The sequence below is a fragment of the Pseudoduganella sp. jia 12 genome (assembly GCF_055502675.1).
The window spans coordinates 113462-226328 of sequence record NZ_JBUXKP010000005.1 but is presented as its reverse complement, the minus strand read 5'-3'; the positions used below and the strand labels follow the sequence as shown (position 1 = coordinate 226328).

Below are 112867 nucleotides of genomic sequence, written 5' to 3'. Positions count from 1 at the left end.
CCAGCGGGTGGCCGATCACATACAGGTCGCCGATCGCGTCGAGGATCTTGTGGCGCACGAACTCGTCGTCGTAGCGCAGGCCGTCCGGGTTCAGGATGCGGTATTCATCCATCACGATGGCGTTTTCCAGCGAACCGCCCCGCGCCAGGCCGATCCCGCGCAGCATTTCCACGTCCTGCATGAAGCCGAACGTGCGTGCCCGCGCCACCGCCTGGATATACGACTGGCTGCCGAAATCGATCTGCGCGCGCTGCGCGGTGCCATCGACGGCCGGGTGGTTGAATTCGATGAAGAAGTCCAGCTTGAAGCCGTTGTGCGGCACCAGGCGCGCCCATTTCTCGCCCGCGCCCTGCCCTTCGCGCACTTCGACCGGCTGCTTGATGCGGATGAATTTCTTCGGCGCGGCCTGCTCCTCGAGGCCCGCCTGCTGCAGCAGGTAGACGAACGACGACGCCGAGCCATCCATGATCGGGATTTCCTCGGCCGTTACGTCGATGTACAGGTTGTCGATGCCCAGGCCCGCGCAGGCGGACATCAGGTGTTCGATCGTCGACACGCGGGCGCCTTCGCGGATCATCACGGTGGCCATGCGGGTATCGCCGATTTCCATCGGGCCGACCGGGAACACGACGGGCGGCTGCAGGTCGACGCGGGAAAAGATGATGCCCGTGTCGGGTGGCGCCGGGCGCAATGTCAGTTCGACCTTGGTGCCGGAGTGCACGCCGACACCCGTGGTGCGGACCTGTTCTTTGATGGTTCGTTGTTTCAGCATTTCACGATTATATCGGCTTTCCCCGCCCCGCGTTCCCTATGCCAAAAGGGATAAAACGCAGACAACATGCGGTTCTCAGGGATGTTCGGCCTCGCTGTGCACGGCCTCGCGGCGCACGAGATAGATGCCGCTGCCGATGATGATCGCGGCGCCCACCAGGGTCCACCGGTCCGGCAAGGTGCTCCACAACGCCCAGTCGATCGCCACGCCCCACGCCAGCGCCGTGTACTCGAACGGTGCCACGATCGACGCCTTGCCGATGCTGAACGCCTTGGTGATCGCCAGCTGGCCCAGGAACCCGGAAAGCGCCAGCGTGGCAAGCACGGGCCAGTCGCTCCACTGCTGCGGCACCCATGCCGGCCATGCCAGCGGCAGCGCGCCGCCGCCGATCATTACCAGCAGCCAGAACATGATCTGTTCGTTCGAATCGGTGCGCGACAGGATCCGGCTGGCGATCGCGGACACCGCATAGCATGCCGCCGAGCCCAGGATCGCCAGCCCGGCCACGGAAATGAAGCTGGTGCCCTCCGGGCGCAGCACGACGAGCACGCCGACCAGGCCGACGCCGATCGCCAGCCATTGCATGGCGTCGACCCGCTCGCCCAGGATGAACACCGACAGCGCCGTGATCAGCGCAGGCGCGATGAAGAACACCGAATACGCCTCCGACAGCGGCAGCGTTTTCAGGCCATAGGCAAACATGGTCAGCATGCCGATCCCCAGCGCGCCGCGCAGCAGCTGCAGCGGCCAGCGCACCCTGAAGATGCCGCGGAACCCGCCGCGGTAGGCGACATAGGCGCAGACCAGCGGCATCGATGAAAAGGCGCGCAATACCGTCACCTGCATCGCCGGGTAGCGGGCAGCCAGCAATTTCATGGCCGTGTCCATGATCGAGAACATCGCAACGGCGATGACCATCGCATAAATGCTGTGCAGGTTTTCCTTGGCGTGCTGTTTCAAAAGCGGTCCTTGGCGGGCATGTGGCAGGTAAGCCGGCCATTGTAATTCGCCCGCACGCGAACCGTGAGCGGTATCAGCGTTCCCGTTCGCTGCACGGTATCATGATCGAATGACAAAGCCCACCCACAAACCGAAAGCCTCTCCCGTCTTCGAAGTGCATGATTCGCCGATCCACGGCAAGGGTGTCTTCGCCCGCCGCGCCATTCCGGCCGGTACCCGGATCATCGAATACACCGGCGAAATCGTCGATTGGGATGAAACATGCCGCCGCACCGCCGAGAAGGGCGGCCCGATCAACCACACGTTCTTCTTCACGCTGAACAGCGGCCTGCTGATCGATGGCGGCGCCGGCGGCAACGACTCGCGCTTCATCAACCACTCGTGCGACCCGAACTGCGAGGCGATGGAGGAAGACGACCGCGTCTTCATCCATGCGCTGCGCGACATCGAACGAGGCGAAGAGCTGCGCTACAACTATGGCCTGATCTACGACGAGCGCCATACCAAGGCCGTGAAGAAGGCGTTCGAATGCCGTTGCGGCGCGCCGAACTGCACCGGCATCATGCTGGCGCCGAAGAAGCGCAGCCGGGGCAAGAAGGCGGCACCATAAGTTGTAACAGGCGTAGCCAATCTACAACGTTGCCTTATCGCAGGATCGTTAAATGTCCCGTGCGGCAGTACCTACCCGAACGGGGAATGGCTTTTACACCGCACGCTTCGCTGTCGATCTTGCGCCCGTTACATGTATGTCCAGATAATTTCGCTCCGGATAGACGAATTTCCCTCAAAAATTATTGCCTGACATAACTTTGTAACGGTCGAGGTAGCGCTCCCTTGGCCTCGTTCCCGCTACGCATAATGAAATTCCTGCAACCAAAGGAGTTTCAATGAAAAGCTTGGCATATCACCTGCTGGCCGCATCGGTGCTGGCGGGAATGGCGCAAGGCGCCGCCGCAAGCGCCACGAGCGCGGGCGGCATCGGCGCGGTCACCATCACGCTCGTCGACCTGGCACCGGACGATGGCATCGCGCCGTCGATCGTCTTTGCCCCGGATATGGGCGACAATAGTAGTAACAGCGGCGGCGGCACGGTCAGCGGCGAACTGCGCTCGTGGACGGCTGATAACGAAAGCTTCCGCGAATTCCGCAGCGTGGGCTTCGGCCAGGCGTCATCGGTCAACGCCGGACGCGACACCCCCATGGCCTCGGCCAGCGGCAGCATCACGGGCCTGGCCGGGGCGGGCTTCTCCGCATTGGCCGCGCAAGGCCAGGCCGGCAGCGGCCCCGCGTCGCGCGGCTCGTACGACGTGGCGGCGCAGAGCGCATGGGCAGGCTTCACGCTGTCCGCCAACACGGCCGTGTACTTCTCGGCCAGCGGCTGGGCACAGGGCACGACATCGACCGGCGGCGACCCGAGTACCGGCTGGGACGAAGCCGGCGGCGCGCTGGTCTACCTCGGCGCAGCAGGGTTCGACAGCGGCGGCACGCTCGTGTGGGACGACGACGAGTATTTCGCCACCGCCAGCTACACGCTCGATGGCGCCGGCAATGTGCATGGCGATGCGCAATCGTGGGCCGGCCTGCTGTCGGTCTCGTTCAGCAATACCACCGGCGCCAGCGTGGACGGCGTCTTCACGGGAGAGACCCGTGCGTTCGGCCACACGGCCGTCTCCGCCGTGCCCGAACCCGCGACCGGCCTGATGCTGCTGGGCGGCCTGGGCCTCGTCGGCGCGATCGCCCGCCGCCGCGCGGCAAGGGAGGCCGCATGAAACGCCTGATCCTTGCTTCTTCGCTCATGCTCGCCGCGACCGGCGCGTTCGCCGCCGCCAGCAGCAGCGTGCACATCAACGGCGTGACGATCACGCTGACCTACCTCGACCTGAACGACGGCATCGCGGCATCGGCCACGATGATGCATGGCAGCCAGCCCTATCTCAACATCGGCAGCGCCAGCTTCGATCCCGGCTACAGCAATGACGCCTATGCCAGCATCGGCACGCATGGCGCCAGCCAGTTGCACGCCGATGTGGGCACGGCGTATTCGCACTCCTCCGCCATGATCGCCGGGCAGTCGTCGATCGTCGGCTATTCCGGCATCGCGCTCGATGGCGCGGCGCTCAGCTCCGCCATGGGCTACGGCGAATACGGCGCGACGGCGGCGCCCTACACGTCGATGAACGTGCAGGTCGCGGCGAATACGCAGGTAACGGTGACGTTCGACGCCAGCATCGACGTGGCGACCACGATCGGCCTGGATGCAGGCGGCAACGCCGAACGCGCCATGGGCCGCATCCTGATGGCATTCGACGGGCTCGATGCCGACGGTGCCTGGGTCATCGACGAACAGTTCCAGGAACTCGTTGCCGGCTACCGGATCGACGATGCCGGCAACGTGCTCGGCGACAGCCTGCACTGGGATGGCCAACTGTCCGTCAGCTTCTCGAACTGGACCGGCAGCGACACGGTTGCCTCGCTCTACAGCGAGGGCGTCATTGGCGGCAGTTCGGTGGTGAGTGCCGTGCCCGAGCCGGCCACGTACGGCATGCTGCTGGGCGGCCTGGGAATGATGGGTGTCGTGGCGCGACGCAGGAAGGCTGCGTGATGATGAGGCGGTCGTAGTGCACGATAAAAAAAATGCCGCGCAATCGCGCGGCATTTTTATCCGGCCGACCTGGCTTACACCTGCCCCAGCAACGTCTCCGCATTCGACACTTCGAACTTGCCGCCCTGCTCCACGTTCAGTTGCGTGACGACGCCATCCTCGACCAGCATCGAGTAGCGCTGCGAGCGCGTGCCCATGCCGAATTTCGAGAAGTCCGCATCCAGGCCCAGTGCCTTCGTGAAGGCGGCGTTACCGTCGGCCATCATGCGCACGATGTTGGTGGCCTTCTGTTCGCGGCCCCAGGCGCCCATCACGAACGCGTCGTTGACCGAGATGCACCAGATCTCGTCCACGCCCTTGGCCTTGAACGCCTCGGCGTGCTGCACGAAGCCCGGCACGTGCTTGGCCGAGCAGGTGGGCGTGTAGGCGCCCGGCAGGCCGAAGATCGCGATCTTCTTGCCGGCGGCCAGTTCCTGCACGTTGAACGTGTTCGGGCCCAGCGAGCAGCCTTCGGTTTCGACTTCGATGAATTCGGACAGCGAGCCTTCCGGCAGTTTGTCGCCGATCTTGATGGTCATGGTGATCTCCTTGTGAACCGTTGCGTGCCGTGCTGGATGCAAACCCAGAATCCGTCATTGGGTAAAAAAACAGCGACGGCACGCAGATGAAAAAGCCGAGCAGGCAAAAAAAAACCGCGCTGGGGTAGTACACCAAAGCGTGCACCCAAGGCGGCAGCTCCGGCAAGTATGCCAGAGCGCGAGCGAAACCGCTCGAAAGCGCCGGCCCCTCTCACGTAGGCCGGCGTGGCGGAGTCCACCAGGACTCCGCAGGAACAACCAGGGTCAGTCGGCCTGCTTGCGCAGGAAGGCCGGAATATCGTAGGTTTCCATGCCGTTCTTTTCCATCGCGCGCACCTGCTCGGAAGCCGATTCGCGGCGCCACACGGCCGGGGCCTTTTGGCCTTCGAAGTTGTGGCCGGCAGCAACGCCCATGCCCATCGCTGTCGAAGCGGCGGCAGCGCCCATTCCGGCTTGCGGGTTCAGGCCGTTGTTGTGCGTGCCCGTGCGCAGCATCTGCTGCGGCACCAGCTGCACGTGCTTCTTGTTCTTGCCCAGGCCCGTTGCCACCACGGTCACGCGGATCGAATCGCCCATCGAATCGTCGTAGGCGATACCTTGCGCGATCGATGCGTCCGGCGCGGCGAAGGCGCGCACGGCCGCCATCACTTCCTTGATCTCCTTGCCCTTCAGGCCACGGCTGGCGGTCACGTTGACCAGCACGCCGCGCGCGCCGGACAGGTCGATGCCATCGAGCAGCGGCGAAGCCACGGCCTGCTCGGCGGCGATGCGCGCACGGTCCACGCCGGCGGCGGTGGCCGTACCCATCATGGCCTTGCCCTGCTCGCCCATGATCGTCTTCACGTCGTTGAAGTCGACGTTGATGTGGCCCGGCACGTTGATGATCTCGGCAATGCCGGCCACCGCGTTGTTCAGCACATCGTCGGCATGCTGCAGCCATTCGATCAGCGATTCGTCTTCGTAGATCTCTTCGAGCTTCTCGTTGAGGATCACGATCAGCGAGTCGACGTTCTGCGACAGCTGCTCCAGGCCTTCGTCGGCGATCTCCATGCACTTCTGGCCTTCGTGCGAGAACGGCTTGGACACGACTGCAACGGTCAGCGCGCCCAGCGATTTCGCCACTTCCGCGACGATCGGCGCGGCACCGGTGCCGGTGCCGCCGCCCATGCCCGCGGCGATGAACACCATGTGGGCACCGCGCAGCGCATCTTCGATGCGCGCGCGCGAATCCTCGGCCAGCTTGCGGCCGACATCGGGTTTCATGCCCGCACCCAGGCCGGTCTCGCCGATCTGGATGATGTTGTCGGCCTTGGAAGCCGACAACGCCTGGGCATCGGTATTGGCGGCGATGAATTCCACCCCGCTCATGCCCTTGTTGATCATGTGCTGCACCGCGTTACCGCCCGCGCCGCCAACACCGACCACTTTGATCACCGTTCCCAGTGATGCGTTATCGACCATATCGAACTCCATGATGTGCTCCTAGTTAAAGCGCCCTTCGAGCGCCAGCCTTCATATCGGTAGAGGCTGGGGGTCGAAGACTGCGTATATATAAAAATAGTTTACCCTGTTGTTACCGTTTCGGGTGTATTTCAGGCTGTCGCGTGCGGCGGCAGGCCTGCAACCGCCCACCTCAGAAGTTCCCGAGGAACCATTCCTTCATGCGTTGCCAGACCGCCTTCACGGACCCGTCCTGGCGCGTCACGATATGCCCGCGCAAATACTGCTTCTTCGCTTCCAGCAAAAGACCGAGCACGGTGGCATAGCGGGGGCTGCGCACCACGTCGGCCAGCTGGCCGCGATAGTCCGGCGTGCCGAGGCGCGCCGGTTTCAGGAAGATGTCCTCCGCCATTTCGACCATGCCGGGCATGATCGAAGAGCCACCGGTCAGCACGATGCCGGACGAGAGTACGCCCTCGTACCCGGATTCGCGCACCACCTGGTGCACCATGGCGAACAGTTCCTCCACGCGCGGCTCGATGACGGCAGCCAGCGCCTGGCGGGACAGGTTGCGAGGACCGCGGTCGCCCAGGCCCGGCACTTCCAGGTGTTCCCCCGGATCTGCCAGCACCTGCTTTGCCACGCCGTAGCGGATCTTGATTTCTTCCGCTTCGGACGTGGGCGTCCGCAAGGCCATCGCTATATCGTTGGTGATCTGGTCACCGGCGATCGGGATCACTGCCGTATGGCGGATCGCGCCGTCCGAGAACACTGCAACGTCGGTGGTGCCGCCGCCGATATCGATCAGCACTACACCCAATTCCTTTTCGTCCGGCGTGAGCACGGCATCCGCGGATGCCATGGGCTGCAGGATCAGGTCCGAAACCTCCAGCCCGCAGCGCCGCACGCACTTGACGATGTTCTGCACCGCGCTCACTGCGCCGGTGACGATATGTACCTTCACTTCCAGGCGGATGCCGCTCATGCCGATCGGCTCGCGCACATCTTCCTGGCTGTCCACGATGAACTCCTGCGGCACCGTGTGCAGCAGCTGCTGATCAGTAGGGATGTTAACGGCCTTTGCCGTTTCGATGACGCGCGCCACATCGGTCGCCGTGACTTCCTTCTCCTTGATCGCCACCATGCCGCTCGAATTGAAGCTGCGGATATGGCTGCCCGCGATGCCCGCATACACGTTGCGGATCTTGCAGTCGGCCATCAGCTCGGCTTCCTCGAGGGCGCGCTGGATGGATTCCACGGTCGCTTCGATGTTCACCACCACGCCCTTCTTCAGGCCCTTCGATTCGTGCTGCCCCAGCCCGATCACTTCGTGGCGGCCATCGCCCATCACCTCGGCCACCACGGCAACCACCTTGGAGGTGCCGATGTCGAGGCCGACGATCAGGTTTTTCGCGTCTTTTGTCATTATCTGCTCGTATGTATTCGTTGTACTGCTTCAGCGTGTTTTTTTGTTTATTTTTTTGCTTTTTCAGCCGGTATCTTCAACCCCGCGGCCGACAGCGCCAGTCCGTTCTGGTAGCGCATGTCGATCGTTTCGATGTCCGGCACGCGCGCGGCCAGCTGCGGCCACACGGAAATCAGCCGCGCCACGCGCTCCTTCAGCATCGTCGGCGTCTGCTCCCGGCCAAGCGCCACGCTGGCGCCGCTTTCCAGCGTCACCGTCCAAGCATAGCGGCTCGACAGGGCCAGGCCCGCCGGCACGAGCTTCGCCGGCGCGAACCATTTGCGCAGCTCCGCATAGCGCGACAGCACTTCCTTCTCGCTGCCGTCCGGGCCGGAAAACTGCGGCAGTTCGTGATCCTCTTCCGCCTCGGCCAGGTTGGCGGTAAATACGTCGCCCTTCACCGACAGCAGGCGGCCATCCTCGCCCCATGTGCCCAGCGCCTCGTGCTCTTCCACTTCCACGATCAGCTGGTTCGGCCATTCGCGCCGCACCGTGGCACGGCGCACCCAGGGCACGGCCTCGAATACCTGGCGCACCTGTTCCAGGTTCGCCGTGAAGAAATTGCCGCGGATGCGGCCCTGCGTGCCGTTCTTCAGCGTCAGCAGGTTCACGTGGCGCAGTTCGGCGCGCTCCATCGCTTCGACACGGATCGTGCGCAGGTCGAATACCGGCCGGTGCGCGATCCACCAGATACCGGCGGCGACGCAAACGGCAAACACCAGCGCGACGATGCCGCTGGCGGTTGCGTTCAAGGCTTTTGCGTCGTGCCACATCGCGTGTTACCCCTTGATCTTCAAACGCGCGGTGCGCAGGATTTCCACGCACAGCGCTTCGTACGACATGCCTTCGGCCCGCGCGGCCATCGGCACCAGCGAATGGCTCGTCATGCCGGGCGACGTGTTCGCCTCCAGCAGGAATGGCCGGTTGTCGCTGTCGCGCAGCAGCACGTCCACGCGCGCCCAGCCCTCGCAGCCCAGCACCCGGTATGCCTCGACGGCGATGCGCCGCATCTCGGCCTGCACCGTTTCGTCGAGCTGTGGCGGGCAGAAATACTGCGTGTCGTCGGTGAAGTACTTGTTCTGGTAATCGTAGTTGCCCTTCGGTGCCACAATCTCCACGACCGGCAGCGCGCGCGCCCCGGCGCCGGTGCCCAGCACCGCCACCGTGAACTCGCGCCCGGCCACGAACGACTCGGCCAGTACCGAATCGTCCAGCGGCGCGCACTTGTCGTAGGCGGCCTGGAAGTCCTCGACGGCTTCGACCTTCGAGAAACCGATCGACGAACCTTCGTGCGGCGGCTTCACGATCAGCGGCAGGCCCAGTTGCGCGGCCACCGCGGCCAGGTCGGCGCCATCGTCCAGCACCGCGTATTCCGGCGTCGGCAGGCCCGCTTTCAGCCACAGGATCTTGGTCGTGATCTTGTCCATCGCCATCGAGCTGGCCATCACGCCACTGCCCGTGTACGGAATACCCAGCAATTCCAGCGCACCCTGCAGGGCGCCGTCCTCGCCGTAGCGGCCGTGCAGCGCGATGAACACGCGGTCGAATTTTTCCGCTTCCAGTTCGCCCAGCGAACGCTGGCCCGGATCGAACGGGTGCGCGTCGATGCCCTGGCTGCGCAGTGCTTCGAGCACGCCGCTGCCGGACATGATGGACACTTCGCGCTCGGCGGACCTGCCGCCGAACAGCACGCCGACCTTGCCGAACGCTTGCGCTTCATCTTTCGAAATACTCATGGTCATGCCCTGTCGTTCAAGCTTTGTAGTTCACCAGTTTGGCCGGCACGCCGCTGATCGCGCCCGCGCCCATCGTCAGGACCACGTCGCCGTCCCGTACCAGGTTCATCACCGTTTCCGGTACCTCGCCGATCGTTTCGACGAAGACCGGCTCGGTCTTGCCGCGCGCGCGGATCGCGCGCACCAGCGAGCGGCCATCGGCGCCCACGATCGGCGCCTCGCCGGCCGGATAGACTTCGACCAGCACCAGCAGGTCCACCACCGACAGCACGCGGGCGAAGTCCTCGAACAGGTCGCGCGTGCGGGTGTAGCGGTGCGGCTGGAACGCCAGTACCAGGCGGCGGCCCGGGTATGCGGCGCGGGCGGCGGCCAGCGTCACTTCGGTTTCCACCGGGTGGTGGCCGAAATCGTCCACCAGCGTGAAGGTACCGCCGCCCGGGATCGCTACTTCGCCATATTTGGTGAAGCGGCGGCCCACGCCTGCGAAGCCGGCCAGGCCGGCCTGCGTGGCGCTGTCCTCGACGCCGATTTCACGCGCGATGGCGACGGCCGAGCAGGCGTTCTGCACATTGTGCATGCCGGGCTGGTTCAGCACCACGTCCAGGTCTGGGAAGCCTTCCTGCAGCACCGTGAAATGCATCTGCGTGCCGACCGCACGGGCGTTCACGGCGCGCACTTCGGCATCTTCCGCGAAACCATACGTGGTGACCGGCTTGGTCACCTGCGGCAGGATGCTGCGCACGTGCGGATCGTCGATGCACAGCATCGCGCGGCCATAGAACGGCAGCCGGTGCGTGAAGTGCACGAATGCCTGTTTCAGCTTCTCGAAATCGTGCTCGTAGGTTTCCATGTGGTCGGCATCGATGTTCGTGATCACCTCGATCATCGGCGCCAGGTTCAGGAACGACGCATCCGATTCGTCCGCCTCGGCCACCAGGTATTCGCCGGAACCCAGCTTGGCATTGGCGCCCGCCGCGGTAAGCCGGCCGCCGATCACGAACGTGGGATCCAGGCCACCCTGGTACAGCACCGAAGCGACCAGCGACGTGGTCGTGGTCTTGCCGTGCGTGCCGGCAATCGCGATGCCGCGCTTCAGGCGCATCAGCTCACCCAGCATCACGGCGCGCGGCACGATCGGGATTTTTTTCGCACGGGCCGCCACCACTTCGGGATTGTCCGCTGCGACCGCGGTGGATGTGACTACCGCGTCGGCGGCACCGATGTATTCGGCCGCGTGGCCCTGGAATATCTGCGCGCCCATGTCGGCCAGGCGCTGCGTAACAGCCGAGCTGCCCAGGTCCGAGCCGCTGACGTTGTAGCCGAGCGTGACCAGCACCTCGGCAATGCCGCTCATGCCGCTGCCGCCGATGCCGACGAAGTGAATGTTCTTGACCTTGTGTTGCATGTTTGCGTTCTTCTCTGCCGTTTATGCGCGTTATTGCCAGTGATTGCCAGTAATTGCTGGTTATGCCAGTTGTTCGAGTACGTTCGCGATCGCGTCGTTCGCGTCGCGCTTGCCCACCGCCCGCGCCGCCACGGCCATGCCGCGGCAGGCGTTGCGCGTGAGCGTTTGCAGCAACGCCGCCAGGCCCTGCGCGGTCAGCTCCGTTTGCGGCATGTGGATCGCCGCATTCTGCTTCTGCATCCATTGCGCGTTGTCGCGCTGATGGCTGGTCGTCGACGCCACGAGCGGCACGAGCACGCTGGCCACGCCGGCCGCCGTCAGCTCGGACACCGTGATGGCGCCGGCGCGGCAGATCACCACGTCGGCCTGCGCATACGCGCTGGCCATGTCGTCGATGAAGTCCACCACGTTCGCCTGCACGCCGGCCTGCGCATAACCGGCGCGCAGCGCATCGATGTTCTTCTTGCCCGACTGGTGCGTCACGAGGGGACGTTCCGCGACCGGGAGGAGCGCCAGCGCGGCCGGAAGCGCATCGTTCAGCGCTTTCGCGCCCAGGCTGCCGCCGACGACGAGGATGCGCAACGGGCCTTCGCGGCCGGCGAAACGCTGCTCGGGCACCGGCAGGTCGAGGATTTCCTTGCGCACCGGGTTGCCCGTGACGATGGCCTTGCCGGCGGCGCGGCCGAAATCGGCCGGGAAGCCGAAGCACACCTTCGAGGCCACGGGCGCCAGCGTCCTGTTCGACAGCAGCAGTGCGGCATCGGCGTTGACGAGCACCAGCGGCACGTTGCGCAGCTTGCTCATCATCCCGCCGGGTACCGTCACGTAACCGCCCATGCCCAGCACGGCGTCGGGCTTGCGGCGCTTCAGTATCCCGTAGCAGTCCCGGAATGCCTTGAGCATCTTCAGTGCGCCGGACACTGTGTGGCCCAGGCCCTTGCCGCGCATGCCGGAAAAATGGATCACGTCCATCATCACGCCGGCCTTCGGCACCAGGTCGCCTTCCATGCCGTGCGATGTGCCCAGCCACGTGACTTCCCAGCCGCGCTCGCGCATGGTCTGCGCGATCGCCAGGCCGGGGAAGATGTGGCCACCGGTGCCGGCCGCCATGATGACCAGTTTTCTCATGTGCGTCGTCATGTGCGCCCACCCCGCATCAGCACGCGGTTTTCATAATCGATACGCAGCAGGATCGCCAGGCCGAGGCAGTTGACGAGCACGCCGGTGCCGCCATAGCTCATCAGCGGCAACGTCAGTCCCTTGGTGGGCAGCAACCCCAAATTGACTCCCATGTTGATGAATGTCTGAATGCCGATCCAGATACCGATGCCCTTGGCGACCAGGCCGGCGAAGGTCTGGTCGATGGCGATCGCCTGGCGGCCGATCTCGAAAGCGCGTTTAACGATCCAGTAGAACATTCCGATGACAACGAGCACGCCGATCAGCCCCAATTCTTCGCCGATCACGGCCAGCAGGAAGTCGGTATGCGCTTCGGGCAGGTAATGGAGCTTTTCCACGCTACCGCCCAGGCCCACGCCGAAGATCTCGCCGCGGCCGAATGCGATCAGCGAATGCGTCAGCTGGTAGGCCTTGTTCAGCGCGTTTTCCTCTTCCCACGGGTTCAGGTAGGCGAAGAAACGGTCGCGCCGGAACTTCGACAGCGCGATGATCGACACGAAGATCGTCACCAGCATGCCGGCGATGCCGCCGAACCAGATCGCATTCACGCCGCCCAGGAACAGGATGCCCATCGCGATGCAGACGATTACGCCGAACGCGCCCAGGTCAGGCTCCAGCAGCAGCAGCAGCCCGACGAAGCCGACGGCCATCGCCATGGGCAGGAAGCCCTTGGTCAGCTTGTGCATGTATTCCTGCTTGCGCACCGTGTAGTCGGCCGCGTACAGCACGATGAACAGCTTCATCAGCTCGGAAGGCTGCAGGTTGTAGATCTTCAGCGACAGCCAGCGCCGGCCGCCATTGACGACCACGCCGACGCCAGGAATCAGCACCAGCACGAGCAGGAACAGCGTGACGATGAACAGATACGGCGCCCAGCGTTGCCATGTGGCGACGGGTATGCGGAACGCCGCCAGCGCTACCACGCCGGAAATCGCGATGAACGTGGCTTGCCGCGTCAGGAAATACGAACTCGAATAAGACGCGTACTTGCGCGAATCGGGCAAGGCGATCGACGCCGAGTACACCATCACCATGCCGAGCAGCAGCAGCAGGATGATCACCCACAGCAGCGGCTTGTCGTACTCCATCATGCGCGACTGGCGCGAACGGATATCGATCGGGGTGACCGACCCACCGCCGGAGAACTTGAATGGCAGCTGGAAGGCCATCAGATCTCCTGTCCCGCATCGAGCGCGATGCCGCGCACGGTGTCGATGAACACCTGCGCGCGGTGCGCGTAGTTCCTGAACATGTCCAGGCTGGCGCAGGCGGGCGACAGCAGCACGGCGTCACCTGCATGGGCCAGCGCCGCGGCGCGTTGCGTTGCCTCTTCCAGCGTCGCGAAATCTTCCAGCGGCACGTTCGTGCCGCCCAGCGCGGCGCGGATGGCCGGCGCATCGCGGCCGATCAGCACCACGGCGCGCACGTAGCGCGACACGGGACCGGCCAGCGGATCGAATTCCTGGCCCTTGCCATCGCCGCCGGCGACCAGCACGATGCGCTGGCTGTCGCCGCCGAAACTCTTGCCCAGGCCGTCGATGGCGGCCACGGTGGCGCCCACGTTGGTGCCCTTGCTGTCGTCGTAGAACTCGACGCCGTTGATGGCGGCCACCAGTTCCACGCGGTGCGGCTGACCCTTGTAGTCGCGCAGGCCGTGCAGCAGCGGTGCGAACGGCAGGCCGATCGCGCGGCACAGCGCCAGCGCGGCCAGCGCGTTCGTGGCGTTGTGCGTGCCGCGGATCTGCAGCGCATCGGCCGGCATCAGCTTCTTGACATAGGTCTCGACGGCAGGCGCCGGCTCGTTCTTGCGGCGCTTCTTCACCGGTTCGGTGTCGTCCGTCGGCTCGGCCGTGGCCAGCCACCACACGCCGCGCTCGTTGACGAGGCCGAAGCTGTGCGGGCCTTCCGGCTCGCCCGTGCCGAAGGTAGCCGTGGTGCCGATCGCATTCGCCATGCGCATCGTCCACGCATCGTCGCGGTTCAGCACGCGTACGGTGTGCTCGCCGAAGATGCGTGCCTTGTCGGCAGCGTAGGCTTCCATCGAACCGTGCCAGTCCAGGTGATCCTGCGTGAGGTTCAGCACCGTGGCGGCATCGGCCTGCAGCGAGTGCGTGGTGTGCAGCTGGAAGCTGGACAGTTCCAGCACCCAGGCTTGCGGAAGACCGTCGGTGTCCATCGCCTCGCGCAGCACGTCCAGCGCGGCGGGGCTGATGTTGCCGGCCACTTTCACGGACAGCCCGGCGCGTTCGCACAGCTGGCCGGTCAGCGTGGTGACGGTGGTCTTGCCATTGGTGCCGGTGATCGCGATGACCTTCGGCACATAGGCGCGATCGGCCTTCAGCCAGGCCAGCGCCTGGGCGAACAGTTCGATCTCGCCCCAGACCGGGATGTTCTTTTCCTGCGCGGCCGGCAGGAGGGCGGCCAGTTCGCGGTCCGGCGCCAGGCCGGGGCTGACGGCAACGAAGTCCACGCCGTCCAGCAGCGCGGCACCGAACGGGCCGGAGATGAACTGCGTGCCGGGCACCGCTTCGCGCAGCGCGGGCAGGCGGTCCGGCACGGCGCGCGTATCCGCCACGCGCAGCAGCGCGCCGCAGCGGGCGAGCCACTGCGCCATGGCCAGGCCCGATTCGCCAAGGCCCAGCACCAGCGCGATTTTGCCGTTATAGATCATCTTTGATTACCGCTTATATCGTTTACTAACCGTTGTTACCGCAGCTTCAGCGTGGACAGGCCCACCAGCACCAGCATCATCGTCACGATCCAGAAGCGCACCACGACCTGGGTTTCCTTCCAGCCCTTCTGTTCGAAATGGTGATGCAAAGGCGCCATCAGGAACACGCGGCGGCCCTGGCCATAGCGCTTCTTGGTGTACTTGAACCAGCCCACCTGGATGATCACGGAAACCGTTTCGGCGACGAAGATGCCGCCCATGATGAACAGCACGATCTCCTGGCGCACGATGACGGCAATGGTGCCCAGTGCGCCGCCCAGCGCCAGCGCGCCCACGTCGCCCATGAACACTTGCGCGGGGTGCGTGTTATACCAGAGGAAGGCCAGGCCGGCGCCGGCCATCGCGCCGACGAAGATGATCAGTTCGCCGGCACCGGGAATGTGCGGAATGAACAGGTATTTCGAGTACGTGGCGCTGCCGGTGAGGTAAGCGAACAGGCCGAGCGCGGAACCGACCATCACGGTCGGCATGATCGCCAGCCCGTCCAGGCCATCGGTGAAATTGACGGCGTTCGACGAACCCACGATCACGCAATAGGTCAGCGCGATGAAGCCCCACACGCCCAGCGGGTAGCTGATGGTCTTGAAGAACGGCACGATCAGGTCGGCCTTCGGCGGCAGGTCCATCGAGAAGCCCGACTGCACCCACTGGAAGAACAGCTTGAACACTTCGGCCGGCGTGGGTGCCGACACGGAAAACGCCAGGTACAGCGCGGCGGCCACGCCCACCAGCGACTGCCAGAAATATTTTTCGGCCGAGCGCATGCCTTCCGGGTCCTGGTTGACCACCTTGCGATAGTCGTCCACCCACCCCACGGCGCCGAAGCCCAGCGTGACGACGATCACCGGCCAGATCAGCCGGTTCGACCAGTCGCACCACAGCAGCGTGGAGACGCCGATCGCGATCAGGATCAGTACACCGCCCATCGTGGGCGTGCCGTGTTTTTTCAGGTGCGTTTGCGGCCCGTCGGTACGCACGGCCTGGCCGTACTTCATCGCGGTCAGCTTGCGGATCACGGCGGGACCGGCGACGAGGCCGATCACCAGCGCCGTGATCGTGGCGAACACCGCGCGAAATGTAATGAAGGTGAAGACGCGGAATGCGCCGATATCGTCCTGCAGGTACTGTGCGAGCCAAAGCAGCATGATCAGTGGTTTTCCTTGTTAGCTTGTTGCGATCCAATCAAATGCTGCACGACCCGCTCCATCTTCATGAAACGGGAGCCCTTGATCAACACCGTGGTGTCCAGCGTCACTGCCGCGTCGACTGCCGCGAGCAATGCGTCGAACTGTTCGAAATGACGGATGTTCGTTAAGCCCGAACCTGCAACCGCGCCCTGCATGTGCAGGGACAGCGTTCCCGTCACGAGCACCTGTTCGATGCCCTTCTGTGCCGCATGGGCGGCGATCTCTTCGTGGAATTCCTTTCCCTGGGTGCCCACTTCACCCATGTCGCCCAGCACCAGCACGCGCGGTGCCGGGCTGCCCGCCAGCACGTCGATCGCGGCGCGCACGGAATCCGGGTTCGCGTTGTAGGTATCGTCGATGACGACCGCGCCATTGGCGGCCTGCTTGCGCTGCAGCCGGCCGCTGACCGGTGCGAAGCTTTCCAGCCCCGCCTTGACGTGGTCGAACGAAATGCCGGCGGCGGCCGTGCAGGCGGCGGCGGCCAGCGCGTTGCGCACGTTGTGCTCGCCGGCTGCCTGCAGGGCGACATAGAACTGCACCAGCTCGCCATCGCTGCAGCGGATCGACACGAACATCTGGTTGCCGAAATCGGCCGGGCGGAACGTGCAGCTCACGTCGGCCTCCTTGGTCAGGCCGAAGGTGATCGTGCGGCGGCTGCCGGCGAGCTCGCGCCACACCGGCGTGAATTCGTCGTGCGACGGGAACACCGCCGTACCGTCGCCTGGCAGCGCGGCCAGCGCGGCACCGTTCTCGCGCGCCACGGCTTCCACCGTGTGCATGAATTCCTGGTGTTCGCGCTGCGCATTGTTGACCAGCGCAATGGTGGGCGCGGCGATCTTCGCCAGCCGGCCGATCTCGCCCGGATGGTTCATGCCCAGTTCAACGACGGCCGACGAGTGATGCGGGGCCAGTCGGAACAGCGTGAGCGGGACGCCGATCTCGTTGTTCAGGTTGCCGCGCGTGGCCAGCCGGTCTTCCTCGCCGTGGGCGGCGGCCAGGATGGCGGCGATCATTTCCTTGACGGTCGTCTTGCCGTTGCTGCCCGTGACGCCGATGAGCGGCAGGTCGAACTGGCCGCGCCACCAGCGGGCGATCTCGCCCAGCGCCACCAGCGTGTCGGGAACGAGGATGACGGAAAGCGTGGCCGGCGCGGTCCAGCCTTCCGGCAGTTTCTCGACGACGACGGCGGCCGCATTCTGCGCCACCTGCGGCAGGAAATCGTGGGCATCGAAGTTCTCGCCGCGCAGCGCGACGAACAGGGCGCCGGGCGCCACGGTGCGGCTGTCAGTCGACACGCCGTCGAAAGCGACGGGTTCTCCCGACAGGCGCGCGCCGCTCAGCGCGCCCAGGATCTGGTCCAGCGTTGCGCGCATCAGTTCGGCCTCATCATCGTCAGTCGGGCAGTCAGCGCCAGTTGGGCGTGATCGGTATCGGAGAACGGCAATTTCTTGCCCTTGATTTCCTGGTACGGTTCATGGCCCTTGCCGGCCACCAGGATCACGTCGTTTTTCCCGGCGTGCTTGACGGCGGAAAGGATGGCCGCGGCGCGGTCCTCGATCGGCTGCGCCGGGCGGCTGGCATCCATGCCTGCCACGATCTGCGCAATGATCGCGTGCGGATCCTCGCTGCGCGGGTTGTCGCTGGTGACGAGCACGTGGTCCGCCGCCTGCGCGATGCGGCCCATCTGCGGGCGCTTGCCCGGATCGCGGTCGCCGCCGCAGCCGAACACGCACCACAACTGGCCGCCGCGGTCGGTGGCGACCGGGCGCAGCGCCTCGAGCGTTTTTTCCAGCGCATCGGGCGTGTGCGCGTAATCGATGACGACCATCGGCGCCTCGTTGCCGCCCACGAGCTGCATGCGGCCCGGCGCCGGCGTCAATGCCTCGATGGCGTCGACGGCCGCGCGCAGCGGCATGCCTTTCGCCAGCAGCGCGCCCAGCACGCCCAGCGCATTGCTGACGTTGAACCCGCCCACCAGCTTCGTCTTCACCTGTGCGGCGCCGTAGGGCGACTCGAGGTGGAACTCGGTGCCGGCGCTGCGGCTCTTCACCTGACTGGCGCGCAGGATGGATACGCCTTCCAGTCCGGCCATGTCGATGTCGTTCTTCAGCGTGTAGCCGATCACCAGGCCATCCTTCACCTGCGACGCCATGCGCACGCCTGCCGGATCGTCCAGGTTGATCACGGCCGCCTTCAGGCCCGGCCAGGCGAACAGCTTTTCCTTGGCTTGCGCATAGGCTTCCATCGAACCGTGGAAATCCAGGTGGTCGCGCGTGAGGTTCGTGAACAGCGCCACGTCGAAATGCATGCCCGCCACGCGGCCCTGTTCGAGCCCGATCGACGAGACCTCGATCGCCAGCGAGCGCGCGCCGGCGGCGCGGCATTCGTCCAGCGTGCGGGCCAGCAGCACCTGGTCCGGCGTGGTGTAGCCGGTGGCCGTGAATTCCGGTTCGGTGCGGCCATGGAACAGGCCCACGCCCAGTGTACCGATGACGGCGGCCGTTTCGCCGGCGCGCGACAGCGCGTGGCCAAGCCACACGGCCGACGACGTCTTGCCGTTCGTGCCCGTGATGCCGACCGTGAACATGCCCGCATCGGGCATGCCGTACACGGCGTGCGCGATCGGCCCCGCCGCGTGCTTCAGGTCCGCTACCGGCAGGCTGGCCACGCGCCACTCCGGCTTCCAGGCAAACCCCTCGGGGTCGTACACCACGGCGCTGGCGCCCTGCTCGATGGCGCGTTCCATATAGGTACGGCCATCCCCGGCGCTGTTGTTCGGGTAGGCAAAGAAAATGTCGCCGGGCTTGATCCGGCGCGAGTCCGAAGCCAGCTGCCCGTTCGGGGCAGCCTTCCTGATCCAGTGGGCGATCTTGTTGATGTCGTCGTTATTGTTCATGTCCGTCATTACATGGCCTCCCCTTCGTTACCCGTAGGAGCCACGATTTCCGTCACGGTGGAATCGGGAGGCACGTTCATGGCGCGCAGCGCGTTCTCTGCGACTTTTGCAAAAGTGGGTGCAGCCACCTGGCCACCGTAACGGCCGCCCTGGGTCGGCTCGTCGATCATCACCGCGATCACGAAGCGCGGTGCCGACAGCGGCACGATGCCCACGAAGGAGCCGATGTACTTGCGCGGGATCGCATAACGGCCGTTTTCGGCCTTGTAGGCAGTGCCCGTCTTGCCGCCCACGCGGTAGCCCGGAACCTGGGCCTGCTTGGCGGTGCCGTCCTTGCCGGTGACGACCAGCTCGAGCATCTCGCGCATCTGCCGCGCGGTCTGCGACTTGATGATCTGCTGGCCCTGCGGCAGGTCATTGCTTTTCTCGAACGTGAGCGGGATCAGGTCGCCGTCGCGGGCGAACATCAGGTAGGAACGGGCCAGCTGGATCAGCGATACCGAGATGCCGTTACCGTAGCTCATCGTGGCCTGCTCGATCGGGCGCCAGTTCTTGTACGGGCGCACGCGGCCCGCAACGGCGCCGGGGAAGCCCCACTTCGGCTGCTGGCCGAAACCGACCTTGGTGAACATTTCCCACATATCCTGCGCCGGCATCGACAGCGCGATCTTCGTGGTACCGATGTTCGACGACATCTCCATGACCTGCTGCACGTTGATCACATGGTGTGCCTTGGTGTCGCTGATCGTGCGGTCCTTGATCGTGAGGCGGCCGTTACCGGTGTCGATGTGCGTATAAGGCGTGACGACGCCCTTGTCCAGCGCCAGCGCCACGGTGATCGATTTCAGCGTGGACCCCGGCTCGAACGTGTCGGTCATCACGCGGTTGCGCAGCTGCGCGCCGGTGAGCTTGCGGCGGTCGTTCGGGTCGTAGCTGGGGTAGTTCGCGAGCGCGAGCACTTCGCCCGTGTGCACGTCCAGCACCACGGCGGCGCCGGCCTTGGCGGCGAATTTCTCGACGGCGGCCTTCAGCTGGGTGAAGGCGATGTACTGGATCTTCGAATCGACCGACAGCACCAGGTCCTTGCCGTCGTGCGGTTCGTGCTTGGCGCCGATATCCTCGACGATATGGCCCAGGCGGTCCTTGATGACGCGGCGCGAGCCGGTCTGGCCCACCAGCGTTTTCTGGTGCGCCAGCTCCATCGATTCCTGGCCCACGTCTTCCACGTTGGTGAAACCCACCACGTGGGTCATCACTTCGCCCTGCGGGTAGAAGCGCTTGTATTCCTTGCGCGTGTCGATGCCGTCGATCTTCAGCTTCGCGATCTCGTCGGCCACGTCCTGCTCGACCTGCCGCTTCAGGTAAACGAAGTTGCGGTCGGAATCGAGTTTCTTGCGCAGCTCGGCCTCGTTCATGTCGAGCAGCCTGGCCAGCGCGCGGATCTTTTCCGGCGGCGCCTGCAGCACGTCGTCCGGAATCGCCCAGATGGCCTTCACGGGAATCGACGATGCCAGCACCTGGCCATTGCGGTCCATGATCTTGCCGCGCGTGGCCGGCAGTTCGATCGTGCGCGCATAGCGGATTTCGCCCTGCTTCTGCAGGAATTGCGTGGACAGCCCCTGCAGCCAGACCGCGCGCACGGCCAGTGCCGCGAAGGCGGCGAACAGCACGAACAGCACCACGCGCGAACGCCACGTCGGCAGCCGCACCGCGAGCACGGGGCTCTTCGTGAACGACACGCCCTTGGAGGCGGCCACGCGGGAGCTTGCGGGATTCGGGCGGCTCACTCTTCGCCCTCCGTCAGGTATTGCGTGCGCGCCGGCGTCAACTGGGTCATGCCCAGGTCGCCGTGCGCGATTTCCTCGATGCGGGCATGCTTGCCCAGCGTGGACTGGTCCAGCTGCAGCTGCGCCCATTCGATGTCGAGCTGGCGCGCCTTGGCCTGCGCGCGCTCCAGTTCGATGAACAGGTGGCGGGCCTGGTATTGCGCGTTGACGAGCGACAGCGCGCAGCCCACCAGCAGCGCGGCCAGTACGACGCTGAGCTTGCCGGTCATGCCGGCCTCTCGTGCTTGGGCAGCCGCATGGGCAGACGAGCTGCAACGCGCATGACCGCCGAACGGGCACGCGGGTTCTCATCGACCTCACGGTCGGAGGGCTTGATCTTGGCCAGCAGCTTCACTTCGGGCTGCGGCAGGTCCGCGGCGCGGATCGGCAGCCGGCGGTCCGGCTGCGGCACGTTGGCACGTTCGGCGAGGAAGCGCTTGACGATCCGGTCTTCCAGCGAATGGAAGCTGATGACGGCCATGATGCCGCCGGGCGCCAGCGCGTCGTATGCCTGCTTCAATCCGGCCTGGAGGTCCTCAAGCTCTTGATTGATGTGAATCCGGATAGCCTGAAAGGTCCTTGTGGCCGGATCCTTGCCCTTCTCCCGGGTTTTGACCGCGCCTGCCACGATGCCGGCAAGCTGTCGTGTGCTTGAAATTGATTCGACTGCCCGGCGAGCAACAATCGCCTTTGCAATCTGAAAAGCAAACCGTTCTTCCCCATAATCCCTGATCACCTTTTCAAGAGTCTGTTCCGATTCCGTGGCCAGCCATTCGGCCGCGGAGATGCCGCGTGTCGTGTCCATCCGCATGTCGAGCGGCCCGTCATTGCGGAACGAAAAGCCGCGCGCAGCGTCATCCACCTGCGGCGACGAAATGCCCAGGTCGAGCAGCACGCCATCGACCTGGCCGATGCCGCGTTCGGCAAAGGCGGTCGCCATCGTGGCGAAACTGTCGTGCACGATCGTGAAGCGCGGGTCGTCGATGGTGTGCGCGGTGGCGATGGCTTGCGGGTCCTTGTCGAACGCGACAAGGCGGCCCTGTGCGCCGAGGCGCGACAGCAGCAGGCGGCTGTGGCCGCCGCGGCCGAAAGTACCGTCGACATAGATGCCGTCGGCGCGCTCGCCGGCAATGGCGAGCGCGTCGACCGCTTCGTCCAACAGCACCGTACGATGCTGGAAATCTGGCACCGCTGTGTTCTTCATGTGGCGGGGCCTTTAGAAAGAGAAATCGGACAGTGTGTCCGGCATGCCGGTGTCGATCGTGGCTTGCTCGTTTTCAGCGCGTTTCACCGGGTCCCAGATTTCGAAATACGTCACCATGCCGGACAACACGACTTCGCGGCCCAGCCCGGCCGCAGCGCGCAGTTCCGGCGCCACGAGAATGCGGCCGGCGGAATCCATCTCCACGTCGCTGGCATTGCCCAGCAAGATGCGTTGCCAGCCTCGGGCGGACATCGGCCACGACGCAATCTGGTCGCGCTTGGCTTCCCACATGGGGCGGGGATACATCAGCAGGCAACCGTCCGGGTGCTTGGTCAGCGTAAGGCGACCTTCACACTGGATCGCCAGTGCGTCACGATGCTTGGCGGGAATAGACATCCTGCCTTTCGCATCGAGACTGATCGCGGAAGCGCCCTGGAACACGGCTGTACTTTCTTTTCAGAACCTGGTTTGGATAAATCTGTTGTTGGCTTTGGGTGGCGCCGTTTCCGCCCCGTTATCCCACAAAACGACACTTTTTGACACAGGTGCCCACTTTAGAGGACGGCACGACAGTGGTCAAGCGATTTCCAAGCGGTAAAAGTCGATTTTTACTAATGAAATTAAGGACTTAGCGCGTATCGTTCAAGCAGTCTCACGCCAGAAAACATTGACAAATCAGGTACCTAGGCCATTTAGTGCATGTGCTACCTCATCTGCGGCGCAGCATGAAACGCTACCGACTGGCAAGCGATAAAATTTGAGAAAAATATAACGTTGCTGATGTGCAACGGATGAGTGGTGGGGCGACAACAGCCATCAGGCGGGGACGAAACGCGGGGTTGTCGTCGTTTCCCGACAGTGTGAGCGCATTAATGCAGGGCTCGGAGCGTAGTAGGTGCTTCGGAGAATGACCTGTCTCAATATCATTTCGACAAATATATTGCCGGAGAGAGACGCCAACGAGTGTCCAAGACATACTCCGTGGAAACAATTTGTATAGACAAATTATTGGCTTTTCGATGAATTAAAAAACAGTAATTCCGTGCATATAGTGTCTTTCATGAAGATATCGACATGGTAATAGCATACGGAATAATGCAGCCTGCAAGCGGAGTAAATACTTCACCGCAAACGCTTAATGAGGTGGAGTTCGTGACGCTGCGAATGTACCTTTATACAAACCCTGTGACGCGAACGACTGCATCGAATGCCGGCGCAAAAGCCAAGCTGTTCTCGAGGTCGCAATATCGGCGTGCCGCTACGATGGCCCAAGGCATGTGCGGCGCCATGCAGAGTACCGTCATTGCAAAGAAAAAATATAGGCCGAACCTGGAGCGGGACTCAGTCAACGTCCCACCCGCGCGAGCGCTCCACGGCCCGCCCCCAACGTGCCAGCAGGGCAACGCGCCGCTCTTCCGGCATGGCCGGCTCGAACCGCCGTTCGCACTGCCACTGCGCGGCGATTTCTTCTTTCGACGCCCAGAAATGCACGGCCAGGCCTGCCAGGTAGGCGGCGCCCAGCGCGGTGGTTTCCGTTACGCGCGGGCGCACGACGGGCACGCCGAGCAGGTCGGCCTGGAATTGCATCAGCAGGTCGTTGCGCGCCGCGCCGCCATCGGCGCGCACTTCGACGACCGGGTGCGCGGCGTCGCGCTGCATCGCCGCCAGCAGCTCGGCGCTTTGGTAGGCGATGGCCTCCACCGCCGCGCGGGCGATGTGGGCGGCGGTGCTGCCGCGCGTCAGGCCGACGATCGTGCCGCGCGCATACGGGTCCCAGTGCGGGGCGCCGAGGCCGACGAACGCGGGAACCAGCAGCACGCCGCCGCTGTCCGGCACGGAGGCGGCCAACGCTTCCACGTCGCTCGATTTCTCGATGATGCCCAGGCCATCACGCAGCCATTGCACGGTGGCGCCGCCCATGAACACGCTGCCTTCGAGCAGGTAGCACGGACCATCGTGGAGCCGCCAGCCCACCGTCGACAGCAGCCGCTGGTGCGACACCACCGGTTGGCTGCCCGCATGCATCAGCATGAAGCAGCCGGTGCCATACGTGTTCTTGACCATGCCGGGCTGGTGGCAGGCCTGGCCGAACGTGGCGGCCTGCTGGTCGCCGGCGATGCCGGCCACGGGGATCGGGCTGCCGAACAGGCTCGCGTGGGTGGCGCCAATCTCGCCGCTGGACGACACGATCTCCGGCAGCACCGCTTCGGGAATATCGAACAGCGCCAGCAGGTCCGCATCCCAGCGCATCAGGTGGATATTGAACAGCATCGTGCGCGACGCGTTGCTCACGTCCGTCACATGGGCACCGCACAGGTTGAACACGAGCCAGCTGTCGACGGTGCCGAAGCACAGTTCGCCGCGCTCGGCCCGCGCGCGCGCGCCGGGCACGTTCTCGAGCAGCCAGGCAAGCTTGGTGGCGGAAAAATAGGCGTCCAGCTCGAGGCCAGTGCAGTCGCGGATCAGGTCTGCCTTGCCGGCGGCGCGCAGGGCTTCGCACTGGTCGGCCGTGCGGCGGTCCTGCCACACGATGGCCGGTGCCACGGGGCGGCCGGTGGCGCGTTCCCAAAGAACGGTGGTCTCGCGCTGATTGGCGATGCCGATCGCGCGCACCTGGGCCGGGCGCACGTTCGCTTCGCGCAGCACCTGGCGCGCCACGGCCAGCTGGCTGGCCCAGATGTCGCCGGGGTCGTGTTCGACCCAGCCGGGCCGGGGGAAATGCTGGGGAAACTCCTGTGCGGCACAGCCGCCGATGCGGCCTTCGTGGTCGAACAGGATGGCGCGGGAACTGGTGGTCCCTTGATCGAGAGCCAGGATGTAGTTCTTCATCGCCGAATTAAGTGAAGCAAGCCGATAGGCCGGATTCTGTTACGGCACCGGCAAGCCGGTGCTATGACAGCCATTCCTCTAGGCGACGGATTACTCCGCCGCTCAAGCTTTCTACCCGCACGCTCCGCGAGCAGCATCATCGCGTGCCTATTTGAAATTGCACCAGGTGGAGGTTACCGCGTTTCACCGTAACTTAATACGCTCGTCTCTGTGGCCCTATTCCTCGCCTTATACCCCGTGAAGGGCTTTCGGCGGACGGCCGTTAACCGTCACCCCGCTCTGTGGAGTCCGGACCTTCCTCCCGCCAACGCATTGCTGCGCCGGCCAGCGGCTGTCTGGCTTGCATCGGGCGCTATTGTAACCGATCGCCGGACGGGGTTCGAAACCTGCGCCGCAAAACGGAAATCGGTGTCGCCATTTCAAAAGCCCGCGCCCTGCCCCCGCTCTAGAATGCCGCATCATCCATAAGAGGCCCACATGACCCATCCAACCCGTTCCGGCGGCCAGATCCTGGTCGATGCACTGCAGATCCACGGCGTCGACACCGCGTTCGGCGTGCCCGGCGAGAGCTACCTGGACGTGCTCGATGCGCTGCACGAATCGGGCATCCGCTTCGTCATCAACCGCCAGGAGGGCGGCGCCGCTTTCATGGCCGACGCCTACGGCAAGCTGACGGGCAAGCCCGGCATCTGCTTCGTCACCCGCGGGCCGGGCGCCACGAACGCGTCGATCGGCGTGCACACGGCTTACCAGGATTCCACGCCGATGATCCTGTTCATCGGGCAGGTGGGCGGGGACTTCATCGACCGCGAAGCCTTCCAGGAAGTGGACTACCGCCGCATGTATGGCCAGATGGCGAAATGGGTGGCCCAGATCGACCGCGCCGAGCGCATTCCCGAATACCTTGCGCGCGCGTTCCAGGTGGCCACCAGCGGGCGCCAGGGTCCGGTCGTGCTGGCCCTGCCGGAGGACATGCTCGTCACGCAGGCTGCCGTGCCGGACACGCGCCGCTACCAGCCCGTGCAGGCTAGCCCGTCGCAGGCGCAGGTCGCCACGCTGCGCGCGATGCTGGCCGGGGCGCAGCGCCCGTTGCTGCTGCTGGGCGGCAGCGGCTGGACCGAAGACGCCTGCGCGGACATCGCCCGCTTCGCCGAAGCGAACCAGCTGCCGGTGGCCTGCGCGTTCCGCTACCAGGACCTGCTCGACAACGACCACCCGCACTACATTGGCGACGTGGGCATCGGCATCAATCCGAAACTCGCCGCGCGCGTGAAGGACGCCGACGTGCTGATCGCCCTCGGCCCGCGCCTGGGCGAAATGACGACCGGCGGCTATACCGTCATCGAGGCGCCGCTGCCGCGCCAGCGGCTGGTGCACATCCATGCCAGCATGGAAGAACTGGGCAGTGTCTTCCAGGCCGAGCTGATGATCGCCAGCGGCATGCCGCAGGCAGCCGCCATGCTGGCGGCGATGGCGCCCATCGAGGCGCCGGCGTGGGCAGGCAGCGTTGCCCAGGCAAGGGAAGAGCTCCACGCATGGCAGCAAAAGCCCGCCATCTTCCAGGATGGCGCGGCGCCGCTGGACCTGTGGCAGGTCGTGCAGGAAATCGATGCGCTGGCACCGCACGACGTCGTCATCACGAACGGCGCCGGCAACTATGCCACGTGGGCGCACCGCTTCCACCGCTACGGCGGCATGCGCACGCAGCTGGCGCCCACCAGCGGCGCGATGGGCTACAGCGTGCCGGCCGGCGTGGCGGCGAAGATCGTCGACCCAGGCCGCACGGTGATCACGTTTGCCGGCGACGGCGAATTCATGATGAACGGCCAGGAGCTGGCCACGGCCGTGCAATATGGCGCGGGCGTGATCGTCATCGTGTTCAACAACCGCATGTTCGGCACGATCCGCATGCACCAGGAGCGCGCCTATCCGGGCCGTGTCTCGGGTACCGATCTCGAGAATCCGGATTTCGCCGCGCTGGCGCAAGCCTATGGCGGCCATGGCGAAACGGTGGAAACCACCGCGCAGTTCGCGCCCGCACTGGAACGCGCCCTCGCCTTCACGCGTGAACAAAACCTGCCGGCCGTGATCGAACTGCGCTACGACGGCAACCTGATCACGCCGGGCGCCACGCTGGAAACGATCCGCGACCAGGCCGCGAAGGCGAAGACTGCGCAGGCGAACTAAGCACTATCCCTGCGATGGCGGCGCCGGCTCCCACTTCGGCGCCGCGGGCGCTTCGGCCGGCGCCTTCTTGCCGGCCGGGCAGGCACGGCACGCCTTGGGTTTCTGCGCGAAGTCGCGCACCTTCTGCAAGGTCATCGGCAGCGACTCGTCGGCACAATAGCCGCCGTCCAGCGTCAGCGTGCTGCCATCGCTTGAAAACTTGCCGCTGAGCGTGCGCTCCGGCTCGTCCGGCGGCTGTACCGTGAAATACATCTGCCGGCCGCGCGGGTCGATATTGACGTCGTTCGCCACCACCGGCCACGACAGGCCGCCCGCCGTGTATTCGTAGATTACCGTATCCACCTCGGCAAAGCGCTGCAGCGTGACGCGCTGGCCACCGAACTCGCCACCCGGCTGCACGCACAGGTCCGAGTACACCGCCATGCCATAGCGCGGCAGGCCGCCCTTGCCGGGCGCGGTTTTCTTCGCACCCTGCGGTGCGGCGGCGGCCATGGCGCAAGCGAAGAGCAAGGAGATGGCGACGCTCGATCTTGTTTTCATTGGAAGGCCGTCAGAGTGGATTTGGCGTCATTCTACCGCACGAGAAATGGACGAAAACGCGCACGAGAAATGGACGAAAACGCGCACGAGAAATGGACGAAAACGCGCACGAAAAAAAACCGGCCGCGAAGGCCGGTTTCTGCATGCGCCCAAAGGCGAATGACTTAGAACGAGTGACGCACGCCCACGTTGAACGCGGAGTCGCCCGAGCCGACTTCGGTGTTGCCGCCGACGGTGAACGCTGCGCCGTTCTTGTTGTCGATCTTGGCGTACGACACGTAGCCGGTCGTGCGCTTCGAGATGTCGTGCATGTAGCCGATTGCCCACTGCTTGGCATCGCGGTTCACGGCTTCGCGGTCATCCTTGTAGATGAACGAAGCGATGACCTTGCCTGCGCCAGCCACCGGCACTTGCACGCCCAGCAGGCCGTCGCGGCTGTCGCGCGAAGCCGGCACGGCAACGGTCGTGTAGGCGATACCGCCCTGAACGCCATTCACGGTGCCCTGGTTTGCGTAGTTCACGCTGTTCAGGCCCTTGCTGCGGTTGAACATGAAGTAAGCCTTGGCAACCTGGAAGTCATAGTTCACGGCCAGCAGGCTGTTGTGGCCGATGCCGCGCTCCACTGCGGCCGCGGTGGCGGTCGAAGCGGTGTCGTTGTTGCGGTTGTTGTAGGCAACGCGGGCGTTCAGCGGGCCGTTGGTGTACGACACGGCTGCGCTCAGCTGGCGGCCGGCCGACGATTCGGACTGTTCGCCGAAACCGTAGAACACTTCACCGGAGAAACCGTTGAAGATCGGGGTCTGGTACACGACAGCATTGCTGTTACGCACATTGATGCCGTTGGCCGGGAACAGGTTCTTGGCCGAGCCCGACAGGCCGGCGGCGAACGGGTCACCCACTTGCACCAGCGCGTTGTACCACGGGGTGTACTGACGACCGACGGTCAGCGTGCCCGCTTCTTTCGAACGCAGGCCGACGAAAGCCTGGCGGTTGAACAGCGTGTTGCTGGTGTTGTCCAGCTGGCCGTCGTCGGTCTTGTAGCCCGTTTCCAGGGTGAAGATCGCGGACAGGCCGCCACCCAGGTCTTCCGTGCCGCGGAAGCCGATGCGCGATGCATTGGCGACGCCGGAGGAAACCTTGGTCACGTTGCCGTCTTTACCGCCGCGCTCGGCGACGATACCTGCGTCAACGATACCGTAGATCGTTACATTCGACTGTGCAAAGGCGGCGCTGCTCATTGCGCCCAGAACTGCAACGGAGATTAGAGTTTTTTTCATTACATTTCCTTCAGTTGTGTTGCATCTAAAAAAGTAAAGCAACGGCTAAATTCGGTCTTGCGGTGCCGGGAGCGCATTGGCACTCCGGACCGCTTATGTGTGAGGGCAAACCCCGATTTGCCACTGTGCCGCGTTCCCTTGGTAAAGGTGCGGCGTTCACTTATTGTCGCGGCCGATTCAATCGCACCGTCTTGTTATCAGTGCGCCTGGCACTGGAGGCGGCACTATACTGATGGTTTGCTAATCCATCAAGAGTAAAAATACTCACGAGCTGGGCCAGGCCGGCGGCCTGATCCTGCATGCTGTGCGACGCGGCGGTCGCTTCTTCCACCAGTGCCGCGTTCTGTTGCGTGACGGCGTCCATCTGCGCAATCGCTTCGTTGACCTGCACGATGCCCGCGCTCTGTTCCTGGCCGGCCACGGTGATCTCACCCATGATGTCGGTCACGCGGCGCACGCTGACAACCACTTCGCCCATCGTGTTGCCGGCCTGGTTGACCAGCTTCGTACCGGCTTCGACCTGGTCGACGGAATCGCCGATCAGTTCCTTGATCTCGCGCGCCGCCGCGGCGGAGCGCTGTGCCAGATTGCGCACTTCCGACGCGACCACGGCGAAGCCACGGCCCTGCTCGCCGGCACGGGCAGCTTCCACTGCCGCGTTCAGTGCCAGGATATTGGTCTGGAAGGCGATACCGTCGATCACACCGGTGATGTCCGAAATCTTCTTCGCCGACTCGTTGATCGCGCCCATCCGCTCGACCACCTGCGACACCACCTGGCCACCCTGCTCCGCAATCGCGGAAGCATTCACGGCAAGCTCGTTGGCCTGGCGCGCATTGTCCGAATTGTGGCGCACGGTCGACGTCAGTTCTTCCATCGATGCCGCCGTTTCTTCCAGCGAACTGGCCTGTGCTTCGGTACGGCCCGACAGGTCCATGTTGCCGGCCACCACCTGCTGTGCTGCGCTGGCGATGGTGTCCGTGGCATGGCGCACCTGGCCCACGATATTGGCCAGGCTGTCGCGCATCGACTTCATCGCGAACAGCAGGCTGCTGTCATCGCCCGCACGGGTGTGCACGTCCACGCTCAGTTCACCCGCCGCGATCCGGCCGGCCAGTTCCACCGCGTATTCCGGTTCGCCGCCCAGCGTCTTCACGAGCCAGCGGGTAATCAGCAATGCAGCCAGGGCACCGAGCAGCACGGAGATGACGAGCAGGCCGGCGATCCAGGCGCGGGACGCATTGTATACCTGATCACCAAATTCTGCCGCCGCGCTGCCGCCTTCGCCGTAGTATTTAACCAACTTGTCAACCTGGCCGCGCAAGGCAACGATCAATTTGTTGGATTCGCCCCGGATCAATTGCTTCGCCAGCGGGATGTCGCCGGCGCGCACGGCCGCGCGCAATTTGGCATCCTCGACCATGTAGCGATCCCACAGCGTCAGGAATTCGCTGTACAGCGCCTGCTCTTCCGGCGTCTTGATCAGCGCGACGTATTCGTCCTGCATCTTCTTCAGGTCGACGAGGTCGTTGGCGATCACCTTGTCATATTTGTCCAGCTCGGATACCTGGTCCGAAATGATGTATTGCAGCTCACGGGTCCGCACGCGGGCGATCTGCGACTTGATGTCCTGGATCACGCGCATCGCCGGCATCCAGCGCGACGAGAGGCCACTTGCCGTCTCGTTCACCTTGGCCAGTTGATTGATCGAAAAAAGACCGACGATTGCCGTCAGTAACAGAACCGCCGCGAAGGCCAGTCCCAGCTTGGTGGAGAGCTTGCGCTCAGTGAGCCATTTCATGTGTTTCCCTTGTGAGTGTCTGGCGAGTTGCCGTGTGGCAAAATTCTAGCGCATCGCAACATCGTTTGGACTGATCCGTTATCTATATGTCCAATACAATTTTCTTTTGTGTCGTTTTTACGCCAGTCAAAAGTCACACTACTTGTAACCATCTGTCTGTTAAGCAAGAGGCAACTCTGTTGCACCTGCAAGGCTTCATGCATGAATCTTTTATAGATAAAACAATTCTTGCCTCAGTGACTGCTGGTGCACTGCACAAAAGTTTGTTGAACAACGGGTCAGTCTCAAGCAAAATGCGCTCTTTATTGCCGCACGGCAATTACAATTCAGGGGCTTCCATGTTTTCGTCTATCGAGCAATCCGGCAACATCGCTGTCGTCCAAACCAATTTTTCCTGGGGCGCCGACCTGCCCCGCGTCATCGCCATCGTCGAACGCCATTTCGACGATTTCAACGGCAACGGCTTCTATCCGCACCCCGACGAGGAAGCGCTGCAGCGTGAACTGCTGGAGGTGCCGACACTGCGCGGCTTGGCCACGCATATGGCCAGCCGCAAGGCACGCGGCCTGGCCATCACCGGCCTGGGCCTTGCCGGCCTTTCCGAAGCACACCGCAATGCCGTGCTGTATGCGATCGCGCTGACGCAGGGTTTTCCCACGTCGACCGACCAGCGCACGAAGCGCGTGGCATGGGACGTGCGCGCCCGCCCAGGCAGCCAGTCGAAATTCGTCACGTTCTCCGAACGCACGGGCAATGCGGACATGCATACCGATTCCTCGTTCTATCCGATGCCCGAAGAACAATTCCTGCTGTACGTCGTGGCCTCGGCCCGCTGCAACGGCGGCGAATCGCTGCTGATCGACGTGGAAGACATCGTGGCCGAACTGCAGAAAACCGAAGCAGGCCGTGCCGCCTACGAACTGCTGTGCGATACGCCGGTGCCCTTCCGCGTGCCTTCCGTCTATGCCGCCGGCGACGACCAGATCGAATTATTCTACGCACCGGTGTTCCATGCCGACGGCCTGGCGATGCGGTGGCGCTACGATTCGATTGAAAAAGGACTTGCAGCCCGGCCCGATATGGCCACTACCGAACTGGTAGCGGCGCTGCGCCTGCTCAACGAGATCGTCGAAGAGCGTGCGCCCCGCTTCGTGCGCCAGTTGCCGGACGATACGCTGCTGTGGGCCGACAACCACCGCACGCTGCATGGCCGCGCCATGTATACGGATCCGGGCCGCCACCTGATCCGCATCCGTATCTCGAGCACGCCGAACGCGCACCGCGTGGGGCCGTCCGGCATTTCGGCGGACTGACCGGCGCACCGATATCGACCTGGCACCATTAGAATCGCACCATGCTTGCTTCCATCATTCCCGTCTTCCTGATCATCCTGCTGGGCGTGGCGATCCGCCGCTTCGGCTGGATGCCGGCCGAGTTCTTCCCGTCGATGGAAAAGTTCTCGTACAACGTGGCGTTTCCCGCCATGCTGTTCGCCGGCACCGCCCGGCTGTCGTTCGAGGGCGCACAGGTGGGCGAACTGGCGCTCGCCACGCTGCTGCCCACGTTCGCCGTGGTGATACTGACGCTGGGGGCACTGCTGCTGCTGCCGGCGCTGCCGGGTGCCAGCCGTTCGTCGGTCATGCAGGGCGCGATGCGCCCGAACACGTATTTCGGCCTGGCCGTGGCCGCGCTGTTCTTCCCGCCGGAAACGGCATCGCTCGTCATGCTGGCCCTGGCGCTGTGCCTGCCCGTGGTGAATGCCCTGTCGGTGGTCGCGCTGGCCTATTGGAGCGGCAGCAAGCCGAACCTGGCCAGCGTCGGCAGGACGCTGGCGAAAAACCCGATCATCCAGGCCACGCTGGCTGGTGTGCTCGTCAGCACGTTGGGCATCGAGTTGCCGAAAGCGCTGATGAACACGCTGGACATCCTCGGCAAGGCGGCCACCGCTTTGGGCCTGCTGTGCGTGGGCGGCGGCCTGGTCTTCACGCTGGACGGCGTGCGCCCGGCCGCGCTGACGGTGACTTCCGTGTTGAAACTGCTGGTGATGCCGCTGCTGGCGGCCCAGGTGTGCCTGCTGCTGGACGTGTCGCCGGAAGCGGCGCTGGCGGCGTGCTTCTATTGCGCGCTACCGACAGCGCCAAACGCCTATATCATGGCAAAACAGCTGGGAGGCGATGCACGCCTGATGGCGTCGCTGATCACGCTGCAGACGCTGCTGGCCCTGGTCACCGTGCCACTGAGCCGGCAATTCATGCCTTGGCTCGGCGCCTGATCGCTGACCGGCACAAATTTTTTGCGTGCATTTGTCCATGACATGAGTCGTGGAAGAACGTAAATAAAATGCATCCCGGCATCCTGCCTGCGCATGTCATGGACAAGCCAGGCAGGTTGCATGACCACCCCTGGCATCCGGAGCCATGCTGTAATTTTTCCCCAAGAAAAGGCATTAAAATGCTGCACGCCCCAGAGCAGGAATCCCCCGCGCAGATGAACAACCCGATGCCTTTTTCGCCCATACCGTGCACGATCAGCGATGTCGAGCGCGATACCGGCGTGGCCAAGGAAACGCTGCGCGTATGGGAACGGCGCTATGCCTTTCCGCAGCCGCAACGCGACCCGTTCGGCGAACGGCTGTACCCGGTCGAACAGGTGCACAAGCTGCGCCTCGTCAAGCGCCTGATCGATCTTGGTTTCCGGCCGGGCAAGGTCATCGGCTATACGGCCCAGGAACTGCAGGCCCTGGCCGAGAAAACAGCCACCGGCAGCCGGCCGCGCCCCCATCGCGCGACCGAACTGGCGCCTTACCTCGACCTGTGCCGCGCGCACGACAGTGATGCGCTGCGGCGCAAGCTGTCACAGGCGTTGCTGGTAATGGGCTTGCGCAACTTCGTCATCGACCTGATGGCCCCGCTGACAGGCGCGATCGGCGATGCCTGGGCATGCGGCGACCTTGGCGTGTGGCAGGAACACCTGATCACGGAAACGCTGCAGATGGTATTGCGCAGCGCGATATTCTCGATGCCGTCGACCAACCCGCTGAGCGGCACGCCGCGCCCACGCATCCTGCTGACCACCACGCCGCAGGAAAAGCATGGCCTGGGCTTGCTGATGTCCGAAGCACTGATGGTGGCCGAAGGCGCCGGCTGCTATTCGCTGGGCCCGCAAACGCCGCTGCCCGACATCGTCGAGGCGGCCCGCGCGCTGCAGGTGGACGTGGTGACGCTGTCGTTCTCGTCGTCGATGAATACCCGCCACGTGCTCGATGCGCTGAAGGAATTGCGTGCCCGGCTGCCGGACTCCGTGGCGCTCTGGGCCGGCGGCGGCAATGCCGCGCTGCGCCGTCGCGCCCCGGCATTCGTGCAAGTCCTGACACTGCCGGACGTGGCCGGTGCGCTGGCCGACTGGCGCAATGGGCAGCGTATGCCCACGGTTGCCTGAAGCGCGACAGGCGGGTTTCCGGGGCAATCCGCGTGAAACACGGGAAATACCCTTTAAGCAAGGTTTCAGGTGCGCTCTGGTAGAATAGCGGGCGCAAGGAACCATTCCCAGCGTGTTACCGGTTCGATACCGGCTGCCCCCACGACACATGTTCAGCTTCTTCAAGAAAAAATCCGTCACGCCCGACGTGCCGCCGGCCGCTCCTGCGGACCAGGCGCCCGCCCCCGTTTCCGCTCCTGTTTCCGCCCCTGTTTCGGCTCCCCCTTCGGCTCCCGCGCCACTTCCGTTCGAAGTCGAAACGGCACCGCGCCCGGAACCCAAACAGTCCTGGATGAACCGGCTCAAGGCCGGGCTGTCGAAAACGTCCGCCAACCTGTCGCTGCTGTTCGTCGGTGCGCGCATCGACGACGATCTGTACGACGAGCTGGAAGCGGCGCTGCTGATGGCCGACGCGGGCATCGATGCCACCGAATACCTGCTCGATGCGCTCAAGCGCAAGGTCAAGGAGGACAAGCTGACCGACGCCGCAGCCGTCAAGGTGGCGCTGAAGGCATTGATGATCGACCTGCTGCGGCCGCTCGAGAAACCCTTCGTGCTCGGCCGGCACCAGCCGACGGTGATGATGATTTCCGGCGTCAATGGCGCTGGCAAGACCACCACGATCGGCAAGCTCGCCAAGCATATGCAGGCGCACGGCCAGACCGTGCTGCTGGCCGCCGGCGACACGTTCCGCGCCGCCGCCCGCGAGCAGCTGATGATCTGGGGGCAGCGCAACAACGTGACCGTGGTGTCGCAGGAATCCGGCGACCCGGCCGCCGTGTCGTATGACGCGGTACAGTCCGGCAAGGCGAAAGGCACCAATGTCGTCATGATCGACACGGCGGGCCGCCTGCCGACCCAGCTGCACCTGATGAACGAACTGCAGAAGATCAAGCGCGTGATCGGCAAGGGCATGGACGATGCGCCGCATGAAACGCTGCTCGTCATCGATGGCAACACCGGCCAGAACGCCCTCACCCAGGTGAAGGCGTTCGACGATGCGCTGCAGCTCACGGGCCTGATCATCACCAAGCTGGACGGTACCGCCAAGGGCGGCGTGCTGGCCGCGATCGCGCGCGTGCGCCCGGTGCCCGTGTACTTTATCGGCATCGGCGAAAAGATCGAAGATCTGCAACCGTTCGACGCCGAGGAATTCGTCGAAGCCCTGCTCGGCTGAGGGCACCAGAAAAAAGCGGCCATGATCGAATTCGCCAACGTCACCAAGCAATACACCTCCGAGACCACCGCGCTGCGCGACGTGACACTGACGGTCGCCAAGGGCGAACTGGTCTATCTGGCAGGCCCGTCGGGCGCCGGCAAGTCCACGCTGCTCAAGCTGATCGCCGCGATGGAACGCCCCACTTCGGGCCAGGTCACCGTGAACGGCACCGACATCGGCCGCCTGAAGAGCGCCGGCGTGCCCTTCCTGCGCCGTAACCTGGGCCTGATCTTCCAGCAGCAGCGGCTGCTGACCGATCGCACGGTGCTGGCCAACGTGATGATGCCGATGCTGGTCACGGGCCTGCCCCGCGGCCAGGCGGCAGAGCGCGCCCGCGCGGCACTGGACAAGGTGGGCCTGCTGGACCGTGCGTCGGCCAGCCCGCTCGCGCTGTCCGGCGGCGAGCAGCAGCGCGTGTCGATCGCGCGGGCGATCGTCAACCGGCCGCAGATCATCCTGGCCGACGAACCGACGGCGAACCTGGACCGTGCCAGCGCGAACAAGGTATTCGATGCGCTGCGCGCGTTCAACAAGGCCGGCGTTACCTGCCTGATCTCCACCCACGACGAGCTGGTGCTGGACAGCGCCACCCGCGTGATCCAGCTGCAGCGCGGCGAACTGCTGGCGGAGGCCGCATGAGCGTGTGGCTGCGTCAACATGGCTATGCGCTGGGCTCCGCGCTGGTGCACCTGCGCCGCGCGCCGGGCTCGTTCTTCTTCAATATCCTCGTCGTGGCGATCGCGCTGGCGCTGCCGTTCGCCGGCGTGACAGTGCTGGACAATATCCGGCCGATGTCCGAACAGATGGCCGTCGATCCGGAACTGTCCGTGTTCCTGAAGCAGGACTTGCCGCGCGAGCACACGCAGGGCATGGCCGGCTCGCTGCGCGCGGCCGCGAAAAACGCCCGGATCGTGTTCGTGCCCCGGGAAAAGGCGCTCGAGGAGTTACAGGAAAAGAATGGCGTGGCCGGCGTGATCGACACGCTGGGCGAAAATCCGCTGCCGGACAGTTATGTCGTTCGGCTCGACGCTTTCCAGAGCGCGGCGGAGAGTGTCCATGTGGACGAGATCGCCGAACGCATCCGTGCCATTCCCGGCGTCGAATCGGTGCAGGTCGATTCGGAATGGGTCAAGCGGCTGGCCGCACTGCTGGGCGTGCTGCGCGTGGGCCTGATGCTGCTGGCTGCCACGCTCGGCACCGTGGTCGTGGCGGTCGTGTTCAACACGATCCGGCTGCAGGTGCTCACGCAACGGGAGGAAATCCTCGTATCGCGGCTGATCGGCGCCACCGACACGTATATCCAGCGCCCGTTCTATTACACGGGGGCGTTGCTGGGGCTGTGCGCCGGCATCGTTGCGCTGGGCGCGGTGGCCCTGTCGCTGCGACCGCTGAACCGGGCCATTGCCGAGTTCGCCCGGCTGTATGCTTCGGAATTCCAGCTGTCCCCGCTCGAACCGCTGGCGATGGCGTTGTTGCTGGCCCTGTCCGCCGGCCTGGGTCTCGTTGGCGCGGCCTTGTCGGTACGGCGGCAACTGAAGCGGCTGTCCTGACAGGGCTTTACCGGTCCTGTCCCGATAAGGTTCGGCCCTTGCAATCGGGCGGGCCGCCCTTATCTGTTTGTTCACACCTTCCTGCCGGCGTACAAAGTCGTTGGCTGCGGTCCTACACGCCTCCCCGGCCCATCGTGCGTTCACGCACAGAGTGCGTTGCGCCCTGTCGATAATCTTGATCCCAATCCTTTGATCCAGCTCAAATTCTGGCAAGTAATAAATGCCGGCGTGAGCCGTATTCCAGGCCTAACGGCTAGTATCGAGCCATAGTATTTTGGCTATCGGGGCCATTGAATAGTCTAGATTGGCACTCCTTAGTGGAGAGTGCTAATATATGTTCAAACGCAACGTTGAACACGGCAAAGCTTGACAGACAGCCCTTGCCGGTGGTTAAGACCGAATTAAGTTCGACACTGCATGCTGTATGCAAATGTCGTGCTGCAATCCCGCAGCGTGACGGAGCAAGACCTTCAAGCGAGGAATGAAAATGACTATGTCCACACCTTCCGCCCTCGTTCCAGCCGGAACCAGTGCACTGGGACTCGGGTTCAGCGGCAACCTGGGTAACCTGGACGCCTACATTTCCGCTGTGAACCGCCTGCCGATGCTGACGCATGAAGAAGAAGTCTCGCTGGGCCGGCGCCTGAAGGAAAACAACGACCTGAAGGCGGCTGAAAAGCTCGTGCTGTCCCACCTGCGTCTCGTCGTATCGATCGCCCGCGGCTACCTGGGTTATGGTCTGCCGCATGCCGACCTGATCCAGGAAGGCAACATCGGCCTGATGAAGGCGGTGAAGCGCTTCGACCCGGACCAGAACGTGCGCCTCGTGTCGTACGCGATGCACTGGATCAAGGCCGAGATGCACGAGTACATCCTGAAAAACTGGCGCCTGGTGAAAGTGGCGACGACGAAGGCACAGCGCAAGCTGTTCTTCAACCTGCGCAGCCATAAAACGGGCCTCGATGCGATGACGCCGGCCCAGATCGATGCGCTGGCGAAAACGCTGGACGTGAAGCGCGAAGAAGTGATCGAGATGGAAACCCGCCTGTCCGGACGCGATATCGCCCTGGAAGCGCCGACCGACGACGAAGACGACAAATTCTCGCCGATCGCCTACCTGTCGTCCGACCTGTCGGAACCGACCAAGGTGCTGGAAGCGGAACAGGTGACGCGCCTGCAGTCCGAAGGCCTGGAAACGGCACTGGGCAAGCTGGACGCGCGCTCGCGCCGCATCGTCGAAGCGCGCTGGCTGGCCAACGATGACGGTTCCGGCGCCACGCTGCACACGCTGGCCGACGAGTTCGGCGTCTCCGCCGAGCGGATCCGCCAGATCGAATCGGCCGCGCTGAAGAAAATGAAAGGCGCGCTGGCCGCTTACGTGTAACGCGCCCCGCGCCACCCAGAAACCCGGCTTTTACGCCGGGTTTTTTATTGCCCAAAACCGGGGTCAGACCCCGATCACGGGAAATATTGCCAAACAATGGGGTCAGACCCCGATTTTTGGAAATATTGCCAGAAAATGGGGTCTGACCCCGGTTTTTGGAAACAGATTGAAGAACCGACCTCCTCCGACTATTTCCTTAAAAATAGGGTCCGTCCCCATTTTTTGAGCAACTTTTGTTCTCGAACGCTCCATTTCCAGGCAGATAATGCTCAGCCGTGCGCTGCCAATAATAACAATTTGATAACCTCGCCTCCCCAGTCATTTGCATGGAGGACCTATGCAAGCCAGGTTTGTCGGCACCATTACCGGTGCGTTGATGTTCGGCGTGGTGGCCGCCTGTTCGGTCGAGCGCACGCAATCGGCGGCGGACGTGGCGGATGCCAAGCCGCGCAAGACCAGCGCCATTTATGCGCTGCGCCAGGGCGAAAGCGTGATGCTGGCGCCGGGCACCACGTTGAAGCTCGACCGCATCAACGACAGCCGCTGTAAGAAAGGCGCGGTCTGCGTCTGGGCCGGCTATATCAGCTACACGTTCACGCTGACGAGCCGCCTCGGCACGCGTAATTTCGTGCTCGCGGAAAACATGCCGAATGCGCAGCCCGCCATCACGCAGGATGGCCTGACGTTCGCGCTGGAAAAACTGGAGCCGCCCGAACCGCCCGCCCTGGACGAGGCGCTGCCGGATTATCGGGTAAGCTTGCGCGTATCCATCGTTCAACCGGCCCAGCCCGCCAAAACATGACCAGACGCCTCGTCGCCACCATCGTCCTGACCGCTCTCGGCACGGTCGCCATCGCGAAGACACCGGTGGCCACCGGCACCGGCGGCGCGGTGGCAACGATCAGCGAGCAGGCTTCGCAATCGGCGATCGCGATCCTGGACCGGGGCGGCAATGCGATCGACGCGGCCGTGGCCGCGGCGGCCACGCTGGGCGTGACCGACCCCTTCAGTTGCGGCATCGGCGGCGGCGGTTTCATGGTGGTGTACCTGGCGAAGGAAAAACGCGTGATCACGATCGATCACCGCGAAACGGCGCCGGCCGCATTCACGCCCGCGGTCTTCCTCGACAACGGCAAGGAGATGGATTTCGACACCGTGGTGGCCAGCGGCCAGTCGGTCGGCGTGCCGGGCACCGTGCGCGGCTGGGACGAAGCGCTGCGCCGCTACGGCACGATGTCGTTCAGGCAGGTGCTCGCGCCGGCGATCGACGTGGCCGGCAAGGGCTTCACGGTCAACGCCAATTTCTCCCGCCTGGTCGACGAGAACACCGGTAAATTCCGCCGTTTCCCGGCCACCGCCGCGCTGTACCTGAAGGATGGCAAGGCGCTGCCGCCCGGTGCGTTGCTGAAGAATCCCGGCCTGGCGCACGCCTATCGCACGCTGGCCAAGGGCGGCGTCAAGGCGTTCTATGAAGGGCCGCTGGCGCGCGCGATCGTCGATGCCGTCAACCGCCCCGCCACCGCGCCGGGTGTCGCCGTGCGTGGCGGCGCCATGACGCTGGCCGATCTCGCCAACTACGAAGCCCGCATCCGCCAGCCCGTGCGCAGCACCTACCGCGGCTACGAACTGTTTGGCATGCCGCTGCCCAGCAGCGGCGGCGTGACCGTGTTCGAGGCATTGAACATCCTGGAAGGCTGGGACCTGAAAGCGCTGCCGCGCCCGCAGGCCGAGCACCTGTACCTGGAGGCGAGCCGCCTCGCGTTCGCCGACCGCAATGCGTATCTCGCCGATCCCGAATACATCGATGCGCCTGTCGCGGGACTGCTCAGCAAGGAATACGCGGCGCAACGGCGCAAGCTCGTCGACGCGGACCGCGCGGCCGGCGGCCCCGTGGCGGCCGGCGATCCCTACCCCTTCCAGCAGGATGCCAGCGTGCCGCTGCGCCCCGCGGCTGCGGCTGGTCCTGCCACCAGGCTGCAGCAGGAAAGCGCGCATACCACGCACCTCACGGTATCGGACAAGGAAGGCAATATCGTCTCCTACACGTTCACGATCGAATCGTGGGGCGGCAGCGGCATCGTGGTGCCGGGCTACGGCTTCCTGCTCAATAACGAGATGACCGACTTCGATTTCGCCGGCCCCGCGCCGAACGTGCCGGAAGCGGGCAAGCGCCCGCGCAGCAGCATGGCGCCGACGATCGCGCTGAAGGATGGCAAGCCGGCATTCACGATCGGCAGCCCGGGTGGCGCAACGATCATCACCACCGTGCTGCAGACGATCGTCAATCACGTCGACCTGGGCATGCGCATGGACCAGGCCATCGACGCGCCCCGCCTTTCCGAGCGCAATGGCGCGGCCACGGACGTGGAACCGGGTTTCTCCGGCAGCCCGCAGGCCACGGCGCTTGCGCCCTTCCGCCAGCGCTGGGCGGACAAGCCGGAAGAAATCGGCGCCGCCAACGCGCTCGTGTTCAATCCGGACGGCACCGTGACCGCCGTCAGCGAAGGCCACCGCCACGGCATCGGCAGCGCGCTGGTGCAACAACGGGCCCACTGACGGCACGCCCGCAGTACAAGCTCAATTTTGCAGGCTTACTTTGCAGGCTCATGTTTCCTGACGGCGTTTTACCTGCTTTTACCCGTGATGGGCCAGTCACCGCCTGGCAAGCACTTGATATTCCATCTATAATGAGAATCGTTCTCATTCTCATTATTGGAAATCCATGCTGCCCCCGACCTTCTTCCCGCGCCCCAATCCCCTTGCCCTGGCCGCCGCGCTGCTGTGCGGCACCGTCCAGGCTGCCCCGGACACGCCGGTGCCGGAAGAAGCCGAGCAGCAAATGCAGACCGTCGTCGTGCAAGGAAGCGCCGAGGCTGAAAGCTATACGGCGAAAAACAGCACGGGTTCCGCAAGGCTCGACCTGTCGCTGCGCGACACGCCGCAATCGGTTTCCGTCGTCACGCGCGCGAAGCTGGACGACTTCCAGCTGGACGCCGTCAACGACATGCTGGAGACCGTGACCGGCGTGACCGTCGAGCGCGTGGAAAACGACCGCACCTACTACACGGCGCGCGGCTTCGACATCACGAACTTCCAGTATGACGGCGTGGGCACGCCGTTCGTGTTCGGCCTGGTAATGGGCGACCTGGACACGGTGATGTATGACCGCGTCGACGTCGTGCGTGGCGCCAACGGATTGATGTCCGCCACCGGCAACCCGTCGGCCACCGTCAACTTCCTGCGCAAGCGCCCGACGATCCCGTTCCAGGCGTCGGCGAACGTCACGGTCGGCTCGTGGGACAAGAAGCGCGTGGAAGCCGACATCGCCGGCGCGCTGAACGAGTCGGGCTCGGTGTCGGCCCGCATCGTCGGCGCCTACGAGGATGGCGACTCGTACCTCGACCGCTATTCGGCAAAGAAGAAAGTGTTCTACGGGGTGGTGGAAGCAAAACTGGACAAGGACACCACGCTGACCGTGGGCCACGCCAGCCAGGTCAACGATACGAAAGGCGGTATGTGGGGTGCGCTGCCGCTGATCTATTCGGACGGCACGCCGACCGACCTGCCGACCGGCTATTCGACGGCCGCCGACTGGACGCGCAACCACGTGGACAACCAGCGCACGTTCGCGGAACTCGTCCACCAGTTCGGCAACGGCTGGCGCGCCCAGGTGACCGCCACCCGCAACACGACGAAGACCGACGGCAAGCTGTTCTACACCTCTGGCGACGTCGACGCGGCAACCGGCCTTGGCCTCGTGTCCTATCCGTCGCTGTACGCATCGGATCTGAAGCAGAACCTGCTCGACGCTTCCGCCACCGGCCAGTTCACGCTGGGCGGACGCCGGCACGACCTGACGTTCGGCGCCAACTGGTCGCGCTCCACGCTCGACGACGTGTCGCACTACGGCCAGGGCATCGGCACGGCCCTCGTGGCGCTGGACCGGTGGACCGGCAGCTACCCGGAACCGGCATTCGATTCGGCGACCGATGGCAGCGCCTACGTGGACAGGCGCAAGTCCGCCTACGTGGCGGCAAGGTTCGACATCACCGATCCGCTGAAAGTGATCACCGGCTTCACGCACACGAAGGCGGACAGCACCGGCACCGCGTATGGCGTGACCAGGTTCAAGTCGAATGCCAGGACCACGCCCTACGTGGGCCTGACGTACGAGCTGACGCCGGCGCTGACCGCCTACACGAGCTACACGGAAATCTTCAATCCGCAAAGCGAGACCGATGAAAGCGGCGCCACGCTCGACCCGATGGAAGGCCGCACGGCGGAGGCGGGCATCAAGGGCGAATGGTTCGGCGGCAAGCTCAATGCCGCCGCCTCGGTCTACAGGACGAAGCAGCTGAACACCGCCGAACAGGCCGGCATCACCAGCGCCGGCAAGGCCTGGTACCGCGGCATCGATGCCGAATCGAAGGGTGTCGAACTGGACGTCTCCGGCGAACTGGCGAAGGGACTGCAGGTCAGCACCGGCTTCTCCGTGATGAACCTGGAAGACCCGGACGGCAACACCGTCAAGACCTACATGCCGCGCCGCCTGCTGCGCGCTTCGGCCACCTACCAGGTACCGTCGCTGCCGCAACTGCGCGTGGGCGCCAACGTCAACTGGCAGGACGACATCTACCGCAACGAGGCGAACGGCGTGATCCGCCAGCCGTCGTATGCCACGCTGGGCCTGATGGCACGCTACGACATCGACCGGAACCTGTCGGTGGCGGTCAACGTCAACAACGTGACGGACAAGCGCTACCTCACGAGCCTGTACTGGAGCCAGAGCTACTACGCGGCGCCGCGCAACGCCAGCGTGACGCTGAACTGGAAGTATTGAGGCGGCAGCGCTTCAGCCCTTGTTTTCAATTCTCGATTTCAGCCCTCGGTTTCAACCATGATGGGTGCGGGAATCGGCCGGCGCTTCTTCCCGCTCGCGCATGCCGTAGTCGCGAATGACGCCGGCGATGCGCAGCCGGTAGTCGGCGAACAGTGCCTCGCGCCCCGCCTGCTGTGCGGCGCGGTGCGCTTCGAGCGTGCGCCATTGCACCAGCGCCGCCTCGTCGCGAAAGAACGACAGCGACAGCAGCTTGCCGGGATCGGCCAGGCTCTGGAAGCGCTCGATGGAAAGAAAGCCGTCGATGTCCTCCAGCAGCGGCCGCAGCGCCGCGGCACGGTCCAGGTATGCCTGCTTGCCGTCAGGGTGCGGCATCACTTCGAAGATCACGGCGATCATGGTGCATCCTTTTCAATAAAGGCGGGCATGCGGGCATTCACGGATTGCCGGTAGCGCCAGCCCACGCGGGGCAATGGCCCGGCTGCGTCCAGCGCCTGCATGGCTTCCATCGCGATGGTTCGTGCCAGCCGCTGGCCCGGGCAGGCATGGCGGCCTTCGCCGAAGCCGGCCGTGCCCGCCAGCACCAGCAGCAACGCGTGGCCGGCCGGAATGTGCGCACCGGCGATGCGGATATCGACGGCCGCGAACCGGCGCGTGTTGTGGATGGCCGGATCGCGCGCCATCACGGCCGGCACCAGCAGCGCTGGATCGCTCGCGTCGCCACGCAACCGGGCCACGATGCAATTGCCGAGCAGGCCGGCCGTCGCTTCGAACGTTTGTGTCATCAGGCCAGCGAGGTTGGCGAGCAGCACATGCTCGTCCGGCCACTGCGCACCGGTCACGCCGGCCAGCAAGGCTGTCCTTCTCTCCTGCCGCACGAGGCGGTGCAGCGCATCCAACAGCGCTTTCGCCGCATCGTGCGCCGCCGCGATTTCGCTCGCAGACGCCAGCGGCGACAGGCACGCCACGTAGCGGGCCACCAGCGCCGCGATGCGCGGCAATTCCTTGTCGTTGAAACCCAGCAGGCTGGCGACCGTGCACACCGGCACGCCGCGCACAAATGCATCCAGCGTGACGGCCTCGCGTACCCCGGCGGCCATGCGTGCGGCAATGCTTGCCGCGCGGTCCGCCACGGTCGCCACCGGCAATTCGGCCAGCGCCCGTTGCAGCGCGGCCTTGGGCGCGGCATGGCGTGCGCCGTCGTTCATGCGCACCAGCGCGCCGAACAGGTCGCCCGCCGGGCCGGCCAGCGCGGCCGGCACCGGTTCATGCACGGGCCGCACGCGGCAATCCGGGTGCGCCAGCAGATCGCGCACCGTGCCGGGATGCGCGGCAACCCACAGTCGCAAGCGCTCGTCGCAACGGGGGACCGTATCCGCCGCCAGTGCGGCGTAAAAGGGATAGGGGTCCGTGAGGGTAACCGCCGCCACCGCGTCGATGGGCCATTGGCCGGTGTCCATGCTGTTCCTTTGCTTGATGGGAGGGATGCAGTATCCTGAAAAAACCACACCGATACTTCGCCCGGGACCGAATCATGGATGCAGCACGCGCCGGCGCACCGGCCACTACCGCCACTGTCGCTACTACCACCACTGTCGCCACCACCGCCACCACCGCCGACGATCGCCTGGCCCGCATCGCCGCCGCCATTGCCGAACCGGCCCGCGCGCGTATGCTGTGCAGCCTGCTCGACGGCCATGCGCGCACCAGCACCGAACTGTCGGTGGTGGCCGGTATCGGCCCGTCCACCGCCAGCGCGCACCTCGCGCGGCTGCACGAGGATGGCCTGCTGCGCCAGCTCGCGCAGGGCCGGCACCGCTACTACAGCCTGGCTGGTGGCGACGTGGCCGCCGCGCTCGAAGCGCTGCTCGTCGTGGCCGGTGTGCAGCGTGCCCCCTTCCTCACGACCACGCCGGACCGGCTGCGCGAAGCGCGCACCTGCTACGACCACATGGCCGGCGCGCTGGCCGTGCTGCTCAACGATCACTTCCTGGCGGCGGGCTGGCTCGTCGAGGATGGCGGCGCTTATGCGCTGACTGCGCAAGGAGAGGAGCGCTTCGCCGCGCTGGGGCTCGACATTGCCGCGCTGCGCGGCCAGCGCCGCCGCTTCGCCTGCCCCTGCCTCGACTGGAGCGAACGCCGGCCCCACCTGGGTGGCGCGCTCGGCGCGGGGCTGCTGCGGCTTGCATTGAACAAGGGCTGGGTCGAGCAGGACCTGGACAGCCGCGCACTCGGCGTTCCACCGCGCGGCCGGCGGCGCATGCTCGCCGCGCTGGGTGTCCCCGACCAGGCTGCGCGATGAGTCCTGCGGCGCAAGTTCCTCGCTGTTAGTCCGGCGCTGTAAGTCCGGCGCTGTAAGTCTCCGCCGTCAGTCTCCGCTGTAAGTCTCCGCTGTAAGTCTCTATTAAGAACCGCATCCGATGATGGGATTCCACAACCACCCGGGGACATCACATGAAAGAAGCCATCCGCGCTAACAAGGGTTTCATCGCCTTCCTGCTGCTGTTCGGGATCTTCCGCACCGCCGTGGCGGATTGGAACCCGATTCCTTCCGCATCGATGCGCCCCAACCTGCTCGAGGGCGACGTGGTGTTCGTCAACCGCCTGGCCTACGACGTGAAGATTCCCCTTACCGACATTTCGCTGGCGCGCACCGGTGAGCCGCGGCGCGGCGACGTGGTCACGTTCTCGTCGCCCAAGGATGGCACCCGGCTCATCAAGCGGATCGCCGCGCTGCCGGGCGACACCGTGGAGATGCGCGGCGAGCGCCTGCTGATCAACGGCCGCCAGGCCGACTACACGGTGCTGGGCAATGGCACCGAGCATATCGCGGCACTGGGCGACCTGGCTGCGCTGCACCTGCGCGAGCGCAGCGGCGACGCCGACTACCGGATCCAGGTGCTGCCCCAGGTGCGCGCGATGCGCGACTTCGGCCCCGTGACGGTACCGCATGACAGCTACCTGATGCTGGGCGATAACCGCGACAACAGCGGCGATTCGCGCGTGTTCGGCACCGTGCCGCGCGCGCTGCTGATCGGCCGCGCCGAGCGCGTGCTGGTATCGGCCGACATTCTCGGCAACTGGGCGCCGCGCACGGACCGCATCGGCATGAGCCTGCGCCAGCAATGACGTAATGTTAAGATCGTCGTTCCCCACGTGAACCGGGAGCGACATGATCGAATTCGATGGCCTGGCCAAGCGCTACGGCGACTACGAAGCGGTAAAGCCGCTGACGCTCGCCGTACGGCGCGGCGAAGTGTTCGGCTTTCTCGGCCCGAACGGCGCCGGCAAGACCACCACGATCCGCATGATGATGGGCATCCTCGTGCCCAGCGCCGGCCGCGTGCTGGTCGATGGCCTCGATTGCCATGCCGGGGCGGCCGACGTGAAACGGCACGTCGGCTACCTGCCGGACAATCCGATCTTCTACGATTACCTGCGCGGGCGGGAAATCCTGCAATTCGTCGGCGAGATGCATGGTTTGCCGCGGCGCGCCGCCGCCGCACGCGCCGATGCGCTGCTGGCCGAATTCGGCCTCGATGAAGTGTCGGAGGAATTCGCCGTCAACTATTCGATGGGCATGAAGAAGAAGCTGGGCCTGGCCTGCGCGCTCGTGCACGACCCGGCGGTGCTGATCCTCGACGAACCGATCAACGGCCTCGATCCGCGCGCCGCGCGCGACGTGCAGGAATTACTGGTGGGGCGCGCCGCCGCCGGCAAGACGATCTTCGTCTCCACCCACCTGCTCGACATGGCGCAGCGCATGTGCGATCGCGTGGGCATCATCCACCGCGGCGCACTGGTGGCGACCGGCGCGCTGGACGACTTGCGCGACGATAGCGACACGTCGCTCGAGGAAGTGTTCCTGCGCCTGACGGACGAATCCGGCGAGCCGGCGGTGACGAACGAGGCGGCAGGGGGATGAACGGGCCGCTCCCCGTCGGCAATGCGCGCGCCGCCTGGCTGCTGGCGCGGCTGCGGCTGCGCCGCCTGCTGAACCTGGCCACGCTGTCGATGCGGCGCAAGCGCGGCACGGGCAGCGCCAGTGGCCGCGCCGCTACCGCCGGCAAGCGCCGCGGCAAATGGATCCTGCCGCTCGCGATGGCGCTGGCGATGGTGTTTGCCTTTTCGTTCCAGGCACGCCAGATCCTGATCAACCTGCATTGCGAGCTGGCGCAGGAAAGCGCGTGCAAAGGCCACGTCACCGCGCATGAGCGGGACCGGGCGGCGCTGGCCGACTTGGGCGAGGCGCCATTCAGCCCGGCGCTGCAGCGCGCGCTGGCGATGGAACTGTGGCTGCTGTGGCTCGTGGCCCTGCTGGTGCCGCTCGGCAGCCGCGAACTGGCGCAGCCGGACTGGGACCTCGAATGGCTCGTCACGCTGCCCGTACGGCGCAACGGATTGCTGTGGGCTCGGGTCGCGGAGCGCACCGTCACCAATCCCACCGGCTGGCTGGTTTTGTTCCCCGCGACGGCGACGATCGGCTGGTATGCCGGCTTGCGCTGGAGCTTGCCGCCCACTGCGCTGGCCGCGTCGCTGGCCTTGCTGGCGCTGGCCGCCACGGTGCGCACGCTGGCCGACACGGGCTTGCGGCTGTCGCTGCCACCGTCGCAATTGCGCAACCTGCAGGCGGCGATTTCCGTCGCGTCGATGCCGCTGATCTACGTCGTCATCGCGCTGTCGACCGGCGGCGGCATGGTGATGGACTGGGCGCGCGCGTGGCCGGCATGGACGCTGTGGACGCCGCCCGGCCTCGTCGGCCAACTGCTCGACGCCCGGTCGCTGCAGGCCGCCCTCGGCCCGGGCGCGCTGCTTGCGTTGCAGACGGCGCTGCTGCTGGGGGCCGGCATCGCGCTGTTGTCCCGCCAGCTGTCGGCCGGCGTGGTGGCCGCCAGTTCGCGCGAGTCGGCACGTGCGCAGCGGCCGCCGGCCCCGGCAAGGGACATGCCCGGTACCGCGCTGCAGCGGCGCGAGCTGCGGCTGCTGGGCCGCGACCGCACGTTCCTCGTGCAAAGCCTCGTGGTGCCGCTGGTGATCATCGGCAGCCAGCTGTTCTTCACGGGGCGCATGGATGCGATGGCCGAAATGGGCACCGACGGCGCCGCGCTGGCGTCGATCGCGTTCGGCCTGGGCAGCTATGTGCTGCTGTTGTCGGCCTTCCAGACCATCAACACGGAAGGCCAGGCGCTGTGGATGCTGTACACCTTTCCCGGCACGCTGGAACGGATGCTGATGGAAAAGGCGCGGCTGTGGGCGTTGCTGGCGCTGGCCTACCCGGCCGCCGTGTTCGCGGTCGGTATCGCCCATGCGCCCGCCATCGATCCCGGCCTGCCGGCGCGGATCGCCCTGGTGGCGCTCGGCATTCCCATCTTCGCGCTGATCGCGGTGGCGCTGGGCGTGTGGGCTTCCGACCCGCTGGCGCACGAAGCCGGCGCGCGCATCCGCCCGACCTACGTGTACCTCTACTCGATCTTCGCCGGCATGTATGGCTTCGCGCTGTACACCGACACGTGGACGCACCGGGTGGCCGTGGTGGTGCTGCTTTCCGCCCTGGCGCTGGCGCTGTGGCAGAAGGCACGCGACCACCTGCCCTACCTGCTCGATCCGTCCGCGGCGCCGCCGCCGCGCGTGTCCGCGGCCGACGGCATGGTTGCCGCGCTGCTGTTCTTCGCCGTGCAGGCGATCGCCGTTACCGTCATTCACCGTGGCAAGGGTACGCCGGCGCTGCCGGACCTGGCGCTGGCACTGGCCATCGGCGGCGCCGTCACCTGGGCGCTGGTGCGCTTCGTCTACTGGCGCATGGGAACGGCCGGCGTGCCCCGCTTCCTGCATGGGCCGATCATGCCGGCCTTGCTGTCCGGCGCGGCATGGGCGCTGCCGGCCATCGGCGCCGCCATGCTGTACATGCTGGCGATGCGCCACTTCGGCATCGCCCTGCCGCAGCCGGATGGCGCCATCGCATTGCCCGTCCTGCTGGCCATTGCCTGTGTGGCGGCGCCGCTGTCCGAGGAGTTCATCTTCCGCGGCCTGCTGTTCGGCGGCCTGCGCCGCTCGCTGCCCGCCATTCCGGCCGTGGCGGCCAGCGCGGCGCTGTTCGCCGTCGTGCATCCGCCGGTATCGATGGTGCCGGTCTTCGTGCTGGGTGTGTGCGCCGCGCTGGCTTACGGGCGCAAGGGCGGCTTGCTGGCGCCGGTGGTTACGCATGCGGTGTACAACGCCGCGATCATCGCCTTGCAAGGCTGAGCGCTTACGCATCGGGCTTGGCTGCGATAAAATGAGAATCATTCTCATTCATAGGCCCGCGTCATGCTTCCTTTCCTTCCCCGCCGCCGCCTGCTGGCCGCCGGCGGTACCCTGCTCGGTTCGGCGCTGCTCCCTGGCGTGGCCCGCGCCGGCGATGCCTGGCAGGCCGTCGCGCTGCCGCAGGCACGCCAGCGCGACCTGGCTTCCTCGATCACGGGCGGGCGCTACCGCATCTTCCTCAGTGTGCCGCAGGGCCGGGACATGCCCACGCCGGCCGCCGGCTATCCGGTGCTGTATGCGCTCGATGGCAACGCCTCGTTCCCCTTGCTGGCCCAGATGGCCCGCATGACGGCCTGGCGCAGCAAGGTCACCGGGCAGGCGGCGCCCGTCATCGTCGGCATCGGCTATGCCACGGACGACGACTACCATCCGGACCGCGGGCGCGACTACACGCCGCCCACGACCGGTGCACCGGCGACGGAGGGCGGCGCCGACCGCTTCCTCGACTTCATCGAGCAGGAATTGAAGCCGCTGGTGCGGTCGGTGGCGCCGGTCGATCCCCGGCGCCAGGCGCTCTACGGGCACTCGTACGGCGGCCTGTGCGCGCTGCACGCGCTGTTCACGCGACCGGCGATGTTCCAGGCGTATATCGCCGCCAGCCCGTCGATCTGGTACCGCGAACGCGCCGTGCTGGCAGGGCTGGAGGGGTTCGGCAAACGTGCCGCCGCGCTGGGCGTGAAGCCGTCGGTGCTGCTGTCCGCGGGCGAACTGGAACAGCCTGCCGGTACCGTCGCCGGCTCGCGCGATGCGATCGCCGCGCAGCGGCGGATGATCGATGAAGCGCGGGAGTTGTCCGTGAAACTGGCGGCGATGGAGGGTACGATATCGCGTGCGCAGTTCCTGGTCTTCGCGCAGGAAAACCATGGTTCCGCCGCGTTTCCGGCCATGGCGCGCGGGCTGGAATTCTTCCTCGCCTAGCTTCTTTAAAGCAGGCGCGCCGGGCACACCGCCCGCATGATCCACAGCACCGCCGCGCCCAGCGCGCTGGTGGCGATCGTCGTCACCACGATCAGCGTCGGCAGCGCGTGCTGGCCATACTCATCGGCCAGCACGATCGTCCCCAGCGCCACGATCAGCTGGGCCGGCACGATCACCCGCAGCCAGCGCCGCACTCCGGGAAACCCCCGCCGCTCCAGCGTGCGCGCTGCAAGCACCACGGGCCCGCACAGCACGGCGAGGAAAACGGCGACAAACAAGATCATCTGCAGGATGCGCATTCGGTTCCCTCGTCAAAGGCGGCCAGCATAGCGCAATAATCTCGAAAACATTTCCTGAAACCGGGGTCAGACCCCGATTTTGGGAAACAATTTCCAGGAATCGGGGTCTGACCCCGGTTTTGAGAAATATGGCGTGTAAAAAACGGTGGCCGGATTACCGGGCCACCGTGAGGGTTTGCGCGCCATGGGCGGGCGCGGGTGATATACGTTACAGGTGCTGGGTGACTTGCGGCATCAGTTCCTCGAACGTGCGGCCGATGCCGTTCTCGCCGATCGCGTGCATTTTCCACTCGCCGTTGTGCCGGTACAGCTTGGCCATGATCTGGGCACTGTGCGAGCCCTGCACGGAGAGGTCGAAACGCGCCACTTCCTTGCCGTTGTTCGCGTTCACCAGCCGGCAGTAGGCGTTCTGCACCTGCGCGAAGCTCTGGCCCGTGAAGCTGTTCACCGTGAAGACGATGCTTTTCACGTTCGCCGGCACCTGGTCGAGACTCACGCTGATCTGCTCGTCGTCGCCATCGCCGGCACCCGTGCGGTTGTCGCCCGAGTGCATCACGCTGCCGTCGCGGCTTTTCAGCTGGCGGAACCACACCACGTCGACCGGCTTGTTGGCTTCGTCGAACAGCAGGCAGGAAGCATCGAGGTCGATGTCGGCGCTCTTGCTGCCGAAGCCGAGGAAGCCCTTGCTCTTCACGGCATCCCAGCCCAGGCCCATCGATACGTGCGACAGCGCGCCGCCGCCTTCCTTCTCCAGCGAGATCTTCTGGCCCTTCGTCAAATTGACAGACATGTCATCCTCCTCGATGTGTTGCGCTTCACTGCGCTTTTACCGTGCCCTTCATTGCCCTCGTTACCGTGCCCGATACTGCACTCGTTACTGCGGCTTCGTGCTCGACAGCCACGACAGGAACGCCGCCCGGCTGCGCGAGCACACCACCACCTTGCCGGTGCCCGAGAAGCGCAGCACCATCCCTTCGCCGCTCGTCACGCTGTTGACCAGGTTGCCGAGGAAGCCGCTGCTACGGCTCGTCGACACCGACATCTCGTAGCGCAGCGAGCTGTCCCAGCACACCACGTGCGAGTTGTCGATCACGATATCCTTGCCGGCTTCCACGTCCAGCGTGGCCACCGAGCCGAAGCCCGATACCACCAGCTGGCCGCTGCCGGAAGTTTCCGTGATGAAGAACCCGCCCGTCTGGCCGAACAGCGCGGTGCCCACGTTCTGGGTCCTCACGTTCAGGTTCACGCTCGACGATGCCGCGACGAACGCGCCGTCGCTGATCATGTACTGGCGCGCGCCCACGTCCAGCACCTGCATCGCGCCCGGCAGCGTGGGGGCCAGCAGGCAGTCGCCATCGCCCTTGACGGCCTCGATATGCTGCTGGAAGAACGACTCGCCGTTGGCGAACGTGCGCATCAGCGCCGCGCCCAGCCCGCCGTTCATCTTGCCTTTCAGCTCGAGGTTCGACTCCATCATGACCATGGCGTTTGCTTCGCAGTAGATCTTTTCGCCGTGGCGCAGCGTCACGTGCAGGAACGGATCCTCTTCTCCGGTAATGCTGAAAACGGGCATGGCTTACACCGCGACGCCGTAGCTCTTGGCCAGCGCAGCCAGCCCGCCGGCATAGCCCTGGCCGACAGCGCGGAATTTCCAATCGCTGCCATTGCGATACAGTTCGCCGAACACCATCGCCGTTTCCGTCGAGCTGTCCTCGGACAGGTCGTAGCGCGCCACTTCGGAGCCGTTGGCGGCGTTCACGCAGCGCACGAAGGCCTTCTGCACCTGGCCGAAGTTCTGGCGGCGCGCATCGGCATCGTGGATCGTCACGCAGACGGCGATCTTGTCGACGTCCGCCGGCACCTTCGACAGGTCGACCTGGACGGATTCGTCATCGCCCTCGCCTTCGCCGGTGCGGTTGTCGCCCGAGTGCACGATGGAACCGTCGGCCGATTTCAGGTTGTTGTAGAAGATGAAGTCGGAGTCGCTGCGCACCTTGCCGTCCGTCTTGAGCAGGAAGGCCGAGCTGTCGATGTCGAATGCGGCGCCGTCGGTGTTGCGCACGTCCCAGCCCAGGCCGATCGTCAGTTGCGACAGACCGGGAGCTTCCTTGGACAGGTTGACGTTGCCGCCTTTTTGCAGACTGATTGCCATGATCGAATTCTCCTTTGGTTGTTTGAGACACCTTGCTTCCGGCGCGACGCACCGGTGTCCTATGGCGCGCCGCGATTCTCGGAACGGGCTTGTCACCCGTCCATTCTTATTTTAAGTGTTCGCTTGCAACCCTCACGCCATGGCGAGGGATTCCTGCCGCTTGCGGTACCGTACCGACGACCACACCGACGCCGCGATGAAGGCCACGCCGATCAGGCCGGTGAAGATTTCCGGCACATGGAACTTCATGCTTGCCAGCATGATCGCTGCCAGGATGCCGATCGCATAGTGTGCGCCATGTTCCAGGTACACGTAAGCATCGAGCGTGCCTTTTTCAACCAGGTACACCGTCATCGAACGCACGAACATCGCGCCGATCGCCAGGCCCACCATGATGATGACCACATCCTTGGTGATCGCGAACGCGCCGATCACGCCGTCGAAACTGAACGAAGCATCCAGCACTTCCAGGTACAGGAAGCCGCCGATACCGCCGCGCTTGACCATCTCGCCCACGCCCGATTCGCTCTCTTCACCCGCTTCGAGGTAGTTCGACAGCGCATCGACGCCCACGTAGATCAGCAGGCCCCACAGGCCGGACAGCAGCACCGCCAGTTTCTGGCCTTCCTGCACGAGCGTCATGCAGCCCAGCAGCGTGGCCAGCGCCACCATGATCGAGATCGACGAAACCTTGCCCAGCGAACCGAGCTTCTGCTCGAAGTTGCCCAGCCAGTGCGTTTCCTTTTCCGGGTCCAGGATGAAATTCAGGAACACCATCAGCAGGAAGATACCGCCGAACGCCGCCACTTCGGCATGGTGCTCGGTCAGGTGGCGCGAATATTCATCCGGGTTGTTCAGCGCCAGCGTCCACACTTCGGTCAGCCCGATATCCGCGGCCACGGCCACGATCACGAGCGGGAACAGCAACCGCATGCCGAACACGGCGATGATGATGCCCACGCCCAGGAACAGCTTGCGCCAGAAGTCGTCCCATGTCTTCAGCACGGAGGCATTGACCACCGCGTTGTCGAACGACAGCGAGACTTCCATCACGCCGAGAATCATGGCAATGCCGAGTGCCGACAGGGCGCCCGTAATGCCTGCCGCACGGTAGCCCCACCAGCCTGCGATGGCCAGGCAGACTGCCGTGACTATGAATGAAATCCTGAAATGCTTCATTAATCTTCCCCTTGTTTGCTTAGTATCTACTTAATGTTTGCTCGACATCATGCAGTGTAGAGCCTGGCACGCAATTGGAAAACAGCAGTTCATGGGAGGCTCACTTCGCAAAAACCGAACCGTCGATCCCGTTTTCGCTTTCGGACCGCCAGGAAGTCTCCGCTGCCGGCTCGTCCGCCGGCGCCGGTGTCGCATGCGTGCCGAACCTGCTGGCACGGGCAATGACGGCATTGGCCCAGTCGCGGTGCGTGGCCACTTCGCACATCGAATCGTCGAGCTTGAACACGGCGGGAGCGTCGCGGTCCAGGATGCGCAGCGCCATCGCCACCTCCTTCGGCTGCACGCGGAAGTGCTGCTCGATCGGCTCGATCTGCGACGGATGGATCGCGGTCTTGCCGACCATGCCGTAGGCGATGTCCTGCTGTACTTCCTGCGCCATCAGCGCCGGGCAATCCAGGTGCTCGAACACGGGGGACGTGAGGCGCAAGCCATGCGGCCGGAACGTGGTCACGAGGCTGGCGATCACGGGGCCCAGCGGCGACTGGTAGATCGTCATGTCGCGCGACCGGCGCAGTCCCAGCAGCGCCAGCAGGTCGTTGCCACCGATCCGCAGCGCCAGGATGCGGTGGGCGATGTCGGGCGCGGACAGGCGCACCCGGAGGGCGCGCATTTCCGCCGGATCGAATACCTCGGCCGTCTCCAGCGTGGGCATCAGCAGGTGCTTCGTGCCCGCCAGGGGGCGCATGTAGTCGTCCAGGTTGTCGCGGGTGGCCTTCGGGATCACGAAGCCGGCCAGCTTTTCCGCCCCCGGCATCGCCAGCACGCGCGCCAGCACCGTGGTATTGCGCACGCGGACGAAGCGGTCGAGCCGCGCATGGCTGCGCGTGGCCGCCAGCGTCCGGGCCAGGCTGGCCAGCGCCGTTTCCAGCTCGCGCTCGGCCACCGCATCCTCGGTGCAGAAAATGACCGAGCGCAGGGCCGGCATCCGCTCGCCGTCGGCGATCGCGGTCAGGTCCTTGTGCGTGGCCGGTACGTACAGCGACGCGCCAATGGGTTTGTCATGCATCGCCTTCCCTCCTGATCAGTGAAACGCCCTGGTAGGGCAATGTGCGGTCGACCACGACCGGAACGCCTTTTTCCTGCGCCAGCAGGTTCAGGTGCGCGACGTCGGCCGTATCGGGGTCGCGCAGGATCAGCAACCGCGGCACGCGCCGCAGCAGCACCCGCGTCGCTTCGCCGATGCCGGGCTTGATGAGGTTGACATCGGCCACGTCGTAGCGTTGCGCGATCTCGCGCAGGCAGGCGCGCGACGTGGCGGCCGCGCGCGCCCGGTCCAGCGGCACCGGGGCCAGTTCGCCGGCCGCGGCGATCTCCAGCGCGGCGGCGACGATATCGTCGGCAAAGCCGCGCGACCGGTCATGCGCGGCGAATTCCTGGTAATACAGGCAGCCATGGAAATCGTCCTGGTCGCTGTCGCCGCTGATGACGGTACGGCTGACCAGCCCGGACACGGTGGCGTTCAGGATGCTGGACGGAATCAGGTAATCGGCGTCGGAACTGGCGCAGGCGGCGGCACCGGCCAGGTCGGACAGCACATACAGGCCGGTATCGAGCCGCACACGGTGGCGCACGTTGAATTCGCCGACCGACCGTTCCAGCTCGCGGGCGATCACGCCCTTGCCGGTCCAGCCGTCGACGAACACGATCGAAGCCGGCACGTGGCGCGCCAGGATGGTGCGCAACGCCGCCGCGTCGATGCCGCGGTCGCGCACGATCGATACCGAATAATGGACCACGTCGCGGTGCAGCACCTGCTCGAGCAACTGCTTGAGGATGACGCCGACCGGCGTGCCGGCCCGGGCCAGCGACACCAGCGTGATCTGGCCGGCGCGGCGTGCCGCGATCAGGTGCGCCAGCCGCAGGCAATCGGCCGCCATCCGGCCGCGGTTGGCCCGGCATGCCTCGTCGAACAGCGCCAGGTGCCGGCTCGACGGCAGCGATTCCGCCGACAGCATTTCGCTGTAGTGCCGGCGGCCGGACTGGATCAGCGCCTCCTTCTCCTCGACGGACGTGAAGGAATGGCCGGGCAGGCGGCGGAGCAGGAAGCGCACGTCGCCCTGCCGGTAGCTTCCGGAGAAATCGTTCATAGCGCCCCCACCGTCAATGCCGCCAGTTGCGTGCCGCGCGGGATGATCGCATAGTCGCAGGCGGCCATGAAGCGTGCGTCCGAGCGGCTGTCGCCCATGCCGAAGGTCATGATCTCGCCATGCTCGTCGCGCAGGCGGGCCTGCAGGTACTCGACCGCGCGCGCCTTGTTCAGCCGCTTCGGCAGCACCGCCAGGTTGTTGCCGTTGCGGTGCAGGCAGAACTCGCGCCCTTCGGCGGCAAGCCACGGCGCCACCGCCTCGCGTTCGATCGCGTCGAGCCGTTCCAGGTTCTTGTCCGGGTCCTTGACGTTCACGTAGAACGGCAGGCCAAGATCCTCCACCAGCTGTATCCGCGCCGGGATGCCGGCCTGCCGCGCGTAGCCGTCGATGACGGCCTGCGCCTCGCGCAAGCCCGGCAAGGCGGTGGCCATGTCGTCGCCCATGCGCGCAAGCCAGACCGGGTCGGGCGTGCCGTCCGGCGCCAGGATGATGCCGCCGAAATCGATGATCCGGCAATGCGTGAACGGGTAATCCACCCGCGCCAGGCCATCGCGATCGCGCGCCGTGGTGGGGATCAGCGTCATGCCCTGCCCCACCATGTCGAGGAAGGCGCGCTGGCGGCCGTTCGTATAGGAATTCGCCGAACCGTCCTTCAGGAAGGCGATCGGTCGCAGCGTTTCGCGCGGATCGCATTTCGCCAGCGAATGGAACAGCGTGTCGTCCAGGTCGACGAACAGGAATTTATGCAATGTCGCTCTCCGATCGGAAATGCACCAGGCGGCCGCCGACCTGGCGGGCCAGGTCGCGCAATGCTTCCCCGGCCGGCGTTTCATGGCAGATGAACACGTGCGCATACTGGCCCGGCCGCACGTTGTAGACATAGTTGGCGATGCCTTCGCCGTAATTGTCGGCGAAGGCGAGCCGGCTGCCGATCGCCCCCCATTCGAGGATCGGCGAACGGGTGGTCGACTGCACGGCGACGTCGATGCCGCGCGCCTCCAGCGCTTCGGCCAGCAGGAATGGCGGGTGCATGAATTCCCCGGTTCCCAGCACCAGCACGCGCTCGCCGGCCTCGATGCCCGATGCCAGCACGTCGGCCGTGGCGGCGGGGATGGCCAGGGGCCGCGGCAGGCCGGTGCGGCCGAAGGCGCCCCCCACCGCGACACCATCGGCCGCGCCGACCACCTGTGCCGGCCCGGCCTCGGGGAAGCTGGCGCCGGCGGCGAATGTATAACTGCCGCGCAGCGCGGCGCCCTGCGTGACCGGCAAGCCGATGGCTTCGGCCAGCGCGTCGCCGGCGCCTTCGCCCATGAAATCGGTCAGCGTGGCCAGGTGCACATGGGCCAGCGCTGGATTGAGCGCGCGGCACGCAGCCGCCAGGTTGCGGAACGTGGTGCCGGTGCTGGCTTCGTCGTCGACCAGCACGAGGCTGCGCGCCCGCATGAACAGCGCGTGCAGTGCCGGATCGGTGGGCAGGTGCAGGAACTGCCGCGGCGCGTGGCTGTGCGGCTCGGCGAATTCGACCAGCGGCGCGCCATCGATGCGATAGCGCGTGGTGTGCAGGAACAGCGCTTCGTTCCCGGGGCCGCGGCGCAGGTGTGCCTCGAACACGCCCTGTCCCAGGCCGATCGCCGTTTCGGCCATGGCGATGAAGACCACAGGCCCCGGCAGCGCGGCAGGCAGCCCTGCCGCAAGCGCATCGTGCAATTCCCGCATGGCGCCGGGCCGCGATGGCCAGTGCTTGCCCAGTACCTTGCTGACGAACAGGAAGCCCCGTTTCGCATTGGCGCGCGCGCCGAAGCCGAGCAGCATGTCCAGCGGATAGGGGCCCGGCGCCGTGCGCACGGCCAGCACGCCGGTCGGCATGGCGACCTCGCGGGTCTCGGCCGCGTGCCGGTCCTCCACCATGCGGTCGTTCATTGCGCGCCTTCGATTTCGATGGCGTGCTGCCACTCGCCGACACGGATGCCGGCGCGCACCGGAGGAATCTCCAGGTGTTCATAGCCCCGGTCGAAACCGGCAAGCGCCAGCCAGGGCAACGCCGGCCCCGCCATGCACGCCATGCCGACACCGCCGGACATGCGCGGATTGATTTCCAGCAACCGCATGCGCCCGCCGCTCTCGCGGAACTGCACATTGAACACGCCGTTCAGGCCGTAGTCGGACGCCAGTTTCGCCACCGCGTCGAGGATCACCGGTTGTGGGTCGACCACCTGGCCGGCGCCCGGCTTGGTCAGCTTGCGGCGCGGCACGGCGCAAACGAGGCGCCCCTGGTCGGCAACGCAATCCACGCTGTATTCCAGGCCTTCGAGGAATTCCATCAGCAGCATCGTGCGGAACTCTCCCAGGCCGGCGAGGCCGGCACGGAAGTCTTCCAGGCCGATCTGGTACTGGTCGCCGGCCATCAGGATCTGCGCGCTGTTGCGCCCCTCATCGAGTTCGGCGAAACCCAGGCCATAGACGGACTTCGACGGCTTCACGCACAGTTTCGGATACTTTGCCCGCAACGCGGCATAACCGGCATCGAATTGCGCCGCCGTGGTGAACGGCACGGTTTCCGGCGGTGCGGCAACGGGCAGCTCGACGGTCGCATAGAAACGTTCCTTGTCGTGCAGCAGGGCGAGCACCTCGGGGCTGGCCACCGCCAGCACCCGCGTGCCGATGGCGGCAAAGCGCTCCCGTGCACCGCTGACCAGTGCCGCCTCCCGGTGGGGAACGAAAATGCCGATGTCCCATCGCTGGCAGAACTCGAGGCACCACGCCAGGTAGTCATCACCCTTCAGCGGTGGTTCCACTTCGAACTGGTGAGCCGCGTTCGCGGCAACGGTCCTGCTGCCGGCCGAGTACAGCAGGTGATACCGCCCGGCGTGGTCGTGCTGCCGGATCAGTGTCATCGCGTTGTAGATCGATGAAAACGTTCGGTTGTACCAGACTCGCATATGTCCTCGTTATCGAATGATCGGCCGCCGGCCGCGTGCGCGGGGCGTGGAGACCTCGAGAATAAATCAAAAAAGCAAAAAAAGCGGTGGCCGGTTGACCGGACCACCGCAAAGGGAAGCGCGCCATGGGGCAGGCGCAGGTGAAACACGGTACAACTGCATTCGAATACTGCTTGTCCTTGCGCGGCGGCGCCGGGCCGCCGCGACTCACTTGCTACGGGTGCCGGCAGGTGCCGGCAGGTGATTACAGGTGCTGGGCGACTTGCGGCAGCAATTCCTCGAAGGTGCGGCCGGTGCCGTTTTCGCCGATCGCATGCATCTTCCATTCGCCGTTGTGGCGGTACAGCTTGGCCATGATCTGGGCGCTGTGCGAGCCCTGCACGGACAGGTCGAAGCGCGCCACTTCCTTGCCGTCCTTCGCGTTCAGCAGGCGGCAGTAGGCGTTCTGCACCTGGGCGAAGCTCTGGCCGGTGAAGCTGTTCACCGTGAAGACGATGCTCTTCACGTTGGCCGGTACCTGCTGCAGGTTGACGGTGACCTGCTCGTCGTCGCCATCGCCGGCGCCGGTGCGGTTGTCACCGGAGTGCACCACGCTGCCGTCGCGGCTTTTCAGCTGGCGGAACCACACCGTGTCGACCGGCTTGTTGGCCTCGTCGAACAGCAGGCACGAGGCATCCAGGTCGATGTCGGCGCTCTTGCTGCCAAAGCCGAGGAAGCCCTTGCTCTTGACGGAATCCCAGCCCAGGCCCATCGTCACTTGCGACAGCGCGCCGCCGGCTTCCTTGTCCAGAGAGATCTTCTGGCCCTTACTCAAATTCACTGACATGATTCGCTCCTTTGTTCACTGCGTGTTTGCTGCATGGTCACTGCTTCATTTCGCGGGCGGCCGGCGGCCGCCCGCTGGCAATCCTCAGACCGCCACGCCGTAGCTCGTTGCCAGGGCGCCGAGGCCGCCGGCGAAGCCCTGGCCGACAGCGCGGAATTTCCAGTCGCTGCCGTTGCGATACAGTTCGCCGAACACCATCGCCGTTTCCGTCGAGCTGTCTTCGGACAAGTCGTAGCGCGCCACTTCCTGGCCGTTGGCGCTGTTCACGCAGCGCACGAACGCTTTCTGTACCTGGCCGAAGTTCTGGCGGCGGGACTCGGCATCGTGGATCGTCACGCAGACGGCGATACGGTCCACTTCGGCCGGCACCTTGGCCAGGTCGACGTTCACGGTCTCGTCGTCGCCCGAGCCTTCGCCGGTGCGGTTGTCGCCCGAGTGCACCACGGCGCCGTCGGCGGTCTTCAGGTTGTTGTAGAAGATGAAGTCCTGGTCGTTGCGCACCTTGCCGTCGGCCTTCAGCACGAATGCCGAGCTGTCGATGTCGAATGCGGCGCCATCGGTGGTGCGCACGTCCCAGCCCAGACCGATCGTCAGTTGCGACAGACCGGGAGCTTCCTTGGACAGGTTGACGTTGCCGCCTTTTTGCAGACTGATTGCCATGATCGTTACTCCTTCGTTTAGTAGGACACCTTGTTGCATATCCGGCGCGACTGGTGTCATGTAGCGCGCCGCGATTCGTCGTGGGCGGACTCCCGCCCCCTTCCGTCATGGGCAGTGCGGTGGTTTGTCGCGCTGCCCGTTTGTTCTTGCTCAACTGCTTTTTTGTTTTGTCTTGTTGCTCAATCAATGCATGCAGTGTAGAGAGTTTCCGCCAATTGAAAAATAGAAGATAATGTGAACTTCACTTCGCAAAAGCCGAAATCATGAAAACCAGCGGGATCAACTTTCGCCACCTGTATTTCTTCCGCGTGGTGGCCGCGGAAGGCAGCGTCACGCGCGCGGCGGAGCGGCTTGGCCTGGCCATCCAGACCGTCAGCGCGCAGTTGTCGGCGCTCGAGCAATCCGTCGGCAAGCAGTTGCTGACGCAGCAGGGCCGCCGCCTGGTGCCGACCGAAGCGGGCCGCGTGGCGCTCACCTATGCCGAACAGATCTTCGAGCTGGGCGACCGCATGCAGGAAGCGCTGAACGAGGCCGATGCGGGGCGTACCCGGCTGACCGTGGGTATTTCGGACTCGCTGCCGAAACTGATCGCTTATCGCCTGCTGCGCGCCGCTTTCGAGATGCAGGTGCCCGTCAAGCTGATCTGCGTGGAGCGCGAATTCGAATCGCTGCTGGCCGACCTGGCGCTGCACAAGCTCGACGTGGTGCTGACGGACCGCTCCGTGCGTGCCTCGGCCAGCCTGCGCGTGTACAACCACCTGCTGGGCGAGAGCGAGATGATGCTGTTCGGCGGGCCGGATCTGGTCAGGGAGCTCGGCGACGACTTTCCCCGCAACCTGCACCATGCGCCGATGCTGCTGCCGACACGGAACAACGCGCTGCGCGGCCGCATCGACGAATGGCTGCTGAAACACGACGTCCGCCCCGACGTGGTGGGCGAATTCGAGGACAACGCGATGCTGACCACGTTCGCGCGGGATGGCAAGAGCCTGTTCTTCGCCCCAGCCGGCCTGGAAGAAGACATCCTTGCGCAATACGGCGCCATTCCCGCCGGCGCCGCCACCGAACTGCGCGAACAATTCTATGCGATCTCGAGCGAACGGCGCATCAAGCACCCGGCGGTGGAAGCGATCATGGCCGCGAATACGGGACTGTTTACGGTGTAGGACACCACGCCCCCGGGCTTAATTTGCGCTGGGTAACGTGCCCGTCGGATAATATGTCTGTTTTAACTACCCGCCCCGGAGAATTCCGCACCACGCGCCACCATGCTGCGCCGTGACGGAAGCAGCCCTGGGTGTGCCTTATGCATAACCTTTTGCTGGTCCTGTTCGCACTCCTCCTCGTTGCACTGAACGGTTTTTTCGTTGCCGCCGAATTCGGTATCGTGACACTGCGCCGCACCCGCGTGCGCGCCATCGCGAAAACACAGGGCTTGCGGGGCCGCATCCTTGAAAAAGTACATGGCGAGCTCGATGCCTACCTGTCCGCATGCCAGCTGGGCATCACGCTCGCTTCGCTGGGCCTGGGCTGGATCGGCGAACCCGCATTCGCCGGCCTGCTCGAGCCGCTGCTGACCGCCGTCGGCGTCACCTCTCCCGAAGTCCTGCACGGCATCTCGTTCGTGTTCGCCTTCGTCACGATCTCGTTCCTGCACATCGTGGTCGGCGAACTGGCGCCGAAGTCGCTGGCCATCCGCGTGCCGGAATCCGTGGCCGTCTGGTGCGCCGTGCCGCTGTATGGCTTCTACTGGATGATGTACCCGGCGATCTGGGTGCTGAACAAGAGCGCCAACATGGTGCTCCACCTGGCCGGCCTGCGCGGCCCGGGCGGTCACGATTCGCACTATTCGACCGAGGAACTGAAGCTGATTCTGCGCACCAGCAAGCCGGGCGAGCAGTTCGACAAGGACGAGCGCAACATCCTCGCCAACACGCTCGATTTCTCGCAGCTGCGCGTCTCGGACCTGATGCGGCCCATCAACGAGGTGATCGCATTGCATGCCTCGCGTTCGCTGGAAGCGAACCTGGAAACCGTGGTGCGCAACCGCTTTTCGCGCTATCCCTATTTCGACAGCGACGAATCGGTGCTCGGCATCGTGCACCTGAAAGACCTGTTCTTCGCCCAGCAGAGCGGCAAGCCGATCAAGTCGTTCACGCCATTCCTGCGCCCCGTGGAGACGATTTCCGCGCGCACGCCGGCGATCGAACTGTTCCGCCGCTTCCGCGAAGGCGCCCCGCACTTCGCGCTGATCGGCGAAAAGGGCAAGCGGCCGGTGGGCTTCCTCACACTCGACAACCTGCTTGGCGCGATGGTGGGCGAGATCCACGACGAATTCCGCCTGAACGAGAACGACTGGCTGAAAGGCGACGACGGTTCGCTGATCGGCAAGGCCAGCCTGCCGATCTTTTCGCTGGAACGGGTGCTGGGCATCGACATCGAGAACGAGGAACTGGGCCTGGACGAAGTGGAATCCGTGGGCGGGCTGATCATGCTGAAGCTGGGCGACATCCCGAAACAGGGCCAGCGCGTGAGTTTCAACGCGTTCGACATCGTGGTGCGCAAGATGAACGGTCCGCGCATCCTGCTGGTGAAGGTCATCCCTCGCGTGCCGCGCACCGCCGAGGATGAACAGGATTGAAATGAAAGGAACCCGCATGCCGTATCGCCGATTTGCCCTGCTGGGCGCCACGCTGCTGGCCGCTTCCGTGCTGGCCCAAGCCGCCCCGCAATATGTGGAGGTGGGCACGCCGCTGCCCCGCTTCCACCTGCTGAAGGAAGGCAGTCACCGCTACCTGCGCTACCTGCGCTCGGCCGACGGCAATATGGCGCTCGACATCTGGCAGCGCGACATCCATTTCGACGGCAAACAGATGCAGTTGCGCCAGCGCTGGGATGCGGTGGGCAAGACCCCTTCCGTGAAGCGGCTCGAGTCCACGTTCGAGACGGGCACCTTCCGCCCGCTGACGCATGTGCGCATCACGGAAAAGAATGGCCGCAAGACCGTGGAAGGCTTTGCCTTCGCGCCGGACAGGATCAGCGGCATGGCGGACCTGCGGGACAACTCGCAGAAGAACCTGGCGGTCGACACGAAGGAGCCGGCCTTCAACTTCGAGGCCGACATGGAATTCATCCAGGCGCTGCCGCTGGCCGACGGCTACGAGGCGCAGGTCGTGTTCTACCACGCCGGCGGGTCCACGGCGCCGGCCCGCTACACGTTCCGCGTGGCCGGGAGCGAAGCCATCGCCGGTCCCGCGGGCCCCGTCGACTGCTGGATCGTCACGACCGACTACAACGTGCCGGGCAGCGTATCGAAGTTCTGGTATGCGAAAGGCACGCAGCTGATGGTGAAGCAGGAAAGCGCACTGCCCGACGGCCGCACGCTGGTCAAGACCCTGCTGGACTAGCACGTTTCCCAAAACCGGGGTCAGACCCCAATCCGAGGAAATATTTCCCAAAACCGGGGTCTGACCCCGGTTTGAAGAAATTGTGCGGATCGTTCACGGTGCGGCCTCGCCCTGCTCGCGCCCGGGCCGGTGCGGCGTGACGGGGTTGACGTTGGTCCAGTTGCGCAGCAGGCCCAGGGCGACGGCCAGCAGCGTGGGGCCGATGAACAGGCCGACGAAGCCGAACGCGATCACGCCGCCCAGCACGCCCAGCAGCACGAGCAGGAACGGCAGGCTGGAGCCGCGGCTGATCAGCACGGGCTTGACGACGTTGTCGACACCGCTGATCAGGAACACGCCCCACACCACCATGAAGATCGCCCAGCCGGTGCTGCCCTGCTGGAACAGCCAGATCGCCGCGCCGCCCCAGATCAGCGGCGGCCCCACGGGAATCAGCGAGAACAGGAACGTGGCCACGGCCAGCAGCGCCACGGCCGGCACGCCGGCGATCATGAATCCGGCGGCGGCGACGAAGGCCTGCGCCAGCGCGGTGCCGAGCAGGCCGTACATCACGCCGCGCACGGTGCGGCTGACGGTGTCGGCCACTTCCAGCGCATGCTCGCCCATGATCTTGTCCATGCCGATCGACAGTGCCTTCAGCAGCGTGTGGCCATCGCGGTACAGGAAGAAACTGACGAATGCCGCCAGGCTCACTTGCGCCACGCCGCTGCCCAGCACGAGGCCGCCGCCCAGCAGGAAATGGCGGGCCGGTTCCATGAAGCGCTTCGCCGTATCGATCAGCTGCTCGCGGCTGCTGATCAGGTTCTGCACGTAGTTGAAGACAGTGTCGCCGACGACGGGGATGCCGCGCAGCCAGTCCGGCGCCGCCATCGTGCCGGACGCCAGCGCATCGCGCAGCGCGCGGTAAACGTTGCCGGCATTGTCTGCCACGTTCCACGTGACGAGGGCCAGCGGCAGGAGGATCAGGAGGACCAGCGACACCGTCATCACGGTGGCGGCCAGCGTGCGATGGCCTTTCAGCCTGTCCAGCAGGCGCACGTACACCTGCCAGCTCGAGATCGTGATCGCACAGGCGAACAGCACGGCCGGCAGGAACGGCCGCAGCACCCACAGGCAGCCGACGACGAGGAACACGATCGCCGCGAGGCGGGTATAGGGTTGAAAGCGCTTTTCCATGCGGCGGCATCCTCCAGGTTGCCTGGCAGATGGGGGCGGCCTGCAAAGGATGCAAGGTTATCGGAAAGACAGCGGCCCGCCGTGGCGGGCCGCAACACAGGGAAACGACAGGAGGATGATCAGGACAGCAGCTGCTTCAGGTCGTGCACCACCGGCTTGGTGCCCTGCGCATGGCGCAGGAACAGGCGCACCTTGCCCTGCTTGTCGAACACGTAGCTGCCTGCCGTGTGGTCGATCGAATAGTTGGCCGGATCCTGGCCAGGCACCTTCTTGTAGAACACCTTGAATTCCTTGGCGGTCTGCGCGATTTCGGCCGGCGTGCCATACAGGCCGGTGAAGCGCGGATCGAACGCCGGAACGTATTGCTTCAGCAGTTCGGGCGTGTCGCGCTCCGGGTCGAGCGTCACGAACAGTACCTGCACGTCGCTGGCCTGCGGGCCCAGTTCCTTCATCACGGCGGCCATTTCCGCCATCGTGGTCGGGCATACGTCCGGGCATTGCGTGAAGCCGAAGAACATCACCACCACCTTGCCCTTGTAGCTCTCCAGCGTGACCGGCTTGCCGTTGTGGTCCTTCAGCGAAAAGCCCTTGGCGTAGTCGAGGCCCGTGATGTCGGTGTTGACGAAATTGGCCTTCTTGTCGGCGCAGCCGACGAGGACACTCAGGAAGAACAGCGCGGCAAGCAGTTTTTTCATGTCAGATCCGGATGTAGTGATCGAGCAGCAGCGCGCCGAACAGCAGCGCCAGGTACAGGATCGAGAAGGCAAAGGCCTTGCGGGCCAGCAGGTCGCTGTAGTTGCGCCAGATGCGCCAGCCATACCACAGGAACACGGCATCGAGCAGCACGGCGCTGACCAGGTAGATCAGGCCGCTCATGCCGACGGCGAACGGCAGCAGCGTGGTGGCCGCCAGCGCGATCGAATACAGGAACACGTGGAACTGCGTGAACGCCATGCCATGCGTGACGGGCAGCATCGGCAGGCCGGACTTCGCATAGTCGTCGCGGCGATACAGCGCCAGCGCCCAGAAATGCGGCGGCGTCCACAGGAAGATGATCAGCACCAGCAGCCAGGCCTGCATCGGCACCTCGTTGGCGATGGCGGCCCAGCCCAGTGCCGGCGGCATCGCGCCCGACAGGCCGCCGATCACGATGTTCTGCGGCGTGGCCGGCTTCAGGATCATCGTGTAGATGATCGCGTAGCCGACAAAGGTGACGAAGGTGAGCCACATCGTCAGCGGGTTCACCAGCGCATACAGGATCCACATGCCGGCGCCGCCGATGACGCTCGAGAAGACCATCGTTTGCGTCGGCGTGATCTCGCCGCGCGCCATCGGCCGGCGCGCCGTGCGGGCCATGCGCGCGTCGATCTCGCGCTCGGCCAGGCAGTTGACCGCGAACGCGGCACCGGCCAGCAGCCAGATGCCGATCGTGCCGGCCACGACCAGGCGCCAGTCCGGCAAGCCGTCGGTGGCGAGGAACATGCCGATCACGGCGCAGAACACGGCCAGTTGCGTGACGCGCGGCTTCGTCAGCGCCCAGTACTGGGCGATGCGGCTGGTCTGGCGATGTGCGGCGGCTTGCGTGGTCATGGAGTGGGTGTCGAAAAACTGGCCCGATAGTTTACCATGGTCAGCAACAGCACGAGGAGAGCGGCACCGGCGTTATGCAGCACGGCGATGGTCAGCGGGAAGTTCAGGTAGATCGTGGCCACGCCGGTCAGCAGTTGCAGCACCAGCACGATGGCGATGCCCTTCACCGGTTTGCGCAGCAGCGGCACCCGCCACGCCTTCCAGCAAGTGTAGCCCAGCACGAGCACGACCACGAGCGCGAAGTTGCGGTGCACCCAGTGGATCGCCGTCAGCGCGGAGAATGGCAGGTAGTGGCCGGCCTTGGTCTTGCCCAGCTCGCGCCACAGGTGGAAGCCATGCTCGAAATCCATGTCCGGGATCGCCTTGCCGCCGCACAGCGGGAATTCCATGCACGCCAGCGTGGCGTAGTTGGTGCTGACCCAGCCACCGAGGAACAGCTGCACCAGCACGATGAAGCCCGACAGCGCCGCGAGGCGGCGGATGGTGCGCAGCGTGGGGGCCGGCACGCCCGCCGGGCCGAACGGTGTCATCGCGTTGTCCTGCCGGCCGCCGAACCAGGCGAGCAGCGCCAGCAGCCCCATGCCGAGCAGCAGGTGGATGGTGACGATCACCGGCTGCAGCTTCAGCGTGACGGTCCATGCGCCGAAGGCGCCCTGCAGGCACACGAAGAAGAACAGCAGGGTGGGATAGCCCGGATGGTAGCCGGCCTTGCGCTCGCGGCGCCAGCGGTACCACGCCACGGCCATCATGGCCATGATCAGCACGCCGATGGCCATGGCGAAGTAGCGGTGGATCATCTCGACCCAGGCCTTGAACATCGTCACCGGGCCGCTCGGCATCAGCGCCTCGGCGGCGCGGATTTCCTCGTGCGCGAGGAACGGGTTGGCCAGGCCGTAGCAGCCCGGCCAGTCCGGGCAGCCCAGCCCCGAATCCGTCAGCCGGGTGAATGCGCCGAACACGATCAGGTCGAACGTGATGAACACGCTGATCCACACCAGCTTGCGGTACTTGTTGACATCCTTCGAAATGAACACGATCGACAGCGGCAGCAGCGCGACGATCAGGGCGGTGATGGCCATCTGGGCCAACGTGGTGTGGTGCATGGTGTTCCTTTGTTCAGCCGCGCTGTTACCCGATCGACGACGCCTTGAGCAGCTTGCCGATATCCTTCTTCATCTTCGCCGGATCGGGATCCTTCGGGAAGCGCATCATCAGGTTGCCGCGCGGGTCGATGATGTAGATGTGGTCTTGCGCTTTGCCGCCCTTCTCCACCGGCAGCCATTTATGGACGGCATCGGCGGGCGCGCGCAGCAACCGCGTGCCGTCGTTCACGCGCAGCAGCATCGTTTCCAGCGGCTGCTCGTCCGTGATCAGCCACACGCGTTCCACGCGGTCGCGTTCCTTGCCCTGCATCGTGCGCAGCTGGCGCATCGTGAACAGCTGGTCCTGGCACGCCTGGCCGCAGTCCGAGCCGCCGACCTTCAGCATGATCCACTTGCCGGCCAGGGACTGGAGCGTGACGGGATCGCCGCCCACCGTGCGGGTGGCCATCTCCGGCATCGGCACGGTGCGCGGGTCGATCAGCGTGCCGTAATTGGTGCGGCCGGTCGGCTTGACCACGTAGTACATGAAGTAGGAAGCGACCAGCGGTGACGCGCAGACGGCCAGCACGGCGAGCAGCTTCCAGCGCCCGAGTTTCTTGTTGATTGGTTTATGTTCCACTGCGTTTGGTTCCACTGCGAAATCCGCTGATGATAAAGAACAGGAAGGCCGTCAGCGCCAGCGCATACCACTGGAACGCATAGCCACGGTGTTTGTCGACGCCCAGGTCGGGCGCCGGCCAGTCGCGCAGCAGCACGCCTTCGCTGCCGTCGGCGGAGGTTTGCTCGAGCACGAACGAATGCAGTTGCAGGCCGCTGGCGGCGGCCACCTGGTCCACGCCGGCATTCTGCACGATGGCGCCGGCCACGAGTGGCGGCGCATCGCCCAGTTCCATCACGTGCCCGGCATTCGGCTTGGCCACGCCTTCGATCGTGACGATGCCGGACGGCGTGGGATACGGAGCGATGCGCTGGCGGTCGGCCACATCGCGCGGCAGCCAGCCGCGAGCCACCAGCACATGCATCGCCGTGCCCTGGAGGCGGAACGGCATCAGCACGTAAAAGCCGGCGCGGCCCGCATGCGGACGGTTGTCCAGGTACACGGGCCAGCCGGCGACGAACGTGCCGGTCGCCGACACGCGGCGGAACTGGGCCTCGGCCATCGCGATGGGCGAAGCGCCCGCCACCAGTGGCGCGGCGGTGCTGCCGCCGGCCAGCTCGGCCGCCACTGCCAGTTTCTCGTCGGCGCGGCCATCCTGCCAGCGCCCCAGCGCAATACCCAGTATCACCAGCAGCAGCGTGGCCACGAACGGCACGGCCTTAAAACGGAACGCGATACGCATTACAATGAAACTCCACTTTTCCGTGCCGCCATCATGAAAATTTTCGTCGCCATCGCCTTCATCCTGATCATCGGCAGCCTCGCCTCGGCGCTGTTCTACCTGATGCGCGGCAAGGGCGGCAATCCCCGCACCGTGCGCGCGCTTGCGCTGCGCGTGGGCTTCTCGGTCGCGCTGTTCGTCATCATCCTCGTGCTGAACCGGATGGGCTATATCCAGCCGACCGGCATTCGCTGAGTCCGAACAGGCAAGGCCGCACAAGGTCATACAGGACAAGGTCAAACAAAAAGCCGCAACGGCTGCCCGCTGCGGCTTTCATCCCACCAGGCGAAGCGATTATAGCCTTGCCTTACAGCCAGTACACTACGACATAAAGTCCGAGCCACACGACGTCGACGAAGTGCCAGTACCAGGCGGCGCCTTCGAACGCAAAGTGGTTTTCCGGCGTGAAGTGCCCTTTCATCACGCGGAACAGCACGACGGCCAGCATGATCGCGCCCATCGTCACGTGGAAACCGTGGAAGCCGGTCAGCATGAAGAACGTGGAACCGTAGATGCCGGACGTGAGCTTCAGGTTCAGGTCCTGGTAGGCGTGCATGTACTCATACACCTGGAAGCCCATGAACACGGCGCCCAGCAGGATCGTGGCAGCCAGCCACAGCGCGCACTTGCTGCGCTTGCCGGCCTGGATCGCGTGGTGCGAGATCGTCAGCGTAACGCCCGACAGCAGCAACAGCGCCGTATTGATCGTCGGGATCGGGAACGGGCCCATGACGTTGAAGTTGTCGACCACGCCGGCCGGGCCGGTATTGCCCCACTGCGCCGCGAAGTCGGGCCACAGCACCTTGTGGTCCAGGTCCGCCAGCCAGGGCATCGAGATGACGCGGGCGTAGAACAGCGCGCCGAAGAAGGCGCCGAAGAACATCACCTCGGAGAAGATGAACCAGGCCATCGACCAGCGGTAGGAGTGATCGATACGCTTGCTGTACAGCCCTCCCTCGGATTCGTGGATCGCGTCGCCGAACCAGCCATACAGCACGGCCAGCATGGCGGCGATACCGACGAGGCACACCAGTTTGCCCCACGTGCTGTCATTGACCCACGCCGACGCGCCGACCATCGTCACCAGCATCGAGATCCCGGCCAGCATCGGCCAGCGGGACGGCCCGGGCACGAAGTAATACGGTGCTTGCTTCGAAATCATCTTCATCTCCTCGCGAACTTGTCGAATTTACGAATTTCTATTTATTGGGATACCACCAGCGCGACGACGGCAACCAGGATGCCGATGAAGACGGCCGCGGCGATCAGCCCGGCCACGATCACATGGATCGGGCTCAGCTTGCCCGTATCCTGGTCGAAATCGCTCTTGCGGCGCAGCCCCACGAACGACCACAGCACCGCCTTCAACGAATACAGGAAGGACGGCTTGCGGTCGTTCACAACTGCCCCGCCCTATCATGCCGCAGTGATTCCGACTCGGGCAGCGGTGCCTGGGCCAGCCCGCCGATCTCGATGAAGGTGTACGACAGCGTGATCGTCTTCACTTCCTTCGGCAGCTTCGGATCCAGGTAGAACATCACCGGCATCTGCTTTGCCTCGTGCGCCTGCAGCGTTTGCTGCTTGAAGCAGAAGCACTCCACTTTCTTGAAATGCGGCGTGGCGCTTTGCGGTGCGTAGCTCGGCACCGCCTGCGCATTCACCACGCGGCCCTGCGAATTCACCACCTCGTACACCACCGTCACCATCTCGCCCGGATGCACGGTGACGCTGTTCGTCGTGGGGCGGAACCGCAGCGTGCCCTGCACGTTGCTGTCCAGCTCCACGGTGATGCTGCGCGAACGGTCGACCTGGGTGTTTTCCGGCGGCGCCACGGTGCCATCCTTCTGCGTCAGCACGTTAATGCCGAGCACTTCACAGATGTGCTTGTAGACCGGGATCAGCGCGTAGCCGAACCCGAACATCGCCACCGCGATCACGACCAGCTTGCCGAGCAGCTTGCGGTTTTCGTCTTTCATCATGATGCGATGCCCGGCTCAGAGCAGGCGCTGGGCGATCACGGACACGAAGAACACGAGCGCGATCGAACCCAGGATCAGCGCCAGCCGCAGGTTGCTCTTTTTCTGGTTCGACATGGCATTCCCCTGCTTACTTGACGGTCGGCGGCGTTTCAAAGGTGTGGAACGGCGCCGGCGACGGCACGGTCCACTCCAGGCCTTCGGCACCTTCCCATGGCTTGGCCGGTGCGGCCTTGCCGCCACGGATCGTCGGCAGCACCACGCAGAACAGGAAGAACACCTGCATCAGGCCGAAGCCGAACGCGCCGACCGACACGATGGCGTTGAAGTCGGTGAACTGCGCCGGGTAATCCGCATAGCGGCGCGGCATGCCGGCCAGGCCCAGGAAGTGCATCGGGAAGAACGTGATGTTGAACGTGATCAGCGACACCCAGAAGTGGATCTTGCCCATCGTTTCGTTGTACATGTGGCCCGTCCACTTCGGCGCCCAGTAATAGAAGCCGGCGAACAGCGCGAACAGGGAACCGGCCACCAGCACGTAGTGGAAGTGCGCCACCACGTAGTAGGTGTCGTGCACCTGGATGTCGATCGGCGTCACGGCCAGGATCAGGCCCGTGAAGCCGCCGATCGTGAACACGAAGATGAAGCCCACCGCGAACAGCATCGGCGTCTCGAACGTCATCGAGCCCTTCCACATCGTGGCGATCCAGTTGAACACCTTCACGCCGGTCGGCACCGCGATCAGCATCGTGGCGTACATGAAGAACAGCTGCGACGTGACCGGCATGCCGGTGGTGAACATGTGGTGCGCCCAGACGATGAACGACAGGATCGCGATCGACGCGGTGGCGTACACCATCGATGCATAGCCGAACAGCGGCTTGCGGGCGAAAGCCGGGATGATCTGCGAGACGATGCCGAATGCCGGCAGGATCATGATGTACACCTCGGGGTGGCCGAAGAACCAGAAGATGTGCTGGTACATGACCGGGTCGCCGCCGCCGGCGGCGTTGAAGAACGACGTGCCGAAGTGGCGGTCGGTCAGCGTCATCGTGATGGCGCCGGCCAGCACGGGCATCACGGCGATCAGCAGGTAGGCGGTGATCAGCCAGGTCCAGCAGAACATCGGCATCTTCATCAGCGTCATGCCCGGTGCGCGCATGTTCAGCACCGTGACGATGATGTTGATCGAGCCCATGATCGACGACGCGCCCATGATGTGCATGGCGAAGATCGCCATGTCCATGCCCGGGCCCATCTGGGTGGACAGCGGCGCATACAGCGTCCAGCCGGCGGCGGTGGCGCCGCCCGGCACGAAGAACGAACCTGCCAGCAGCAGCGCCGCCGGCGGCAGCAGCCAGAAGCTGAAGTTGTTCATGCGGGCGAACGCCATGTCCGATGCGCCGATCTGCAGCGGGATCATCCAGTTCGCGAAGCCCACGAAGGCCGGCATGATGGCGCCGAACACCATCACCAGGCCGTGCATCGTGGTCAGCTGGTTGAAGAACTCGGGGTGGAAGAACTGCAGGCCAGGCTGGAACAGCTCCATGCGGATCATCAGTGCCAGCACGCCGCCGGACAGCAGCATGATGAACGAGAACCACAGGTACAGCGTACCGATGTCCTTGTGGTTGGTGGCGAACAGCCAGCGGCGCAGGCCGGTCGGATGGTCGTGCGCGTGGTCGTCGTGGCCATGCGCATGGTCGTGCGCGTGGTCGGGCGTATGGTCGTGACCGTGGTCGAGAGTAGTCGTGCTCATCGTAATGCTCCTGGATTACTTGCGTGCTGCCACAATTTCAGCCGGTTGGACGATGTTTTCCGCTGGCTTGTTCGACCAGTTGTTCCGCGTGTAGGTGATGACCGCGGCGATATCGGAATCCGACAGTTGCTTCCAGCCCGGCATTTCGGCCGGATACTTGCCGCTCTTCTGGCCGTTCAGCAGCACGTGAATCTGGTCGCCCTTGGCGCCGTTCACGACCGCCGAGCCGTCGAGCGGTGCGAATGCGCCCGGCACACCCTTGCCGTTGGCCTGGTGGCACACGGCGCAGTTGGCGGTATAGACTTTTTCGCCCTTGGTCTTCAGTTCGTCGATGGTCCACGTCTTGTTCGGATCGTCCGCCAGCGCGGCCATTTCGGCCTTCTTCGTGTTGACCCAGGCCGTGTACTCCGCGTCCGTGACGACTTTCACGACGATCGGCATGAATGCGTGCTCCTTGCCGCACAGTTCGGCGCAATTGCCGCGGAACGTGCCGGTGTGCTCGGACTTGAACCACGTGTCGCGCACGAAGCCGGGAATCGCGTCCTGCTTGACGCCGAACGCCGGGATCATCCACGCGTGGATCACGTCCGTGGCGGTGGTGACGATGCGGATCTTCTTGTTGACGGGGACGACCACTTCATTGTCGACTTCCATCAGGTAGTTCTCGCCGCGCGCCTCGGTGGCCGGGGCCCCCGGTGCGCCGATCTGGGCGCGGGGCGTGGACAGGTTCGAGACAAACGAAATGCCCTCGCCCTCGCCCTTCAGGTAGTCGTAGCCCCATTTCCATTGCATGCCGGTGGCCTTGATGGTGATGTCGGCATTCGACGTGTCCTTCATGCCGACCACGGTGCGGGTCGCGGGCAATGCCATGCCGATGACGATCAGGAAAGGCACGACCGTCCAGGCGATTTCGACGGCGGTGGATTCGTGGAACGTGGCGGCCTTGTGGCCAACCGATTTGCGGTGCTTCAGGATCGAATAGAACATCACGCCGAACACGGCGACGAAGATCACCAGGCAGACGATCATCATCCAGTTGTGCAGCGTGTAGATTTCCGAGGCGATCTGGGTGGCGGCCGGCTGCAGGTCAAGCTGGTTCTTCAGCGGCCCGCCGGTGCCCCCCGTGGCCGCGGTGTATGTTCCCTCTGCCGTCGCTGCCGGCGCTGCCAAGACCGGCGAGCAGGCCAGCGCCGCCCATGATGCGGCCAGCAACGATGTAAGTCGCTTCGCAAGTTTCATATGATCCCCAAAACCAACCCAAGATATAAGAAAAATTTTTTATGGCGACGATCTGCCTGTAGAGGTGGATCGTCTCGTGCATTTCAACACCTTTTGATTCCTTGTCGGAACCACGACCGTGCCACCGGCAGACCCGATATCGCCGATGACGCGGGCTATTGATGCCTTGCTGTTGTTGGCTTTTGCAACGTCAGGATCTTGCTGTCCGTATGGAAAAAAGTAGCCAAAACAGTCAAGGATTATAAGCAGTAAATCTTATCGACTTCAAGGTAAATTGCGCCACGAAAAATGGTGCGGCGCCACATGTATCGCTATCATTTTGGTGTCCGCGGCGCGAAGCGAATAATGGCTTCGCCATCCTTTGTAACCCGGGATTCCGGCTTGAAAGCGTGTCCATAAATGACCTCGAAAGTGAGGCCGATCTTGCCGTCTGCGCGGCGCTGTTTTTGCAATCCCGTGAACAGCTTCTCACGGGCTGAACGGCTGAGCAAGCCTTTACGTACGGTGCTCAGGGGGTTGCCACCCAGCGCCCGCACATCGGCGAGGAGCTTCGCCGGATCGTCGTACGTGACGGTGATTTTTTCCATGTCCATGACCGGCGTGGAAAAGCCCGCTTCGACGAGCTGGTCACCGAAATCATGCATGTCCACAAATGGCAGTGTATGCGGGGCAAGATCGATATCGGTAAAGGCAGAACGTACTTCCTGTAAGGAGTCCGGACCGAGGCAGGAAAACATCATCAGGCCGTTTACACGCAGCACGCGGCGCCATTCGGCAAACACGCGGTCCGGCTGCGGATGCCAGTGCAGCGCCAGGTTCGACCAGACAAGGTCGACGCTGGCCGAGCCCAGCGGCAGGTCGGCAAAATCGCCACAGACGAGGTCGATGCCGCTCTTCGCCGGCAGCAGCTTGCTGATGAGGCGGTTCAAGCCGCGGGCACCTTGCGTGTCGATCGTCCTGAGCATCGGTATCGACGCATCGAGGCCAACGACCTGCGCCGCGGCATACGATTTCTGCAATGTTGCGAGATCGGCACCGCCGCCACAGCCGGCATCGAGCACGCGCTGCGGCGCCAGGCGCACCAATTGCAGGCGTTCGTGCATGCGTGCGGCGATTTCGCGGCGCAGGAACTCGGCATCGCGCAGGCGTTCCGGCCGGGAGAACAATGCGCGAACACGCTCCAGGTCGATCGGAGCGGACAGTTTGGGAGGGCGGGCTTGCATGGGAATTGTTGGGTTGAGTGCGATAATGTACGCAGTCTACATGCTTGGAGCATATTCGATGGCGATGGCGATGACGATGGCGAAGGCCCTGGCCGCGTTGCTGCCCTGCCCGTGCGTGCTGTGCGGCATGCACGGCCGGGAGGCGCTGTGCCCGCCTTGCCGCGCGCAGTTCCTCGGCTCGCCCGCCGCGGCACGCTGCCCGGTGTGCGCCGACCCGCTGCCGGCCGGCTGCGGCACGCTCAAGTGCGGTGCCTGCGTGGCGCGCCACCCTCCCTTCGATGCGACCGTAGCCGCGGCTCCCTATGCATTGCCGTGGGACCGCCTGGTACTGGAACTGAAGTTCGGCGGCCAGCTCGCGCATGCGCGGCTGTTCGCCGGGTTGCTGGCCGAAGCGGTGCGCACGGTGCCGTCGTTCGTGGCGCCCGCATTGCTGTGCCCCGTTCCGCTGGGGCCGGGGCGCCTCGCCGAACGCGGCTTCAACCAGGCGCTGGAAATCGCTCGGCCGCTCGGACGGCTGCTGGGCATCGCCGTGGTGCCGCAGCTGGCCGAGCGCGTGCAGGAAACGTCGGCGCAGAGCAAACTGCATGGCGGCCGGCGCCGCGCCAACGTTGCCCACGTGTTCGCGGTGCCGGACCGCGCGCTGCTGGAAGGCCGGCATGTGGGCATCGTCGACGATGTGATGAGCAGCGGCCAGACGCTGGGCGAGCTGGCCGCCGTATTCAAGCGCCACGGCGCCGCGCGGGTGACGAATTTCGTGTTTGCCCGCACGCCGCCCCGCCGCGATGGGCCGCGGTGATTCTTGTGCAGTACCTATTCGATCGAGGAGAAACAGTTGTTCCACGTAGTGCTGGTCAATCCAGAAATTCCGCCGAACACCGGCAATGTCATCCGCCTGTGCGCCAACACGGGCGCGCAACTGCACCTGATCGAACCGCTGGGCTTCCCGCTGGACGACGCGAAGATGCGTCGTGCCGGGCTCGACTATCATGAATACGCGCAGATGAAGGTGCACAAGGACTGGGAAGCGTTCCTGGCCGCCGCCGCCCCGGACCCTGCTCGCATGTTCGCGATGACCACGCACGGTTCGACGCCGTTCGGGCAACTGGCTTTCCAGCCGGGCGATGTGTTCGTATTCGGTTCCGAAACGCGCGGGCTGGCGCCGGCGTTCCGCGAGACCTTCCCCGCGCCGCAGCGGATCCGGCTGCCGATGCGGCCGGGAAACCGGAGCCTCAACCTGTCCAATACCGTGGCCGTGGTGGTGTACGAGGCCTGGCGGCAGAACGGCTACGACGGCGGCGCCTAAAAAATTCCTCCGCACCCTTAGGAAATCTCCCACCCATTCGTCGTAGCAATACGAACAAAAAGAAAGCATGGGGACATGAGGGACGACGACGCTGTTGCCTGGGTGATAACGCACTTCCTGCCGTTCGAGGCGGAACTGCGCAGCGTGCTGCGGCGGGTCTGCGGCAGGCCGGAGGAAGTCGACGACGTGATACAGGAAGTGTATTCGCGCGTGCTGGACAGCCCCAGCCTCGCGCACGTGCGCGAGCCGCGGGCTTTCCTCGTGCAGACGGCGAAGAACCTCCTCACCGACAAGCTGCGCCGCGAAGCCGTCGTGCGCATCGATGCGGTGGCCAACCTGGAAGACCTGGACGTTCCCGGCGACAGCCCGGACCCGGAGCGGATCGCCATGGCGCGCGCCGAACTGAAATGGGTGATCGGGCTGATCGCCAACCTGCCGGCCCGCTGCAAGGCCGTGTTCCGTGCCCGCCGCATCTATGGCATGTCGCAGAAGGAAACCGCCGAAACCGTCGGCATCTCCGAAGAACTGGTGGAGTACGAAACCCGCCGCGGGCTCGACCTGATCTCGAAGATGATCGAGCGCGTCGGCATGGAAAACGCCCGCGGGCGCGCCGCCGTCCATGGCAATACGTTAGCAAAGAAGAAAAATGTCCACGATCTATGATCAGGCGCTGGACTGGGTCGTGCTGCGCCAGGCGCGCGACCTGGCGCCGCACGAAGCCGCCGCGTTCGACGCCTGGTACGCGGCCGATCCGCGCCATCGCGGCGCCTGGCTGCGTGCCACGGCCATCCATACGATGCTCGATGAAGCCACGGTGCAGGAATCGCTCAAGCCGCGGCCGGAGCGGCTCGAACAGGAATGGGCCGGATCGAGCTGGCAATCATCGGCAAGCCGGCGGGCCTGGACGCGCGCCTTCGCCACCTACGGTGCCATCGCGGCCAGCGTGGCTGTCATGGTCGGCACGTGGTTCGGCCCGCCCGATGTCGCGTTGTTTTCCGCCGGCCCGTCACTGCAGACGGCGCAAGGCGAACAGCGCCGGTTGCCGCTGGCAGACCTTTCCGTGGTCAACCTCAACAGCGCCAGCCGCATCAGCGTGAACTACACCGACACCGCGCGGCAGGTCCAGCTGCAGCAGGGCGAAGCGTGGTTCGAGGTCGCGCGGGACAAGGCGAAGCCGTTCGTGGTCGAGGCCGGGGATGTCCGCGTGCGGGCCGTCGGCACGGCCTTCTCCGTGCGGCGCTACGGCAATGGCGCGGAAGTCCTCGTCACCGAAGGCAAGGTGGAAGTGTGGAATGCCGATGGCGTGCGGCGCAAGAAGCTGCTGCTCGCGGGCCAGCAGGCGTTCGTGCCGGACCAGCCGGCCGAGATCACGGTACGGCGCGAGCCGCAGGAAGTACAACGCAAACTGGCGTGGCGGGAGGGTAAATTGATCTTCAAGAACCAGACACTGAGCGATGCGGTCGCCGACTTCAACCGCTACAGCCGGAAGAAAATCGTCATCGTCGATCCCGGCCTGGGCGGCACGACGCTGGTCGGGCACTACCGGATCGACCAGCCGGAACGCTTCGCCAGGGACATCAGTGCCTTCCTCGACGTGCCATTGTCGGTCACGAAGGACAAGATCCTGATCGGCGACGCGGCGGCGAAGCACGCCATGCCGCCCGCGCCCGCGAGCCGTTAGTCATTAGTCGTTAGTCGTTAGTCGTAGCAACGCGTCATTTCCTTGATCGTTTGAGAAGAAATGTGGCCTGTATATTAGGAACAGCGTTCGCCGTTCGTCGATGAGATCAACGGGCAACATAGTCCGGTACAGAGAAGCCAGAATCGAGGAGATACGCAGGATGTCGTCACATCGTTGCGCGACCGCCGTCATGCTGGGCGCCGCCTTGCTGGCGTCCGTGTCGGCATCATCCAATGCGCAGGAAAACCGGGTCGATTTCAATATACCAGCCGGTGCGGCGGCCGATTCCATCGCGGAATTCGGCAGTCAGGCCAGGCTGAACATATTGGCTGCAGGCGGCAGCCTGCTGGGCATCACGACCAACGAGGTACGCGGCCGTTATGGCGTGGCCGAGGCATTGGACATTCTTCTATCGGGTACTGGCCTGGCAAACCGGCTGAACACGAATGGTTCCGTGTTCATCTTATCGACGACGCCAGGGCCGCGCGGCGACGCGGGTCCTGAATCCAGGGAAGAGACAATGACCGATGCAAGAATACCGGGCCAGCGCACGGCCACGTGCTGCGCCGTTTCCGCCGCGCTGCTGCTGATGGGCGCCCCCCTCTCGCAGGCGCAGGAGCAGGCCAACAAGAACGTGCAGGTCACGCCGAGCGGCTCGGTGGACGACGACGTGCGGCAGGTACTGGTGGTGGGGCAGCGCCTGTCCGAGCAGAGCGCGATCGAGCGCAAGAAGAACGCGGCCACGGCGATGGATTCGCTCGTCGCCGACGATATCGGCTCGATGCCGGACACCAACGTGGCGGAGGCCGTGTCGCGCATCGCCGGCGTCATGCTGACCCGCGGCGACTATGGCGAGGGCAACTCCATCACCGTGCGCGGCGTGGCGAACGAGGAAACCCGCGTGGAGCTGGACGGGCTGACCACCACCTCGGCCGGTGGCTCCGACCTGGCCGGCAGCGGCGAGGGCCGCGCCTCGGACCTGCGCGAACTGCCGTCGGAACTGATCTCGACGATCGACGTCGTCAAGGGCTACACGCCGGACATGACGGAAGGTTCACTGGGCGGCAGCGTGATCATCAAGACCCGCACCGGCCTGGATTTCAAGAAGCGCACGATCCTTGTCCGGGCATCCGGCTCCTATGCCACCATCAACGAAAAGACCACGCCCGGCTTCAACGTGCTGTTCGGCGACAAGTTCCTGGACGGGAAACTGGGCGTCGTGGTCAACCTGTCCAAATCGCGCACCGACAACCAGAACCACCGCGTGCGCCACGTCAACGGCTGGCAGGGCATGCAGCGCACGTACGACCTGGACAACTCCCCGGAGAAGACGTACGCGCTGAATCCGAACGCGCTGGACATGAGCCAGCCGGCCAGCTCCGCGCCTTTGCCCTATACGAATGGCGTCGGCACCACATGGGCCGTCAACGATGGCGGCGCCCGCTTCGCCGGCCACAACGCGAAGGATATCCTGACGATGTCCGCCGCGGCGCAGAGCAAGGAAGCGTGTTTCTCGGCGTTCCCCGTGAACTCGCCGGACTTCAACCGCATCGCCTCCACCACCGACCGGGCCGCGGCGCAGCGTTACCGGGCCCAGGCGCTGAAGGCTTGCCTGAACCAGTGGAACGACTACGTGCCGCATGGCATACGCTATGAAGTCGGGCGCCAGCAGGAAGAGCGCTGGAACGGCGACATCCGGCTCGACTTCAAGGTGCACAAGGACCTGTCGGTGTACGGCAAGTTCAGCAAGAACAACCGCGATGTGCACTACACCAACGACAACCTGACGATGGGTGCCATCACCACGCGCACCACCTCGCCGGTCGACGCCACCACGCCGATGTACACGGAAACGCCGGGCAACCTGGGCACGCCCTATGTGCGCACCGTGAACGGCACGGGGATCCAGAACGGCTATTACTTCTACCCGGGGAACTACAACCTGCGCGACAGCACCGGCGGCGCCATGGTCGAAGGCGTGGGGCTGAACGTCGCGCCCGGATCGATGCAGTTCGTCAACCACCAGCTGACCCAGTTCACGCTGCCCGCCTCGCGTTTCAACAACGACGTGTTCAACCAGGAATCCCACACGGGCACCCGCACGCACCAGTTCGGCGGCAACTACCGCAACGAGGGCTTGAAGGTGGAATGGCTGTGGGGCGTGACGCGCAGCGAATCCTGGCGCTGGCGCAACCGGAGCGGCATCGGCTTCGAGTACGGCGGCGCCACGGTGCGCCGCAACGGCGACGGCCTGTACGACTTCGACTTCAGCAACGGCATCAACCCGCTGGACGGCCAGCGCGACGCGTCGCTGTACACCCGGCTGGTTCCCGGCACGGAACCGGGCCAGATGCGTGGCGCGTCGGCGCCCACCATCGTGGCCGAAAGCATGCGCATCGGCGAAGTCAAGGAAAGCGTGCGCAAGTTCGACGCGACCTGGTCGATCGGCAAGTACGTGCCCTACTTCGACCGCATCAAGTTCGGCTACAACGGCCGCACGTTCGAGAGCCAGAGCTGGTCGAACAACGACACCATCGTCATCACGCCGGCGCAGAACGGCAACCCCGAAGTGACCGTGGCGGGCCAGAAGGGCACCAACACGATCCAGATCTGCGAGAACGTGCCCGTGGCGGGCGGCGCGGCGAAGCCCTGCCCGTACGGGTTCGAGCAGCGCAACAAGCTCGGTCCGAACGGCGCCGGCACGTACACGGTGAACCAGGCCGACTTCTGGAAGCTGGTGCAGGCGGGCCTGCGCCCGGCCGAGACGAAGTTCCTGAACGACGCCAACGAAAGCATCAACTTCCCCGGGTGGCTGCAGTTCGACGCGGCTTCCGTGTACAAGGTGCTGGGCCAGTCGCCCGTGGACCTGGACTGCATCAAGTCCTGCATCGGCAGCGACGGCAAGTACCACGACCGGCCGATCTCGCGGATCCGGGAAGGCAACCGCGCCGCCTACCTGATGACGGAATTCAAGTTCGACCAGATCCCGTTCACGGGCCTGGCCCTGCCCTTCGGCTGGGAACTGGACGGCAATTTCGGCTACCGCATCGTGCGGACGGACGTGGTGGGCACCAGCCGGATCACGTTCGAGGCCATCACGGTCAATCCGGGCTGGAACCGGGTGTCCAACCCGGACGACGTCACGTCGTACAAGATCACCAGGAACCAGGCCATCGACGACAAGCTCACGTTCTACATGCCGGCGCTGAACCTGGCGTTCTGGCCGATCCGCGACGCGCTGGTGGTGCGCTACAACCGCACCAAGACGATGGCCCGGCCGCCCGTGGCGCAGATGCTCAACGACGGCGTTACCTGTACCTACGACGAGCGCCGGGTGCTCCAGGGCGACCAGCCCGGCAACGCCGATTTCGAGGACGGCGACATGCCGGACAGTTCGTGCAGCGGCAACGTCGGCAATCCGGGCCTGCAGCCGAAGAAGAACTGGAACCAGAACCTGTCGTTCGAGTGGTATCCGAACCGCGACACGTCGCTGTCGCTGGCGCTGTATCACCAGAAGGGGATCGTGGGCGCGGGCTACCGGGTACCGGTCGAGAACGTGCGCCCGTTCGAAGGCACGGCCGTCAACGTGGGCGGCACGGCGCTGCAGGATGTGCAGTTCCGGTACACCACCTATGCCAACGACGTGCCGTTCAACCGCCGCGGCGTGGAAGTGGGCGGACGCACGGCGTTCACCTGGCTGCCGGGCGTGCTGCGCTTCACGGGCATCAATGCCAACTACTCGACGGCCAAGGCCGAGCGGATCGGCGGCAACCGCGTGTCGTTCCTGAGCGGCGCGGAAGTGCCGCCGGACCGCGAATACGAGTACACGTGGAACACGGCCCTGTGGTACGACGACGGAAGGTTCAACGCGCGCATCGCCATGCAGGTGAACGGCAAGTCCGTGCAGGCCTGGACTTCACCCGAAAGCGTGCCCTTCCCCACGGTCGGCGCCCCGCTCGCCGCGATCGCCAGCGCGGCCTTCCTGCCGCCCAATACGATCTGGAAGGATCCGCAGCGCTATATCGACGCGAAGCTCTCCTACAAGTTCAAGAACGGCCTGCAGTTGCAGTTCGAGGCGCGCAACCTGACCAATGAGATCACATCGTATTCGATGGGCGACAACGGCGGCTCGCACCGCACGATGGTCGATTACGCCTACAACGGCCGGCGCTTCCAGGCCAACCTGGTGTGGAACAACCTGTAGCATGGGGACGGCGCCACGGAGTGGCCCGCGCCGCCACCTCGTGGGCCTTTGAGCAGCCTGGCGCAGCGGGCTGGTTCCGACACTCTCCAGTGTTGGCATAAAGTCACGAAAAGCCGTATAAGCAACGCATCGGATGACGATGGAGATGCTATGTTCGACATGGACTTGCCCTGGTGGGAATTCATCGCGCGCGGCGCCGTGATCTACTGCTTCCTGCTGCTGATGGTGCGCATCACGGGCAAGCGCACGATCGGCCAGTTCACGCCGTTCGACCTGCTGGTGGTCATGCTGCTGTCGGAAGGCGTATCGAATTCGCTGTCCGGCGGCGACAATTCGCTACCGGGCGGCATGATCGTGGCAACCACGCTGATCGCGCTGAACGTGCTCTTCGCGGTGGCCACGTCGCGCAGCCGCAAGATCGCCGACCTGGTCGACGGCCGCCCGGTACTGCTGGGCCGCGACGGCAAGATCTTCGATGACGTCGTCAAGAACTGCCGCGTGGCCGAAGGGGATGTCGAACAGGCGCTGCGCGAGGCCGACTGCCCGGTTCACAAGATGAAGTGCGCATTCCTGGAACCGGACGGCAAGATCACGGTGTTGCAGAACGAGCCGTGAACTCGCGCACTTTCGCCAGCAGCTTCGTCGTCGAGCGGTCATGCTCGAAGTCGATCGCCACGGCCTTGCCGCCGTAGGCCAGCACCGCCTGCCCTTCGGGAATCGCCGTCATGTCGTAGTCGCCGCCCTTGGCATAGATTTCCGGACGCGCTTCCAGCACCACCTCCAGCGCCGTATCCTCGTCGAACGGCACCACCAGCGCCACGGACTCCAGCGCGGCCAGCACCGCCATGCGGTCGTCCAGCGTGTTCAGCGGGCGATCGTCACCCTTGCCCAGCCGCTTCACCGAGGCATCCGTGTTGGCCGCCACCACCAGCGAGGCCCCCAGTTCGCGCGCTTGCGCCAGGTAAGTCACGTGGCCGCGGTGCAGGATATCGAACACGCCGTTGGTGACCACCACGGGCTTCGGTAGCGCGGCCACGCGTGCGCGCAGCTGGTCGCGGGGGCAGATCTTGTCTTCGAACGAGGGCATGGCAAAAACCGGTCAATGGGGAAGGCGCCATTATAGGGCCCGGCCGCCGCGCCAACCGTGCCGCGGCCATTCGCCACGGGGCATTCCGTTACAATACCCCGTCCGGGAACACTCCGCCCGCATTGATTCGCATTGATCCTATGACACTCACCGAACTCAAATACATCGTTGCCGTGGCCCGCGCCAAGCACTTCGGCCATGCCGCCGAAGCATGCTTCGTGGCCCAGCCCACGCTGTCGGTTGCGATCAAGAAGCTCGAGGACGAGCTGGGCGTGATGCTGTTCGAACGGGGCGGCGCCGAGATCTCGGTCACGCCGCTGGGCGCGCAGATCGTGGCCCAGGCCGAGCGCGTGCTGGAACAGACGGCCGCCATCAAGGAACTGGCCAAGCAGAACAAGGACCCGCTGGCCGGCCCGCTGCGGCTCGGCGTGATCTACACGATCGGCCCGTACCTGCTGCCGCCGCTCGTGAAGACGATGATCGAACACACGCCGCAGATGCCGCTGATCCTGCAGGAGAACTACACGGTCAAGCTGCTCGAACTGCTGCGCCAGGGCGAGCTCGATGCCGCCATCATGGCCTTGCCGCTGCCCGAGCACGGCATGGCGGTGCAGACGCTGTACGACGAACCGTTCGTGGTGGCGATGCCCAGGAGCCACCCGTGGGCGGCGCGCGACAGGATCCCGGCCGAAGACCTGAAAAAGGAAACGATGCTGCTGCTGGGCGCCGGGCACTGCTTCCGTGACCAGGTGCTCGAAGTGTGCCCCGAGATGGCACGCTTCTCCACGCCCGGCAACGGCATGCAGCGCACGTTCGAAGGCTCGTCGCTGGAAACGATCCGCCATATGGTCGCCTCCGGCATCGGGCTGACGGTGCTGCCGCGCGCGTCGGTGCCGGACATGGAAGCCAAGGACGGCATGCTGCAGTTCCGCCATTTCGAAGACCCGCAACCGTCGCGCCGCGTCGTGATCCTGTGGCGCAAGAGCTTTACCCGCAAGGCCGCGATCGACGCGGTGTGCGATGCCATTGCCGGGATCCGCCTGCCCGGCGTCATCGATGCAGGCTTGGACAAGGCGGGCTTGGACAAGGCCGGCGCCAACAAGACTGAAATGACCGCCTGAGAGCCGACCATGCATGCCTCCGCTCCCGTACCCAGCAAGCTTCAGCTGTATTTCCGCCTCGTTCGCCTGGACAAACCGATCGGCACCGTGCTGCTGCTGTGGCCCACGCTGTCCGCGCTGTGGCTCGCCTCGAACGGCGTGCCCGACTGGCACCTGCTCGTCATTTTCTGCCTGGGCACCTTCCTGATGCGTTCGGCCGGCTGCGCCGTCAACGACTACGCGGACCAGGACTTCGACCGCCACGTGAAACGCACGGCGGACCGGCCGATCACCAGCGGCCGCGTCAGCGGCAAGGAAGCGCTGGCGATCGCCGCCGCCCTGTCGCTGGTGGCGTTCCTGCTGATCCAGCCGCTCAACGCCCTCGTCAAGCAGCTGTCCGTCGCCGCACTGGTCATCGCCGGCACCTACCCCTACTTCAAGCGCTTCTTTGCGATCCCGCAGGCTTACCTGGGCATCGCGTTCGGCTTCGGTATTCCGATGGCCTTCGCCGCCGTGCAGGGCGAGGTACCTGCCTGGGCCTGGCTGCTGCTGCTGGGGAACGTGTTCTGGGCCGTGGCCTACGACACGGAATATGCGATGGTCGACCGCGACGACGACCTGAAGATCGGCATCAAGACGTCGGCCATCACGTTCGGCCGCTTCGACGTGGCGATCGTGATGCTGTGCTACGGCATGCACCTGGCGATCCTGCTGGCCGCCGGCGCCTATTTCGGCCTTGGCCTGTGGTACAAGGCGGGCATTGCCGTAGCGGCTGCCTGTGCCGTCTATCACTATTTCCTGATCCGTGGACGCGAGCGTGCGCCTTGCTTTACGGCTTTCCGCCACAATAACTATCTGGGAGCGGCTGTGTTTGCCGGAATCGCGCTTGACTTCGCGCTGCGCTGACATTTGTCACGCACATGAAGTTGCTTTTTAGCAAGCTCCAGCAGACTGCCGCGAAGACCAGCTTTCCAACAATCCAAACTCGAGGCGACCATGGATCAGACGAATAACCCCACCGCAGGCAATGGTATCGGCAACAACGCGGGCAGCACCGCGGGTACGGGCACGATCGGCAGCGACACGGGCGCGGCGCGCGAGCGCCTGATGAGCGACCTGAAAACGGCGATCGGCGATGCCGAACAATGGCTGCGCAGTGCCGCCAGCTCCAGCGCGGAAGGCGCCGAGGAGGCCAAGACGCATTTCAAGGAAACGCTGCGCAGCGCGAAAACCAACCTGCTGACGCTGGAAGACAGCGCACTGGCCAAAGGCAAGCTCGCCGCCCAGTGCGCCGATACGTATGTACACGACAATCCATGGCGTTCGGTCGTGATCGGCGCCGTCGTCGGCCTGCTGGCCGGCGTGATCATTTCGCGCGACTGATTCCCCTCAGCCTGCAGCAAAACGGCCCGCATCGCGGGCCGTTTTTTCATGGCGGCGTTCGCGCAAAAACCCGGGGTTACGCGCACCGCGGCTTTTCATCGCGGCCGCGTCAGCGGCTCGCGGCCGGTGTGTGGAAACATAGCGCCAGCAGCCAGCCGCAGAACGAGAACAGCTTCCAGCATGCGCTGAAACAGAGGAAGTACAGGATCGACTGGCTGATGCTCATGTCGCCCAGCGTGGGCAATCCGGCACGCTCGGTCAGGTACAGCGTCGTCATCGTCGACAGGATGCTGACCAGTACGACGAACCACAGCTTTCTTTCCAGCTTGTCCATTGCAGTCTCCGCCTTCATCGGTGTTGCCGCCGTCAATCGCGGCCCATCTGTTCGCCAAGCTCCCTGCCCCGTGCGGCGGCGGCTTTCACGGCGGTGACGATCGCCGCCTTCACGCCGTTCTCCTCCATGCTGGTCAGGGCCGCGTAGGTAGTGCCGCCTTTCGACGTGACCCGCTCGCGCAGCAATGCCACCGGTTCGGCCGATTGCGCAGCCAGTTGCGCGGCGCCGGTAAAGGTGGCCTTCGCCAGCTCCAGCCCCTGCTCCGCCGTCAGCCCCAGCTCGACAGCGGCCTGCTGCATCGCCTCGATGAAGTAGAACACATAGGCCGGGCCGCTGCCGGACACGCCGGTCACGGCGTCGATCTTCGACTCGTCGTCCAGCCACACGGTACCGCCGACGGCCCGCAGGACCTGATCGGCCGCCTGGCGCTGCGACGCGGTCACGCCTTCCGATGCCACGAGGCCCGAGATGCCCATGCCGATCAGCGCCGGCGTGTTCGGCATGCAGCGCACGATCGCGCCATGGCCGCCTAGCCAGCGCGCCAGGTCGGCGCTGCGGATGCCGGCCGCGATCGACAGCACCAGTGGCGCAGGTTTCCCCTGCTGGCCGGCGCCCGCCAGCAGCGGCACGAGCGGCGCCACGGCTTCGCGCATGCTCTGCGGTTTCACCGCCAGCACGATCACCTCCGCCGCGGTAACGGCTTCGTCGATCGACGCGGCCGTCGTCACGCCATGCCCCGCATGCAGCGCTTCGAGCGCGGCCGGGTTCGGATCCACGACGTGGATGTTCGCGCCGGGCGTCACCTTGCCGGCCAGGCCGGCGACCAGCGCGGCGGCCATGTTGCCGCCGCCGATGAATGCAATCTTCATGGTATCCCTTGTTGGTTTACTTTTTTACTGGTTATAGTGCCGCGCACCGAAGATGGCGCTGCCCACGCGCACGATCGTGGCGCCTTCCAGGACCGCCGCGCGCATGTCGGCGGACATGCCCATCGACAGCGTATCGAATTCCGGCCCGAATTTTTCGCGCAGGCGGTCGTACAGCGCGCGCATCGCCGCGAACGGCACGCGTTGCGCCGCGAAGTCATCGGCAGGTTCCGGGATCGCCATCAGGCCGCGCAGCCGCAGGTTCGGCAGCCGCGCCACCGCTTCGGCCAGCGCTTCCACCTCTTCGGGCACGATGCCGCTCTTGCTGGCCTCGCCACTGATGTTGACCTGTACGCACACGTTCAGCGGCCCCAGCGCGGCAGGGCGCTGTTCGGACAGCCGCGCGGCGATCTTCTCGCGCTCGACCGTATGCACCCAGTCGAAATGCTCGGCAATGGGCCGCGTCTTGTTGCTCTGGATCGGGCCGATGAAGTGCCACGCCAGGCGGGTGCCCGGCAATAAATCCGGCAATGCTCCCGCCACGGCGCGTATCTTGTCCACGCCTTCCTGCACGTAGTTCTCGCCGAACGCGCGCTGGCCGGCAAGCGCGGCGGCCAGCACCGCATCGGGCCCGAAGGTCTTCGATACGGCCAGCAATTGCACACTCTCAGGCGGGCGCCGCGCCTCGCCGCACGCGGCCACAATGGCATTTTCGACAGCTTGCAAACGCTCGGGGATTCCGGACATAATCAGAAGCGCCAGCTCGATGAACCATAGCTGGCTTTATTGTTCAAGGCACAGGGATTATAAATGGACATCTCCGATCTGCTCGCGTTCTCCGTGAAAAACAAGGCTTCCGACCTGCACCTGTCGGCCGGCCTGCCGCCGATGATCCGCGTGCACGGCGATGTGCGCCGCCTGAACGTGGATCCGCTGGAGCACAAGGAAGTGCACCGCATGATCTATGACATCATGAACGATTCGCAGCGCAAGGCCTACGAGGAAATGCTGGAGGTGGATTTCAGCTTCGCCATTCCGGGCCTGGCGCGCTTCCGTGTCAATGCCTACAACCAGGACCGCGGTGCCTCGGCCGTGCTGCGCACGATTCCGTCGAAGATCCTCACGCTGGAAGAGCTCAATGCGCCGAAGATCTTCGGCGAATTCGCCCTGAAGCCGCGCGGCCTGGTGCTCGTCACCGGCCCCACCGGGTCGGGCAAGTCGACCACGCTGGCCGCGATGGTGAACCACCTGAACGAGCATGAATACGGCCACATCCTCACGATCGAGGATCCGATCGAATTCGTGCACGAATCCAAGAAATGCCTGATCAACCAGCGCGAGGTGGGCCCGCACACGCTGTCGTTCAGCAATGCGCTGCGCTCGGCGCTGCGCGAAGATCCGGATGCGATCCTCGTGGGCGAGCTGCGCGACCTGGAAACGATCCGGCTGGCGCTGTCGGCCGCGGAGACGGGCCACCTCGTGTTCGGCACGCTGCACACGTCGTCCGCCGCGAAGACGATCGACCGCATCGTCGACGTGTTCCCTGCCGAGGAAAAGGAAATGGTGCGCGCGATGCTGTCCGAATCGCTGCAGGCCGTGATCTCGCAGACACTGCTGAAGACCAAGGACGGCTCGGGTCGCGTGGCCGCACACGAGATCATGGTGGGCACGCCGGCGATCCGCAACCTGATCCGCGAAGCGAAGATCGCGCAGATGTATTCGGCAATCCAGACCGGCAGCAACGTCGGCATGCAGACACTGGACCAGAACCTGACCGACCTGGTGCGCCGCAACGTGATCTCGTCCGCCACCGCGCGCTCGGCCGCGAAGATTCCCGAAAACTTCCCGGGCTGAAGGACCACCATGGAACGCGACCAGGCCAGTAAATTCATGTTCGACCTGCTGCGCCTGATGGTCAGCAAGAAGGGATCGGACCTGTTCATCACGTCCGGCTTTCCGCCGGCGATGAAAATCGACGGCAAGCTCACGCCCGTATCGAGCCAGCCGTTGACGGCCGCGCACACGGCCGACCTGGCCCGTTCGATCATGAACGACAAGCAGGCCGCCACGTTCGAGCAAACGAAAGAGGCGAACTTCGCGATCAGTCCCGGCGACCTGGGAAGGTTCCGCGTCTCGGCCTTCGTGCAGATGGGCGCCGCGGGCATGGTGCTGCGGGTCATCAACAGCAAGATCCCCGACCTGGACGAGCTGGCCCTGCCCCCGGTATTGAAGGACATCGTGATGTCCAAGCGCGGCCTCGTGGTCATGGTGGGCGCTACCGGATCGGGCAAGTCGACGACGCTCGCGGCCATGGTCGGCTACCGCAACGAGCACAGTCATGGCCACATCATCACCATCGAGGACCCGGTGGAATTCGTGCATCCGCACCGCAATTGCATCGTCACGCAGCGCGAAGTGGGCGTCGATACCGAGGACTGGGAAATCGCGCTGAAGAACACGCTGCGCCAGGCGCCGGACGTGATCCAGATCGGCGAGATCCGCGACCGCGAAACGATGGACCACGCGATCGCCTTCGCCGAAACGGGCCACCTGTGCCTGGCCACGCTGCATGCCAACAGCGCGAACCAGGCGCTGGACCGCATCATCAACTTCTTCCCGGAAGAGCGCCGCCAGCAATTGCTGATGGACCTGTCGCTGAACCTGAAGGGCATGGTCTCGCAGCGGCTGATTCCGTTGAAGGAAAGCCGCGGCCGCGCGGTGGCGATCGAGATCCTGCTGAACTCACCGCTGATCTCCGACCTGATCTTCCAGGGCAAGGTGCACGAGATCAAGGAACTGATGAAGAAGTCGCGCGAGCTGGGCATGCAGACGTTCGACCAGTCGCTGTTCGACCTGTACGAGACCGACAAGATCAGCTACGAGGATGCGCTGCGCAATGCCGATTCCGTCAACGACCTGCGCCTGGCCATCAAGCTCGAAGGCAAAGGCGCGCAGCACCGCGACCTGTCGGCAGGCACCGAACACCTGGGTCTCATTTAAACTGGCACGATTTGCGCCGAGGAGAACCAATGAGTACCGTCTTCGATTTTTCCGCCGTGGGCCTGGCCGGCCAGCCCGTCAACCTGGCGCAGTACCAGGACAAGGTGCTGCTGATCGTGAACACGGCCAGCGCCTGCGGCTTCACGCCGCAGTACGCCGGCCTGGAAAAGCTGCATGAACGCTTCCACGGGCGGGGCTTCGAGGTGCTGGGCTTCCCGTGCAACCAGTTCGGCGCACAGGAGTCCGGCACGCACGAGGAAATCGGCGCGTTCTGCGAGAAGAACTATGGCGTGACGTTCCCGCTGTTCGCCAAGATCGACGTCAATGGCGCCGATGCCCACCCGCTGTTCCAGCACCTGAAGAAGACGGCGCCGGGTTTGCTGGGAACCGAGGGAATCAAGTGGAATTTCACGAAGTTCCTGGTGCGCAGGGACGGCACCGTGGCGAAGCGGTATGCGCCGGCGACCAAGCCGGACGATATCGCCAACGATATCGAGGCGCTGCTGGGGGCGTGACGAGCCTGGCGTGAACGCCTCCATCTTGCGTGCGGCACGTCGTGCGGCCCTGATTCAAGCGCGCAATCACACGACTTGTCGTCCAGCCTGCCACGATCGGCTATCGTGCCGCCTGGCCGTGCCGATCTTGTGCCCCACCCCTGGCATTCCCGCTGCTCGTACACGCGTGGCCTCTTTCAACAGCGAACTGCTATGCTGAGCCGATGCGAGCTTCCAGGCTCCGCCAGCGACCACCACCAGCGTGACAACCACGCGTCAAACATGAAAGAGTGTGAATGAGTACCACGGAAAAAACTGTGATTGCCGAGTTAGCGTTCCAGCTCGGCAAGGTGACGAGACATGCAATCGATAACATGGACGCTGCGGCCAGCCCGGTCGAGCTGACGAAGATCGCGAATGACTTGCTGGAAGCGGGACATGAGAAAGTCGCCAGTGACCTGCTCATGCTGTTTGTGGCGGGTTTCGAAGAGGGTGTTCCGCCTGAACGGCGGACGGATCCGGAAAGCCGTGCGTAGGCAATCCAGGGAACTTCTGTTTCGCTGACAGGCACACCTGACCTGCGATTCAACGATGTCGATGGTCGAAGCCGCAGCAAAAGTGCGCCGATCCTTGTCATCGAGCGCCTGCCACCCCGTCGACGACACGAGCGGCTTTCCGGGTTCAGCACATCTGCGTCATGTGTCCATCTCAAAAGCGCGGCAGGTCCGGATGCGCCAGCACACCGCTTGACACATGCATGCGCCCGAACTCGGCGCAGCGGTGCAGCGTGGGAATCGCCTTGTTCGGGTTGAGCAGCGAGGGGGGATCGAAGGCGCGCTTCACGCCGAAGAACGCGGCCAGTTCGCCAGGCGCGAACTGCACGCACATCGAATCGATCTTTTCGATGCCCACGCCATGTTCGCCGGTGATCGTGCCGCCGACAGCCACGCACAACGCGAGGATCTCGGCGCCGAAACTTTCCGCGCGCGCCAGTTCGTCGGGCACGTTGGCGTCGAACAGGATCAGCGGGTGCAGGTTGCCGTCGCCGGCATGGAACACGTTGGCGCAACGCAGGCCGTATTTCACTTCCATCCGCGCGATGCCGGCGAGGACGTGCGCCAGGTGCTTGCGGGGGATCGTGCCGTCCATGCAGTAGTAGTCGGGCGAAATGCGGCCGGCGGCGGGGAACGCATTCTTGCGGCCCGACCAGAATTTCAGGCGCTCGGCCTCTGTGGTGGAGACGGCGATGGCGCTGGCGCCGGCATCGAGCAACACGGCGGCCATGCGGGCGATCTCGTCCTCCACTTCCGCCAGCGTGCCGTCGGCCTCGCACAGCAGGATAGCTGCCGCTTCCAGGTCGTAGCCGGCGTGGACGAACGGTTCGACCATGCGCGACGATGTCTGGTCCATCATCTCCAGGCCTGCCGGAATGATGCCGGCCGCGATCACGCGCGCCACCGCGTTGGCGCCCGTGACGATGTCGCCGAACGATGCCATGATCACGCGCTGGACCGCCGGCTTCGGTACGAGCTTGACCGTGACTTCCGTGACGATGCCCAGCATGCCTTCGGAACCGATGAACACGGCCAGCAGGTCGAGGCCCGGTGCGTCGGGCGCTTCGCTGCCCAGTTCGACGATGGCGCCGTCGATCGTGGCCACTCGCACGCGCAGCACGTTATGCACGGTGAGGCCGTACTTCAGGCAGTGCACGCCGCCGGAATTTTCGGCCACGTTGCCGCCGATCGTGCAGGCGATCTGCGACGAGGGATCGGGCGCGTAATACAGGCCATGCGGCGCGGCCGCTTCGGAGATGGCAAGGTTGCGCACGCCGGGTTGCACGACGGCCGTGCGCGCATGCGCATCGAGCCGCACGATGCGGTTCAGCTTTGCCGTGGATAGCACCACGCCATCGGCGATCGGCATCGCCCCGCCCGACAGCCCCGTGCCGGCGCCGCGCGGCACGATCGGCACATGCATTTCCCGGCAGACCTTCAGCACGGCCAGCACCTGCGCCTCGTTTTCCGGCAGCGCCACGATCATCGGCGGTTGGCGGAATGCGGACATGCCGTCGCATTCATACGGGCGCGTATCCTCCAGACGATGCAGCACGCAGCCCGGCGGCAACACGGTATCCAGCGCGCGTGCCACGTCGCGCTGGCGGTCTTCACTGAACGGCGCTGCACTGGCGGATGGCGTGGTCATGGGCCGATTGTAGGCCAAACGGCTGGTCGACCGCGCCCGGAGGAAATGTTTCGAAATAACCGGTGTCTGTCACCGGTTTCGTCACCGGTTTCGTCACCTGTTCGTCGCCTGTTTCGCTTTGGCCGGGATGTGGCGTATGCTCGCACTTTCACCACATGGAGACGAGCATGGGCAACCGGCTATCGAAGATCGCGACCCGCACGGGCGACAATGGCACCACCGGGCTGGGAGATGGCAGCCGCACCCGCAAGGACAGCGTGCGCGTGCATGCCATGGGCGATGTCGATGAACTGAATTCGAACCTGGGGCTGCTGCTGTGCGAACCGCTGCCGGACGAGCTGCGCGAGGAACTGGTGGCGATCCAGCACGACCTGTTCGACCTGGGCGGCGAACTATGCATTCCCGGCTACCAGCTGATCAAGGAAGAACACGTGGAGCGGCTCGATGCGCTGCTGGAAAAGTACAACGCCACGTTGCCGGCGCTGACGGAATTCATCCTGCCGGCCGGTTCACGGGCCGCATCGCTGGCGCACGTGTGCCGCACGGTGTGCCGGCGCGCCGAGCGCAGCATCGTCACGCTGGGCAGCGAGGAAACGATCCACGACCACCCGCGGCAATACGTGAACCGTTTGTCCGACCTGCTGTTCGTGCTGGCCCGCGTGCTGAACCGCTTCGCCGGTGGCAGCGACGTGCTGTGGCACCACGAGCGCAAGCGGTAATGCCGGCGCTTTACTCCTTGCCGTTCGGGTGCATCGCCAGGTAAGGCTCGGCACCGGCGCCGGCGCTCAGCAGCCAGCCGGTCAGCAGCAGGAACACCAGCAGCATCGCGAACAGCGTGCCCACGCGGCGGCTGTCAGCCGGCGTTTCGAAGATGGGGCGCTTGCCATAGCCGATACCGAGGAAATAGGCGGCGAACACCGTGGCCAGGTAGTGCACGGCGCCGAACATCTCGCCCAGTTCGCCCTTGCGCGGGTGGTCGATCACGAGGTGGGAAATCGCCACCAGCACGATGTAGACCACCGAGGCGGACAGCGGCGGCAGGTACAGGCCGAAACGCTCGACGAAGTCGCGGATCGCCGGGCGCTTGCGGGCCAGCAGCGGCAGCACGATATTGTGCGTGAGGCCGGCGATGGCGATGAGCTTCAGCAGGATCGTCTTGTGGATGCTGCCCTTCTCGCCGATCGCCAGGTTGTGCAGGTTCGTTTCGCCCTGGCGGTTATTCTGGGCAAAGTACTCGGGCGTGGCGATGTTCAGGATGCGCTGGAACCAGCTGATTTCCTCCAGCGCGGCCAGCGCCACGATGCCGGACAGGCCCACCAGCGCCAGCAGCGGCAGGTCGATGCGCCGCTCGCGCTGCCAGTGCTCGACCGCGGCAAAGGCCAGCAGGCCGGACGTGACGGCGAAGCACAGGAACTGCATCCATTCCACGATGCCGTCTTCCACCAGCAGGCGCTGCAGCTTTGCCGGGTCGCCGGACCACGCGATGGCAAGGCCCATCACGAAGACATTGATGAGCACCGCCACGGCGATCGCCGGGTGGACATACCACTTGTTCTGAACCACGTATTACTCCCTTAGCGTTGAAGTTGTTCGATGCCGGCCGTGCCCACCGGTGCCGGCTCGGCAGCCGGGACCGGGACCGGCTGCGCTGCCGGCAGGCGTGCGCCCGCGACCTGGCGCACACCGGCGGCGGCGGCCGAGCCCAGCGCCCACATCCACAGCAGCGGATCCAGCAACGCGTCCCATAGGTTCCCCGTCGGCAGGCGCAACAGTGCATACAGCAGCAGGCCGGTGAGCAGCGCCAGCGCCGGCTGCAGTGCATGGCCGCGCCAGATGGCGAACGCGCATGCCGCGATCGCCAGGAAGCCCGGCAAGGCCGCGCCGGGGCCGAAGCCGCCATGGTACAGGCCCAGGGACAGCACGCCAAACGTGTCCAGGTACAGCACTGTTCCAGCGAGCACCAATGGCAGCGCCATCGCCGGCGGCAGCAGCATGGCGGGCGCGCTGCCCTGCCGGCGGCGCTCCAGTGCCACCACGGCGAGCCCCACCATCAAACCGCTCGGATACTGGAACGCCAGCGTCAGCCACCAGGCCGGCGACCACTCGCCGGGCAGTGCGCACAGCACCGCGAAGCCGGCAGCCACCGCGCGCCAGTGCCGGCGCGCCAGGGCGGGCATCCAGGCCGACAGCACGGCCACCAGCACCAGCGCCCAGGCCACCTTTCCGTAAACGATCTGCAGCGCGAGATCGGGCAGTGTCATAACGGGGCCTTTCCGGGAGTGGTGATGCGCAGCAGGTGATGGGCGATCGCCTGCCGCTGGTGCGTATAGGTGATGTGGAGCTTGTCGCCCACCTGCTGCATCGTGGGATACGAGAATTCGTCGCCCGGCTTGCCGCTGACGATATCCGCCAGCGGGCGCCAGGTGCGCGCATCGGTCGACAGCGCCAGCGACAGCACGTTGCGGTCCGAGCCACCCGCCGCCACGTGGTTGTACAACATCAGGAAGTTGCCGTTCGAGAGACGCAACGCGGCCAGCGACGTGCTCTGGTTCGACAGCGGCGACGGCGCCAGGTCTTCCCAGCTGTTGCCCCCGTCCCGGCTCAGCGCCTGCTGCACGCGTTGGCCTTCGCCCGCGTCGCGCATCCAGGCGCGCACTTCGGTCGTCGACACCGGCACGATCGCCGGCTGCAGCGACGACGTGCCGCTGCCGATACGGGCGATGCGGCGCGGTTCGCCATTCGCATCGAACGACATCAGCATCGGGTATTTGTTGCCGATCTCGAAATACACGGGCAGCCACCAGCCGCCATCGGCCAGCGGCACCGCCGACGTGCGCACCAGCGTGCTCGTATTGAACAGTGGCGACAGCGGCAAGACGCGGCGCACGGTGAAGGTAGCGCCATCATCATGCGATAGGAGCTGGACGATGCGCGAGGCGGCCCAGCCGCCGAGCCCGGTAGCCACGACGTACAGGTGCACGGTGCCGTCCGGCGCGGTCCAGGCCACCGGGTTGCCGATGCGGCGCACGCCGAACCCGAGTGCCTCGCCCAGCGATTCGCGGCTGGCCACCACCCAGTTGTCGCTCCAGGTGCCGTTCGACCAGCGCGACGCGTACACCTTCACATCCGGCCCGCTTTCGCGGCTGCCGGCCCACCAGAACGAGATGAGGTTACCGCCGGGCAGGGCCGCCAGGGCGCTGGCGTGCGCGGACGGCACGCCGACCGGCATGGGAATGATCGAACGACTGACTTCGCTGAGGGCAACGGGGGTTGGCGCGGCGATGCTGGCGATGGCGGGCCGCTCGACCTGCACCGTACGGCCGGACCAGCGCAATGCTTCCGCGACCGCGGCGCCTGCCACCGCAATGATGCAAGCCAGCGCGACCAGCTTGCCGGTGCGCCGGACAGGTGGGCGTCCTGCTCCCATTCCTTCTCCGAGAAAGATGGACATGAGAACTGTTGACGTGTTTCCCTGCCCAGCGTGAATACCAGCTTGCGTGCTTGATCCGTCGCAAGCTTTGACTTGATTTACGTCAAACGTTTGCGCTGACGAAAGCCGGTATCCTACAGGAAAAAGTAAAGGACGGGTTGAGTCAGCCGCCCGGCCGGCTGAGTAAATCTCGCGATGCAGCGGATCTTGAATGACCGGCAATATTGCCGTGCAAGTCAGTGGCACGCGGTCGTCATCCGCACACAAGATTGTGGCGACGAGGGCGGCAGGTCGTATCGGCCGGCCGCGCGGCATGCGATGGGCGTGCGGCAGTCACACTGCTGGCCAGACAGGATTCATCTCTTTGCGATCAATGACAAACGGCGCCGCAGCGCCGTTTGTCATTGCGCGGAATGCGCTCAGCCGTTGCTGACCACCAGCCGCGGCTCGCCGCCGAGGAAGCGCGCCTTGATGGAGCGGGCGATGCCGTCGGCATCCAGGCCCACGCTGGCCAGCAACTTGGCCGGGTCGCCATGGTCGATGAACTGGTCGGGCAGGCCGAGGATCAGCAGCGGCTTGGCGATGCCCGCCTCGGCCAGCGCCTCGGCCACGGCGGCGCCGGCGCCGCCCATCACGCAGCCCTCTTCCACCGTGACCAGGTAATCGTGCGATGCGGCCAGTTCCTTGACCAGTTCCACGTCGAGCGGCTTCACGAAGCGCATGTTGGCCAAGGTCGCGTTGATGCCGTCGGCCGCCTTGAGCGACGGCGCCACCATGGCGCCGAAGGCCATGATCGCCACGCGCTCGCCTTGGCGGCGCAGTTCGCCCTTGCCCAGGTCGATGGTGGTGAGTTCCGGCGACAAGGCCGCACCGATGCCGGCACCGCGCGGGTAGCGCACGGCGGCCGGGCCGGGATACTGGTAGGCGGTGGTCAGCATCCGGCGGCATTCGTTCTCGTCGGATGCGGCCATCACCACCATGTTCGGGATGCAGCGCAGGTAGGCCAGGTCGTAATTGCCGGCATGCGTGGCGCCGTCGGCGCCCACCAGGCCGGCGCGATCCAGCGCAAAGGTCACGTCCAGGTTCTGCAGGGCCACGTCGTGGATCAGCTGGTCGTAGGCACGTTGCAGGAACGTCGAATAGATCGCCACCACCGGCTTCATGCCCTCGCACGCGAGGCCGCCGGCGAACGTGACGGAATGCTGCTCGGCGATGCCCACGTCGAAGTAGCGCTGCGGGTATTCGGCATGGAAGCGCACCATGCCGGAGCCTTCGCGCATCGCCGGCGTGATGCCGACCAGGCGCTCGTCCTTCGCCGCCATGTCGCACAGCCAGTTGCCGAACACCTCGGTGTACGTCATCTTCGCAGGCGCCGTGGCCGGCTTGATGCCTTCGGCCGGGTTGAATTTGCCCGTGCCGTGATACAGGATCGGTTCCGCCTCGGCCAGCTTGTAGCCCTGGCCCTTTTTCGTGACCACGTGGAGGAACTGCGGCCCCTTCAGGTTGCGGATGTTCTGCAGCGTGGGAACCAGCGAATCGAGGTCGTGGCCATCGATCGGGCCGATGTAGTTGAAGCCGAATTCCTCGAACATCGTGGCCGGCACCACCATGCCCTTGGCATGTTCTTCCAGCTTCTTCGCCAGCTCCAGCATGGGTGCCGGCAGCACCGATTTTCCGACGTTTTTCGCGGCCGCGTAGAACTGGCCGGACATCAGCCGCGCCAGGTAGCGGTTCAGCGCGCCCACCGGCGGCGAGATCGACATGTCGTTGTCGTTCAGGATCACCAGCAGGTTGCAGTCTTCTTCCACGCCGGCGTTGTTCAGCGCTTCGAAGGCCATGCCGGCCGTCATCGAGCCGTCGCCGATCACGGCGATGGCATGGCGCTGTTCGCCCTTGATCTTCGCGGCCAGCGCCATGCCCAGGGCGGCGGAAATCGACGTGGACGAGTGCGCGGTGCCGAACGTGTCGTATTCGCTCTCCACGCGCCGCGGGAAGCCGGAAATGCCGTCCAGCTGGCGCAGACTGTGGAACTGCTCGCGCCGGCCCGTGAGGATCTTGTGCGTGTAGGTCTGGTGGCCCACGTCCCACACGATGCGGTCGTGGGGCGTGTTGAACACATAATGCAGCGCGACGGTCAGTTCGACGGTGCCCAGGTTCGACGACAGGTGGCCGCCCGTCTTGGAGACGGAATCGAGCAGGAAGTTGCGCAGTTCGTCGGCCAGCGGTACCAGCTGGTGGCGCGGCAGTTTGCGCAGGTCCGCCGGGTTATTGATGTTTTGAAGCAGGTTCATTTATGCCTTCCGCTGCACGATCAGGTCCGCGAGTTCGCGCAGGCGCAGCGCGCCGTCGCCAAAGGCGCCAAGCGCCGCGTGGGCGTCGCGCCGCAATTGCTCGGCCAGGGCGACGGATTCGTCGAGCCCCAGGATCGAGACGTAGGTGGGTTTGTTATCGGCGGCATCCTTGCCGGCCGTCTTGCCAAGGGTGGCCGAATCGGCGGTGGCGTCGAGCACGTCGTCCACCACCTGGAAGGCCAGGCCGATCGCACGGCTGTAGGCATGCAATGCCTCCAGTTCGGTAGCGGACAGGTCCTTGCCGGCCAGCGCGCCCAGCACGACGGACGCGCGCAGCAGCGCCCCTGTCTTCAGCTGGTGCATGCGTTCCAGTTGCTCGAGCGTGAGAGCCAGGCCCACGCTGTCGAGGTCGATCGCCTGGCCGCCGCACATGCCGGCCGAGCCGGCGGCATCGGCCAGCAGCCGCACCATGGCCAGCAGGCGAGCTGGCGGGATAGCATTTGGCGAATTCGCATCCGTGCCGGCCAGCACCGTGAAAGCTTGCGATTGCAGCGCGTCGCCGACCAGCAGCGCCGTCGCTTCGTCATAGGCCACGTGCACCGTGGGCTTGCCGCGGCGCAGGTCGTCATCGTCCATGCACGGCATGTCGTCGTGCACCAGCGAATACGCATGGATCATTTCCACGGCGGCGGCGGCACGCGACAGCGCTTGCGCATCGGCGCCCGTCAGGGCACCCGCCGCGTACACCAGCAGCGGGCGCACGCGCTTGCCGCCGCCCAGCAGCGCGTAGCGCATGGCTTCGTGCAATTTGCCCGGTACCATGGTGGCCGCCGGGAGATAAGCGGACATGTCTTCTTCCATGCCTGCCTGGATGCCGCGCATCCAGTCCTGGAACGTGGTCGTCATTGTCCGCCCTCGTCGCCATCGGCGAAGGGCTTGAGCAGGTCGCCTTCCAGGATCTTGACCTGCGATTCCACCTTGTCCAGCTGGCTCGCGCAGTATTTGACCAGTTCCGAACCGCGCGCGTAGGCTGCGACCGATGCCTCCAGCGGCAACTGCCCGGATTCCATCTGGGTGACGAGCTGCGCCAGCTCGGCCATCGCCTCTTCGAATGAGGCGGGCGCGGTGTTTTCGGCGCTGATTGTTTTATTGACCATGACTTGATTTCGGTTCAGTGCTGGAGTGTAGCCCGTTATTTTAGAACAAAGTGTCGCGCACGGTCCAAAATGGCAACCCGGCCAGGCGTGCCATGTTGCAATCGAGGCCAGGGTGGCACCCTTGCATGCCGAAAGGGCGCACAATGCCGGGCACCCCGGGGTTGAAACGATGATTTATCGGCAGAATCAAGCCGTTCACGCTATAATCTCCGGTTCTGTCCGAAACACCCGTTCTCATACTCTGAATTCAGGTCTTTGCGGATTCTGTCTCTTCTTGGTTTGCAGCACTTTAATTAAGGGGGGTTGGGATGTCCGATCTGGGTACCCACGCCAGGCTCGCGCGCTCGAACGCGCAACTTCCGGTCCACGTCTATTTTGACGAAGCGCTACTGCGGCGTGAAATGCAGCAATTGTTCCAGAATGGCCCACGCTACGTGGGCCATGAACTGATGGTGCCGAACATCGGCGACTTCACGACGCTCGCCTCGGAAAACGAGGGGCGCATGCTGGTCCGTAATGCCCAGGGTATCGAACTGCTGTCGAACGTGTGCCGGCACCGCCAGGCATTGATGTTCAATGGCCGCGGCAATGCCAACACGATCGTCTGTCCGCTGCACCGCTGGACCTACGACCTGAAGGGCGACCTGATCGGCGCTCCGCATTTTCCGGAAACGCCCTGCCTGAACCTGCCGAAGGCGCCGCTGCAAAGCTGGAACGGCCTGCTGTTCGAGCAGAACGGCTACAACGTGATGGACAAGCTCAAGGACATGTCCGTGACGAAGGACCTGGACTTCACCGGCTACATGCTCGATCACGTGGAAGTGCACCACTGCGACTACAACTGGAAGACGTTCATCGAGGTCTACCTCGAGGATTACCACGTGGAGCCGTTCCACCCGGGCCTGGGCGGCTTTGTTTCCTGCGACGACCTGCGCTGGGAATTCGGCGCCGACTACTCGGTGCAGACGGTGGGCGTGAACCGCGGCCTGAAGAAATCGGGCTCGGACGTGTACCAGCGCTGGCACGAGCAGGTGCTCAAGTTCCGCAACGGCGAAGCACCGCCGTTCGGCGCGATCTGGCTGACGCTGTACCCGAACATCATGGTGGAGTGGTACCCGCACGTGCTGGTCGTGTCCACGCTATGGCCGGAAGGCCCGAACCGCACGAAGAACGTGGTGGAGTTCTACTACCCCGAAGAGATCGTGCTGTTCGAGCGCGAGTTCGTGGACGCGGAACGCGCCGCCTACATGGAAACGGCCGTCGAGGATGACGAGATCGCGCTGCGCATGGATGCGGGCCGCAAGATCCTGCTGGATCGCGGCACATCGGATGCGGGGCCCTACCAGAGCCCGATGGAAGACGGCATGCAGCACTTCCACGAATGGTATCGAAGTAAAATCGCCGTATAAATAAAATCAACAACGAGGGGACAGATCCGGATCGCAACGGACTGTCCCCTCGGTCATTTTCAGATGAGGAATGCAATGCAATCGCTTTGGATGTTATTCGCCAGTTTCCTGTTTGCCGCCATGGGTGTCTGCGTGAAGCTCGCATCGGACATGTTCTCCACGTCGGAGATCGTGATGTACCGCGGCATCGTGGGCGTGACCGTGCTGCTGGTCCTGATCCGCCTGCAGGGCGGCACGCTGCGGACGAAATTCGCGCTGGGACATCTGTGGCGCAGCGTGGTGGGCGTGATTTCGCTGTGGCTGTGGTTCTATTCGATCGCCAAGCTGCCGCTCGCCACGGCGATGACCCTGAATTACCTGTCGCCGATCTGGATCGCCATATGGCTGTTCGCGCACGGCTGGTGGCACGCCAAGAACGACGTGTCATGGCCGCTGCTGGTGGCGGTGGGCATGAGCTTCGTCGGCGTCGTGCTGCTGCTGCAGCCCGCATTCCAGTCCGACCAGCTGGTGTATGCGCTGATCGCGATCTTCTCGTCCATCCTCACGGCGGTGGCCTACATGCAGGTGCGCAAGCTGGGCCTGGCCGGCGAACCGGAAAACCGCGTGGTGTTTTATTTCGCCGTATCGAACGTGGTGGCGGGCCTGCTCGGCACGTTCGCCGAAGCGGGCGGCGGGCCGGTCGTGTTCCACTCGTTGAACAGCGAATACGGCTTCCTGCTGTTGCTGGGCATCGGCCTGTTCGCCACCGCGGCGCAGGTATCGATGACGCGCGCCTACCGCCTCGGCAACACGCTGGTGGTCGCCAACCTGCAATACACCGGCATCGTGTTCTCCAGTATCTGGGGCGTGCTGGTGTTCGCCGACAAGTTCGACTGGCACAGCTGGCTCGGCATCGGCATCATCCTCGCCTCCGGCAGCGCCGCCACGTTCTACAATACGAAGAACACCGAGCGCGGCAAGGCCGTCGCTTCGACCGATCCCATCGCCAGCGAAGTTTGAGGAGACCCCATGTTCACTACCCTGATCGACGCCACCGCCCTCGCGCGCCATATCGATGACCCGAAGTGGGTCGTGCTCGATTGCCGCCACGACCTGCTCAATCCCGCTTTCGGCCGCGAAGCCTTTGCCGCCGGCCATCTCCCCGGCGCGCAGTTCGCCAGCATCGACGACGACCTGTCCGGCCCGAAGGCCGGTGCCGGCAGCACGTTCCGCGGCCGGCACCCGCTGCCGGACCGCGCCGCGCTGATCGAGACGCTGCGCCGCTTCGGCATCGGCGACGATACCCAGGTGGTGGCCTACGATGCGCATGGCGGCATGTATGCGGCGCGGCTGTGGTGGCTGCTGCGCTCGATCGGCCACGAGGCCGTGGCGGTGCTCGATGGCGGCCTGCCGGCCTGGCAGGCGGCGGGGCAGTCCGTGACGACCGACGTGGCGCCGCGTGCGCCGGGCGGTATCACCGAACGGCCGTCACTGACCCGCGCGGTGTCGGTGGAAGACGTGGTGGCGAACCTGTCCACCGGCGCTTTCACGGTCGTCGACGCACGCGCCAGCGACCGCTTCCGCGGCGAGAACGAGAGCATCGACCCGGTCGGCGGCCATATTCCCGGCGCGAAGAACCGCTTCTTCAAGGACAACCTGGGCGCCGACGGCAAGTTCAAGCCGGCCGCGCAGCTGAAGGAGGAATTCGCGCCGCTGTTCGCCTCGCCCTCTTCCGCCGTCATGCAGTGCGGCTCCGGCGTGACGGCGTGCCACAACCTGTTGGCGCTGGAAGTGGCGGGCATGCCGGGCGCCGCGCTGTATCCGGGTTCGTGGTCCGAATGGTGCGCTTCTCCCGAGCGGCCGGTGGCGACCGGGGCCTGAGGCCGCCGCTGCCGACTCGCGCCGGACCGCGGCGCCTCAAAGGCCCTTGGCCGCCGCGGCTTTCAGCACCTGCGCGATCCACGCCATCGCTTCGGGCACGTCGTAGTTGCCTGCATGCGGCTGGTTCCACGCCAGCCGGTAATTCACCTCCTGCACACCCGTGTCGGCCTGCAGTGCGCGCGCCAGGTTGATCGACACGGTGAATGCCGTGTCGCGGTCGCGCGTGCCGTGCCGCACGTACCAGTAGGGTGCCGTGTCGGCCGCGGTGCCGATGTAGGCCATCGGGTTGATCAGCTTCACCTGCGTCATGACGGGCGTGGTGGCGAGACTGAAATACCGGCTGCCGGTGACGCCGGTATCGTCATAGCCGATGCCGTCGCCGTGTACGTCGTTGTTGTCCCAGCCGTATTCGGTGAAGTTGCTGTATTTCTCGCTCGCCGTGCCGAACAGGTTCGACTCGCCGCTGGCCGCGGTGACCGTCATGCCGGTCTGGTCGAAGGCCGGTGCGGCCTTCAGCGTGGCCTGCGTGGCAACGAACTTCAGGTATTTCTCCATGTCGATCGACACCACCTTTTTCGTGCCGTTGTCGACGTCGAGCCAGTCGTTCGTGTAGGTGCGCGTGGCGCCGCCGCTGGTGTACGGCATCTGCTCGCCCAGGTCGGGAACCGTGCCGCCCGCCGCCATGTACACCTCGGCCGAACGGATTACTTCCTGCCGTATCTGATCCATCATGTTGTCGGCCGTGATTGCCGCGCCGCTGCCGTTCGACAGCTTCAGGCCCTGCTGGTAGGCGGGAAACTTCGCCGCCAGCTGCGCGCTGCCTGCCGGGTTCGGGTTGCGGCCCACGGCGGCACGCGTGCCGAACGCCGTGTACAGCCACTCGTAATGCAGGTCGGCGTTGCCCAGGTCGGTGATCGGGCAATATGCGTTGATGGCCAGGACATCGTCGCGCAGCGTGCTGTAACCGTTCGCGTCGATGCCGGCAGCGCCCACCGCGGCCAGGTAAGGCAGGTAATCGGGGCTGTTGCCGGAGGCGCCGATGATCGACGACAGCGCCCCGCCGCCGCTGGTGCCGTTCACCACGATGCGGCTGGCGCTGCCCGGCATGCGCGCATCGTTCAGGCGCAGGTAGCGGATCGCCGCCTTCGCGTCGACCACCGGCGCCGGCGCCTTGCCCGGCCAACTGCCGTCGGCCGTCGTCACGCCGCGGCTGCGCGTGGCCACGTCGATGAACACGTAGCCCGCCTTCAGCGCCGCCCCCACGTTGCTGGTGGCGCTGTCGTAGGTGGCGCCGTCGGTGACGCTGGCCCTGATATAGCTGGCGAACCAGCCGCTGTTGTTGACGGCGAAGTACAGCGCCGTGTCGGTGCTGGCCGCCGCGCTTTCCGGCACGAAGATATTCATGCTCTGGTAGCCGCACGCCGTGTTGGCGATCGTGGTGCTGCTGCCGTTCAGGGCCGTTTGCGTGGATGCCATCGCCACGGGCTTCGCCACATAGCAAACCTCCTTGTACCAGCGCACCGGCACCTGCACGCCATCGATGGTGACGTTGATCGTGGTGTACTTTGCGCTGTCGAAGGCCAGTGCGCTGTCGGACACGCCTGTCGGCTGGTTGCCGTCGCTGGAGCCGCAGGCGGTCAGGGCCAGCAGCATTGCCGCGCCGGCGGCGATGGCCTTCAAAGGGGTCGTGTTTCGATGCATGGAGTCTCCTGGTTGTGGATGATGGATGCGCGCGGGTGCACGCCGCCCTGGCGTGAAGATGCCGGGCGAAAAACAGCGATGGGAAAACGGATGGGCCGGTGCGCGGCCAGGCGCGCGCCGCTAGGGCGGTGGCGGGATGGGGTGGAATAGCGGTGTCATGGTCGTCTCCTCGCAGCGCCCATTGGCGGGCCGTATCGATGCCGGTGGCACGCTGCTGCGGCCCCGATACTGTCGAGGAAAGTATAGGCGGGCCATGCGTGGCCACGATTGCGTTTCGCTGCTTAAGGAATGCTTTTTACTTATCGGCGTTTTTTCAACTGCCGCAGCCGCCACCGCCGCAGCCGCCGCCGCAACTGCTGCCACAGCTGCTGCCGCCATCGCTACCACTATTACCGCTACCCGCGGCAATGTGGCAGACGGCGTCGCAAATTCCACCCACGGCGCCGGTACTCGCCCTCACTCCGGGAAGCAATTTGCAACGCAACAACCAAACGTCATGATCGCTCCGTGAAATCAGACCGGCGGCAAGCAAGAAGTCGGGTTTTGTCGCTGCGGGAATCCGCCATTCGCCAACTGGCCGCCCCTGCTCATTCATAGATGAGCAAATCGTCCAATTGCCGCGAGCCTGCCAGGCAAAGCCGTCCGGCATGCGCAGGACGCGATCCGTCGCAAACAGTCGCGGCACACCGGGTCCAGCCTTGGAAAACCCGTCCAGCCCGCGTGCTGCAACCAGGGCAGTTGCCATCGGCAGCGCCATGCCGCCGGTCATGTCGACCGCTTCGACGTGCGGAATGCGCCGGCCCATATGCCGCTCGCAAAACCCGTCAAGTGAAGCAGGCGAGTATTGCAACCAAGCGTGCCATATTGAGTCGGCCGCCTTCGATGGCAGTGCGCACGAGCGATTGCTGCGCTTCACGCATTCAAAGAAATCCAGCAGCGCATCCATCGCACGAGCAAAAAAAAAGGCATCGCGCGGAATACCTTGGAACTCGATATGCGCTGTGCGTGACCAATATTCGTACAACTCAGGGGGAATATCGCTCAAGGCCCAGCGTCGGGGAGTCAAGATACGAAGACAGGTGACGCGAACGGTTCCGAAAGTTTTCGACAGGATGTTCTGCATGTTGGGCTCCAAGGTTGTTGGTTGCCGCTATTGTCGAATTCAGGCCGGCACTACGCCATGACTGACCCGTGACACGCAGTTCGTCTCGTCTGATCGGCATCAATTTCCGCTTGGACAGTTTGCCTGCGCTGGAAAACGTCAGTCGCCACCTCCGCCGCAACTGCTGCCGCAACCGCTGCCACCGTCGCAGCTGGCGCTTTCGCAGGAAGGGTCGGCGCCGGTAAAGCCGCCGCCGGCGCCGGAGTCGCCGCCCCATCCGTAACGCGACCGGAACCGTTCGAATTCCGGCCATGTGATCAGGCCGGCGGCGAACAGCGATGCCGGGTCGGTGGCGCTGTGCGTGCGGGTTGCCCGCGCCCGGCGGCCGCGCTCGTCGATGTTCCGCCAGACCAGACGGACGCTGCAATATTCATACGCGAAACCGCCCGGCATGCGCAGCGCGCGGTCCGTGCCGAACAGGCGCGGCACGTTCGGACCGGCCGGGTCCAGCCCGTCCAGCCTGCGCGCCATCACAAGGGTTCGCGCAATCGGCAGCGCCATGCCGCCGGCCATGTCGGCCGCTTTCACGTGGGGAATGCGCGCACCGAAATGGCGTTCGCAAAATTCGTCCAGCGAGGCGGGAGAGTGGCGCAGCCATGCATGCCAGACCGAGTCCGCCGCCTTCGACGGCAAGGCGCACGGGTGGCCGGTGCGCGCAACGCATTCGAAGAACGTCACCAGCGCCTCGGCGGCACGGGCGTAAAAAAAGGCACCGCGAGGGATGCCTTTGAATTCGAGGTGCGCCGTGCGCGACCAGTAATCGTAGAGTTCCGGGGGCAGGTCGCGCATGACCTCGCGGCGGGGCGACGTGATGCGAAGACAGGTGGCGCGGGCGGTGCCCAGGGTTTTCGACAAAATGTTCAGCATGTATCGACCTCCTTTATTGTTGTTTTTGTTGATGCCATGCTGGCACAGGATTATGACAGGCGCGTGACAGCGCGTGGCCGGGGGTGTGACATGCGGCGGCGCGGAACGTTGCACGCCCTGCCCGGCCTCAGTGCCGCCCTGCCGTCAGGAACAGCACGATGCACACGCCCAGTGCGATCAGCAGCACTTGCGGCACGGTTTCCTTCATCGTGGCGCGGCGCTGCATCTGCGGCATCAGGTCGCTGACGGCGATGTAGATGAAGCCGGACGACGCGAACACCAGCACATAGGGAATCAGGTTGCTGGCGCGGTCGAGCGTGTAGTAGCCCAGCAGGCCGCCGGCCACGGCGAGCAGGCTGCACAGCAGGTTGTAGAAGTAGGCCCGTGCGCGCGAAAAACCGGCGTTGAGCAGCACGATGAAGTCGCCGATCTCCTGCGGGATTTCATGCGCGATGATGGCGATGGCGGCCACGATGCCCAGGTGCGGGTCGGCCAGGAACGCGGCGGCGATCAGGATGCCGTCGGTGAAATTGTGCATGCCGTCGCCGACCAGGATCATCCAGCCGGCGCGGCCGGCTTCATGCTTGTCGTGGCCGTGCGCGTGGTGGTGGCCGTCGCCCTCGTGGTGGTGCGAGTGGCGCAGGATCGCCAGCTTTTCCAGCATGAAGAACGTCAGCAGGCCGCCCAGCAGCGTGGCGAACAGCGTGCGCGGGTCGGCATGCGATTCGAAGGCTTCCGGCAAGGCATGCAGCAGCGACGTGGACAGCATGATGCCGACCGACAGGCTGACCATCCGTTCGACGACTTTCGACAGCAGCGTGAACGAAAACAGTGCCGCCGCCGAAATGCTGGCTACGCCGGCAAGGGTGGTTGCCAGCAGAATGGATATGAGTACCGGATCGATTTTGGAGCCTCTCGTGCGCTTTGCCGCGCGCGCAGCACCGGGGCCCGGGCAGCGCGCAAACCGGACATTTTACCGTCCAGCTCGCGCTTCTGCTGAAAATACAGTATCAATAAGGGGACAACAAGGGAAAAACGACGCAAAAAAGGAAACGGATCAGGCCACGCCGTGCTGCTTGAACCAGTCCAGCGCGCGCTTCCAGCCATCCTTCGCATCCGCTTCCACGTAGCTGGGGCGGTAGTCGGCATGGAAAGCGTGTCCGGCGTTTTCATAGATGACGAACGTGGAACCCGACTTTCCCTTCGCCAGTTCGGCCTTCATCTTTTCCACCGATTCCAGCGGGATGCCGGTGTCCTTTGCGCCATACAGGCCCAGGACCGGCGTCTTCAGCGTGGCAGCCACGTCGACAGGATGGCGGGCCGTATTGGCAGTGGCTTCCCCTACCAACCTCCCGTACCACGCCACGCCTGCCTTGACGGCCGGATTATGCGCCGCATACAGCCACGTGATGCGGCCGCCCCAGCAGAAACCGGTGATGCCCAGCTTGTCCGCCGCGCCGCCGTTCTGGGCGGCCCAGGCCACGACCGCGTCCAGGTCCTTGAACACCTGGATGTCCGGCACCTTGCTGATGATGTTCTTTTGCAGGTCGGCGATCGACGTTTCCTTTTGTGGATCGCCCTGGCGTGCGAACAGGTTCGGCGCCAGCGCCAGGTAGCCCTGCCTTGCAAAGCGGCGCGCCACGTCGGCGATGTGCTCGTGCACGCCGAAGATCTCGGAGATGACGAGGATCACGGGCAAGCCCGTCTTGCCGGCGGGCTGGGCGCGGTACACAGGCACCGGGTAGCCATCGACGGTGACGTTCACGGTGCCGGCCGTGAGGCCTTCGGCATCGGTCTTCACCACGGTCTCGGCGCTGACGGGCAGCGCGGCGGCGGCAAAGCCGGTACCGAGCGCCGCCTTCAGCAGGTCGCGGCGGCTGATTCCCTCCGCTGCGCCGATCAGGCTGGCGGCATCGTTGTGCAGGTCGTTCATGCGTTCTCCAGTAAATAGCCCATCAAGGAATTCGTGACAGGCCGCTCCGGGCGGACCGCCCGATTGATTGGAAATATTGCAAAAAAACCGGTGTCTGTCACCGGTTTTCGGGAAATGTTGCAAAAAAGCCAGTGACAGGCGCCGGTTTTGGAAGGAAGCACTGGAGGCTCAGTGCGCCTCCTCCCAGTTCCTGCCGACGCCGACCTCGGCGACGAGGGGCACTTTCAGCTCGGCGACGCCGGCCATGAGCTTCGGCAGCGCATCGCGCACCAGCGGCAGTTCGTCGTCGGGCACTTCGAGCACCAGTTCGTCGTGCACCTGCATGATCATGCGCGACTTCAGGTTTTCCTTTTCGAGCCAGTCCTGCACGGCGATCATCGCCAGCTTGATCAGGTCCGCCGCGGTGCCTTGCATCGGCGCGTTGATCGCGGCGCGTTCGGCGGCCTGCCGGCGCGGGCCGTTCGGGGAATTGATCTCGGGGAGCCACAGGCGGCGGCCGAATACCGTTTTCACGTAGCCGTTCGCCTTGGCTTCCAGGCGCGTCTCGTCCATGTAGCGCTTCACGCCGTGGAAACGCTGAAAGTAGCGGTCGATATAGTTCTGCGCGGCGGTACGGTCGATGCCCAGGTTGGCGGCCAGGCCGAACGCGCTCATGCCGTAGATCAGGCCGAAGTTGATCACCTTGGCATAGCGGCGCTGCTCGCTGTTCACTTCGTCGGCCGGCACGCCGAAGATCTCGGCGGCGGTGGCGCGGTGGATGTCGACGCCCTCGGCGAAGGCGCGCAGCATCGCCTCGTCCTCGGAGATGTGCGCCATGATGCGCAGCTCGATCTGCGAATAGTCGGCCGAGACGAGATGGCTGCCTTCGGGCGCGATGAACGCTTCACGGATGCGGCGCCCTTCGGCCGTGCGGATCGGGATGTTCTGCAGGTTCGGGTCGTTCGATGCCAGGCGCCCCGTCACCGCCACGGCCTGCGCGTAGTTCGTGTGCACGCGGCCTGTCTGCGGGTTGATCATCTTGGGCAGCTTGTCGGTGTACGTGGACTTCAGCTTGGCCATGCCGCGGTATTCCAGCAGCACCTTGGGCAGCGGATAATCCTCGGCCAGCTTTTGCAGCACCTCCTCGTCGGTCGATGGCGCGCCGCTCGGCGTTTTCTTGACGACGGGGAGTTTCAGCTTGTTGAAGAAGATATCGCCGATCTGCTTCGGCGAACCCAGGTTGAACGGCCCTTCGGCCAGTTCGTAGGCCTTCTGTTCCAGTTCGGCGATGCGCGTGCCCAGCTCGTTCGATTGCGTGGCCAGCAGGCCCGCGTCGATCAGCACGCCATTGCGCTCGATCTTCTGCAGCACCACGGCGGTGGGCAGCTCGATGGCGCGGTAGATCTTCGTCAGGCCTTCGTCGCCCGCGACGTGGCCGTGCATCGCCATGTGCAGGCGCAGCGTGATGTCGGCATCCTCGGCCGCGTAGTCGGTGGCGCGCTGCAGTTCCACCTGGTCGAAGCAGATCTGGCTCGCGCCCTTGCCGCACACCTCCTCATAGGCGATGGTCTTGTGGTTCAGGTGGCGCATGGCCAGGCTGTCCATGTCGTGCGTGCGGTGCGACTCGAACACATACGACTGCAGCAATGTGTCGTGCACGATGCCGCGCAAGGTGACACCGTGGTTGGCGAAGATGTGCGCGTCGTATTTCAGGTTCTGGCCCAGCTTCGGCTTCGCGGCGTCCTCGAGCCAGGGCTTGAGCTTTTCCAGCACGTCCTCGCGCGACAATTGATCCGGCACGCCCGCATAGCGGTGCGCCACCGGGATGTAGCACGCCAGGCCCGGTTCGGTCGCCAGCGAGATCCCGACCAGCTGCGCATTCATCGGTTCCAGCGACGTGGTTTCCGTGTCCACCGCCACCAGCTCGGCGGCATCGATGCGCGCGATCCATTCGTCGAGCTGCGCTGGTGTCACCACCAGGTCGTAGCGCACGTTGGCCGGCGGTTCGGCGAACATGTCGCCGGTGGGGCCTTCCGGCGCGGCCGGGCCGGTCTGGCCGGGTACCTGCGCCGACGGCGTGAGGGCCTTCAGCTCGCGCAGCAGTGTCTTGAAGCCGTATTTGTTGAAGAAGGCCAGCAGCGATTCATGGTCTTCCTCGCGCGCGATCAGCGACTCGGAGATCGACATCATGTGCTGCGCCAGGTCGCAATCGGTCTTCACGGTGATCAGTTCGCGGCCTTTCGGCAGCCATTCCAGCGCCGCCTTCAGGTTGGCGCCCACCGCACCGCCGATCTTGTCGGCGTTGGCGATTACCCCTTCCAGGCTGTCGTACTGAGTCAGCCATTTCACGGCCGTCTTCGGACCGCACTTCGCCACGCCGGGCACGTTGTCGACGGTATCGCCGATCAGCGTGAGGTAGTCGATGATGCGGTTCGGCGGCACGCCGAATTTCGCCACCACGCCCGCTTCGTCGAGCTTTTCGTTGCTCATCGTGTTGATCAGCGTGACGTGCGGCGTGACCAGCTGCGCCAGGTCCTTGTCGCCGGTGGAAATGATCACGTCCATGCCGTTCTTTTCGGCCGTCACGGACAGCGTGCCGATCACGTCGTCCGCCTCCACGCCCTCCACCATCAGGATCGGCCAGCCCATCGCCTTCACGGCTTCGTGGATCGGCTCGATCTGCAGCGAAAGGTCGGACGGCATCGACGCGCGCGTGGCCTTGTATTCCGGGTACAGGTCGTCGCGGAAGGTCTTGCCCTTGGCATCGAACACGCAGGCGATGTAGGCGGCCGGGTAATCGGCGCGCAGGCGGCGCAGCATGTTGACCATGCCGTGCATGGCGCCGGTCGGGTGGCCATCCGGGCTGCGCAGGTCGGGCAGCGCATGGAAGGCACGGTAGAGATAGCTGGAACCGTCGACCAGCAGCAAGGTCTTTTGCATGGGTGCAAGTGGGAGTGTCTGATGCGAATCCGGCATTATCGCAGAGAACAAGCGGCGGCGAATCGTGCGGCCCCGCTGCGGAAATTGGCATTCGCAACGGAAACGGGTGTCAGTTTGTTACAATGGTCCAACCACCAACATCACGGTTACTCCATAAAGGCTCTTACCATGTGCCCGTCCATGCGTCCGCTCTTCGCCGCCATTGCTCCCGCCGCCTTCCTGCTGGCCCTGGCCGCCGGCTCCGCCAGTGCCCAGTCCGGCACGCCGCCGAAGCTGGAACCTGTGCCGGAGAGCGATACCCCGATCACGGTCACACCGAAATCGAGCCGCGACACCACCACCACCACCGTGCAGCGTGACGGCGGCCGCATCGTGCAGGAAACCGTGCAGGCGGGCGGCAGCACCTATACGGTGAAGCCGGCCAACCCGAACAGCACCCAGCTGCCGGGCGACGCCGGCGGCCCGCAAGTGCGGGGACCGCAATGGACCGTGATGGAATTTGATATCGCCAAGAAACAAAAACAGCGCAGTGCCGATGCCGCGGCCGCAGCCGCGGCGGACAATGCGGCCGACGTGCCGCCGCCTCCTCCGATGCCACCCGTAACGGAGTGATGCCGCGTTCCCGCCCGGGCGGAACGTTTGCCCGGCGCAGCTCATCCATCCTCGAACCCTACTGATTCTCATGGCAGTCTTTACCTCGGTCAGCCTGGACGATGTCCAGTCCTGGATCGCGCAATTCCCCCTCGGCCGCGCGGTCGCCCTCAAAGGCATCGCATCCGGCATCGAAAACAGCAATTTCTTCCTGACGACGGAACGTGGCGAATACGTCCTCACCATCTTTGAAAACCTCGGCTTCGAGCAGTTGCCGTTCTACCTGCGCTTGATGGAGCACCTGGCCGCGCGCGGCGTGCTGGTGCCGGCACCGGTGCCGAACGACAAGGGCGAGCTGTGCGTGCCGCTGCACGGCAAGCCGGCGGCGATCGTGTCGAAGCTCGAGGGCAGTTCCGAACTCGCTCCGCAACCCGTGCATTGCGCCGAGGTGGGCGCGATGCTCGCGCGCATGCACCTGGCCGGGCGCGATTTCCCGCTGCACCAGCCGAACCTGCGCAGCCTGGCATGGTGGCACT

General features: G+C 64.9%; 109 protein-coding genes and 1 other RNA gene (2 of these 110 cut by a window edge). 43 read left to right on the top strand and 67 right to left on the bottom strand.

Annotation, left to right across the window (positions count from 1 at the left end):
* Positions 1-772, bottom strand: the 5' portion of a protein-coding gene (gene lpxC, locus ACY65G_RS13200; RefSeq protein ID WP_464997815.1) for a UDP-3-O-acyl-N-acetylglucosamine deacetylase. The gene continues 164 nt to the left of window position 1, outside the view; the window shows 772 of its 936 coding nt (coding positions 1-772); the start codon lies at positions 770-772; its stop codon lies off the left edge, out of view.
* Positions 773-847: 75 nt separating this feature from the next.
* Positions 848-1690, bottom strand: a complete 843-nt coding sequence (locus tag ACY65G_RS13195) for a DMT family transporter (RefSeq protein ID WP_464998024.1) — start codon at positions 1688-1690, stop codon at positions 848-850.
* Positions 1691-1841: 151 nt separating this feature from the next.
* Between ACY65G_RS13195 and ACY65G_RS13190 the strand changes: the two genes are divergently transcribed.
* From ACY65G_RS13190 to ACY65G_RS13180, 3 genes are all read left to right on the top strand, one after another.
* The gene (locus tag ACY65G_RS13190; RefSeq protein ID WP_464997814.1) at positions 1842-2342 is read left to right on the top strand and encodes an SET domain-containing protein; all 501 of its coding nucleotides are present in this window, start codon (positions 1842-1844) and stop codon (positions 2340-2342) included.
* Positions 2343-2619: 277 nt separating this feature from the next.
* Positions 2620-3501 (top strand): PEP-CTERM sorting domain-containing protein, encoded by an 882-nt coding sequence (locus ACY65G_RS13185; RefSeq protein ID WP_464997813.1) that lies wholly within the window; start codon positions 2620-2622, stop codon positions 3499-3501.
* Positions 3498-4334 (top strand): FxDxF family PEP-CTERM protein, encoded by an 837-nt coding sequence (locus tag ACY65G_RS13180; RefSeq protein WP_464997812.1) that lies wholly within the window; start codon positions 3498-3500, stop codon positions 4332-4334. Before ACY65G_RS13185 ends, ACY65G_RS13180 begins: the two co-directional genes overlap by 4 nt.
* Positions 4335-4408: 74 nt before the next feature.
* Here ACY65G_RS13180 and ACY65G_RS13175 read toward each other — a convergent pair whose 3' ends face one another.
* The 18 genes from ACY65G_RS13175 to rnpB form a co-directional block, all read right to left on the bottom strand.
* Positions 4409-4912 (bottom strand): redoxin family protein, encoded by a 504-nt coding sequence (locus ACY65G_RS13175; protein ID WP_464997811.1) that lies wholly within the window; start codon positions 4910-4912, stop codon positions 4409-4411.
* A gap of 264 nt (positions 4913-5176) precedes the next feature.
* Positions 5177-6385, bottom strand: a complete 1209-nt coding sequence (gene ftsZ, locus ACY65G_RS13170) for a cell division protein FtsZ (RefSeq protein ID WP_464997810.1) — start codon at positions 6383-6385, stop codon at positions 5177-5179.
* A 160-nt stretch (positions 6386-6545) separates the two neighbouring features.
* Entirely contained in the window at positions 6546-7778 is a 1233-nt protein-coding gene (ftsA, locus tag ACY65G_RS13165) for a cell division protein FtsA (RefSeq protein WP_131147587.1), read from the bottom strand.
* Positions 7779-7825: 47 nt separating this feature from the next.
* Entirely contained in the window at positions 7826-8590 is a 765-nt protein-coding gene (locus tag ACY65G_RS13160; RefSeq protein ID WP_464997809.1) for a cell division protein FtsQ/DivIB, read from the bottom strand.
* Between the two features lie 6 nt (positions 8591-8596).
* A complete protein-coding gene (locus ACY65G_RS13155; protein ID WP_464997808.1) occupies positions 8597-9553 on the bottom strand; it encodes a D-alanine--D-alanine ligase in 957 nt (318 codons plus the stop codon).
* 16 nt (positions 9554-9569) lie between these two features.
* On the bottom strand, positions 9570-10958 hold the full coding sequence (gene murC, locus ACY65G_RS13150; RefSeq protein WP_464997807.1) for a UDP-N-acetylmuramate--L-alanine ligase: 1389 nt from the start codon (positions 10956-10958) through the stop codon (positions 9570-9572).
* Positions 10959-11018: 60 nt separating this feature from the next.
* The gene (gene murG / locus ACY65G_RS13145) at positions 11019-12086 is read right to left on the bottom strand and encodes an undecaprenyldiphospho-muramoylpentapeptide beta-N-acetylglucosaminyltransferase (RefSeq protein ID WP_464997806.1); all 1068 of its coding nucleotides are present in this window, start codon (positions 12084-12086) and stop codon (positions 11019-11021) included.
* Between the two features lie 8 nt (positions 12087-12094).
* Positions 12095-13306: a putative lipid II flippase FtsW gene (ftsW, locus tag ACY65G_RS13140; protein WP_464997805.1), complete on the bottom strand. Its 1212-nt coding sequence runs from the start codon at positions 13304-13306 to the stop codon at positions 12095-12097.
* Entirely contained in the window at positions 13306-14808 is a 1503-nt protein-coding gene (murD, locus tag ACY65G_RS13135; RefSeq protein ID WP_464997804.1) for a UDP-N-acetylmuramoyl-L-alanine--D-glutamate ligase, read from the bottom strand. Before murD ends, ftsW begins: the two co-directional genes overlap by 1 nt.
* Positions 14809-14843: 35 nt before the next feature.
* Positions 14844-16013 carry a phospho-N-acetylmuramoyl-pentapeptide-transferase gene (mraY, locus tag ACY65G_RS13130; RefSeq protein ID WP_130186074.1) on the bottom strand — a complete coding sequence of 390 codons (1170 nt, stop codon included), beginning with the start codon at positions 16011-16013 and terminating at the stop codon, positions 14844-14846.
* 2 nt (positions 16014-16015) lie between these two features.
* On the bottom strand, positions 16016-17428 hold the full coding sequence (locus tag ACY65G_RS13125) for a UDP-N-acetylmuramoyl-tripeptide--D-alanyl-D-alanine ligase (protein WP_464997803.1): 1413 nt from the start codon (positions 17426-17428) through the stop codon (positions 16016-16018).
* The gene (locus tag ACY65G_RS13120) at positions 17428-18960 is read right to left on the bottom strand and encodes a UDP-N-acetylmuramoyl-L-alanyl-D-glutamate--2,6-diaminopimelate ligase (RefSeq protein ID WP_464997802.1); all 1533 of its coding nucleotides are present in this window, start codon (positions 18958-18960) and stop codon (positions 17428-17430) included. Before ACY65G_RS13120 ends, ACY65G_RS13125 begins: the two co-directional genes overlap by 1 nt.
* Complete coding sequence (locus tag ACY65G_RS13115) at positions 18960-20738, bottom strand: peptidoglycan D,D-transpeptidase FtsI family protein (protein WP_464997801.1); 1779 nt, start codon at positions 20736-20738, stop codon at positions 18960-18962. The genes ACY65G_RS13120 and ACY65G_RS13115 overlap by 1 nt, the downstream gene beginning before the upstream one ends.
* Positions 20735-21007 (bottom strand): cell division protein FtsL, encoded by a 273-nt coding sequence (ftsL, locus tag ACY65G_RS13110; RefSeq protein WP_464997800.1) that lies wholly within the window; start codon positions 21005-21007, stop codon positions 20735-20737. Before ftsL ends, ACY65G_RS13115 begins: the two co-directional genes overlap by 4 nt.
* Positions 21004-21981 carry a 16S rRNA (cytosine(1402)-N(4))-methyltransferase RsmH gene (gene rsmH, locus ACY65G_RS13105; RefSeq protein WP_464997799.1) on the bottom strand — a complete coding sequence of 326 codons (978 nt, stop codon included), beginning with the start codon at positions 21979-21981 and terminating at the stop codon, positions 21004-21006. Before rsmH ends, ftsL begins: the two co-directional genes overlap by 4 nt.
* 12 nt (positions 21982-21993) lie before the next feature.
* Positions 21994-22422 (bottom strand): division/cell wall cluster transcriptional repressor MraZ, encoded by a 429-nt coding sequence (mraZ, locus tag ACY65G_RS13100; RefSeq protein ID WP_464997798.1) that lies wholly within the window; start codon positions 22420-22422, stop codon positions 21994-21996.
* A gap of 900 nt (positions 22423-23322) precedes the next feature.
* Positions 23323-24810 carry a glycerol kinase GlpK gene (gene glpK / locus ACY65G_RS13095; RefSeq protein WP_464997797.1) on the bottom strand — a complete coding sequence of 496 codons (1488 nt, stop codon included), beginning with the start codon at positions 24808-24810 and terminating at the stop codon, positions 23323-23325.
* A gap of 9 nt (positions 24811-24819) precedes the next feature.
* An RNA gene (gene rnpB, locus ACY65G_RS13090) (RNase P RNA component class A) lies at positions 24820-25157 on the bottom strand.
* Between the two features lie 130 nt (positions 25158-25287).
* Here rnpB and ACY65G_RS13085 point away from each other — a divergent pair.
* Positions 25288-26997 (top strand): thiamine pyrophosphate-binding protein, encoded by a 1710-nt coding sequence (locus ACY65G_RS13085; protein WP_464997796.1) that lies wholly within the window; start codon positions 25288-25290, stop codon positions 26995-26997.
* A 3-nt stretch (positions 26998-27000) separates the two neighbouring features.
* Here ACY65G_RS13085 and ACY65G_RS13080 read toward each other — a convergent pair whose 3' ends face one another.
* The gene (locus tag ACY65G_RS13080; protein WP_464997795.1) at positions 27001-27489 is read right to left on the bottom strand and encodes a hypothetical protein; all 489 of its coding nucleotides are present in this window, start codon (positions 27487-27489) and stop codon (positions 27001-27003) included.
* Between ACY65G_RS13080 and ACY65G_RS13075 the strand changes: the two genes are divergently transcribed.
* Positions 27488-27700, top strand: a complete 213-nt coding sequence (locus ACY65G_RS13075) for a hypothetical protein (RefSeq protein ID WP_464997794.1) — start codon at positions 27488-27490, stop codon at positions 27698-27700. The two genes, ACY65G_RS13080 and ACY65G_RS13075, sit on opposite strands and share 2 nt — an antisense overlap.
* 1 nt (position 27701) lies before the next feature.
* Here ACY65G_RS13075 and ACY65G_RS13070 read toward each other — a convergent pair whose 3' ends face one another.
* On the bottom strand, positions 27702-28814 hold the full coding sequence (locus ACY65G_RS13070) for a porin (RefSeq protein WP_464997793.1): 1113 nt from the start codon (positions 28812-28814) through the stop codon (positions 27702-27704).
* Between the two features lie 160 nt (positions 28815-28974).
* Entirely contained in the window at positions 28975-30615 is a 1641-nt protein-coding gene (locus ACY65G_RS13065) for a methyl-accepting chemotaxis protein (protein WP_464997792.1), read from the bottom strand.
* Positions 30616-30953: 338 nt separating this feature from the next.
* Between ACY65G_RS13065 and ACY65G_RS13060 the strand changes: the two genes are divergently transcribed.
* The 10 genes from ACY65G_RS13060 (at position 30954) to ACY65G_RS13015 (ending at position 43085) form a co-directional block, all read left to right on the top strand.
* Entirely contained in the window at positions 30954-31928 is a 975-nt protein-coding gene (locus ACY65G_RS13060) for a TauD/TfdA family dioxygenase (RefSeq protein ID WP_464997791.1), read from the top strand.
* A 41-nt stretch (positions 31929-31969) separates the two neighbouring features.
* Complete coding sequence (locus tag ACY65G_RS13055) at positions 31970-32887, top strand: AEC family transporter (RefSeq protein ID WP_464997790.1); 918 nt, start codon at positions 31970-31972, stop codon at positions 32885-32887.
* A gap of 179 nt (positions 32888-33066) precedes the next feature.
* Positions 33067-34053: a MerR family transcriptional regulator gene (locus ACY65G_RS13050; RefSeq protein ID WP_464997789.1), complete on the top strand. Its 987-nt coding sequence runs from the start codon at positions 33067-33069 to the stop codon at positions 34051-34053.
* A gap of 148 nt (positions 34054-34201) precedes the next feature.
* Positions 34202-35269 carry a signal recognition particle-docking protein FtsY gene (gene ftsY / locus ACY65G_RS13045; RefSeq protein WP_464997788.1) on the top strand — a complete coding sequence of 356 codons (1068 nt, stop codon included), beginning with the start codon at positions 34202-34204 and terminating at the stop codon, positions 35267-35269.
* Between the two features lie 21 nt (positions 35270-35290).
* On the top strand, positions 35291-35950 hold the full coding sequence (locus tag ACY65G_RS13040; RefSeq protein ID WP_464997787.1) for a cell division ATP-binding protein FtsE: 660 nt from the start codon (positions 35291-35293) through the stop codon (positions 35948-35950).
* Positions 35947-36861 carry a permease-like cell division protein FtsX gene (gene ftsX / locus ACY65G_RS13035; RefSeq protein WP_464997786.1) on the top strand — a complete coding sequence of 305 codons (915 nt, stop codon included), beginning with the start codon at positions 35947-35949 and terminating at the stop codon, positions 36859-36861. The genes ACY65G_RS13040 and ftsX overlap by 4 nt, the downstream gene beginning before the upstream one ends.
* 493 nt (positions 36862-37354) lie before the next feature.
* Positions 37355-38245, top strand: coding sequence for an RNA polymerase sigma factor RpoH (gene rpoH / locus ACY65G_RS13030; RefSeq protein ID WP_464998023.1), 891 nt, complete (start codon positions 37355-37357; stop codon positions 38243-38245).
* A gap of 337 nt (positions 38246-38582) precedes the next feature.
* On the top strand, positions 38583-39047 hold the full coding sequence (locus ACY65G_RS13025; RefSeq protein WP_464997785.1) for a hypothetical protein: 465 nt from the start codon (positions 38583-38585) through the stop codon (positions 39045-39047).
* Complete coding sequence (ggt, locus tag ACY65G_RS13020) at positions 39044-40801, top strand: gamma-glutamyltransferase (protein ID WP_464997784.1); 1758 nt, start codon at positions 39044-39046, stop codon at positions 40799-40801. Before ACY65G_RS13025 ends, ggt begins: the two co-directional genes overlap by 4 nt.
* A gap of 166 nt (positions 40802-40967) precedes the next feature.
* A complete protein-coding gene (locus ACY65G_RS13015; protein WP_464997783.1) occupies positions 40968-43085 on the top strand; it encodes a TonB-dependent siderophore receptor in 2118 nt (705 codons plus the stop codon).
* 51 nt (positions 43086-43136) lie between these two features.
* Here the strand turns inward: ACY65G_RS13015 and ACY65G_RS13010 are convergent, their stop codons facing one another.
* A complete protein-coding gene (locus ACY65G_RS13010; protein ID WP_464997782.1) occupies positions 43137-43481 on the bottom strand; it encodes an antibiotic biosynthesis monooxygenase family protein in 345 nt (114 codons plus the stop codon).
* Positions 43478-44542 (bottom strand): cytochrome P450, encoded by a 1065-nt coding sequence (locus ACY65G_RS13005; RefSeq protein WP_464997781.1) that lies wholly within the window; start codon positions 44540-44542, stop codon positions 43478-43480. Before ACY65G_RS13005 ends, ACY65G_RS13010 begins: the two co-directional genes overlap by 4 nt.
* A 74-nt stretch (positions 44543-44616) precedes the next feature.
* Here ACY65G_RS13005 and ACY65G_RS13000 point away from each other — a divergent pair, with 74 nt between their 5' ends.
* From ACY65G_RS13000 to ACY65G_RS12980, 5 genes are all read left to right on the top strand, one after another.
* Positions 44617-45384, top strand: coding sequence for a helix-turn-helix domain-containing protein (locus ACY65G_RS13000; protein WP_464997780.1), 768 nt, complete (start codon positions 44617-44619; stop codon positions 45382-45384).
* A 152-nt stretch (positions 45385-45536) separates the two neighbouring features.
* On the top strand, positions 45537-46211 hold the full coding sequence (gene lepB, locus ACY65G_RS12995; protein ID WP_464997779.1) for a signal peptidase I: 675 nt from the start codon (positions 45537-45539) through the stop codon (positions 46209-46211).
* A 43-nt stretch (positions 46212-46254) separates the two neighbouring features.
* The gene (locus tag ACY65G_RS12990; RefSeq protein ID WP_464997778.1) at positions 46255-47007 is read left to right on the top strand and encodes an ABC transporter ATP-binding protein; all 753 of its coding nucleotides are present in this window, start codon (positions 46255-46257) and stop codon (positions 47005-47007) included.
* Positions 47004-49325: a CPBP family glutamic-type intramembrane protease gene (locus ACY65G_RS12985; RefSeq protein ID WP_464997777.1), complete on the top strand. Its 2322-nt coding sequence runs from the start codon at positions 47004-47006 to the stop codon at positions 49323-49325. The genes ACY65G_RS12990 and ACY65G_RS12985 overlap by 4 nt, the downstream gene beginning before the upstream one ends.
* A 63-nt stretch (positions 49326-49388) precedes the next feature.
* Entirely contained in the window at positions 49389-50303 is a 915-nt protein-coding gene (locus tag ACY65G_RS12980) for an alpha/beta hydrolase (protein ID WP_464997776.1), read from the top strand.
* Between the two features lie 5 nt (positions 50304-50308).
* Here the strand turns inward: ACY65G_RS12980 and ACY65G_RS12975 are convergent, their stop codons facing one another.
* The 12 genes from ACY65G_RS12975 to ACY65G_RS12920 all read right to left on the bottom strand — a co-directional run bounded on the left by ACY65G_RS12975 (position 50309) and on the right by ACY65G_RS12920 (position 60505).
* Positions 50309-50602, bottom strand: a complete 294-nt coding sequence (locus ACY65G_RS12975; protein ID WP_464997775.1) for a hypothetical protein — start codon at positions 50600-50602, stop codon at positions 50309-50311.
* A gap of 208 nt (positions 50603-50810) precedes the next feature.
* Positions 50811-51392 carry a TerD family protein gene (locus ACY65G_RS12970; protein ID WP_464997774.1) on the bottom strand — a complete coding sequence of 194 codons (582 nt, stop codon included), beginning with the start codon at positions 51390-51392 and terminating at the stop codon, positions 50811-50813.
* An 84-nt stretch (positions 51393-51476) separates the two neighbouring features.
* Positions 51477-52175 (bottom strand): TIGR00266 family protein, encoded by a 699-nt coding sequence (locus ACY65G_RS12965; protein ID WP_464997773.1) that lies wholly within the window; start codon positions 52173-52175, stop codon positions 51477-51479.
* Between the two features lie 3 nt (positions 52176-52178).
* On the bottom strand, positions 52179-52754 hold the full coding sequence (locus ACY65G_RS12960; RefSeq protein WP_464997772.1) for a TerD family protein: 576 nt from the start codon (positions 52752-52754) through the stop codon (positions 52179-52181).
* A 132-nt stretch (positions 52755-52886) separates the two neighbouring features.
* Positions 52887-53933: a DUF475 domain-containing protein gene (locus tag ACY65G_RS12955; protein WP_464997771.1), complete on the bottom strand. Its 1047-nt coding sequence runs from the start codon at positions 53931-53933 to the stop codon at positions 52887-52889.
* A 100-nt stretch (positions 53934-54033) separates the two neighbouring features.
* Positions 54034-54999, bottom strand: a complete 966-nt coding sequence (locus tag ACY65G_RS12950) for an HpcH/HpaI aldolase/citrate lyase family protein (RefSeq protein ID WP_464997770.1) — start codon at positions 54997-54999, stop codon at positions 54034-54036.
* On the bottom strand, positions 54992-56080 hold the full coding sequence (locus ACY65G_RS12945; protein WP_464997769.1) for a cysteine protease StiP family protein: 1089 nt from the start codon (positions 56078-56080) through the stop codon (positions 54992-54994). Before ACY65G_RS12945 ends, ACY65G_RS12950 begins: the two co-directional genes overlap by 8 nt.
* Positions 56077-56829 (bottom strand): HAD family hydrolase, encoded by a 753-nt coding sequence (locus ACY65G_RS12940; RefSeq protein WP_464997768.1) that lies wholly within the window; start codon positions 56827-56829, stop codon positions 56077-56079. The genes ACY65G_RS12945 and ACY65G_RS12940 overlap by 4 nt, the downstream gene beginning before the upstream one ends.
* Entirely contained in the window at positions 56822-58000 is a 1179-nt protein-coding gene (locus tag ACY65G_RS12935; protein ID WP_464997767.1) for a phosphoribosyltransferase domain-containing protein, read from the bottom strand. Before ACY65G_RS12935 ends, ACY65G_RS12940 begins: the two co-directional genes overlap by 8 nt.
* On the bottom strand, positions 57997-59019 hold the full coding sequence (locus ACY65G_RS12930) for an ATP-grasp domain-containing protein (RefSeq protein ID WP_464997766.1): 1023 nt from the start codon (positions 59017-59019) through the stop codon (positions 57997-57999). Before ACY65G_RS12930 ends, ACY65G_RS12935 begins: the two co-directional genes overlap by 4 nt.
* Positions 59020-59263: 244 nt before the next feature.
* A complete protein-coding gene (locus ACY65G_RS12925) occupies positions 59264-59845 on the bottom strand; it encodes a TerD family protein (protein ID WP_464997765.1) in 582 nt (193 codons plus the stop codon).
* A gap of 84 nt (positions 59846-59929) precedes the next feature.
* Entirely contained in the window at positions 59930-60505 is a 576-nt protein-coding gene (locus ACY65G_RS12920) for a TerD family protein (RefSeq protein ID WP_464997764.1), read from the bottom strand.
* A gap of 263 nt (positions 60506-60768) precedes the next feature.
* On the opposite strand from ACY65G_RS12920, the gene ACY65G_RS12915 reads away from it, so the two are divergent.
* From ACY65G_RS12915 to ACY65G_RS12905, 3 genes are all read left to right on the top strand, one after another.
* Entirely contained in the window at positions 60769-61671 is a 903-nt protein-coding gene (locus ACY65G_RS12915) for a LysR family transcriptional regulator (RefSeq protein ID WP_464997763.1), read from the top strand.
* 140 nt (positions 61672-61811) lie between these two features.
* Positions 61812-63146: a hemolysin family protein gene (locus ACY65G_RS12910; protein ID WP_464997762.1), complete on the top strand. Its 1335-nt coding sequence runs from the start codon at positions 61812-61814 to the stop codon at positions 63144-63146.
* Positions 63147-63162: 16 nt separating this feature from the next.
* Positions 63163-63912 carry a DUF3108 domain-containing protein gene (locus ACY65G_RS12905; protein ID WP_464997761.1) on the top strand — a complete coding sequence of 250 codons (750 nt, stop codon included), beginning with the start codon at positions 63163-63165 and terminating at the stop codon, positions 63910-63912.
* A gap of 93 nt (positions 63913-64005) precedes the next feature.
* Here ACY65G_RS12905 and ACY65G_RS12900 read toward each other — a convergent pair whose 3' ends face one another.
* The 6 genes from ACY65G_RS12900 to ACY65G_RS12875 form a co-directional block, all read right to left on the bottom strand.
* Positions 64006-65088 carry an AI-2E family transporter gene (locus ACY65G_RS12900; RefSeq protein WP_464997760.1) on the bottom strand — a complete coding sequence of 361 codons (1083 nt, stop codon included), beginning with the start codon at positions 65086-65088 and terminating at the stop codon, positions 64006-64008.
* 119 nt (positions 65089-65207) lie between these two features.
* A complete protein-coding gene (locus tag ACY65G_RS12895; RefSeq protein WP_464997759.1) occupies positions 65208-65783 on the bottom strand; it encodes an SCO family protein in 576 nt (191 codons plus the stop codon).
* Position 65784: 1 nt separating this feature from the next.
* Positions 65785-66678, bottom strand: coding sequence for a heme o synthase (cyoE, locus tag ACY65G_RS12890; protein WP_464997758.1), 894 nt, complete (start codon positions 66676-66678; stop codon positions 65785-65787).
* Positions 66675-67781 (bottom strand): COX15/CtaA family protein, encoded by a 1107-nt coding sequence (locus ACY65G_RS12885; protein WP_464997757.1) that lies wholly within the window; start codon positions 67779-67781, stop codon positions 66675-66677. The genes cyoE and ACY65G_RS12885 overlap by 4 nt, the downstream gene beginning before the upstream one ends.
* Before the next feature lie 25 nt (positions 67782-67806).
* Complete coding sequence (locus ACY65G_RS12880; protein WP_464997756.1) at positions 67807-68400, bottom strand: SCO family protein; 594 nt, start codon at positions 68398-68400, stop codon at positions 67807-67809.
* A complete protein-coding gene (locus ACY65G_RS12875) occupies positions 68390-69121 on the bottom strand; it encodes an SURF1 family protein (RefSeq protein ID WP_464997755.1) in 732 nt (243 codons plus the stop codon). The genes ACY65G_RS12880 and ACY65G_RS12875 overlap by 11 nt, the downstream gene beginning before the upstream one ends.
* 33 nt (positions 69122-69154) lie before the next feature.
* Here ACY65G_RS12875 and ACY65G_RS12870 point away from each other — a divergent pair, with 33 nt between their 5' ends.
* A complete protein-coding gene (locus ACY65G_RS12870; RefSeq protein WP_464997754.1) occupies positions 69155-69355 on the top strand; it encodes a twin transmembrane helix small protein in 201 nt (66 codons plus the stop codon).
* A gap of 112 nt (positions 69356-69467) precedes the next feature.
* Here ACY65G_RS12870 and ACY65G_RS12865 read toward each other — a convergent pair whose 3' ends face one another.
* The 7 genes from ACY65G_RS12865 to ACY65G_RS12835 all read right to left on the bottom strand — a co-directional run bounded on the left by ACY65G_RS12865 (position 69468) and on the right by ACY65G_RS12835 (position 75357).
* Positions 69468-70328: a cytochrome c oxidase subunit 3 gene (locus tag ACY65G_RS12865; protein ID WP_464997753.1), complete on the bottom strand. Its 861-nt coding sequence runs from the start codon at positions 70326-70328 to the stop codon at positions 69468-69470.
* A gap of 35 nt (positions 70329-70363) precedes the next feature.
* Positions 70364-70561 (bottom strand): DUF2970 domain-containing protein, encoded by a 198-nt coding sequence (locus tag ACY65G_RS12860; protein ID WP_464997752.1) that lies wholly within the window; start codon positions 70559-70561, stop codon positions 70364-70366.
* A complete protein-coding gene (locus ACY65G_RS12855; RefSeq protein WP_464997751.1) occupies positions 70558-71139 on the bottom strand; it encodes a cytochrome c oxidase assembly protein in 582 nt (193 codons plus the stop codon). Before ACY65G_RS12855 ends, ACY65G_RS12860 begins: the two co-directional genes overlap by 4 nt.
* 15 nt (positions 71140-71154) lie before the next feature.
* Positions 71155-71253 (bottom strand): cytochrome oxidase small assembly protein, encoded by a 99-nt coding sequence (locus ACY65G_RS12850; RefSeq protein ID WP_464997750.1) that lies wholly within the window; start codon positions 71251-71253, stop codon positions 71155-71157.
* A gap of 13 nt (positions 71254-71266) precedes the next feature.
* On the bottom strand, positions 71267-72895 hold the full coding sequence (gene ctaD, locus ACY65G_RS12845) for a cytochrome c oxidase subunit I (protein WP_464997749.1): 1629 nt from the start codon (positions 72893-72895) through the stop codon (positions 71267-71269).
* A gap of 15 nt (positions 72896-72910) precedes the next feature.
* Positions 72911-74134, bottom strand: coding sequence for a cytochrome c oxidase subunit II (gene coxB / locus ACY65G_RS12840; RefSeq protein WP_464997748.1), 1224 nt, complete (start codon positions 74132-74134; stop codon positions 72911-72913).
* Between the two features lie 314 nt (positions 74135-74448).
* Complete coding sequence (locus ACY65G_RS12835; protein ID WP_464997747.1) at positions 74449-75357, bottom strand: methyltransferase domain-containing protein; 909 nt, start codon at positions 75355-75357, stop codon at positions 74449-74451.
* Between the two features lie 40 nt (positions 75358-75397).
* Between ACY65G_RS12835 and ACY65G_RS12830 the strand changes: the two genes are divergently transcribed.
* From ACY65G_RS12830 to ACY65G_RS12805, 6 genes are all read left to right on the top strand, one after another.
* Positions 75398-76153, top strand: coding sequence for a phosphoribosyltransferase family protein (locus tag ACY65G_RS12830; RefSeq protein ID WP_464997746.1), 756 nt, complete (start codon positions 75398-75400; stop codon positions 76151-76153).
* Positions 76154-76189: 36 nt separating this feature from the next.
* Positions 76190-76660, top strand: coding sequence for a tRNA (uridine(34)/cytosine(34)/5-carboxymethylaminomethyluridine(34)-2'-O)-methyltransferase TrmL (gene trmL / locus ACY65G_RS12825; protein WP_464997745.1), 471 nt, complete (start codon positions 76190-76192; stop codon positions 76658-76660).
* 75 nt (positions 76661-76735) lie between these two features.
* Positions 76736-77323 carry an RNA polymerase sigma factor gene (locus tag ACY65G_RS12820; RefSeq protein ID WP_464997744.1) on the top strand — a complete coding sequence of 196 codons (588 nt, stop codon included), beginning with the start codon at positions 76736-76738 and terminating at the stop codon, positions 77321-77323.
* Positions 77307-78341: a FecR family protein gene (locus tag ACY65G_RS12815; RefSeq protein WP_464997743.1), complete on the top strand. Its 1035-nt coding sequence runs from the start codon at positions 77307-77309 to the stop codon at positions 78339-78341. Before ACY65G_RS12820 ends, ACY65G_RS12815 begins: the two co-directional genes overlap by 17 nt.
* A 160-nt stretch (positions 78342-78501) precedes the next feature.
* Positions 78502-82545, top strand: a complete 4044-nt coding sequence (locus ACY65G_RS12810; protein WP_464997742.1) for a TonB-dependent receptor — start codon at positions 78502-78504, stop codon at positions 82543-82545.
* Between the two features lie 150 nt (positions 82546-82695).
* A complete protein-coding gene (locus ACY65G_RS12805; RefSeq protein WP_464997741.1) occupies positions 82696-83160 on the top strand; it encodes a DUF421 domain-containing protein in 465 nt (154 codons plus the stop codon).
* Here ACY65G_RS12805 and ACY65G_RS12800 read toward each other — a convergent pair.
* Positions 83135-83632: an adenylyltransferase/cytidyltransferase family protein gene (locus tag ACY65G_RS12800; protein WP_464997740.1), complete on the bottom strand. Its 498-nt coding sequence runs from the start codon at positions 83630-83632 to the stop codon at positions 83135-83137. The two genes, ACY65G_RS12805 and ACY65G_RS12800, sit on opposite strands and share 26 nt — an antisense overlap.
* 140 nt (positions 83633-83772) lie before the next feature.
* Between ACY65G_RS12800 and ACY65G_RS12795 the strand changes: the two genes are divergently transcribed.
* From ACY65G_RS12795 to ACY65G_RS12785, 3 genes are all read left to right on the top strand, one after another.
* Positions 83773-84753 carry a hydrogen peroxide-inducible genes activator gene (locus ACY65G_RS12795; protein WP_464997739.1) on the top strand — a complete coding sequence of 327 codons (981 nt, stop codon included), beginning with the start codon at positions 83773-83775 and terminating at the stop codon, positions 84751-84753.
* Positions 84754-84762: 9 nt separating this feature from the next.
* Positions 84763-85638, top strand: a complete 876-nt coding sequence (gene ubiA / locus ACY65G_RS12790; RefSeq protein ID WP_464997738.1) for a 4-hydroxybenzoate octaprenyltransferase — start codon at positions 84763-84765, stop codon at positions 85636-85638.
* Positions 85639-85728: 90 nt separating this feature from the next.
* Positions 85729-86115 carry an ElaB/YgaM/YqjD family protein gene (locus tag ACY65G_RS12785; RefSeq protein WP_464997737.1) on the top strand — a complete coding sequence of 129 codons (387 nt, stop codon included), beginning with the start codon at positions 85729-85731 and terminating at the stop codon, positions 86113-86115.
* Positions 86116-86224: 109 nt separating this feature from the next.
* Here the strand turns inward: ACY65G_RS12785 and ACY65G_RS12780 are convergent, their stop codons facing one another.
* From ACY65G_RS12780 to ACY65G_RS12770, 3 genes are read right to left on the bottom strand one after another with little or no spacing between them, the layout of a single operon-like run.
* On the bottom strand, positions 86225-86449 hold the full coding sequence (locus ACY65G_RS12780; RefSeq protein ID WP_464997736.1) for a hypothetical protein: 225 nt from the start codon (positions 86447-86449) through the stop codon (positions 86225-86227).
* 32 nt (positions 86450-86481) lie between these two features.
* On the bottom strand, positions 86482-87318 hold the full coding sequence (gene proC / locus ACY65G_RS12775) for a pyrroline-5-carboxylate reductase (protein WP_464997735.1): 837 nt from the start codon (positions 87316-87318) through the stop codon (positions 86482-86484).
* Between the two features lie 24 nt (positions 87319-87342).
* On the bottom strand, positions 87343-88062 hold the full coding sequence (locus ACY65G_RS12770) for a YggS family pyridoxal phosphate-dependent enzyme (RefSeq protein ID WP_464997734.1): 720 nt from the start codon (positions 88060-88062) through the stop codon (positions 87343-87345).
* Positions 88063-88125: 63 nt separating this feature from the next.
* On the opposite strand from ACY65G_RS12770, the gene ACY65G_RS12765 reads away from it, so the two are divergent.
* From ACY65G_RS12765 to ACY65G_RS12750, 4 genes are all read left to right on the top strand, one after another.
* Complete coding sequence (locus ACY65G_RS12765; protein WP_464997733.1) at positions 88126-89169, top strand: type IV pilus twitching motility protein PilT; 1044 nt, start codon at positions 88126-88128, stop codon at positions 89167-89169.
* A 9-nt stretch (positions 89170-89178) separates the two neighbouring features.
* Positions 89179-90315: a PilT/PilU family type 4a pilus ATPase gene (locus tag ACY65G_RS12760; RefSeq protein WP_464997732.1), complete on the top strand. Its 1137-nt coding sequence runs from the start codon at positions 89179-89181 to the stop codon at positions 90313-90315.
* 29 nt (positions 90316-90344) lie between these two features.
* Positions 90345-90830, top strand: a complete 486-nt coding sequence (locus ACY65G_RS12755; RefSeq protein WP_464997731.1) for a glutathione peroxidase — start codon at positions 90345-90347, stop codon at positions 90828-90830.
* Positions 90831-91105: 275 nt separating this feature from the next.
* A complete protein-coding gene (locus ACY65G_RS12750) occupies positions 91106-91345 on the top strand; it encodes a hypothetical protein (RefSeq protein ID WP_464997730.1) in 240 nt (79 codons plus the stop codon).
* Between the two features lie 172 nt (positions 91346-91517).
* Here ACY65G_RS12750 and ACY65G_RS12745 read toward each other — a convergent pair whose 3' ends face one another.
* Positions 91518-93011 (bottom strand): FAD-linked oxidase C-terminal domain-containing protein, encoded by a 1494-nt coding sequence (locus ACY65G_RS12745; protein ID WP_464997729.1) that lies wholly within the window; start codon positions 93009-93011, stop codon positions 91518-91520.
* Positions 93012-93178: 167 nt separating this feature from the next.
* Between ACY65G_RS12745 and ACY65G_RS12740 the strand changes: the two genes are divergently transcribed.
* Positions 93179-93730: a cob(I)yrinic acid a,c-diamide adenosyltransferase gene (locus tag ACY65G_RS12740; protein ID WP_464997728.1), complete on the top strand. Its 552-nt coding sequence runs from the start codon at positions 93179-93181 to the stop codon at positions 93728-93730.
* 10 nt (positions 93731-93740) lie between these two features.
* Here the strand turns inward: ACY65G_RS12740 and ACY65G_RS12735 are convergent, their stop codons facing one another.
* From ACY65G_RS12735 to ACY65G_RS12710, 6 genes are all read right to left on the bottom strand, one after another.
* Entirely contained in the window at positions 93741-94574 is an 834-nt protein-coding gene (locus tag ACY65G_RS12735) for a hypothetical protein (RefSeq protein ID WP_464997727.1), read from the bottom strand.
* 11 nt (positions 94575-94585) lie between these two features.
* A complete protein-coding gene (locus ACY65G_RS12730) occupies positions 94586-95272 on the bottom strand; it encodes a hypothetical protein (RefSeq protein WP_464997726.1) in 687 nt (228 codons plus the stop codon).
* Entirely contained in the window at positions 95269-96438 is a 1170-nt protein-coding gene (locus ACY65G_RS12725) for an exo-alpha-sialidase (protein WP_464997725.1), read from the bottom strand. Before ACY65G_RS12725 ends, ACY65G_RS12730 begins: the two co-directional genes overlap by 4 nt.
* A gap of 422 nt (positions 96439-96860) precedes the next feature.
* A complete protein-coding gene (gene dxs, locus ACY65G_RS12720) occupies positions 96861-98732 on the bottom strand; it encodes a 1-deoxy-D-xylulose-5-phosphate synthase (protein WP_464997724.1) in 1872 nt (623 codons plus the stop codon).
* Entirely contained in the window at positions 98733-99638 is a 906-nt protein-coding gene (locus ACY65G_RS12715) for a polyprenyl synthetase family protein (RefSeq protein ID WP_464997723.1), read from the bottom strand.
* Positions 99635-99889: an exodeoxyribonuclease VII small subunit gene (locus ACY65G_RS12710; RefSeq protein ID WP_464997722.1), complete on the bottom strand. Its 255-nt coding sequence runs from the start codon at positions 99887-99889 to the stop codon at positions 99635-99637. Before ACY65G_RS12710 ends, ACY65G_RS12715 begins: the two co-directional genes overlap by 4 nt.
* A 308-nt stretch (positions 99890-100197) precedes the next feature.
* Between ACY65G_RS12710 and ACY65G_RS12705 the strand changes: the two genes are divergently transcribed.
* From ACY65G_RS12705 to ACY65G_RS12695, 3 genes are all read left to right on the top strand, one after another.
* Entirely contained in the window at positions 100198-101298 is a 1101-nt protein-coding gene (locus tag ACY65G_RS12705) for an aromatic ring-hydroxylating oxygenase subunit alpha (protein ID WP_464997721.1), read from the top strand.
* A 75-nt stretch (positions 101299-101373) separates the two neighbouring features.
* Complete coding sequence (locus ACY65G_RS12700; RefSeq protein ID WP_464997720.1) at positions 101374-102297, top strand: DMT family transporter; 924 nt, start codon at positions 101374-101376, stop codon at positions 102295-102297.
* Positions 102298-102306: 9 nt separating this feature from the next.
* Positions 102307-103158 (top strand): sulfurtransferase, encoded by an 852-nt coding sequence (locus tag ACY65G_RS12695; RefSeq protein WP_464997719.1) that lies wholly within the window; start codon positions 102307-102309, stop codon positions 103156-103158.
* 36 nt (positions 103159-103194) lie between these two features.
* On the opposite strand, the gene ACY65G_RS12690 is transcribed toward ACY65G_RS12695, so the two are convergent.
* From ACY65G_RS12690 to polA, 6 genes are all read right to left on the bottom strand, one after another.
* Positions 103195-104859, bottom strand: coding sequence for a subtype B tannase (locus tag ACY65G_RS12690; protein ID WP_464997718.1), 1665 nt, complete (start codon positions 104857-104859; stop codon positions 103195-103197).
* A 313-nt stretch (positions 104860-105172) separates the two neighbouring features.
* A complete protein-coding gene (locus ACY65G_RS12685; RefSeq protein WP_464997717.1) occupies positions 105173-105982 on the bottom strand; it encodes a hypothetical protein in 810 nt (269 codons plus the stop codon).
* A 138-nt stretch (positions 105983-106120) separates the two neighbouring features.
* Positions 106121-106888, bottom strand: a complete 768-nt coding sequence (locus ACY65G_RS12680) for a hypothetical protein (RefSeq protein ID WP_464997716.1) — start codon at positions 106886-106888, stop codon at positions 106121-106123.
* 127 nt (positions 106889-107015) lie between these two features.
* Complete coding sequence (locus ACY65G_RS12675; RefSeq protein WP_464998022.1) at positions 107016-107768, bottom strand: ZIP family metal transporter; 753 nt, start codon at positions 107766-107768, stop codon at positions 107016-107018.
* Positions 107769-107945: 177 nt separating this feature from the next.
* Positions 107946-108821 (bottom strand): dienelactone hydrolase family protein, encoded by an 876-nt coding sequence (locus ACY65G_RS12670; protein ID WP_464997715.1) that lies wholly within the window; start codon positions 108819-108821, stop codon positions 107946-107948.
* 168 nt (positions 108822-108989) lie between these two features.
* The gene (gene polA, locus ACY65G_RS12665) at positions 108990-111740 is read right to left on the bottom strand and encodes a DNA polymerase I (protein ID WP_464997714.1); all 2751 of its coding nucleotides are present in this window, start codon (positions 111738-111740) and stop codon (positions 108990-108992) included.
* A 180-nt stretch (positions 111741-111920) separates the two neighbouring features.
* Here polA and ACY65G_RS12660 point away from each other — a divergent pair, with 180 nt between their 5' ends.
* A complete protein-coding gene (locus tag ACY65G_RS12660) occupies positions 111921-112352 on the top strand; it encodes a hypothetical protein (protein ID WP_464997713.1) in 432 nt (143 codons plus the stop codon).
* Between the two features lie 70 nt (positions 112353-112422).
* A protein-coding gene (locus tag ACY65G_RS12655; protein WP_464997712.1) for a homoserine kinase crosses the window boundary here: on the top strand, positions 112423-112867 show its 5' end (the start). Its footprint extends 515 nt past the window's final position; 445 of the gene's 960 nt are visible here — the first part of the coding sequence; the start codon lies at positions 112423-112425; the stop codon falls past the right edge of the window.

Excerpts from the sequence above, each read along its gene's own strand:
- ACY65G_RS13195 (WP_464998024.1), bottom strand. The coding sequence starts at position 1,690 with ATGGTCATCGCCGTTGCGATGTTCTCGATCATGGACACGGCCATGAAA.
- ACY65G_RS13190 (WP_464997814.1), top strand. The coding sequence starts at position 1,842 with ATGACAAAGCCCACCCACAAACCGAAAGCCTCTCCCGTCTTCGAAGTG.
- ACY65G_RS13185 (WP_464997813.1), top strand. The coding sequence starts at position 2,620 with ATGAAAAGCTTGGCATATCACCTGCTGGCCGCATCGGTGCTGGCGGGA.
- ACY65G_RS13180 (WP_464997812.1), top strand. The coding sequence starts at position 3,498 with ATGAAACGCCTGATCCTTGCTTCTTCGCTCATGCTCGCCGCGACCGGC.
- ACY65G_RS13175 (WP_464997811.1), bottom strand. The coding sequence starts at position 4,912 with ATGACCATCAAGATCGGCGACAAACTGCCGGAAGGCTCGCTGTCCGAA.
- ftsZ (WP_464997810.1), bottom strand. The coding sequence starts at position 6,385 with ATGGAGTTCGATATGGTCGATAACGCATCACTGGGAACGGTGATCAAA.
- ftsA (WP_131147587.1), bottom strand. The coding sequence starts at position 7,778 with ATGACAAAAGACGCGAAAAACCTGATCGTCGGCCTCGACATCGGCACC.
- ACY65G_RS13160 (WP_464997809.1), bottom strand. The coding sequence starts at position 8,590 with ATGTGGCACGACGCAAAAGCCTTGAACGCAACCGCCAGCGGCATCGTC.
- ACY65G_RS13155 (WP_464997808.1), bottom strand. The coding sequence starts at position 9,553 with ATGAGTATTTCGAAAGATGAAGCGCAAGCGTTCGGCAAGGTCGGCGTG.
- murC (WP_464997807.1), bottom strand. The coding sequence starts at position 10,958 with ATGCAACACAAGGTCAAGAACATTCACTTCGTCGGCATCGGCGGCAGC.
- murG (WP_464997806.1), bottom strand. The coding sequence starts at position 12,086 with ATGAGAAAACTGGTCATCATGGCGGCCGGCACCGGTGGCCACATCTTC.
- ftsW (WP_464997805.1), bottom strand. The coding sequence starts at position 13,306 with ATGGCCTTCCAGCTGCCATTCAAGTTCTCCGGCGGTGGGTCGGTCACC.
- murD (WP_464997804.1), bottom strand. The coding sequence starts at position 14,808 with ATGATCTATAACGGCAAAATCGCGCTGGTGCTGGGCCTTGGCGAATCG.
- mraY (WP_130186074.1), bottom strand. The coding sequence starts at position 16,013 with ATGCTGCTTTGGCTCGCACAGTACCTGCAGGACGATATCGGCGCATTC.
- ACY65G_RS13125 (WP_464997803.1), bottom strand. The coding sequence starts at position 17,428 with ATGCGCGCAACGCTGGACCAGATCCTGGGCGCGCTGAGCGGCGCGCGC.
- ACY65G_RS13120 (WP_464997802.1), bottom strand. The coding sequence starts at position 18,960 with ATGACGGACATGAACAATAACGACGACATCAACAAGATCGCCCACTGG.
- ftsL (WP_464997800.1), bottom strand. The coding sequence starts at position 21,007 with ATGACCGGCAAGCTCAGCGTCGTACTGGCCGCGCTGCTGGTGGGCTGC.
- rsmH (WP_464997799.1), bottom strand. The coding sequence starts at position 21,981 with ATGAAGAACACAGCGGTGCCAGATTTCCAGCATCGTACGGTGCTGTTG.
- glpK (WP_464997797.1), bottom strand. The coding sequence starts at position 24,810 with ATGAAGAACTACATCCTGGCTCTCGATCAAGGGACCACCAGTTCCCGC.
- ACY65G_RS13085 (WP_464997796.1), top strand. The coding sequence starts at position 25,288 with ATGACCCATCCAACCCGTTCCGGCGGCCAGATCCTGGTCGATGCACTG.
- ACY65G_RS13075 (WP_464997794.1), top strand. The coding sequence starts at position 27,488 with ATGGCGCAAGCGAAGAGCAAGGAGATGGCGACGCTCGATCTTGTTTTC.
- ACY65G_RS13080 (WP_464997795.1), bottom strand. The coding sequence starts at position 27,489 with ATGGCCGCCGCCGCACCGCAGGGTGCGAAGAAAACCGCGCCCGGCAAG.
- ACY65G_RS13070 (WP_464997793.1), bottom strand. The coding sequence starts at position 28,814 with ATGAAAAAAACTCTAATCTCCGTTGCAGTTCTGGGCGCAATGAGCAGC.
- ACY65G_RS13065 (WP_464997792.1), bottom strand. The coding sequence starts at position 30,615 with ATGAAATGGCTCACTGAGCGCAAGCTCTCCACCAAGCTGGGACTGGCC.
- ACY65G_RS13060 (WP_464997791.1), top strand. The coding sequence starts at position 30,954 with ATGTTTTCGTCTATCGAGCAATCCGGCAACATCGCTGTCGTCCAAACC.
- ACY65G_RS13055 (WP_464997790.1), top strand. The coding sequence starts at position 31,970 with ATGCTTGCTTCCATCATTCCCGTCTTCCTGATCATCCTGCTGGGCGTG.
- ACY65G_RS13050 (WP_464997789.1), top strand. The coding sequence starts at position 33,067 with ATGCTGCACGCCCCAGAGCAGGAATCCCCCGCGCAGATGAACAACCCG.
- ftsY (WP_464997788.1), top strand. The coding sequence starts at position 34,202 with ATGTTCAGCTTCTTCAAGAAAAAATCCGTCACGCCCGACGTGCCGCCG.
- ACY65G_RS13040 (WP_464997787.1), top strand. The coding sequence starts at position 35,291 with ATGATCGAATTCGCCAACGTCACCAAGCAATACACCTCCGAGACCACC.
- ftsX (WP_464997786.1), top strand. The coding sequence starts at position 35,947 with ATGAGCGTGTGGCTGCGTCAACATGGCTATGCGCTGGGCTCCGCGCTG.
- rpoH (WP_464998023.1), top strand. The coding sequence starts at position 37,355 with ATGTCCACACCTTCCGCCCTCGTTCCAGCCGGAACCAGTGCACTGGGA.
- ACY65G_RS13025 (WP_464997785.1), top strand. The coding sequence starts at position 38,583 with ATGCAAGCCAGGTTTGTCGGCACCATTACCGGTGCGTTGATGTTCGGC.
- ggt (WP_464997784.1), top strand. The coding sequence starts at position 39,044 with ATGACCAGACGCCTCGTCGCCACCATCGTCCTGACCGCTCTCGGCACG.
- ACY65G_RS13015 (WP_464997783.1), top strand. The coding sequence starts at position 40,968 with ATGCTGCCCCCGACCTTCTTCCCGCGCCCCAATCCCCTTGCCCTGGCC.
- ACY65G_RS13010 (WP_464997782.1), bottom strand. The coding sequence starts at position 43,481 with ATGATCGCCGTGATCTTCGAAGTGATGCCGCACCCTGACGGCAAGCAG.
- ACY65G_RS13005 (WP_464997781.1), bottom strand. The coding sequence starts at position 44,542 with ATGGACACCGGCCAATGGCCCATCGACGCGGTGGCGGCGGTTACCCTC.
- ACY65G_RS13000 (WP_464997780.1), top strand. The coding sequence starts at position 44,617 with ATGGATGCAGCACGCGCCGGCGCACCGGCCACTACCGCCACTGTCGCT.
- lepB (WP_464997779.1), top strand. The coding sequence starts at position 45,537 with ATGAAAGAAGCCATCCGCGCTAACAAGGGTTTCATCGCCTTCCTGCTG.
- ACY65G_RS12990 (WP_464997778.1), top strand. The coding sequence starts at position 46,255 with ATGATCGAATTCGATGGCCTGGCCAAGCGCTACGGCGACTACGAAGCG.
- ACY65G_RS12985 (WP_464997777.1), top strand. The coding sequence starts at position 47,004 with ATGAACGGGCCGCTCCCCGTCGGCAATGCGCGCGCCGCCTGGCTGCTG.
- ACY65G_RS12980 (WP_464997776.1), top strand. The coding sequence starts at position 49,389 with ATGCTTCCTTTCCTTCCCCGCCGCCGCCTGCTGGCCGCCGGCGGTACC.
- ACY65G_RS12975 (WP_464997775.1), bottom strand. The coding sequence starts at position 50,602 with ATGCGCATCCTGCAGATGATCTTGTTTGTCGCCGTTTTCCTCGCCGTG.
- ACY65G_RS12970 (WP_464997774.1), bottom strand. The coding sequence starts at position 51,392 with ATGTCTGTCAATTTGACGAAGGGCCAGAAGATCTCGCTGGAGAAGGAA.
- ACY65G_RS12965 (WP_464997773.1), bottom strand. The coding sequence starts at position 52,175 with ATGCCCGTTTTCAGCATTACCGGAGAAGAGGATCCGTTCCTGCACGTG.
- ACY65G_RS12960 (WP_464997772.1), bottom strand. The coding sequence starts at position 52,754 with ATGGCAATCAGTCTGCAAAAAGGCGGCAACGTCAACCTGTCCAAGGAA.
- ACY65G_RS12955 (WP_464997771.1), bottom strand. The coding sequence starts at position 53,933 with ATGAAGCATTTCAGGATTTCATTCATAGTCACGGCAGTCTGCCTGGCC.
- ACY65G_RS12950 (WP_464997770.1), bottom strand. The coding sequence starts at position 54,999 with ATGCATGACAAACCCATTGGCGCGTCGCTGTACGTACCGGCCACGCAC.
- ACY65G_RS12945 (WP_464997769.1), bottom strand. The coding sequence starts at position 56,080 with ATGAACGATTTCTCCGGAAGCTACCGGCAGGGCGACGTGCGCTTCCTG.
- ACY65G_RS12935 (WP_464997767.1), bottom strand. The coding sequence starts at position 58,000 with ATGAACGACCGCATGGTGGAGGACCGGCACGCGGCCGAGACCCGCGAG.
- ACY65G_RS12930 (WP_464997766.1), bottom strand. The coding sequence starts at position 59,019 with ATGCGAGTCTGGTACAACCGAACGTTTTCATCGATCTACAACGCGATG.
- ACY65G_RS12925 (WP_464997765.1), bottom strand. The coding sequence starts at position 59,845 with ATGTCAGTGAATTTGAGTAAGGGCCAGAAGATCTCTCTGGACAAGGAA.
- ACY65G_RS12920 (WP_464997764.1), bottom strand. The coding sequence starts at position 60,505 with ATGGCAATCAGTCTGCAAAAAGGCGGCAACGTCAACCTGTCCAAGGAA.
- ACY65G_RS12915 (WP_464997763.1), top strand. The coding sequence starts at position 60,769 with ATGAAAACCAGCGGGATCAACTTTCGCCACCTGTATTTCTTCCGCGTG.
- ACY65G_RS12910 (WP_464997762.1), top strand. The coding sequence starts at position 61,812 with ATGCATAACCTTTTGCTGGTCCTGTTCGCACTCCTCCTCGTTGCACTG.
- ACY65G_RS12905 (WP_464997761.1), top strand. The coding sequence starts at position 63,163 with ATGCCGTATCGCCGATTTGCCCTGCTGGGCGCCACGCTGCTGGCCGCT.
- ACY65G_RS12900 (WP_464997760.1), bottom strand. The coding sequence starts at position 65,088 with ATGGAAAAGCGCTTTCAACCCTATACCCGCCTCGCGGCGATCGTGTTC.
- ACY65G_RS12895 (WP_464997759.1), bottom strand. The coding sequence starts at position 65,783 with ATGAAAAAACTGCTTGCCGCGCTGTTCTTCCTGAGTGTCCTCGTCGGC.
- cyoE (WP_464997758.1), bottom strand. The coding sequence starts at position 66,678 with ATGACCACGCAAGCCGCCGCACATCGCCAGACCAGCCGCATCGCCCAG.
- ACY65G_RS12885 (WP_464997757.1), bottom strand. The coding sequence starts at position 67,781 with ATGCACCACACCACGTTGGCCCAGATGGCCATCACCGCCCTGATCGTC.
- ACY65G_RS12875 (WP_464997755.1), bottom strand. The coding sequence starts at position 69,121 with ATGCGTATCGCGTTCCGTTTTAAGGCCGTGCCGTTCGTGGCCACGCTG.
- ACY65G_RS12870 (WP_464997754.1), top strand. The coding sequence starts at position 69,155 with ATGAAAATTTTCGTCGCCATCGCCTTCATCCTGATCATCGGCAGCCTC.
- ACY65G_RS12865 (WP_464997753.1), bottom strand. The coding sequence starts at position 70,328 with ATGAAGATGATTTCGAAGCAAGCACCGTATTACTTCGTGCCCGGGCCG.
- ACY65G_RS12855 (WP_464997751.1), bottom strand. The coding sequence starts at position 71,139 with ATGATGAAAGACGAAAACCGCAAGCTGCTCGGCAAGCTGGTCGTGATC.
- ACY65G_RS12850 (WP_464997750.1), bottom strand. The coding sequence starts at position 71,253 with ATGTCGAACCAGAAAAAGAGCAACCTGCGGCTGGCGCTGATCCTGGGT.
- ctaD (WP_464997749.1), bottom strand. The coding sequence starts at position 72,895 with ATGAGCACGACTACTCTCGACCACGGTCACGACCATACGCCCGACCAC.
- coxB (WP_464997748.1), bottom strand. The coding sequence starts at position 74,134 with ATGAAACTTGCGAAGCGACTTACATCGTTGCTGGCCGCATCATGGGCG.
- ACY65G_RS12835 (WP_464997747.1), bottom strand. The coding sequence starts at position 75,357 with ATGCAAGCCCGCCCTCCCAAACTGTCCGCTCCGATCGACCTGGAGCGT.
- ACY65G_RS12830 (WP_464997746.1), top strand. The coding sequence starts at position 75,398 with ATGCTTGGAGCATATTCGATGGCGATGGCGATGACGATGGCGAAGGCC.
- ACY65G_RS12820 (WP_464997744.1), top strand. The coding sequence starts at position 76,736 with ATGAGGGACGACGACGCTGTTGCCTGGGTGATAACGCACTTCCTGCCG.
- ACY65G_RS12815 (WP_464997743.1), top strand. The coding sequence starts at position 77,307 with ATGTCCACGATCTATGATCAGGCGCTGGACTGGGTCGTGCTGCGCCAG.
- ACY65G_RS12810 (WP_464997742.1), top strand. The coding sequence starts at position 78,502 with ATGTCGTCACATCGTTGCGCGACCGCCGTCATGCTGGGCGCCGCCTTG.
- ACY65G_RS12805 (WP_464997741.1), top strand. The coding sequence starts at position 82,696 with ATGTTCGACATGGACTTGCCCTGGTGGGAATTCATCGCGCGCGGCGCC.
- ACY65G_RS12800 (WP_464997740.1), bottom strand. The coding sequence starts at position 83,632 with ATGCCCTCGTTCGAAGACAAGATCTGCCCCCGCGACCAGCTGCGCGCA.
- ACY65G_RS12795 (WP_464997739.1), top strand. The coding sequence starts at position 83,773 with ATGACACTCACCGAACTCAAATACATCGTTGCCGTGGCCCGCGCCAAG.
- ubiA (WP_464997738.1), top strand. The coding sequence starts at position 84,763 with ATGCATGCCTCCGCTCCCGTACCCAGCAAGCTTCAGCTGTATTTCCGC.
- ACY65G_RS12785 (WP_464997737.1), top strand. The coding sequence starts at position 85,729 with ATGGATCAGACGAATAACCCCACCGCAGGCAATGGTATCGGCAACAAC.
- ACY65G_RS12780 (WP_464997736.1), bottom strand. The coding sequence starts at position 86,449 with ATGGACAAGCTGGAAAGAAAGCTGTGGTTCGTCGTACTGGTCAGCATC.
- proC (WP_464997735.1), bottom strand. The coding sequence starts at position 87,318 with ATGAAGATTGCATTCATCGGCGGCGGCAACATGGCCGCCGCGCTGGTC.
- ACY65G_RS12770 (WP_464997734.1), bottom strand. The coding sequence starts at position 88,062 with ATGTCCGGAATCCCCGAGCGTTTGCAAGCTGTCGAAAATGCCATTGTG.
- ACY65G_RS12765 (WP_464997733.1), top strand. The coding sequence starts at position 88,126 with ATGGACATCTCCGATCTGCTCGCGTTCTCCGTGAAAAACAAGGCTTCC.
- ACY65G_RS12760 (WP_464997732.1), top strand. The coding sequence starts at position 89,179 with ATGGAACGCGACCAGGCCAGTAAATTCATGTTCGACCTGCTGCGCCTG.
- ACY65G_RS12755 (WP_464997731.1), top strand. The coding sequence starts at position 90,345 with ATGAGTACCGTCTTCGATTTTTCCGCCGTGGGCCTGGCCGGCCAGCCC.
- ACY65G_RS12750 (WP_464997730.1), top strand. The coding sequence starts at position 91,106 with ATGAGTACCACGGAAAAAACTGTGATTGCCGAGTTAGCGTTCCAGCTC.
- ACY65G_RS12745 (WP_464997729.1), bottom strand. The coding sequence starts at position 93,011 with ATGACCACGCCATCCGCCAGTGCAGCGCCGTTCAGTGAAGACCGCCAG.
- ACY65G_RS12740 (WP_464997728.1), top strand. The coding sequence starts at position 93,179 with ATGGGCAACCGGCTATCGAAGATCGCGACCCGCACGGGCGACAATGGC.
- ACY65G_RS12730 (WP_464997726.1), bottom strand. The coding sequence starts at position 95,272 with ATGACACTGCCCGATCTCGCGCTGCAGATCGTTTACGGAAAGGTGGCC.
- ACY65G_RS12725 (WP_464997725.1), bottom strand. The coding sequence starts at position 96,438 with ATGGGAGCAGGACGCCCACCTGTCCGGCGCACCGGCAAGCTGGTCGCG.
- dxs (WP_464997724.1), bottom strand. The coding sequence starts at position 98,732 with ATGAACCTGCTTCAAAACATCAATAACCCGGCGGACCTGCGCAAACTG.
- ACY65G_RS12715 (WP_464997723.1), bottom strand. The coding sequence starts at position 99,638 with ATGACGACCACGTTCCAGGACTGGATGCGCGGCATCCAGGCAGGCATG.
- ACY65G_RS12710 (WP_464997722.1), bottom strand. The coding sequence starts at position 99,889 with ATGGTCAATAAAACAATCAGCGCCGAAAACACCGCGCCCGCCTCATTC.
- ACY65G_RS12705 (WP_464997721.1), top strand. The coding sequence starts at position 100,198 with ATGTCCGATCTGGGTACCCACGCCAGGCTCGCGCGCTCGAACGCGCAA.
- ACY65G_RS12700 (WP_464997720.1), top strand. The coding sequence starts at position 101,374 with ATGCAATCGCTTTGGATGTTATTCGCCAGTTTCCTGTTTGCCGCCATG.
- ACY65G_RS12695 (WP_464997719.1), top strand. The coding sequence starts at position 102,307 with ATGTTCACTACCCTGATCGACGCCACCGCCCTCGCGCGCCATATCGAT.
- ACY65G_RS12690 (WP_464997718.1), bottom strand. The coding sequence starts at position 104,859 with ATGCATCGAAACACGACCCCTTTGAAGGCCATCGCCGCCGGCGCGGCA.
- ACY65G_RS12685 (WP_464997717.1), bottom strand. The coding sequence starts at position 105,982 with ATGCAGAACATCCTGTCGAAAACTTTCGGAACCGTTCGCGTCACCTGT.
- ACY65G_RS12680 (WP_464997716.1), bottom strand. The coding sequence starts at position 106,888 with ATGCTGAACATTTTGTCGAAAACCCTGGGCACCGCCCGCGCCACCTGT.
- ACY65G_RS12670 (WP_464997715.1), bottom strand. The coding sequence starts at position 108,821 with ATGAACGACCTGCACAACGATGCCGCCAGCCTGATCGGCGCAGCGGAG.
- polA (WP_464997714.1), bottom strand. The coding sequence starts at position 111,740 with ATGCAAAAGACCTTGCTGCTGGTCGACGGTTCCAGCTATCTCTACCGT.
- ACY65G_RS12660 (WP_464997713.1), top strand. The coding sequence starts at position 111,921 with ATGCGTCCGCTCTTCGCCGCCATTGCTCCCGCCGCCTTCCTGCTGGCC.